An 85,195-nucleotide genomic window follows, 5' to 3' on the forward strand; every position below is an offset into this window, starting at 1 on the left:
GCCAGGTGGAGGAACGGACCGTCCAGGAGTACCGGAAGCTCCTCCGCGACCGCTCGCGCTGATCAGTGCGCCTGAAGCTCCTCGATGACCTGCTCGGCCCTGCGCTGTGCAGGCTCCAGCCGAGGATCCTCAGGGTGCGCGTACGGACCAAGGATCTTCGAGCAGACGAACAGCGTCATCAGCTTGCCGTCCCGGCTGTCGAAGTCCCGCCGACGCTCCTGCCGAACACGATCGGCCAGGGACGGGACGGCGAGCGAGCTCGCCCACAGCGAGGCCGAGTCCAGTCCTCGCGGGGCGTTTCCCCAGTCCTCCCAGTCGAAGAGGCTGAACACCGGGCCGGTGACGTTGGCCCAGTTCAGGTCGGCATGCGCGGGCACCCAACGCTGCACGGCCGTATCGAAATCGCCGGGAAAGACAGCCCGAATGGCGTCGGTGACCGACGCCTGGGTGATGGTCTCGGTGTCCGGTGTGGCGACCCGCCTTGTCTGGTGCGCCGCCAGCGCGTCCAGAGAGGCGTTCAACCCGTCCCACCACTCGTCCGAGAGTCCCGGGTTCTCGCTCAGAACGGCGTTCCCGACCGGAGCGGCGGGCAGGAGGTCGGTTTCGTCGGCCCGCCACATCACCGGTTCGTCCTCGTCCCGCCAGACCACGCATCCCCGCCATGCCGGCTGGGCGACACCGTCCAAGCGGGCGGCGCACTCCGCGCCGTTCCACCCTTGATCGGTGATCTTTCCGAGCGGGCGTCGCTCAATGCGGACCCAGGTCTCACGGTCTGTCCGGGCCCCCACGGACCTGCGCTTACGCATCGCCGTATCCAGGAGGAAGCACACCCGCAGAGACCGCGCGACGCGATCCAGAATCTCGTCAACCGGCTGTACGCGTAGGTCGACAGCCTGACTCGTGGAGACCGAGAGCGTCATACACGCGACCGTAGCAGCGAGGCAGCGAGAGGTACTTCAAGACGAGAAACCAGCGGCTGCGTCCGACTGAAGGCCCTGGCGGGCTAGCCGGGCCACGTCGCGCACGCGAAGAGCCCAGCACCGTGCGCCGCCCTGTGGGCACGCGGAGAGCCCGGCGCCCCCGCGGCGTCCTGTGGGGCGCGCGGGTGCCGGGCTCTCGTTCGTGCGGGGTGGCGGTAGGCCGGCGTGGACGCGGACTACTCCTCGCCGTCCTCCGGCTTGTCCGCCTCGTCGATCTCCTCCTCAAGGCCGAGCTGCTCGACCAGCCAGCGGTCGAACTCGAGCGCGGCCCGCACCCAGCTGACGGTGGAGGAGACGAAGTGCTCCAGGCTCACGCCCGTGCCGATCAGCATCTGCGCCTCACCGATGAGGCGGACGGCGCCGTCGTCATGGGTGTGGGTGTAGACCTTGGGCCACAGGGTGCGCCGGTTCCAGTCGTCGATGGCCTCCAGCAGCTGGGGCTTGTCGTCGATCTTGTGCGGCCGGTCGTAGAACGTCCGCACCGAGAAGACCTGCTGGTCGCCCTCGCCGCGGAACATGAAGTACGTGCGGAACTGCTCCCACGGCGCGACGAGGTCACCCTCCTCGTCGACGAGGTGCTTGAGCTCCATCTGGTCCAGGAGCTGCTTCACAAGGTCCTGATCCGGGACGACGGGGCCCGCCGGTCCTTGGGGCTGCGGCTCGGGCTGGCCCCCGAAGTTCGGAATCGAGGACGGGTCGATGCTCACCGTGTTTTTCCCTTCGTACGGATCCCGCCATCCTCCCCCATCCGGGGAGGGGCGTGGCAAGCCCCGGCGGCCCCTGTCAGCCCTGGGCTGACACGATCCGGTCACCCGGGCGGCCGCAGGCCGGGTACCCGCCCGGACCCGGCCTTGACACGCCGCGCCGCACCGGGACCCGAACGGGCTACGGCCCCCTTCCCCGCGCAGCCGGGAAGGGGGCCGTGCCGCGGCCGTGGGAGCGGACGCTACAGCGTCTTGCCCGTGGCCGGGCCCACCAGCAGTCCTTCGCCGAACCGGTCCACCCGCACCGTGTCGCCGTCCTTGATCTCGCCGGACAGGATCTCCTTGGCGAGCCGGTCGCCGATGGCCGTCTGCACCAGGCGGCGCAGCGGACGGGCGCCGTAGGCCGGGTCCATGCCCTCGTCGGCGAGCCAGGCCAGCGCCTCGGGCGTGACGTCCAGCGTCAGGCGCCGCTCCGCGAGCCGCTTGGCGAGGCGGCCGATGGCGAGCTCCGCGATCCGGCCCAGTTCGTCCTTGGTGAGCGCCGAGAAGACCACCAGGTCGTCCAGCCGGTTGAGGAACTCCGGCTTGAAGGAGGCGCGGACGACCTCCAGGACCTGCTCCTTCTTCTCCTCCTCGCTGGTGATCGGGTCGATCAGGAACTGGCTGCCCAGGTTGGAGGTGAGGATCAGGATCGTGTTGCGGAAGTCGACGGTGCGGCCCTGTCCGTCGGTCAGCCGGCCGTCGTCCAGCACCTGGAGCAGGATGTCGAAGACCTCCGGGTGGGCCTTCTCCACCTCGTCCAGCAGCACCACGCTGTACGGCCGCCGGCGCACCGCCTCGGTGAGCTGGCCGCCCTCCTCGTAGCCGACGTATCCGGGCGGGGCGCCGACCAGCCGGGCCACGCTGTGCTTCTCGCTGTACTCCGACATGTCGATGCGGACCATGGCCCGCTCGTCGTCGAACAGGAAGTCCGCCAGCGCCTTGGCCAGCTCCGTCTTGCCCACGCCCGTCGGGCCGAGGAAGAGAAAGGAGCCCGTGGGCCGGTCCGGGTCGGCGATGCCCGCGCGGGAGCGGCGCACCGCGTCGGAGACCGCTTGCACGGCCTCGCCCTGCCCGATCAGCCGCCGGCCGATCTCGTCCTCCATGCGCAGCAGCTTCTGCGTCTCGCCCTCCAGCAGCCGGCCGGCCGGGATGCCGGTCCAGGAGGCGACGACGTCGGCGATGTCGTCCGGGCCGACCTCCTCCTTGACCATGGTGTCCTTGGCGGCCTCCTCCTCGGCGCGCGAGGCGGCCTCCAGCTCCCTCTCCAGGTCCGGGATCTCCCCGTACAGCAGCTTGGAGGCGGTGTCGAAGTCGCCGTCGCGCTGGGCGCGTTCGGCCTGGCCGCGCCGGTCGTCCAGCTTCTCCTTCAGCTCGCCGACCCGGTTGAGGGACTGCTTCTCCTTCTCCCAGCGGGCGGTCAGACCGCGCAGCTCCTCCTCCTTGTCGGCGAGGTCGCGGCGCAGCTTGTCCAGCCGCTCGCGGGAAGCGGCGTCGGTCTCCTTGTCGAGGGCCAGCTCCTCCATCCGCAGCCGGTCCACGACGCGCTGGAGCTCGTCGATCTCGACCGGCGAGGAGTCGATCTCCATCCGGAGCCGGGAGGCGGCCTCGTCGACCAGGTCGATGGCCTTGTCGGGCAGGAAGCGCGAGGTGATGTAGCGGTCGGACAGGGTCGCGGCGGCCACCAGCGCGGAGTCGTTGATCTGCACCTTGTGGTGGGCCTCGTAGCGGCCCTTGAGCCCGCGCAGGATCGCGATGGAGTCCTCCACGCTGGGCTCGGCGACCAGCACCTGCTGGAAGCGCCGCTCCAGCGCGGGATCCTTCTCGATCCGCTCGCGGTACTCGTCCAGCGTGGTCGCGCCGACCATGCGCAGCTCGCCGCGGGCCAGCATCGGCTTGAGCATGTTGCCGGCGTCCATCGCGGAGTCGCCGCCGGCACCCGCGCCGACGACCGTGTGCAGTTCGTCGATGAAGGTGATGATCTGCCCGTCGGAGTCCTTGATCTCCGCCAGGACGGTCTTCAGCCGCTCCTCGAACTCGCCGCGGTACTTCGCACCCGCGACCATCGCCCCGAGGTCCAGGGAGACCAGCCGCTTGTCCTTCAGGGACTCGGGCACGTCGCCCTTGACGATCCGCTGGGCGAGCCCCTCGACGACGGCGGTCTTGCCGACGCCGGGCTCACCGATGAGGACCGGGTTGTTCTTCGTACGCCGCGACAGCACCTGCACGACCCGGCGGATCTCCTGGTCCCGGCCGATGACCGGGTCCAGCTTCCCCTCCCGCGCCGCCGCGGTGAAGTCGGTGCCGAACTTCTCCAGGGCCTTGTACTGACCCTCGGGGTCGGGTGTGGTCACCCGGCGCCCTCCCCTCGCCTTCTGGAACGCCTCTTGCAGCTTCTTCGCACTGGCGCCCTGCCGCTCCAGCACCTCGCCGGCCGCGCCGCCCTTCGCGGCGATGCCGAGCAGCAGGTGCTCGGTGGACAGGTATTCGTCGCCCAGGTCCTTCGCCCGGCTCTGCGCGTCCGTGATGACGGCCAGCAGCTCACGGTTGGGCTGCGGCGGCGCCACGGTGGAGCCGGTCACGCTCGGCAGGGACGCGAGGACGCGCTCGGCGCCCGCGCGGACCGACGCCTGGTCGGCGTCCACGGCCGACAGCAGGTCGATGATGTTCTCGTTGTCCTGCCCCTCCAGCAGCCCGAGGAGCAGATGGGCCGGGGTCAGGTCGGGGTGTCCCCCGCTCACGGCTCGGTTGCCGGCCGCCTGAATCGCGTCCCGGCTCCTGTTGGTCAGCTCGGCGTCCACGGTCGCTTCTCTCCTCCTCGGCGTCGGCCCTCTGCCCTGTCCACGGGCACGCACCTGTCCACGGGCACGCCTCCCGTACTGACTCGGTCAACGTGCACAAAGTTGAGTCTATTCCACTCAAGGTGGATTCGGGAGGCCCGTTTCCCGGGGCGCGCCGGATCGGGCCCCGGGATAGCGGACCCAGGGACATCGGGCCCAAGGACATCGGGCCCAGGGATCGGGTGCCCCCGCCTCGCCGCATTGCAGCTTCCTGCGGGCACGCGAAAGCGCGCCCGGTGCGGGCGCGGTCGGCGAACGGGAGGGCGGGGGGCGACACCAGGAAGTGACATGGGCGCGCGAGAAGTGCCCGGAGGGGCTGTTTCCAGCCACAGCCCGGATCGGGCGACACCGCTGCGAAGGCACGCAAAACTGCAGCGGCGTCACCGTGTTCAGGTCACGGTGACGCCGCTGCGGGGGGGAAGCACCTGAGCGATCTGTTACGACGGGGGAATCGCGTCAGGCACTGCGGGGGGTGGCTGAGATGGTCCTGATGTCGGCGGGCTCCGGCGCCACCTGCCGGTGGTCCCGCTGGTCGAGATTCACGAAGATCATTCCGTACCGGATGGCACACCGCACGGGCCGTGGGGCCCCGCGAGGCCGGCGCAGGCACCGGAAGGCCCGTACGTCTCCGTCCTCGTCCCGGGTGACGACGACCGGCTCACCGAAGACGGTCACCATCAACGAGTCACCGCTGTGGGGGATGGCGGTGACCAGGTCGATGAAGTGCCAGCCGGACCGGTAGGCGGTGGCCATCTCCCGCCGGAACGAGCGGTCGTCGGGTGGTGTGGTCATCAGTCAGCCCCACGTACTGTCGTCCGGGCGCTCCGAAGAAGCCGATGCGGCCGTGACGCTCTTCGCACCCTTGGGTGCGACCACTCCCCACGTGCTGTCCGCCCGGTTCACGTGCCCCTTCGCGCCAGACAGGCCAGCCAGTGCGCTGACGGCCATGACGGCAGAGCAGGCGGCAACAAGCACCGAGCGAAGCATTCTCTTGTGCATAGTCGGCTTCGTCCTCACTTGAAGGTCCCCTCTCCCCCGTCAGAAATAGACGATGGCTCATTCCGGCACGTCATGGCCACCCAAACGGTGCATCATGTTCCTGCATGTTCAGGACCCTGGGGGGTGTAGATTTCTTGACGAATCGGACCAACGTCACACATCCCCATGCGATGAGTGAGCTGTGTGACGAGGGAAGCCGTCTGTACGCCCAAGCGCTCCGCGCCGGACGCCTCGCCCGGGAGGCCGCCGAGCCGGCGCCCTGCCTGGTGGAATTCTCCCTGCTCCACCCCGATCCGGACGACCCGAACTGGCTGCGACCTGTGCCTCCGTCGGTCGCCCTGGCCCACCGGCTCAACCCCATCGAGCGGGAGATCGCCGACCGCAGGAGACTGTCGGTGGAGCTGGCCGAGGCCTTCGAGCCCTTCATGGCGCTCAGCACCCAGGTCACCGCGGCGACCCACTCCATCTCGGTGCTGGAGGGCCTGGACCGTATCAACGCGGCGCTGGACCTCGCCACGGCCGAGTGCCGCTCGGAGATGCTCACCGTGCAGCCCAGCGGCCGCCGCCTCGAACACATCCTCGTCCAGGGACTCGAACGGGACCGCCCGCTGATCGAACGCGGGGTGCGCATCCGCACCCTCTACCAGCACACCGCCCGCTACAGCCCGGAGACGATCGGCTACGTCTCGCAGTTCGCCGACGGCAAGGTGGAGTACCGCACCATCGACGAGCTGGTCGAACGCCTCATCATCTGCGACGAGACGGTCGCGTTCATTCCCACTCGCGACGACCGCCAGGTCGCCCTGGAACTGCGCCACCCCGGCCTCGTCCGCTACCTGATCAAGGTCTTCGAGTTCATGTGGGCCCGCGCCGTGCCGCTGAGCACCGGTGCCCCCTACGAGACCGCCCCCGACGGCATCACGGAGATCCAGCACTCCATCGCCAAGCTCCTCGTCGAGGGCCACGTCGACGAGGCCATCGCCCGCCGCCTGGGCATGAACGTACGCACCTGCCGGGCCCACATCGCCAAGCTGGCGACCGCCCTCGGCAGCGGCAGCCGGGCCCAGCTCGGCTACCTCATCGCCCAGTCCGGCATCCTGAGACAACAGGACTGAACCCGATCGGAGAGACCCCTGCCCGCCCACGGCCTGCCGCACCCGGCCGTCGACGACGAGCGACGGCGCGAGGAGCTGCCACGGTGCTCCGCGACAAGGGCCGCCTCGACCGGACCATTGCGCGAGCAATGACCGACGCCGTCATCGCCGACCGCCTCGGCATGAACGTCCGCACCGCCCGCGAGCACATCGCCAAGCTCGCCGCCGCCCTCGGCAGCGCCAGCCGGGCCCAACTCGGCTACCTCATCGCGCGGTCCGGGATCCTCGACCGGGACCGCTGACCGCGGCCGCCCCGTCGGCGCCCGGCGGCCCGTCCAGCCCCGCCTGGGCGATCCGCACGCCCAGCTGCGTACGGCTGGCCGCGCCCAGCGTCTCCGACAGCCGGGCGATGTGCGCCCGGCAGGTGCGCACGCTGATGCCGAGCCGCTCGGCGATCACCGCGTCCTGGTGGCCCTCGGCCAGCAGCGCGGCGATGGACCGCTCCCGGTGCGAGATGCCCTCGATGCCGGTGTCGGGCAGCGGCGCGGTCAGCGGGATCGCCAGCCGCCACAGCCGTTCGAAGACCGTCACCAGGTACTCCACCAGCGCCGGGTGGCGCAGCTCCAGCGCCATGGTGCGATCCGCGTTGGCGGGGACGAAGGCGACCGTGCGGTCGAACAGGATCAGCCGGTCGATCACCTCGTCCAGCGTGCGCGCCTCGACCGCGTCGCCCATCAGCTCCAGATAGGTGAGCAGGCCCTGCCCGTGCCGGGCCACATGCGTGTACAGGTCGCGCATCCGCACGCCCCGGGCGCGCAGCGCCAGCGCCCTGGGCAGGCCCTCCGACAGCTCGTGCTCGCGCCGGATGCCGCCGGGCTGGACGGTCAGCACCTCCGTGCGGCACGCCTGGGTCGCCTCGTCCATCGCCGCCTGGATGCGGGACAGGCCGTCCAGGACGCGTATCGCGCTGCCCTCGCCGGCGGCGGCGGGCAGCCGCACCGGGCCGCCCAGGCCCGCGTACCGCTCGTAGGCGGCCACCGCCGAGCCGACCCGCCGGTGGCTCGCGCTGACCTCGTCGTACATCCCGCGCAGCAGCCGGGTCATGACCTCCTGCGGCGCGGTCGGCACCAGGAAGTCCATGTCGTCCGGGTCCGGGTGCAGCAGCGCGAGCTCCAGCAGGCAGGGCACCGGCTCGGCGTCCCGGCGCGGCACCCGGCCGCGGCGCACGGCCCGCGAGTACACCCGCTCGCCGGCGTCGCACAGTCGGTCAGCACCGTGTGGATGCTCCTGGGTCCCGTGCCCGGCCATGGCCCGTCACACCCCCGGTCTCCGCGTCTTTCCGCAGCGCAACTATGCGCGGCCCGGACCGGCTGTGCAACACGGCTTGCCCGGACCGGAGCGCCCATAACCACCGGTATCGACCGGTGTGTACGGGCCTCCGCCCGGCGCGCTGCAGGAACCTGCCCGGGAAAACCCGGACGGGTGCCCCGCCGGACGGAAGGCGGCCGCGCCGGCCGGCCACCGCGGGCCGGCGCGGGACTACTTGAGCCCGGCCGCCGCGCACGCCGTCTTGTACGACGCGGTGCAGATCTCGGAGGTCTTGTAGATGCCGTCGGCGACGACGGTGTCCTTGATGTTGGACTTGGTCAGGGCGACCACGGGCACCAGCTGGGCCGGGATGTTCTTGGCGGTCGGGCTGTTGACCTTGTCCCGGGTCAGCGAGTCGAACTGGATGTCCTTGCCCTGCACCTTGGCGACGGCCATCTCGGCGGCGTTCTCCGCCTCGGTCGGGTAGGACTTGTAGACGCTCATGTACTGCTCGTCGGCGAGGATGCGCTGCACGGCGTCGAGTTCGGCGTCCTGGCCGGTGATCGGCGGCAGCTTGGTGACGCCCGCGGCGTGCAGGGCCTTGATGACGCCGCCCGCCATGCCGTCGTTGGCGGCGTAGACGCCGGCGATGCCGTCCCGGCCGATCGCGGCGATCGCCTCGGTCATCTGCGCCTGGGCGATCTCCGGCTTCCAGTCCTTGGTGTCGTAGGACTTGGCGATCGTCACCTTGCCGGTCAGCTGGGCGAGGGCGCCCTCCTTGAACTGCTTGGCGTTCGGGTCGGTGGACGAGCCGTTCATCATGACGATCTTGGGGGAGCCGGTCGAGCCCACCGCCTCCAGCAGCGAGCGGCCCTGCACCTCGCCGACCAGCTCGTTGTCGAAGGAGATGTACGCGTCGATGGGCCCCTCGGCGAGCCGGTCGTAGGCGATGACGGAGATGCCCGCGGTCCTGGCCTTCTTCACCTGCTCGGCGATGGCGTGCGCGTCGACGGCGTCCAGCACGATGACGTCCATCTTGTCGTCGATCATCTGCTGCATCTGCTCGGCCTGCTTGGTCGCGCTGGCCCCGGCGTTGGCGTACTCGACCACGCCCTGCTTGTCGGTCAGCTCGGCCACCTTGGTCTTGAAGATCGGGGCGTCGAACTTGTCGTAGCGGGTGTTCGCCGTCTCCGGCAGCAGCAGACCCACCTTCACGTCGTTGCCCTTGGACGGAGTCGCGCTGCTGCCGCCGTCCGAACCGCCGAGCGCCCCGCAGCCGGCCAGCGGGAGGGACAGCGTGGACGCGGCCACGGCTATGGCGATACGACGCATCGAGGTGCTCACTTCTGGTGCCTTCCGGACGAGGACGCAGCATTGCGACCCAGGTGACTGAAAAGCCAACGCGGCCCCCGGTACCGGCGTCAAGCCGTCCCGCTTAACGAGATGACAACACCCGTTCCGCTTGTGCTGTGAAAACCTCGCGGAGCCTCCCGCATTCCCCCTCCAAACCCCCTTTACGGACCCTCCATCAACTCCCCCGACGAGGAGGCCCGCACGCCGGAGGGCCGGGAGACGTACGCCTCCCGGCCCTCCGGTCCGAACCCGCCGGACCTCAGTCCGGCTGCTGCCGCTTGGGCCGCCACACCACCAGCGCGCTGGTCTGCTGGACCTCCTGGTAGGGCACCAGGTCCCGCCGGTAGGAGGCGTGGACGGCCGCCTCGCGCTGCCGCATCGTGGCCGCCGCGCCCTCCAGGGCCGACTGCATCTCCGCGATGCGGGCCTGGAGCGCGACGACCTGGTTCTCCAGTTCGATGATGCGCTTGATGCCGGCCAGGTTGATGCCCTCGTCCTGCGACAACTGCTGCACCTGGCGGAGCAGTTCGATGTCGCGGGCCGAGTAGCGGCGGCCCCGGCCGGCGGTGCGGTCCGGGGACACCAGCCCCAGCCGGTCGTACTGGCGGAGGGTCTGCGGGTGCAGTCCGGACAGCTGCGCCGCCACGGAGATGACGTACACCGGTGTGTCTTCCGTCAGTTCGTACGGGTTACGACGGCGGCCGTCCATCTCCCTCATGCTCCCTTCGCGGCCTCGAACAGCTCCGCCCGCGGGTCCTCGCCCGCGGTCGCCTCGCGATACGCCTCCAGCGCGTCACGAGCCTTCCCCGACACGTCCTTCGGAACACTCACCTCGACGGTGACCAGCAGATCGCCCCGGGTGCCGTCCTTGCGGACCGCTCCCTTGCCGCGCGCCCGCATCGTCCGGCCGTTCGGCGTGCCCGGAGGCAGCTTCAGCGTCACCGGCGGCCCGCCGAGCGTGGGCACCCGCACCTCGCCGCCGAGCGCGGCCTCGTCGAACGTGACCGGCACGGTGACGGTGAGGTTGTCCTCCTTGCGGCCGAAGACCGGGTGCTCCCCGACGTGCACCACCACGTACAGGTCGCCCGCCGGGCCGCCGCGCTCACCCGGAGTTCCCTTGCCGCGCAGCCGGATGCGCTGCCCGTCCGACACCCCGGCCGGGATGCGGACCTGCATCGTCCGCGACGACTTGGCGCGCCCGGAGCCCTTGCAGACCTCGCACGGGTTCTCCGCGATCAGGCCGCGGCCCTTGCAGTCCGGGCACGGGTCGGTCAGCGAGAACCCGCCGCCCGAACCGCGCGCCACCTGCCCGGTGCCGACGCAGGTCGGGCACACCCGCGGCGTGCCGTTGGCGTCGCCGGTGCCCGAACACGCCTTGCACGGCGCTTGCGAGGACATCCGCAGCGGGACCGTGGCCCCTTCGATGGCCTCGGTGAAGCTCAGCGTGACCTCGGACTCGATGTCCTGGCCGCGCCGCGGCTGGGTCCGTGTGCCCGCGCCCGCGCCGCCCCGGTTGAACAGGCCGCCGAAGACGTCGCCGAGCCCGCCGCCGAAGCCGCCGCTCTGGCCGCCGCCACCGCCCTGGGCGCCCCCGAAGAGGTCGCCCAGGTCGAAGTTGAACGAACCGCCGCCGCCCGGACCCGGGCGGAAGCCGCCGCTGCCGAACAGGGCGCGGGCCTCGTCGTACTCCTTGCGCTTCTTGGGGTCGCCGAGGACGTCGTTCGCCTCGGAGATCTCCTTGAAACGTTCCTCCGCCTTGGCGTTGCCCTTGTTGGCGTCCGGGTGGAACTCGCGGGCGAGCTTCCGGTACGCCTTCTTGATCTCGGCCTCGGTGGCGTCCTTGGGGACGCCGAGAACCTTGTAGTAGTCCTTCTCGATGAAGTCCTTGGTGCTCATCCCCGACGTCCCTCCTCCCGTGCGTCGCGTGCGGGTGCGTCAGCCCTCGTCCGGGCCACCGCTGTCCTTGTCGTCGGCCGGCTCGGCGCCCTTCTCCGCACCGGCCTCGTCCGCGGACTTGACCGTCTGCGCACCGGGCTGCGGCTCGGCCACGGCCACCCGCGCGGGGCGGATGGTGCGCTCGCCGATCCGGTACCCGGGCTGAAGGATCGCCACGCACGTCGTCTCGGTGACGTCCGGCGCGTAGCTGTGCATCAGCGCCTCGTGGATCGTCGGGTCGAAGGGCTCGCCCTCCTTGCCGAACTGCTGGAGTCCCATCTTGGCGGCCACGGTCTCCAGCGACTCGCCGACGGACTTGAAACCGCCCACCAGTTCGCCGTGCTCCCGGGCGCGCCCGATGTCGTCGAGCACGGGCAGGAGCTCGGTCAGGAGGTTCGCCACGGCGATCTCCTTGACCGCGATCCGGTCCCGCTCGACCCGGCGCCGGTAGTTCTGGTACTCGGCCTGGAGCCGCTGGAGGTCCGCGGTGCGCTCGCCGAGCGCGGTGCGCACCTGGTCCAGCTGGGCCGTCAGGCCGGCCTTCTCGCTCGCGTCCCCGGCCGGGGCCGCCCCCTCCTCGGAGGAGGAGGCGGCCTTCGGCTCGGCGTCGTCAGGGGTGGCGCCGGAGGGGACGTCGGGCTTCTCGTCGAAACCCGGGGTCTCCTCCGTCACGCGGCACCGTCCTTGCGCTCGTCGTCCACGATCTCGGCGTCCACGACGTCGTCGTCGGCCTTCGCCTGGCCGGCGCCCGGCTCACCGGCGCCGCCGGCGGCCTGCGCGCCCTGGGCGTCGGCGTACATGGCCTGGCCCAGCTTCTGGGAGACGGCGGCGACCTTCTCCGTGGCGGTGCGGATCTCGGTGCTGTCCTCGCCCTTGAGCTTCTCCTTCAGCTCGGCGACAGCCTCCTCGACCTCGGTCTTGACCTCGCCCGGGACCTTGTCCTCGTTGTCCTTGAGGAACTTCTCGGTCTGGTAGACGAGCTGCTCGCCCTGGTTGCGGGTCTCGGCGGCCTCGCGGCGGGCGTGGTCCTCCTCCGCGTACTTCTCGGCCTCCTGGCGCATGCGGTCGACCTCGTCCTTCGGCAGCGAGGAGCCGCCGGTGACGGTCATCTTCTGCTCCTTGCCCGTGCCCAGGTCCTTGGCGGTCACGTGCATGATGCCGTTGGCGTCGATGTCGAAGGCGACCTCGATCTGCGGGACGCCGCGCGGCGCCGGCGGCAGACCGGTCAGCTCGAACATGCCGAGCTTCTTGTTGTAGGCCGCGATCTCGCGCTCGCCCTGGTAGACCTGGATCTGCACCGACGGCTGGTTGTCCTCGGCCGTGGTGAAGATCTCCGAGCGCTTGGTCGGGATCGTGGTGTTGCGCTCGATCAGCTTGGTCATGATGCCGCCCTTGGTCTCGATGCCGAGGGACAGCGGGGTGACGTCGAGGAGCAGGACGTCCTTGACCTCGCCCTTGAGGACACCGGCCTGCAGGGCGGCGCCGATGGCGACGACCTCGTCCGGGTTGACGCCCTTGTTGGCCTCGTTGCCGCCGGTCAGCTCCTTGACGAGCTCGGCGACGGCGGGCATGCGGGTCGAGCCGCCGACGAGGACGACGTGGTCGATCTCGTTGATCGAGATGCCGGCGTCCTTGATGACGTTGTGGAACGGCGTCTTGCAGCGCTCCAGCAGGTCCGCGGTCAGCTGCTGGAACTGGGCGCGGGTGAGCTTCTCGTCCAGGTGCAGCGGGCCCTCGGCGGACGCCGTGATGTAGGGCAGGTTGATCGAGGTCTCGGTGGACGAGGACAGCTCGATCTTGGCCTTCTCCGCCGCCTCGCGCAGGCGCTGGAGGGCCATCTTGTCCTTGGACAGGTCCACGCCGTGGCCGGACTGGAACTGCTTGACCAGGTAGTCGACGACGCGCTGGTCCCAGTCGTCGCCGCCGAGGTGGTTGTCGCCGTTGGTGGCCTTCACCTCGACCACGCCGTCGCCGATCTCCAGCAGCGAGACGTCGAAGGTGCCGCCGCCGAGGTCGAAGACGAGGATCGTCTGGTCGTCCTTGTCGAGGCCGTACGCCAGGGCGGCGGCCGTCGGCTCGTTGACGATGCGCAGGACGTTCAGACCGGCGATCTCGCCGGCCTCCTTGGTGGCCTGGCGCTCGGCGTCGTTGAAGTACGCCGGGACGGTGATGACCGCGTCGGTCACCTTCTCGCCCAGGTACGACTCGGCGTCCCGCTTCAGCTTCTGCAGCACGAAGGCGCTGATCTGCTGCGGGTTGAAGTCCTTGCCGTCCAGGTTGATCTTCCAGTCGGTGCCCATGTGGCGCTTGACCGACCGGATGGTCCTGTCGACGTTGGTGACGGCCTGGCGCTTGGCCACCTCGCCGACGAGCACCTCGCCGTTCTTGGCGAAGGCGACGACGGACGGCGTGGTCCTGGCGCCCTCGGCGTTGGTGATGACGGTGGGCTCGCCGCCTTCGAGAACGCTGACGACGGAGTTAGTCGTGCCCAGGTCGATGCCGACCGCACGTGCCATGGTGAATTCCTCCAGCTGACTTGAGTGGAACTGACTCAAGTGTGCCCCACACCCGGCAATGGGTCAAGAGACCTGAGTGGAGGTGGCTCAACTCTTATCCATCCCTTACGCGCAAGGACTCTCTGAGCTGCGACGACGCGGACTGCCGGGGTGGCGGAGCGGGTGCCTGACCACGGGAGGCGGGCGGGACGCGTACGCCGCGCACATCCGCGCCGGGACCGCGCGGGGCGCCCAGGGCGCCCGTTCCCCCGGGCGCCCTCCGGCCTCTGGCCGACGTCTCGGCTTCTGCCCGGCCACGGGAGCCGTATGCCTCGAAAAGGGGCATTCTGCTGGACGACCGGGCGCCGGTGGGGGGAGCCGAGGGCGCGGGCAGGCCGGATCCGGTGGCGGCGCGGTGAGTTCCGGTGTCGCGGCCGCGGTGGGTTCCGGTGTCGCGGGGGGCGCGGGGGTCGCGGGAGGCGGCGGTGTCGCGGGCGGCGCGGGGGTCGCGGGGGCCGGCGGCGGGGCGGCCGAGGGTGGTGTGGCGGGTGAAGGTGGTGTGGCGGTGGGTGGCCGTGCCCGGCGGGCCGCCGGGGCGGCGCGGGCCGTAGACCCGTACCCGCAGCAGGCCGAGGACGGCGGCCAGCACCGCCCCCGCCGCCCACAGCGCACCGGTCGGCGCGAGCCATCCCGTGTGCACCAGCACCCCGACCAGCACCGTCGCGAAGGCGGCGACGCTCAGCAGCACCGTCGCGCCCGGCGGGGTGAGGCCGAGCCGGCGCAGCCGGTGCGCGAGGTGGTCGGGACCGCGCCGTCTGAGCGGCCGCCCGGCCAGCCGCCGGGAGAGCACGACCAGGACCGCGTCGGCGCTCGCCAGGGCGGTGAGCCCGAACAGCGCGGCCGCGGTGGGCCCGGCGTCGTACCCGGTGCGGACGAGCACCGCCGAGGCGGCGAGCACGAAGCCGGTGAACAGGGAGCCGCAGGCGCCGAAGGCGATCCGCGCGGGATGCCAGTTGTGCATGAGGAAGCCGGTGAGGGCCGCGGCCAGGATGCTGAGCAGCACCGCCAGGTCGTCCATCAGCTCCGCCGCCGCGCACGCGCCCGCGCCGAAGGCGGTCAGCACACCGACGGTGCCGGCCAGCCCGTCGGCGTGGTCCAGTCCCCGGAAGGCCGCGGCGACACAGGCGATCCAGGCCACCGCGGCGAGGCCCGCGGGCACGCCGGTCTCGTCGTACGGCACCACGAAGGCCGCCGCCACGGCCGTGCCCACCAGCAGGATGCGGTTGCTGAGCCGCCACACGTCGGCGACCAGACCGAGGACGGCGACCCCGGCGCCGGCGGCGAGCAGCCGGCCCACGCCGGCGCCGAGCGGGGCGGCGCCCGTCCAGCCGCCCGCCGCCGCGACCAGGCAGGTACTGGCCACCACGGCCACGCCGCCCAGCAGCGGCACCGGGCGCACCCGGCGCCGGTCGACCAGTCCGAGCCGCAGCGCGGGCGCCCGGAACAGGGCCGAGAGCACGGCCGCGAGGAGGAGGGCGGTGGTGGCGGTGGCGATCCCGTAGAGCACGGTTCTTAAATTAGGGGTATATCGGGCGATTGGGTGTGAATAACACGATCGGAACAGAGTTCGACTCGGATTCGATCTGGATCCGGATGCGATTCGAATGCGACTCGGATGCCTCCGCGCGAAGAAGTCGCTCCCGTGAGGGCCGCAGGTGGTCGAGGGCAGGACGCGACCTGCCCCGATCGCCACGTCAGGCGACCCTCAGCGACCCAGATCACCCCGCGCCCGGCTACATTGCGACGGAGGATGAGGGTAGTCTCAAACGGACTGCATAAGTTACCGCTTAGTAATTTCGAGGCCGCCTCACAGGAGCCCCAATGCAACTCGCCGCGATCATCGTGTCGCTGGTCCTGATCGTGGTCGGCGTGGCACTGTTCGGCCGCGCCGTCTGGCAGATCTACACCTCCATGCGGCTCGGCCAGTCCGTGCCCGCCGGTACCCGGACCAACGAGCCCGCACAGCGCACCCTCACCGTGGTCAAGGAGTTCCTCGGCCACACCCGGATGAACCGCTGGGGCGTCGTCGGCGTGGCGCACTGGTTCGTGGCGGTGGGCTTCTTCTCGCTGCTGCTGACGATCGTCAACGCCATCGGCCAGCTCTTCCAGGCCGACTGGCTGCTGCCGGTCATCGGCGAGTGGGCGCCGTACAACGTGTTCGTCGAGTTCATCGGCACGATGACGGTGCTCGGCATCCTGGTCCTGATCGCGATCCGCCAGCTGAGCAAGCCGGACAAGCCGGGCCGCAAGTCCCGCTTCGCCGGCTCCAACTTCGGCCAGGCGTACTTCGTCGAGTGCGTGATCCTCATCGTCGGCGTCTGCATCTTCATGCTGCACGCCCTGGAGGGCGCCCAGCACCACGTCGACGGCTACGAGGCGTCGTTCTTCATCTCGTACCCGGTGGTCTCCTGGCTGCGCGGCATGGACGCCTCCACGCTCCAGAACCTCACCTACTTCTTCGCCGGCCTGAAGATCGCGACCTCGTTCATCTGGATGATCACGGTCGCCCTGAAGACCGACATGGGCGTCGCCTGGCACCGCTTCCTCGCCTTCCCGAACATCTGGTTCAAGCGCGAGGCGGACGGCGGCACGGCCCTGGGCGCACTCCAGCCGATGACGTCGGGCGGCAAGGCGATCGACTTCACCGACCCGGGCGACGACGACGTGTTCGGCGTCTCGCAGGTCGAGCACTTCTCCTGGAAGGGCCTGCTGGACTTCTCCACCTGCACCGAGTGCGGCCGCTGCCAGTCGCAGTGCCCCGCCTGGAACACCGGCAAGCCGCTCTCCCCGAAGCTGCTGATCATGTCGCTGCGCGACCACGCGCACGCCAAGGCCCCCTACCTGCTCGCCGGCGGCGGCAAGAGCGTGGAGGGCGAGGAGAAGGCGTCCGAGGAGGCCCTCAAGGACGTCCCGGCCGCCGCGCTGGCCGAGGCCGAGCGCCCGCTGATCGGCACCGCCGAGGAGAACGGCGTCATCGACCCCGACGTCCTGTGGTCCTGCACCACCTGCGGCGCCTGCGTCGAGCAGTGCCCGGTGGACATCGAGCACGTGGACCACATCGTGGACATGCGCCGCTACCAGGTGATGATCGAGTCGGCGTTCCCGTCCGAGGCGGGCACGATGCTCAAGAACCTGGAGAAGAAGGGCAACCCCTGGGGCCTGGCCAAGAAGCAGCGCCTGGAGTGGACCAAGGAGGTCGACTTCGAGGTCCCGGTGGTCGGCAAGGACATCGAGGACCTCACCGAGGTCGAGTACCTGTACTGGGTGGGCTGCGCGGGCGCCCTGGAGGACCGGGCCAAGAAGACCACGAAGGCCTTCGCGGAGCTGCTGCACATCGCGGGCGTGAAGTTCGCGATCATGGGCGGCGACGAGAAGTGCACCGGCGACTCCGCCCGCCGCCTGGGCAACGAGCCCCTGTTCCAGGAGCTCGGCATGGAGAACGTCATGTCCCTCAACGCCGCCTTCGGCGAGGAGATGGACGACGACGGCAAGGTCACCGACGAGTCGCGGAAGCCGAAGTCGGCGAAGAAGATCGTCGCGACCTGCCCGCACTGCCTCAACACGATCGGCAACGAGTACCCGCAGATCGGCGGCGACTACGAGGTCATCCACCACACCCAGCTGCTCCAGCACCTGGTGGACGAGGGCAAGCTCGTCCCGGTGACCCCGGTCGAGGGCATCATCACCTACCACGACCCGTGCTACCTGGGCCGCCACAACAAGATCTACACCCCGCCGCGCGAGATCATCGCCAGCGTCCCGGGCCTGCGCAACGAGGAGATGCACCGCCACAAGGAGCGCGGCTTCTGCTGCGGCGCCGGCGGCGCGCGGATGTGGATGGAGGAGCGGATCGGCAAGCGCATCAACAACGAGCGCGTCGACGAGGCCCTCTCCCTCAACCCGGACATCGTCTCCACCGCCTGCCCGTTCTGCCTGGTCATGCTCACCGACTCGGTCAACGGCAAGAAGAACGACGGCAAGGCCAAGGAGTCCATCCAGGTCGTGGACGTCGCCCAGCTGCTGCTGGACTCCGTCAAGACCCCGGTGGACGAGCCCCCGGCGGGCGAGGCGGACAGCGAGAGCGCCCCGGAGCCGCAGCCGGTGAAGTGACCGGCCGCTGAACGCCATGACGGCGCCCTCCGACCCGCGCGGGTCGGGGGGCGCCGTCGTGTGCGACGCGTTTCGTCTGTGCGGCGTCAGGCGCTCTTCGGGGCGGCCTGCTGCACCACCTCGAAGGACCACAGGGTCGAGCCGGAGGCCGCCGGCCTGGGCCGCTCGCCGCCGCCCTCGCCGCCGCCCTGGTGCGCGGACTTCATCGGTCCCTCCATCCACGCCTGGAACGACTCCTCGTCGCGCCAGCGCGTGTACACGAGGTACTGGTCGGTGCCCTCCACGGGCCGCAGCAGCTCGAACCACTCGAACCCGTCGGAGTTCTCCACGGCGTGCGCACGGGAGGCGAAGCGCTTCTCCAGCGTCTCCCGCTGCTCGGCCGGCACGGTCAGCACGTTGATCTTCACTACGCTCATGACCCCATCCTGGACCATGGGCACCGGCCGAGTCCCGGAAGACGGCGGGCCGGGGCGTGGGCGGTCGCCGATGCCCGCGCCGTTCCGCTCGGGCGCCGGCGTCAGTGCCCCGCCCGCCCGTCCGTCTCCCGCTGGTCCGGTGCGCCCGCGCCTCCCACCCGCAGCTGCTCGGTGATCTGGACGAACGCGGCCCGGAGGTGTTCCGGGATGCCCAGGGCCACCGCGGCCTGCTCTGCGGAGAGGGCGGCCCCGCCGGTGGGCGCCGCGGCGGGGGACGGGGCCGGGGTCTGGGGCAGGTCCTCCTCCGCCAGCTTGCCGGACCGGATCAGGACGTCCCGGACGGGGACGCCGAGAGCGCGCGCGAGGCCCCGCATGGTGTCCAGGTCGGGCATGCTCTGCCGCTGGAGCAGGCGGGTGACGGCCGCCCGGTGCACTCCCGCGTCCTCGGCCAGCTTCGTCCTGCCGCCGCCCCGCGGGCTGTCGATGTCGTAGCCGCGCGCCCGCATCGCGCCCTCGACCCACCCGGCGAATTCCTCTATGCGCTCGGCATCACTCTTCATGTGTGAGTGCTCCCTGTGCTTCCTGCGTACTTCCTGCCCTGTCTGCTTCCCCCGACCACTGTAGTGGTCGTGCGCGCGCGAAACACGTGGGTGCGCGCACGCGCGGGTAAGAAACGAGTGAGGCGTGGCAGCCTCCGGCGCCGCCTGGTTCGATCGGCCGCCCCACTGGATTCATTGCGTGCCCTCACGCAACATGGCAAGCTGTGTGCGCACCCGCAACAAGTACGCCGCCGAACTCGGCTGCCTCCCGCACCCCTTGCCGCGCGTCCGCGATGCCGCCTCGTCCGCGCCGTTCATCCCAGCCGTGGCCGTTCATCCCGCCCACGTCGTACTCGACGCTCTCGATCGGAGTGCCCACCATGACGCACCGCGCCGTCCGCCAGGACACCGCCCGTACCGCCCGCTGGATCGACGTCCTCGCCCGCCAGTTCCCCGATCTGCTCGCCGAACTGGCCCCGGGAGGCGGTCGGCCGGGCCTCACGGCGGGCCGCACCCGCGGCGCCGGCGGCGGTTCGGGCTCCGCCCCGGTGCGGCTCCACGTCTCCGACGCCCTGCGCGACATCACCGACGGCGTGATCGAGCTGGAGGAGGCCGTCCGGGACCGGCTGGGGCTCGGCCGCGCGCCGCGGGCCGGCGTGCCCGAGCGGCTGCGGCGGCTCGCCGGACTGCTGGACCGGGTCGCCGACCACCCCGACCTGGCCCGGCACGTCCTGGACGAGTGCCGCCGCATGGCCCGCCGCGGCGGCCGCGTCCTCGGCGCCCAGGAGGCGATGGTGCGCGTCGACGGGCGATGCCCCTGGTGCGACTCGGTCTCCCTGCGCGCGCTCCCCGCCGGGCGGGTGGTGCTGTGCGTCAATCCCGGCTGCCGGTGCACGGCCCCGGGGTGCGCGTGCGCGGACGACGCCGGGCACCGCCACAGCTGGGAGGAGTCTGCGTGGGCGCGGCTCGCCGACGACTCGGGCGCGGACGCGGCGGCGATCACCGCGCTCGTGGACGCCGCCGAAGGCCGCGCCGACGACGCGGAAGGGGTCGCGTGATGGCCCGTACGCCCAGCCGTCTCCTGCCCGGGGGGCCGTTCCTGGTGACCGGAGCCACGGCCGCCGCCGAGGCGGGTGTGACGCCCGCGACGGTACGGAAGTGGGTGCAGTTGGGCCGGCTGACGGCCGCCGGACGGCAGGGCCGTGCGCACCTGTTCCGGCTGGAGGACGTGTTCGCGGCGGAGCGGGCCGCGCGGGGGCGGTCCGCTCCCGGGTGAGCCGCCGCCGGCCGCTCCGGTTCCCCCCTTCGCCCCTTCACCTCCTCGGTCCGCCGCACCGCCCCGTCGCATCGCCGTGATGCGACGGGGCGGTGCGCGTTTCTCCGGGTGGACCGGCGGCGGGCCGGCGGCGTACGGGTGCCGGAGGCTCCCCCGAAAGAATTAGTTGCGCTCGCGCTCGCAACATGTCACAGTTGGTGCAGCGGCGGAGCTGTGCCCGGGCCGCGCAGGCCCGGGCATCGGCCCGCCGCTTCTCCGTGAGCACCCCCGGACACCCCGATGACCGGCGTGTCCTCCTCCGCGAAGGGAGGCCATCCCGTGGCCGAACCGACGGTCACCTTCCCCGACGTCGAGCGACTCGTCGTCGACTACCTGAAGACCCGCGCCGAACTCGCCGCCGCCACCGTGGACAACGTCCCGCCCAGCGGCTTCAACGGCACCCAGCCGGTCGTCCTGGTCTCCCGCTCCGGCGGGGCCTGGATCGACGACCAGCGCCTGGACCAGCCGCTGGTGGACCTCGAGGTCTACGGCCCCGACAAGACCAGCGCCCACGCGCTGGCCTTGAAGGCCCGCTCGGCGATCCTCACGCTGCGCGGCGCCGTCTACGGCACGGCGCGCGTCACCGACGTCGTCGAGGCCGACGGCCCGCGCTGGCTGCCCGACTGGAACCGGGCGGCGGCCAACCGCTACTACGCGACGGTCCGCCTGCTCATCCACACCGGCTGACCCGGCCGCCGGCCGGCCGTCCGGACCGGCGCCCTCCCCGCGCACCGCACCACTTTCCAGTGCACCACATCCCTCAAGAACACCAAGAGGAGTCACGCATGGCAGGCAACAACGCCAACGAGATCCGCGTCGCCGGCACCGGACGCATCCTGGTCGCCCCGGTCGGCACGGCCGCGCCGGCCGACACCACCGCCGCGTGGGCGGCGGCCTGGAAGGACCTCGGCTACACCTCGCAGGACGGCATCAAGCTGTCCAAGAAGGACAAGCTGGACCCGGTCGAGACCTGGCAGTCGGTCTCCCCGGCCCGGTTCATCTACTCGGACCGCGACCTGACCGTGAAGTTCCAGCTGCTCCAGATGAACGAGGACACGCTGCCGTTCTTCATGGGCGGTGACACCGTCGCCGAGACCGCCACCGGCTCCGGTCTCTACAAGTACGACCTGGCCTCCGCCCCGAAGTTCAACGAGAAGGCGCTGGGCGTGGAGTTCACCGACGGCAGCTCCATCACGTACCGCTTCGTCATCCCGCGCGGTCAGGTCACCGACTCCGAGGAGCTGTCGCTGACCCGCACGGCCTCCATCAAGCTCGGCGTCACCTTCACGGCGCTGTCGGTCGACGACACCAAGCCGCTGGCCACCTTCCTGATGAAGGACCCGGCCTACAGCGTCGCCTCCTGACCCTTTCCCTCCCCCGGCGGGCGGGGACGTGCGCCGCGCGTCCCCGCCCGCGTCCCGCCATCACCAGCAAATCACCCTGAACACGAACGGAGTTGACCCATGGCAGGCTTCGATGTCGGCGCCGCCCGGGCCCAGCGCCTCGAAGCGCTCGGCCACAGCTGGTCGTTCACCCTCGACGACGACACATTCACGCTGCCCACCGAGCTGACCCGCAAGACCGCCCGCGCCCTGCGTGAGCTGGACGACAACGACGTGGACGGACTGCTGCACGCCCTGCTGGGCGACGCCCAGTACGCGCGCTTCGACCGCCACGACGTCACCATGCAGGACATCGCCGCGATCATGGAGGCGTACGGCAGGGAGACCGGGCTCGGCCTGGGGGAAGGCTGAGCCTCGGCGCGTTCGTCGACGAGCACGCCGAGGCCCTGGAGGCGGATCTGCTCCGCCACTACGGCGTGGACCTGCTCGACTGGCACCGCGGCCGACTCACCTCGCGCCGGCTCGCGGTGCTGGTCCGGCACCTGCCGCAGGACAGCGTGACACTGCGCGAGCTGCACGGCGAAGCGGCCGACTGGTCGGTCGGTGACTACCTCCTCGCCACTGCGGTCGACCGACTCGCCGAGGCCAACTGGATGTTCGCGACGGTCAACCGGGACGAGGACACCGAGCCGCTGGAGTATCCGAAGCCCGTGCCGCGACCGGGTACTGAGCCCGACGGGCCCGACGGTCCGGACGGGCCGGACGCCCGGCCGGACCAGGACGCGGAGACCGGGCCCGTGGACCCGGCCCGCGTTCCCGATCCCACGCTCGCCGAACTGCTGCGGTTCTTCTCATAGCCGGCCCGCGCCGGCGGGCGGGCGGTGGGCGCGAGGTGGCGTGAACCGCGCCCCGCTTTCCCGTTGTCATCACCGGGGTGTCGGGTACTCTCGAACAATAATCGCTCACATGTTCGATACGGGGGTGAGCGGTGCGGAGGGAGGGCCGAGTGACGAAGAACGACCGCGCGGTGTCGGGTGGTACCGACTACGCCGAGGCCGCCAGTGAACTGCGGCGCACGCTGGCCGAGCGCCTGCGGGGCCGTCCCGTGCCTCCGGATCTCGTGGTCACCACACGGGCGGAGATCGAACGGCGCGAATTCCGGGCGTACGGGCAGGGATGGCGCGACCGTGGGGAGCACGAGGAGCAGCGCGGAGAGCGGGCGCGGTCGGTGCGGGGTCCGGCCGACGGGGCCAAGGTGCTGCCGTTCCCCCAGCCCCAGCCCCAGCCCCAGCGCGAGCCTTCGGCACCGGCCGCGGCGGATCGGCACCGCGCGGACCCCGGCCTCGCGGACCCGTGTCAGTCGGACCCCGGCCGGCCGAGGACGCACCGGGCGGGCCCGGAGCAGACCGAACCGCGGACCCCGGGGCCGCACCCCACGGGCCCGCATCCGCATCCGTCCGGGGCTCCGGCGGCGCGCCCGCATCCCGCCGACGACCTCTGCTGAAAGCTCAGGCCCTTCCCGGGGCTCGGGCTCTCCCGGGGGCTCAGTGATCGAAGAAGTCCCGGCGGTCCTTCCATCGGGACCTTCCGCGTTCGACTTTCGGCACCGTCGGCGACTTCGACCGCGCGTTCTTCTCGGTGAACCGCGGTGCGCGCGGGGACGGCGCGGACGCGGCCGGCCGCTCGACGCCCTGGCCGTCGTCCTCGCCCTCCCTCTCCGCCGCGTCCTGCGGCGGCTCCCCCTCTGTCCGGGCCGCCGGGAACGGGATGACCGCGCCGCCCTCCAGAAGGGTCAGCGCCGGCCGCCGCAGCTCCGGCGGCAGGGAGGCGAGCGCGTCTTTCCAGCCATGGGCATACGCGGCGAACTCCCGGCGTTCGACCTCGGCCGATCGACCGCACCCGAAGGCCGGCTCCGCCCCCGCCGCTCTCGTCCGGGAGCGGCTCCCCCGCCCAGGGCCGGGACGTTTTCAGGTCATGACGCGCCGGACCGAGCGGAAGGAGAGTAACTGGTGATGCATTTATGGGCAGTTGCACACACCACACCCGGCTGCGCGGGGGCGGCCCGGACGTGTCCCGTCAGCCGACCGGCGTCCTCTTCTTCCAGCGCTCCACCGCGCGGCGGATACGCCGTGCGGTGAGCCACCTGGTCAGGCCGGACCAGTTGGACGTGTGCAGCATCAGGAAGTTGTCGGGGTCGCCGGGAGCCCTGCCGAGTGTCTCCACCACTCCGAGATAGCAGTGCTCGTTCCAGGCAGTGCCGATGAAGACCCAGAACAGCGGGTACTTGGCCGCCTTCCGCATGGTGTTCATGAACGCCTCGCCGTCGTACGGCGATCCGTCGAGGAGCAGGACGGCCACGGTGTGCCCGGGCAGGCCGGCGGAAGCCTCGATGATCCGTTCCATCATGGGCGAGAGGCGCCGAAGGCCCTGGAACAGCTTCCCCTCCCGCCGCAACCGCGCGAGGTTGTTCTTCTTCTGCTCGCCTCTGACCCGCTCCGTGTGATTCTCCGGAGTCAGCCAGTCGTCGCCCCAGGAATCCAGTTGGCCAGGCGCCGGGCGGGGAATGGGAACCGGCTTGTCGGTGAACAACCAGAAACCGACGTCCACTCCATCCGAGTACTTCTCCGAAAAATGCAGCGCGAACTCCGCCGATTGTTTACGGAAAGACAGCTCGAAGGACCTCTCATCGGAAACGCAAACACCGATGGCCACGTTCACTCCGCACCCCCATACTCGGACTGATTCCGGCAGACCCTACCGCACATCCGCCCCGCCAGGAAAGGAACCGCATCATGGCCGCATCCGGCAGCGCAGGATCGGACACGCACAAACTGAACCTGGACTTCGTCCCCGAGCCCGTCCGCAATGCCTTTCGGCTTTACTACTCGAAAGACGAGGCCGCGAACCTCGTCATGAAGGTCACCACCATCAACAACACGCTGGACTACCTCAAGATCGGTCTGGCCGCCGTCTCCACCGGACTGACCGTGGTCAAGGCGGACTTCACCTTTCTGAAGATCGACGAGAAGGGCATCACCTGGCTGGGCAACACCGTCAAGCCCTTCCCCTGGGCCAAGGAGGGCGACAAGTGGTGGCGCCGGGTCGTCAGCCAGAAGAAGATCGATGAATTCGAGGACAAGGAGAAGGAAAAGGAGAAGCTGAAAAAGGAACAGGAGGAACTGAAGAAGCTCAGGCCGTACGTCGACAAGACCTTTTACCGGCAATCCCGGGCCGCCGGACTCAACCAACGGATCAACCACGCCCAGAACACGGCCGACCAGGCGAAGACGAAAGCGCAGTCGGCGGAGAACAAGGTGAACGAGCTGCGGAGGAGCCTCCGTACGGCCGGCGAGAACGCCAAGCAGACCGAAAGGGTGCGGAACCAGAACTTCACCACCACCCGCGACTCCGTCAACAAGCTGAGCCAGGCGCTCGCGGGAATCTGACGTTCCGCCCGCCGGCCGTCGGCGGCGCATCGGAAGGTGCGGACATGAGGGACCAGACATGAGGGATCGGACATGAGGGATCGGACATGAGGGATCGGACATGAATCTCAAGCAGGCTGTCGCCGGTGTGAACACCGCACTCGGCGGTCTCAAGAACTCCCTGAACCAGGCCGGCGGCAATCTGGACAGGTTCCGGAAGAGCGCCGCCGCCAACACCGCCACCATGACCAAGGTCAAGGGCGACTCTGACAAGCTGTCCTCCTCCCTGGGCAGGCTGAGGACCGCCGCCGCCCAGAGCGGCCAGGGACTCGACAAGGTCAAGGTGGCCTCGCGCGACGCCGACGGCGGGATCGGCAAGGCCCGTACCGGCACCGACAAGCTCAAGACCTCCCTCGACCGGCTCAGGAGCGCCGCCAAGGGCGCCCACGGCGAGCTGAAGAACGTCAAGCAGCAGTCGGACGCCGTCGAGAAGTCCGTCGGCAAGGCCGCCAAGAACGCCGACAAGGGCGGCAAGTCCATGGGCGGCCTGGGCAAGGGCCTCAAGGGCGCCTCCCTCGCGCAGAAGGGGCTCAACCTGGCGATGGCCGCCAGTCCCTTCGGCCTGGTGATGACCCTGCTCACCCCGCTCATCGCCCAGTTCGTCAACATGGACAAGGTCACCAAGCTGTTGCAGAAGGGCGTCTCGTACGCCATGAAGCACATCGGCTCGGCGGTGGGCGCCCTGGCGAAGAACGCCGGCCCCATCCTGCGCGGCCTCGGCAACGCCATGCTCGCCCCGATGACCGGCCTCGCCACCGCGCTGAACGGCCTGCTCGGCGCCCTCGCCGGCATCCACATCAGCATCCCGGGCTGGGTGCCGAAGTTCGGCGGCCGCTCCTTCGGCTTCCCCCGGCTGCACGTGCCGGTCCCGCACCTCGCCGCCGGCGGTGTCGTGCAGGCCCGCTCCGGCGGCACGCTCGCCCTGCTCGGCGAAGCGGGCGAGAACGAGGCCGTCATCCCGCTGTCCAAGCTGGAGGGCATGGTCGGGCAGGGCGGCGGACTGCGCACCCTCGCCGCCGCCGTCGAGAAGCTCGCGGACCGGCCCGTCGTCATCCAGGTCGACTCGCAGGAGATCGCCCGCGCGGTGTTCCTGGGCCAACGCCAGCTCGCCAGGCGGTAGTCCGCGCAGCACGTACGCACAGCACGTACGCACAGCGCGCCCCCGCCTCCCCGGCCGACGGCTCACATCCGTCGGCCTTTTTCACGCCCTCCGGCACACCTCCACCTTCTGACACACCTGCGCCTTCCGGCACACCTCCGCCTTCCGGCACACCTCGCACACCTCCGCCCCCGGCACACCCTCAGGAGCCCCCATGGGAAACCTCTGGATCGGCCCGCCCGGCGCCATGACCGAGATCGATCAGGCGGCCAAGTCCTTCGACCGCAGCGCCGACCTCGGCGTCACCGAGTTCAAGTCGCTCGGCGGCCGCGTCACCGTCACCCGCTACCCGAACCCCGTCCGCAGGATGAAGCTGTCCTGGGACCTGCTCGCCCCCGCCCACGCCCGCGTCCTGGACCGCCTCGCGCGCCGCGTCGACGGCCCCGGCCCCCTCTACGTCGTCGACCCGGCCGCCGGGAACGTCCTCGGCGCCACCCAGGCCGGCGGCCTCGGCGTCGCCGGGTCCACGACCGTCACCGGCCTCGCCCAGTGGGTCCGGACCTCCGCCACCGGAACGCTCGCCGAGAGCACCGCCCAGCCCGGCGCCTTCGTCTTCACCGCCGCCGACGCCACCAGCGTCGTCGCCTGGCGCTGCACCGGCACCACCGGCAACTTCCCCGTCGCCCCCGGGCTCCAGGTCTCCTTCCGGGTCCCGGCCGCGTTCGCCGCGCTCGCCACGGTCAGCGCCGGCTTCGACTTCAAGAAGGCCGACGGGAGCTACCTCAGCTCCGTCACGGCGGCCGGCCCCCTCGTCGGCGCCACCGTCCCGGCGGGCGCCGCCTACCTGACCCCCGTCGCCAAACCCGGCGCCGCGGGCGGCCCGTACTCGCTGGCCGGGGCCTGCCTCGCCTACGGCGCCGTCGCGGAGGCCGGCGTGCCCGGCGACGGACTGCCGCCGATGTCGGTCACCGGCTACTCCGACAGCCCGGGCCGTCCGCTGCCGTATCGCAGCATCAGCATCGACCTGGTGGAGGTGTCCGGTGCAGCGGGCTGACGACGCCACCGCGGCCGCCCTCGCGGCCGGCGAGCGGACCAACCGGCACCGCACCCGGCTCGGCGGCAAGGACGTCTCCGCGCAGGTGCAGTCCTGGGAGCTGGAGCGGTCGTACGCGACCGATCTGCCGGCCGCGATGCGCGCCTTCTCCGGCTCGTCCGCCGCCCAGCTCCAGGTCGAGCTGTCCGGCACGGGCGGCAGGACGGCGCCCGAGCTGTACTCGCCCTGGGCCGGCCGCCTCACCGGCGACGCCGTACGGCCCGGCCAGTCCGTCGTCCACGGGGGCACGGTGGGCGCTGCCAACGCCACCGCCCTGCCCGCGTTCCGGGGCACCGTGCGCTCCCGGTCCGCCGCCTCCGGCGGCGACACCGTGCAGATCACCGCGCTCGACGGCGCGGAACGGCTGCGCGGGCCCGCCGTGCTGCCGAAGCCGTACAGCGGCTTCCTCTACCGCCGGCCGGTGTCCACGGCCACCTGGTGCGTGTCCGAACTGCTGCGCCAGGGCGGCCTGTACGCCTGCCCGCCGGCCCGCTATCCGGACTTCGCCGACGGCAAGCCGCTGACCCTGGTGTACGCCTCCCTGCACGGCGGGTTCAGCACGCCGTACGGGCAGCCGGAGTTCCTGCCCGACCCGGCCACGTTCACCTTCCGCCGGGAGGGCGCCCCGCACGAGATGGCGCTGGTGCCCAAGCAGCCGCAGGTCAAGGCCAGCTGGTTCCCGCGCAGCCGGGTCACCGTGCCGGGCAGCAGGCTCTTCGCCGAGGTCTGGGTGAACAACGCCGTCCGCTACGACAGCACCTCGGGCGACGACGGGATCGGCAACGGCGACCAGGTCGTCGTCCAGCTGGATCTGAACCGCAACGGGTCGAACACCGGATACCTCAAGCTGCTCGTGAACTTCGCGGAGCGCTGGGTCCGGATCGCCTCCGCGGACAGCAGCAACGGCTGGTACTTCCAGTGGACCTGGGCCTCGCTCGGCCAGCGGGGCGTCTGGCACATCGGCGCCCTGTTCGACACCACCGACGGCACTTCCAGCGTCTACCCGACCGTCCAGCCCCGGCTCACCGCGCCGGACGGCACCCAGCTCCTGGGCACCGCGGCGACGTACTCCAGCTCCCTCGGCCTCCAGACGAGTTCCGAGCTGGGCCAGGTCTCCCTCTTCACCGACCTTCCGGCCGAGTGCCTCCAGGTCACCGGCGGCATGCCCGCGATGCCGTCGGCGGCCGAGTTCGCGCACACCGGCGCGTGGGCCTGGACGAAGAGCGTCGAACTGGACGACCCGATCCTGCCGTTGTACGCGCTGCCCCGGGTCAGCGGTTCGCAGTGGGAGGTGATCTCGCAGATCGCCAAGGCCAGCATGTCCACCGCCGAGATCGACGAGCGGGGCGTCTTCCGGTGGCGCAACTACACCCGGTTCGCCACCCGGCCCACCACCGCCGACCTCACCCTCACCAGCGTCCGGGAGATCGCCTCGCTGACGGCGACCGAGGAGATCGACGCCTGCCGCAACTACTGCACCCAGCCCTACAAGGACTGGACCGGGATCACCGCGGTGGCGGGCACCACGCTGCAGGACGATGTGATCCGCGTACTGCCCCCGCGCTCGACGACCACCGTCAAGTACCTGATGGCGGAGGACGAGTACGACATCAGCCCGCCGGGCACCGACGACGACACCGGCGCCACCCCCGGCACCAACGTCCGCTTCGCCGCCAGCCCCGCGCCCGGGGCCGCCGCCGTCAAGGGCATGGTGGACATGCTCGTCCGCCGCGAGGACGGCTACCTGGTCGTGCGGTACACCAACCGCAGCAGCCAGACGCTCTACACGATCACCACCGACCGCAAGCCGTCCTTCTACCTGCTGACGATCAAGCCGAGCGCCGACCCGGTCGACCGCGTGTCCATCGCCCTGCTGGAGGACCCCGCGCGCGACCCGAGCGGCGTGGCGAGCGAGAAGTACTACGGCCGGCAGGAGTACACGGCGGAGAGCACCGACTGGGTGCAGGACGCCGCCACCGCCGCCGCCCTGGCCCGGGCGATGCGCACCGCGGGCGTACTGCCGGTGCCGGTCATCGGCGACGTCGACGTGCTGTACGACCCGCGCATCCAGCTCGGTGACGTCGTCCGGGTCGTCGACACCGCCGGCGCCGCGCTCGACACCCTCGCCTGGGTCGTCGGCATCCGCACCGCGGCCACCGCCGAGGGCGGCGTCCAGCAGACGCTGACCCTGCGCGGCGTCGACCCCGGCGCCCTGCCGGCCGACGCCGGACTCGTCCCGGACGCGCCGAGCGACCCGGCGACGACGCCCTCCGTGACGTACGCCGCGGTCGCCGCCGCCTACCCGAAGCTGTCGGACCTCACCGCCTCCCGGCTCGCCTGGGGCCGGATCAAGGAGGGGGCACATGCCTGAGCCCACCGGGGAGCCGGGGACCGCGCCCCCGGCCGAGGCGCCGCAGCCGGCCGAACCCGCGGACGACTCGTACGTGATCGTCACGCCGGTCGAGGTCGTCGTCACGCCGATCCCGGCCGAGGAGCCGCCGGCGCCGCCCGAGGGCGACGAGGACACCGTGCTCGCCGACGTGGAGGCCAGCGGCAGTACGACCGAGGCCGCGGCGCAGCCGGGCGGGGGCGGCCCCGACCCGGACGCACCGGACCCGGACGCACCGGACCCGGCCGGGACCGTGGCCGCGGGCACCCACTCCACCACCGAAGAGGAGAGCAGCACATGACCGCGTACACCCCGCTCGGCGGCATCCCCTACCCCGAGCCCGCCGATCCGGCGAACCTCCCCGCGCACCTCCAGACCCTCGCCGAGACGGTCGACGCCCGGACGATCCTGCGCTACGCGACCGCCGCCGCCCGCGACACGGCGATCACCACCCCGGTCGCCGGCATGGTCGCCTGGCTGGTGAGCCCGGGCCAGCTGACGCACTACAACGGCTCGGTGTGGGCCCCGGTCGCGGCGGTGCCGGTGTTCCTCTACAACAACGACGCCGGCACGACCACCTCCCTCACCCCCGTGGAGACTCTGTCGGGCGCGACCGGCGATCCGCTGGTGGCCGCGTTCACCGCGCCGCCGACCGGCAAGGTGATCGTCACCGTGGGCGCCTGGATCAACAACTCCGCCGCCGCCTCCGGGTTCATGGGCGCGACGGTGAAGAAGGCGGACAACTCCGTGTTCCTGGCGTCCTCCATCGACCGCGCCTGCACCGTCTACGGCACCGATCGCGTGGCGACGACCAGCCAGTTCGTCGTCACGGGCCTGATCTCGGGCACGGCCTACTCCGCGACCCCGACGTACTGGTCGTCGGTGCCCAACACGGTCTCCTACGACAACCGCTTCATCCGGGTGGACCCCGTCCTCTGACCCCGCCGCCCCCGCGGGCCCCGCCACCCCCGCGCCGGAGCCCCGGTGCGCCGTCGTCCCCGACGCGGCGCACCGGGGCTCGGCCGTTCCCGAGAACCGAAGTGAGAAGTGAAAGGAACCCCTCATGGCGACACCCCTGTCCGCCGCCGCCTTCCGCGCCGCCCTGCGCGCCGAGGGCGTCACGGTCGCCGAGCACGGCGCCTGGTCCACCCACAACCGCAACGCCATCGGCGCCTGGGGCCCGGCGACCGGCGTCATGCTGCACCACACGGTCGGCGCCGCCAGCGTCGACGTCTGCCGCGCGGGCCGCCCCGACCTGCCGGGCCCGCTCTGCATCGCGGTCATCGCCAAGGACGGCACGGCCCACCTGGTCGGCTACGGCCGCACCAATCACGCGGGCAGCGGCTCGAAGGCCGTCTACGCCGCCGTGTGCGACGGCACCCCGCTCCCGTCCCGGCCGGGCCCGGACGCGATCGACGGCAACGCCCACTTCTACGGCTTCGAGATCGAGAACTGGGGCGACGGCCGCGACCCCTACCCCGAGGCCCAGCTCTCGGCCGTGGAGAGGATCGCAGCGGCGCTCTGCCGCGCGCACGGCTGGGACGCGGACCGCGTGATCGGCCACAAGGAGTGGACCACCCGCAAGATCGACCCCAGCTTCTCGATGCCGGGGATGCGCGCGCGGATAGCGCGGCGGCTCGGCACGGGCCCGGACCAGGGCCCCTGCACGCCCTTCCCCGGCGCGGCGTTCTTCGCCGCCGGCCGCCGCAGCCCGGTGATCACGGCGATGGGCCGCCGCCTGGTGGCGGAGGGCTGCGGCCGCTACGAACAGGGACCGGGCCCGTCCTGGACGGAGGCGGACCGCCGCTCGTACGCGGCCTGGCAGCGCAAGCTCGGCTACACCGGCGCGGACGCGGACGGCATACCGGGCCGCACCAGCTGGACCAAGCTGTGCGTGCCGCGGGTGTGAGGAACCGACCTGAACGAGAACGGAGTTGCCCGGATGAAGGACTCGACGCGCCGGACCGTGCGGACAGCGTTCCAGACCCTGCTGGCGGTGGCGGCGGCGCTCCCGCTGCTGGCCGGCGCCCCCGGCCTGGCCGACCTGCCCGCGCTCGGGGTGCTGGTGGCCACGGCGACGGCGATCAGCCGCCTGATGTCGACACCCGCCGTGGAGGACACGCTCCCGGACTGGCTGCGCAGGCAGGAGTCGCCATGACGATTCCCCAGGCCGAAGGAGTCGCGCTGGAGCTGGAGCGCCTGCGCCGCTCGGTGGACGTCGGCTTCGCCACCACCCGCGGTGACCTGGCCCTCCTCCTCCAGCGCGCCGACCAGACCGACAAGACCCTCAGCGACCATGAGGACCGTCTCGACACCCTGGAGCGCGGCCGGTGGCCCCTGCCGTCCCTGGCGGCGGTCACCTCCTGCACGGCGCTCGCGGTCACGCTGTGGGAGTCGGCCGGCCGATGAGACGGCGCGATGAGACGGGCGACGGGCGCCGAAACCCTGAGGAAACCCAGGGCTGCGGCGCCGCCGGCCCCCTAGGGGACGTCACAGGTCGGCAGCAAAGGCGGTCCCGGACGTCCGGAGCCGCCCTGCCGGTCCCCGGGACCAGGTACGTTCGACGACGTGGCTGGATTCAGGAACGGACGCGGGGGCCGCCGGGACGACCGCACCCCCCAAGGACAGCAGGCGCCGCAGGGGCCGTCGTACGGGCGCGGGCGGCCCGCGGGACCGTCGTACGGTCAGCCCGCCGGCCGCCCGGGCCCGGCGGGCCCCTCGTACGGCTACCCGTCGGCGCCGCAGCCGCCGTACCCGCAGCAGGGGCAGCCGTACGGATACCCGGGTCCCGGTCAGGCCGACGGCGGGCCGGAGTACTTCGACGGCGGCCACCCGGACGCCCAGGGCGGCACGTACGACCCGTACGCGGCGAACCAGCCGGGCCACACCCAGGCCTTCTCGATCGACGAGGCCGCCGGCTACACCCAGGGCTCGACGTACCAGGCCGGCTCGGCCGCCGCGCCCGCGGCGCCGATCGGCCCGCCGCTCCCCTGGAAGGAGCTGCTGAAGGGCGTCGTGCTGTCCCCGAACCAGACCTTCCTGCGGATGCGGGACTACACGATGTGGGTCCCGGCCCTCATCGTGACGTTCCTCTACGGCCTGCTGGCCGTCTTCGGCTTCGACGGCGCCCGCGCGGACGCCCTGCACGCCACCCTCTCCAGCGCGATCCCCATCGTCCTGATCACGGCCGTGGCCATGGTGATCAGCGCCTTCGTCCTGGGCGTGGTCACCCACACCCTGGCCCGCCAGCTGGGCGGCGACGGCGCGTGGCAGCCCACGGTGGGCCTGTCCATGCTGATCATGTCGCTCACGGACGCGCCGCGCCTGATCGTCGCGACGTTCGCCGGCGGCGACGCGGGCTTCGTCCAGCTGCTCGGCTGGGCCACCTGGATCGCGGGCGGCGCCCTGCTCACCCTGATGGTCAGCCGCTCCCACGACCTGCCCTGGCCGAAGGCCCTGGGCGCGTCGGCCATCCAGCTGATCGCCCTGCTGTCGATCGTGAAGCTGGGGACGTTCTAGCGGAACACGTGCGCAGGTAGGGGGAAGGGGCCCGGCTGATCAGCCGGGCCCCTTCCTCACGCATCTCACATGTCGCCTGGCGCAACTCAGGCGTCGAGCACCTGCCCCGACCGCTTGACCACGGGCGGCTCGACAGACCGGGCTGTCTTGACTCAATGACGGTTGTAGTCTGATCCCTGCTCCGGAGGCAGGGGAGGCCCGAACGTGGCACGCAGGGTGGGGATCTACACCCGCATCTCACGGGACGACGAAGGCGAAGCGCTCGGCGTCGCACGGCAGCAGCAGGACTGTGAGCGTCTGGCGGATCTCCGATCCTGGCAGGCCGTGAAGGTCTACGAGGACAACGACGTGTCCGCGTTCAAGCGCCACGTCGTGCGCGAAGAGTTCGAGATGATGCTGACGGATCTCCGTGCCGGCCTGATCGACGGCATCGTGGCGTACGACCTTGACCGGCTCGCAAGACAGCCGCGCGACCTCGAACGGCTCATCGAGATTTACGACGAGCGCCCGCGCCTGGACTTCGCCACTGTCACGAACGACATCAACATCGCGACGCCGGACGGCCGCACGATGGCGCGCATCATGGTCGCGTTCGCCAACAAGTCGTCGCACGACGCCTCACGCCGCATCCAGCGCAAGCACCTGGAACTGGCCCAGCAGGGCAAGGACAGCGGCGGACCGGCACCGTACGGATGGCGGAAGGACGACCGGACCAAGGTCGACCCGGACGCGGCCAAGGCCATCCGCGAGGCACAGCGGGAGATCCTGGCCGGCGTCCGTATCGGAACCATCCGGACCAGGTGGCAGGAGCAGGGCTTGGGCAACCCGCGGGCAGGCACGAAGCGCATGGCCCACCACCACGTCGAGCACATCTTGACGAGCCCCCGATTGGTTGGATACCGGACTTACCACGGCGAGATCCTGCACGGAGAAGACGGTCGGCCCGTCATGGGCGAGTGGGAGCCGATCAACGCCCTTGAGGAGTGGGAGGCGGTGTGCGCGGCGGTCGCCGAGCGCAAGCGGAAGCACCCTGGGAAGACGCTCGCCCGGAAGTACCTGCTTTCAGGGATCGCCCGTTGCGGACTCTGCAAGACGAAGATCCGAGGCCAGATCAACCAGAAGTGGCAACCGGGCTCAAAGGCTGCACGCTTCACCTATCAGTGCTCCGTGGTGAACGGCGGTTGCGGCAAAGTTGGACGCGTGGGCGACCCGGTCGACAGGCTGATCGCTCAACTTGTTCTTGAGGAACAACGCGCACGAGCCGCAGTAGCTGCCGCACCTGTCGACCAACGATGGTCGGGGGAGACGGAGTTGGAGCAGATCAACGAAGACATTGCCCAGCTCGTCGCGGCCGAGAGGTCGAAGCAGATCACCGTGACCACACTCTTGCAGCTCTTGCCCCCCAAGGAGCGAGAGCGCGACGAGCTGAAGTTGGAGCGAGCCCGCTTCTACAAGGAACAGAAGCAGGGAGAGGCCAAGAACGACACGACAAACGTGACCGTCGATGAGTTCTTGGCTCTGCCCGTCGAACGCCAACAAGAGATCGTGTTGCACAGCCTCTCCGCTGTGATCATCCATCCGGCCGGCCGAGGGCGACGCAAGTTCGACCCCAGCCTGATCGAACCAGTCTGGCGCTGACGATCAGAGCCGCCCCTGCAACACAAGTGACCGGCGTACCCACTCTTCGTCACGCTCAGGGGCTCGACGCAGATGCATTTGGATCCACTCGTCCGTACTCATGACCTTGGACTTCCCCGTGTCCTTCCGGGACTGTGGCCGCTTGACGTCCTTACTCATCGAGGGCACCTCCTGCCAGTCCTTCGCGGGCGGTTTCGCGGTTGTGCTGGATGTCGCGGCGGATGGAGGCGGCGAGCCAGGATTCGCCGGGGGTATGGCCGTGGCCGGCGTAGGCCCAGTGGGCGAGGGTGAGGGTGGTCGCTTCCTCGTCGTCCGGGTCGGGCAGGCCGAGGGCTTGGCGTTGCTGTGCGGCGCGGTAGTCGGCGCGGGTCTGGCGCAGGGCGCCGAGGGTGGTGGAGTAGCGGCGGGACTTGGTGGAGAAGTGGCCGCGGAAGCCGAGCATGTGCGCCCAGTCCCGCAGCTTCCGGTCCGGGTAGAGCGGGTGCAGGTCGAGGCACGCGGCGATGAGCCGGGCCGGGTGGTCGGGCACGCCGAGCAGGGCGAGGGCCTCTTTGTTGCCGATGCGGCGGTCGACGGTGCCGGTGGTCTCGGCGGCTTTGGTGGCGTATTTGGCGACGTAGGAGGCGACGGCTTGTTCAGTGATCTCGGAGCCGTCGCCGAAGGCGCGGATCGGGCGTACGTCGAGCTGGGTGCCCCAGCGCAGGGTGCGGGCCGGTTGCTGGCCGGCCGGGGGCACGTCGACGGCGACGCGGGCGGCAGCGGCGTGGATGGCGTCGGTGAGGAGTTCGAGGGTGGCCCAGGCCGGGGGCGGGCTGTCGGGTCCTTCGGGTCCGTCGAAGCGGATGACGGCGTGGAAGTGGACGGCGCCGCGCTTTTGGTACTCGGCGACCTTGCCGAACGAGACCCGCGACTGCTCACGGGCGACTTTCTGGGTGAGCCCGGCGCGCTTGGCGATCTCACGGCGCAGGTAGATCGTGAAGTAGCGCCACAGGTCGACCGAACCCGATAGCGTCCCTTCAGGGCCGTAGAGCGGCCGGTACGACCGTTCGCGACCGATCCACATAGAGCTACGGATCAGATGCTGAGCCTCTGTGGCAGGCATCATGAGCACGTGGGCATAGACGTGGAGCTGCACTCAGCACGGCCAACGCGCAACTGGCGCAAGTCCCGAGCGACGCTGCTTCAGAGTTCGTACGGGCACGGGGACGCATTGGCCGATCTGATCGGCTCGCTCCGGCTGCTCGGAGTGCCTGGGCGGCTGACCGCCGTGGACCCGTACGAGGATGCTCTGATGAACGAGCAGGAGGCTGCCGTTGCGCTCGGTGAAATCCCCGATCTGCGGCAGCGGTGCACCGATGAGCGTCAGCTCGCTGCTTTGGACGACCTTGCGAAGTTGCTGGAGCAGTGCGCCGGCACTCCAGGCAGCTATCTGTGGTTCCAGGGCGACTGAAGCCCGTGCCCCATCCGTGCCCGATAGACCGGGAACTCACGGGGACCCACGGTCACTAGCAGGCACCACGCATGGAGAAGGCCCCCGACCAATGCTCATGGTCAGGGGGCGCCTCATCAAGCGGTGGGTGTGGGATTTGAACCCACGGTGACTCTCGCCACGACGGTTTTCAAGATCGTGTGCCAGAGCGCTGAGCAGGGGGCTCCCCGCAGGTCAGAGCGCTTCCTTGTTCTCCTTGGGTGCCTCGCCCGACTTATGTACTGGAGGCAAGACACTCCACGGGAAGTTGATCCAGTCGTCGGTGCGCTTCCAGACGTACTCGCACTTCACCAGCGAGTGGGACTTCTCGTAGACGACGGCGCTGCGCACCTCGGCGACGGTGTCGAGGCAGAAGTCGCGGACCAGCTTGAGGGTCTTGCCGGTGTCGGCGACGTCGTCGGTGATCAGGACCTTCTTGTCGGAGAAGTCGATCACGTTGGGCACGGGCGCGAGCATGACGGGCATCTCCAGCGTCGTGCCGACGCCGGTGTAGAACTCCACGTTCACGAGGTGGATGTTCTTGCAGTCCAGGGCGTAGGCCAGCCCGCCGGCGACGAAGACGCCGCCGCGCGCGATGCTGAGGACGATGTCGGGCTCGTAGCCGTCGTCGGCGATGGTCTGCGCGAGTTCGCGCACCGCGGCGCCGAACCGCTCGTAGGTGAGGTTCTCTCGTACGTCGCTCATGTCGGTGGTGCCCCTCAGACCCGGGTCCGGTGGAAGTTCAGGAAGGACCGCGAGGCGGTGGGCCCGCGCTGTCCCTGGTAGCGGGAGCCGTAGCGCTCACTGCCGTACGGCTCCTCGGCGGGCGAGCTGAGCCGGAACATGCACAGCTGGCCGATCTTCATGCCCGGCCAGAGCTTGATCGGCAAGGTGGCGAGGTTCGACAGCTCCAGCGTGACGTGCCCGGAGAAGCCGGGGTCGATGAAGCCGGCGGTGGAGTGCGTGACGAGCCCGAGCCGCCCGAGCGAGCTCTTGCCCTCCAGGCGGGAGGCGAGGTCGTCGGGGAGGGTGATGACCTCGTAGGTGCTGGCGAGGACGAACTCGCCGGGGTGCAGGATGAACGGTTCGTCCCCGTCCGGCTCCACCAGCCGGGTCAGGTCCGCCTGCTCGACGGAGGGGTCGATGTGGGGGTAGCGGTGGTTCTCGAACACCCGGAAGTAGCGGTCGAGCCGCACGTCGATGCTCGACGGCTGCACCATGGATTGGTCGAAGGGATCGATCCGTACCCGCCCGGATTCGATCTCGGCCCGGATGTCCTTGTCTGAGAGAAGCACGCCCCGAGGATACGCAAGGCGCGCGGAGCCCCCACAATCAGGACGACTCCACGCGCCGCGGTCGGGTACCGCTGTGCCGTTCTATCGCTTCTCCGGTGACCCTCTAACGCCGCTCGAGGGTCACCGGCACCGCGCTGCGGAGCCGGGCGCATCGAGGGCACCGCACGAGCCGGCCGGGGCCGAGCCGCCCGGTCTGCTGCATCGGGAACGAAACGGTGCTGAACACGTGCCCTTCGGCACAGCGGACGACGGTGCGCTCCATCAAGCCCTCAAGTCCCTTCCCCAGAACCCCGTCCGGCCTTCTGCCGCTGGACGGCAAAAGCACACAGTACGGGATCAAAGCGACGGTCCTCCAGGCGGCACTCCGCCCCCTGGCCAACGCCCCGCCGGGCGCCAGGTTACGCCCCAACTCGCCCCGCCCGCAGCGCGGATGCCCTCCGGGCACACCCCTGAAACGCACGCCGGCCCCACGGCTTGGACACCGGGGGCCAGGGATGAGGTACAGTGAGCGAGCGCCGATCATCGACTCCGTCGACGGCTCACGCGGGTGTAGTTTAATGGTAGAACATCAGCTTCCCAAGCTGAGAGCGCGAGTTCGATTCTCGTCACCCGCTCCAGATTGAAACCCCAGGTCACCGGCCTGGGGTTTGTTTGTCGTCTAGACCATTTTGGGGACGCGGAGGAGAGCAAGCTGCTCTGCGAGATCCTTCTCCCCGTATTCCAGGAACATCGGACGGACCGTGTGCAGGAGATCGCTTCGGTCCTCATCGGTGAGGTTCGCGAGGAAGGCGTAGACGAGCTGAGCGACAACCACCCACTGGGCCTGTGGATGCCGCTGCTGGTCATCCCGGACGATCTTCTCGACGTCGATGCCCGATGACAGGCAGTCACCGCCAGAAAACCTCAGTGCCCAGCACGCCGCAGGACACCGCGAACTATTCCGGCCGCCGCCGCTGACCGGAAAGCGACGCAACGTAGCCGACGATCGCCGGTTGGGCAAACCGGCGGTTCTCCGGACCATTGATGGCTCACCCGCCCACTCCCAGGCGGAGCTCCCGTACGCCCAAGACCCGAGCCCGATCGGAGATCGTCGTCCTGCTCCGCTACACGGACTTCAAGCGCCGGCGTGAGACCAACACGTGGCACCACCTCGACGGGTGCCCGTTCAGCAAGGAGGAGCAGAGCCTCGCGTCCTCAGTGCCTCTCTCGTCGAGTTCGAAGAGATGGAGTCACAGATCAAGCGATACCGGGAGTACCGGCGCACGATGGACGAAGCTCCGGATGCTCTGCAGCGCTTCCTCGCCCCGTTCATGGAGCGGCTCACCGAGAAGAGCCTCAGCAACGCCGTCGAGCTCATGAACGAGGCCGAGCGAGCCGAACTCGATCGCCTCCTCGGCGTCGTCGACGACGGTGGCCGCCATGGTGTTCCAGCCTGCGCCGGCAGCGTTCAGGAGCGGCCGTTTCGGGCGTGATGGCGGACACACGCGCCCGTGCAGGACGGACGGTCGAGACTTTGGTGAGAGAGATGGGACGCGAGGGCCTGAAGCAGCGCGACGACCGTCATCTTGACGACAGGGTGTCCGGCTGCCCGGCGCGACGTGACGGTCCATGACGGTGTGGCCATGGGTGGGATCCCTCCTGGGACTGCCTGTCGGTCATCGGGGTGGCGACAGGTGCCGGCGGCCCGCCAGATCCGGGGATGGCGATCTGGCGGGCCGCCGGCCGTGACATCGCTTCTTGGCGGGTTCACAGCCCATGGCTCACATCTTCGCCTTCTCACCCGGCGCGCTGGGCTGCTCCGCACTGGCGGCGGCCTCGTCCTTCTCGGTACGCATCACCAGGAGCGTGATGAGACCGCCGACGGCGGCGATGGCAGCGGCCGCAGTGAACGCCGCGCTGAAGCCGTCGGTCAGGGCGGGCAGATCACCGAGTCGGCCGGCGCCCTGGGAGGTGGCCAGGGCGGTGAGAGCGGCCAGGCCGAGTGCCGAACCGACCTGATAGGTGGTGTTGACGATGCCGGAGGCCAGACCCGCCTGCTCGGCCGGGGCGCCGGACATGGCCGCCATCATCGCCGGGATGTACGCCAGTGACATGCCGAGCGCGGCAACCAGCGAGGCGGGCAGCACGTCGACGACGAAGGAGCCGCTGGGCTCGACGGCCGACAGCCACACCAGGCCGGCCGCGAGGACGAGCAGGCCGCCGCCGATCAGCGGCTTGGCGCCGAGGCGGGCCAGCAGCCGCGCGGTGATGGCGGTCATGAAGACCATGAGGAGCACGGTCATCGGCAGCAGCGCCGCACCGGAGGCGAAAGCACCGTAGCCGAGGACCTGCTGCAGGTAGAGGTTGAGGAAGTACCACATGGGGATCCACGCGGCGCCCAGCAGAATCATGGCCAGGTTGGCCGAGCCGAGCCTCGGCACGCGCCAGATGCCCAGCGGCATCAGGGGCCGGCGCACGGTCTTCTGCAGAGCGAGGAAGAGCGCCAGCAGGGCGGCGGCTCCGACGAGTTCGAGCACGGTCGAGGTGGCTCCCCAGCCGATCTCGGGAGCGCGTACCACGGCGAAGACGGCGAGGGCGAGGCCCGCGGTGACCGCGGCGGCGCCGAGCACGTCGATCGCTCCTCGGCGGGGTGCCACGGCGGGGAGCAGTCTGGTCGCGGCGAGGGTGGCGGCGCCGATCGGGATGTAGATGATGAACACACAGGGCCAGCTGAGCCATTCGGTGAAGACGCCGCCGAGGAAGACGCCCGCGGTGCCACCGGCCGGTGCCGCAGCGCCGTAGAGGGCCATGGCCTTGCCGAGTTCCTTCGGGTCGTGGGCGAACAGCGTCATGAGCAGGGTCATCGCGGCGGGGGCGATCAGCGCGCCACCGACACCCTGGACGGCACGGCCGGCGACTTCCACCCATGCCGTCTGAGCGGCTGCGGCGACGACCGACCCGCCGATGAGCACGGTCCAGCCGGCGGTGAACACCCGACGTGCGCCGAGCAGGTCGGACAGGCGGCCGCCGAGGAGCAGGAGACCGCCGAAGGCGATGACGTAGGCGTTGAACACCCATTGCAGGTCGCCCTGGGAGAAGCCGAGGTCCTTCTGCATCTCGGGGAGCGCGACCCCGATGATCGAGGTGTCCATGATCACCATGAACTGGGCGGTGGCGAGCACGGCGAGTGCCCACCAGCGCTTGGGACTGACGGATGACATTGCCTTCCCCTCTCCGGGTACGGAATATACCCCCTGGGGGTACCTGTCGGGAAACTTAGCATACCCCCGTGGGGTATGTATCGCAGGACGGCAACAGCTTTCAGCTCTGCGTAGCCGGAGGCGCTGACGGGATGAGCGGGCCCTCACGAGAGCCCTGGCGGCAGCCCCCGATGGCGCGCGGGTTAGCTGCACTTGGGAACTGCCCATGGCGATCCCGGTCCACGGCGGATCACAGAGCGCCGAACCCACAGGGCTGCCGTCCGCGGGTCCGGCCTCAGTCCTCGCCCCGGCGTCGTGTCGCGCGGTTGTACGCCGTCGCTGCCGTGGCGGACGAAGCCGCGCACGAGGTCTCCCTCGTGAGTCATGAGGGGAGCTGACGGACAAGGAAGGGCGGGCCCAATGGCCCGCCCCTCGTCCGCGCTGCAGAGGAGATGCGGTTGTCAGCTCGCGGCCTCGAAGCCGCGCAGCCGCAGCGAGTTGCCGACGACGAAGACCGAGGAGAAGGCCATGGCCGCTCCGGCGATCATCGGGTTGAGCAGCCCGGCCGCGGCGAGCGGCAGGGCGGCGACGTTGTAGGCGAAGGCCCAGAACAGGTTGGACCTGATGGTGCCGAGGGTCTTGCGGGCGAGCCGGATGGCGTCGGCGGCGGCGCGCAGGTCGCCGCGGACGAGGGTGAGGTCGCCGGCCTCGATGGCGGCGTCGGTGCCGGTGCCCATGGCGAGGCCCAGGTCGGCCTGGGCGAGCGCGGCGGCGTCGTTGACCCCGTCGCCGACCATCGCCACCGAACGGCCCTCGTTCTGGTAGTGCTTGACGACGTCGACCTTGTCCTCGGGCATGACCTCGGCGATGACGTGCTCGGGAGCGATGCCGACCTCCGCGGCCACCGACTCGGCGACGGCCCTGTTGTCGCCGGTGAGGAGCATCGGGGTCAGGCCCAGGGCGCGCAGCCGGCCGATGGCCTCGGCGCTGGTGTCCTTGACGGCGTCGGCAATCTCCAGGACCGCCCTGGCCTCGCCGTCCCAGGCGACGGCGATCGCGGTGCGGCCCGCCGCCTCGGCATCGGCCTTGGCCCGCGCCAGCCCAGCGGGCAGCTCCATGGCCCATTCGGCGAGCAGCTTCTCGCGGCCCACGAGGACGGCGTGGCCGTCGACGACGCCCTGCACACCGAGCCCTGGGACGTTGGCGAAGTCCTCGGGTGCGGGCAGCGTGCCCAGCTTCTCCAGGGCTCCGTCGGCGACGGCGCGGGCGATCGGGTGCTCCGAGGCGTGCTCCAGGGCGCCCGCCAGCCGGAGCACGTCACCCTTCTCGATGCCATCGGCGGTGTGCACGGAGAGCAGGGTCATGCGGCCGGTGGTGACGGTGCCGGTCTTGTCGAGGACGATGGTGTCGACCTTGCGGGTGGACTCCAGCACCTCGGGGCCCTTGATGAGGATGCCGAGCTGGGCGCCGCGCCCGGTGCCGACCATCAGCGCGGTCGGCGTGGCCAGGCCCAGGGCACAGGGGCAGGCGATGATCAGGACCGCCACGGCGGCGGTGAACGCGGCCGTCAGCCCGGAGCCGTTGCCGATCCAGAAGCCGAGAGTGGCCAGCGCGAGGGCGATCACGACGGGCACGAAGACGCCGGAGATGCGGTCGGCGAGCCGCTGGGCGGCGGCCTTGCCGTTCTGCGCGTCCTCTACCAGCTTCGCCATCCGCGCCAGCTGGGTGTCGGCGCCGACCCGCGTCGCCTCGACCACCAGCCGGCCGCCCGCGTTCACGGTCGCACCGGTGACCGCGTCACAAACGCCGACCTCCACCGGCACCGACTCACCGGTGAGCATCGACGCGTCGACGGCCGACGTGCCCTCGACGACCGTGCCATCGGTCGCGATCTTCTCGCCGGGACGGACCAGGAAACGGTCCCCGACCCTCAGCTCGGCGACCGGGATCCGCTCCTCGGCGCCGTCCCGCAGTACGGTCACGTCCTTGGCGCCGAGCTCCAGCAGGGCCTTCAGCGCGGCCCCCGCCTTGCGCTTGGAACGGGCCTCGAAGTAGCGGCCGGCCAGGATGAACGCGATCACCCCGGCGGCGGCCTCCAGGTAGATGTTCCCGGCGCCGTCGCTGCGGGCGATGGTCAGCTCGAAGGGGTGCGTCATACCGGGGGTGCCCGCGGTGCCGAAGAACAGTGCCCACAGCGACCACAGGAACGCCGCCGACGTCCCCACCGAGATCAGCGTGTCCATGGTGGCCGCGCCGTGCCGGGCGTTGGTGAACGCCGCCTTGTGGAAGGGCCAGGCGGCGTAGGTCACCACGGGCGCCGCAAGGGTCAGCGACAGCCACTGCCAGTACTCGAACTGCAGCGCCGGCACCATCGCCATCGCGATGACCGGGGCGGCCAGCACCACGGCGGTGACCAGCCGCTGCCTCAGCGGCCGCAGCGCGTCGGCGGGCTCGGCACTCTCCGCGCCGCTCACGGGCTCGGCACGGACCGGCTCCGGTTCGCGGGCCGTGTACCCGGTGGCCTCGACGGTGGCGATCAGCTCCGGGACGGACACGTCGGCCGCGTAGCTGACCTTTGCCTTCTCCGTCGCGTAGTTGACGGTGGCGGTGACCCCTTCCATCCGGTTGAGCTTCTTCTCGATCCGGGCGGCACACGAAGCGCAGGTCATACCGCCGATGGCGAGTTCCACCTCGGCTGTGTCGGGGACGGTGGTAGCCATCACTACTCCTCGTGTTGGTCAGGACAGAACGAACGTGTGGAGAAGGAGGCCGGACCCGCGGGCGGGCCCGGCCGGTTGCGGGCCTCTCAGGCCGCGCGGCCGGTGAGCTCGTAGCCGGCGTCGTCGACGACCTTGGCCAACAGCACGTCGTCGGGCTCGTCCGCCGTGGTGACGGTGACCTGGCCGGTCTCCAGGTCGACCTCAACCGTCAGGACGCCCTCCAGGGCTCCGATCTCCTTGGTGAGCGTGGCCTTGCAGTGCCCGCAGGTCATTCCGGAGACGTTGTAGACGGTGGCGGTGCCGACGGTGGCCGTCGCCGTGCCGGTGCTGGCGCCGGTGGAGCAGCTTCCGTCAGGGGTGCAGCAGGACATGGTTCCTCCTGGACAAGTCGATTAGGTACCCCCCAGGGGTACGTTCGGTCGCCTGCCTAGATATACCCCCCCGAGGTACCCTTGGCAAACGTTGGTTGACCACTTGTACATACCCCCCACGGGTATAGAGTCGGCGCTATCAGTCGGCAGAAGCAGCACTCCGAAAGAAGGAACTCGCCATGAACACCGGCCTGAAGATCACTGCTTTCGCAGCCACGCTCGCGGCCGCCTTCGGCACCGCCTACGGCGTCGGCGGGGCGGTCGGACCCGTCGCCGGGGGCCCGGAGCCGGCGGCACACGCAGCGCACAACCGGTCAGCGCCATCCGGCCACGGCGACCACGCGGACAAACCCCCCGCGGGACTACAGATCTCCGAGGCGGGATACACCCTGGACCTCGAGACCCCCCACGTGACAGCTGGTGAAAGGAGCGAACTCCGCTTCGCCATCCGCGACCAGGACGGACGGCAGGTGACGTCCTACCGGCGCGAGCACGGCAAGGAACTCCACCTCATCCTCGCCTCACGCGATCTGCTCACCTACCGCCACCTGCACCCCACCCGGGCAGCAGACGGTACTTGGAGCACTCCCGTCGACCTGCCCGCCGCCGGCCCCTACCGCGTCTTCACCGACTTCACCCCCGCAGCCGAGGGCGCCACCAACCTCACTCTGGGCGCAGACCTCGCCGCCTCCGGCGCCTACAAGGCTCCAGTGCTCCCCGAACCCGCGGCCACCGCCACGACCGACGGCTACACCGTCACCCTGAACGGCGACTTGCGCCCCGGAAAGGCGAGCAAGTTGGCCCTCAGTGTCAGCCGTGACGGCCGTCCCGTCACCGACCTGGAGCCCTACCTCGGCGCTTACGGCCACCTCGTCGCCCTGCGCTCCGGCGACCTCGCCTACCTCCACGTCCACCCGAACGGCGAACCCGGCGACGGCACAACCGAGCCCGGCCCCGACGTCTCCTTCACCGCCACCGCGCCCAGCGACGGGACATACCGCCTCTTCCTCGACTTCCAGCACAACGGCACCGTGCGCACCGCGGCCTTCACCGTCCGCACCGGAACGACCGCCGGCCCCGCCGACGCGCCGGAGCCGACCACCGGCGCAGCACACACCGACAGCGACCACCCGCACTGACTCGCCGCGAGGAGGAGGGGGGCAAGTCCGATGGCCGGCTACAGCAACGGGAAAAAGGACGTACTCAAACGACTGCGGCGGATCGAGGGGCAAGTCCGGGGACTGCAGCGGATGGTGGAGGACGACACCTACTGCATCGACGTCCTCACCCAGGTCTCCGCCACCACCCGAGCCCTGCAGTCCTTCGCCCTGCGGATGCTCGATGAGCACATGGACACCTGTGTACGCACCGCCGTTGCCGACGGCAGCGACAACGGCGACATCAAGCTGAAAGAAGCCAGCGACGCCATCGCCCGTCTCGTGCGCTCCTGACGAACAGCAGGAAACGAACTGGCCAAGAAGGCGAACGCAGTCGGAGTTTCCTTGGCCAAGGGCAGTAACGCCTCGCTCAGCAAGGAAGAGCTCTTCGCCCAACTGCAGGCGACCGGCGTGGAGGTGCGGCCGAAGACCGGCCCGTCCGGCACCCAACCGCCGCGGTAATCCCTGGCACCAGGCCACTGCTGCCGCCGAACGCATCCCCCACCACCTCACCCACGGCGAGGACGGGGTGGCCCAAGGGCCGCCGGCCGCGCTCGGCGCCACCCTCGACCTGCTGGTCGACGCCGTACTCACGGCCGTCGCCCATGCCGCGCACTGGAACCGGCTCCACCGGCATGCCCAGCAGCAGGCAACTGCCGAACAGACCCTGGTCCACCTACAGGCCGCGTCCGCGTACATCGCCGAACCGGTCCGGTCCCGGCACGGCGTACGACTCCAGGTGCCGTCGAAGCTCCCGGCGTCGAAGGCTGCCCATAGGTCTAACGCACGCATCGTGAGGCCATGTCGGCGAAAGTTGCAGGAACTCGGCAGGGTTCAGCTAATTTCCTTGCCAGAAGCTGCTACTCACGACAGGCAACCAAGTGCGTATATTGGTCAGGCAGTCTTTGCGGAGTGAATTTTGTCCCGCCGATCGCGATGACAGTTTGAGGCCCTGGAACCTTGATGCTCGGCCGCAAAAAAGCACGTCATGTTTCGCCTTAGAAGGAGCCGCAGTCGTGACTTCCCGCTTGACGACAGACGACTGGTGGCTCATCGCAGCCGGCGTCACGGTCGTCTACATGGCCGCGATGTACTGGTGCATGCCGACGCAGAAGGCGAAGCTGCGCATGTTCATCGCCCCGCTGGCCGGTTGGCTCTATCTACTGCCCAACGCCGCCATAAAAGGCTATTCCACCTCGCACGCCCTTTACATCTACAGTGGCGTTCTGGCGATGTTCGTCATCATGTTCGTGCCGGTCGCGAAAAGGGTTGCATCCGATATCGCCGAACAGGAGGAGAAGCCCTGGGTCAAGGTTCTTCCCAACACTTTTGCCTTGTCTTGGATGCTCGGGTCGGCCACAGCTTGCACCGCGGGAATGGTCTACCTTTGGCCGTTCCTTTCCTAGGTGGGACCGTACGTGGGCCCTCGGCAGTGAGCAGCCCGATGTCTTCCATGTCGGACGTAAGGATCGTCACCCGGCCGGGATGTTGCGGGGTGGTCGCGCACAGCGCGGGGTCGGGCGCGTGCTCGTGGCCGTGCGGCTCCGGCGCAGGCGGCGGAGCGACGGCGGATCGCGCGACGGCCTGGGGCACCGGCTCAGCACTCCGGCGGCGGTAGGAGTCGGGTGCGCCGAGCGACCGCTACAACCAACCGCCCGCCTCGAAGGTCTTGGTCGTCGGTGCCCGGCCCTGACCGCGGCGCCGACGACCAAGGGGAGGTACGCATGGGGGCGGGCATGGTGACGGGGCCGGTGACACGCGGGACGCGTGGCGTGCGGAGGCGCGGCGGGCCGGTGCTCACGGCGGTGGTACTGGCGGCCACCGCGGGCGGGCTGCTGAGTGCGGGCGCCGTGCCCGCCTCCGCCGCCACCGTGAGCTGCGCCTCACCCGTCTACAAGCGGCAGTTCTTCGCGAACACCACGTTCTCCGGCACGCCCCGGAAGACCGACTGCGACGCGCGGATCGACCAGAACTGGGGCGCCGGGGCGCCGGCCTCGGGGCTGCCGAAGGACGCCTTCGGTGTCCGGTGGACCGTCACCCGCGACTTCGGCTCCGGCGGTCCGTTCGCCCTGTCCGCGGCGGCACGTGACGGCATCCGCGTCTACCTCGACGGCGCCCGAAAGGTGGACCTCTGGAAGGACGTCTCCACCACCCGGAAGAAGACCGCCGACATCACCGTTCCGGCCGGCAGGCACACCCTCCGCGTCGACTTCGCCAACTGGACCGGGCCGGCGAACGTCGCCCTCTCCTACGCGCCGCGCACCTCCGCGGCCGTCGACAAGGTCAAGCCGCTCGTCCCCGGCGGCGCCTCCGTCTCGTACGCCGACGGCCGGGCGAAGCTGACCTGGTCCCGGAACCAGGAGATGGACCTCGCGGGCTACCGGGTCTACCGGCGCCTCAAGGGGACCGACTTCGGCGGCAAGCCGCTGGCGACGACGACTTCCGCCTCGTACACCGACGCCTCCCTGCCGCGCACCGGGGACGTCTACTACTACGAGGTGCGCGCCTACGACAAGGCCGGCAACGCATCCGCCGGCACCGCCGACAAGGCCGTCACCACCCTCGACCGGACGCCGCCCGCCGCACCCGCCGGGCTGAGCGCCACCAAGGCCGACGGAGCCGTGCGGACCCAGTGGCAGCCGGTCGAGGGAGCGACCTGGTACCGCCTCTACCGGGCGTCCTCCGCCGCGGGGCCCTTCGAGGCGGTCGCCGCCCGGCTGACGGACGGCTCGTACCGGGACACGCCCTCCTTCGACGTCACCAAGCGCTGGTACTACCGGGTCGTCGCGGGTGACGCGGCGGGCAACACGTCCGTGCCGTCGGCGACCGCCGACACGGGCGTCCCCGACGTCACCCCGCCCGGCCAGGTCACCGGGGTGCAGGCCGTCGGCGGTACGGCGGGCAACAACGTGCGCTGGACGGCGAACGCGGACGACACCGCGCACTACGAGGTGTGGACGCGGCGAAGCAGCCAGGAGGAGTTCACGGGCCCGCAGGTCGTCCTCGGCTCCTCGTGGCTGGACGCCGCCGCCCCGGTGGGCGGCGCCGTCGAGTACCGCGTGAACGCGGTGGACACGGCCGGCAACGTCTCCCCCGCCTCCGTGTCCGCGGCGGCCGTCCGTCCCGCCCCCGCCCCGGTGTCGGCGCCCCAGTCCGTCACCGCGGCACCGCGCGACGGCTCCACCCCCCTCACCTGGGCGTTCCCGGCCGACGCGTGGAAGTTCCACGTGTACCGGCGTACCGACCCGAACGGCGCCTGGACGCTCCTCGACGAGGATCCGACCGGGGCGAACAGGTTCGAGGACACCACCGCGCCCGCCGGGGTCGCGTACTACTACGTCGCCTCCGTCGACGCCGCCGGCGCGGACTCCGCGCCTTCGGCCACGGTCATGGCGGACCGGCTCACCCCGGCGACCGCCACGGCGCCGCAGGCCCCCGTCCTCTCCCTCAAGGCCCCGTACGCCGAGTGCACGGCCAACGACTGCTCCGGTCACGGTGGCGCCGGCCAGCCCGTCACGATCACGATGAGCCGTCCGGCCGGTGACAGCCGCGTCATCGGCGGCTACCGGTGGCGCGTCTTCGGTGGAGGCGCCGACTCGGGGTACCACCAGACCTCGGACGGCACGGTGGCGTGGACTCCGTCCCGGTCGGGTTTCTACGTGGCCGAGGTGGCGAGCGTGGACGTGTACGGACGTGTCGGCGCTGCCACGCAGATCGAGTTCAAGGTCGCCTGACCCGTTCCCTCCGCCCCTCCGGCCCTCCGTCCCTCGGCGTCTCGGACGCCGGGGGGCTTTTGGGAGACCGGCGGCTCAGGACACTCCGAGGAACCGCAGCACCGCCAGTACGCGGCGGTGGTCCGTGTCCGCCTTCGGGAGGTCGAGTTTGGCGAGGATGTTGTTGATGTGTTTGGCCACCGCGCTCTCGCTGACCACGAGTTGGTTGGCGATCCCGGCGTTGGAGCGGCCGCCCGCCATCAGTTCCAGGACCTCGCGTTCGCGGGGGGTGAGCCGGTCCAGGGGGTCGCTGTGGCGGCGTACCAGCAGCTGGGAGACCACCTGCGGGTCCAGTGCGGTGCCGCCGGCCGCCACCCGGCGCACGGTGTCGGCGAACTCCTCGACGTTCGCGACGCGTTGCTTGAGCAGGTAGCCGATGCCCGAGGTGTGGGCGGACAGGAGGTCGGCGGCGTAGCGTTCCTCCACGTACTGGGAGAGGAGCAGGACCGCCGTCCTCGGGGACTGCCGTTTGATGACCAGCGGCGTCACCGGCCTCCGCGACCACCTCGAACCCTGCCGTCTCCAGGACCTTGACCACGCCGATGCGCAGCAGCACGGAGTCCTCGGCGATCACGGCACGCACGGCAGCTCCACGGTCATCACGGTCGGCCCCCCGACGGGACTGTCGACCGTCAGGACCTCGGCCCTGGACGCCTCGGCGTGCTTCACCACGTTCGTCAGCGCCTCGGAGACGACGAAGTAGGCGACGGCCTCGATCGTCGGCGACGGCCGCGACGGCAGGTCCGCCCGCACCCGTACCGGGAGGGGCGCCCTGGCCGCGACACCCGAGATCGCGGCGTCGAGGCCGCGGTCCTCCAGGACGGCCGGGTGCAGCCCGCGCACCAGGCCGCTCAGTTCCTCGATCGCCTCCTTCGCCTCCCGGTGCGCCTCGTCGAGCACCCGGCGGGCGTCCTCGGGCAGGTCGCCGCCAGGGACAGCAACGGCCCCTTTAGCAGGTGGTAGTTGAGCTGTCGTCGTCCCGCCGGGGTCCGGAGCCACGTGAGCGGGCCGGGTCGCCGCCCCGGGTGGGGCGACGGGATGGCCACGCCGAGGCGGTTCAGGAAACGGCCGTGCTGCGCCCCGGTGAGCAGCGGTCCGGCCAGGACGACGGCGGCCGACGGGACGAGGACCGCGAGGAGAACGGCCCACATCGCGGCCGGCACGAACAGCGTCCAGGGCAGTGCCAGGACGAACAGCACACCGAACTGGATCAGGACACCCGTGGCGAGGAACGCGACCGGGCGCCCGATTCCCGGGAACGGCCGGGTGACCACGCGCCGCAAGCGGGCAGTCGCAGTTGTGTGCATGGGGAAGACGGTATGGGGCGAGATCGGGGGTGATCCATGGCGTAGGTATCCGCTCCGGGGGTGCGACTGGTGCCACCACGGAACGGACCTCCGCATTACTGACGGTGACCGCCGCAGGGAGAAGGCTTGAGGTCGTGAGGGAGATCCGGCAACGCGAGGAGACCGATCCGATGAGCGCACCGAGTGACCGCCGACCGCCTCCTGACGCCGCGCACCGGTCGGCCGGCGGCGGGAACCGCCCCTGGTACCGGGTGGAACGCGTCCTGGTCGGCTGCGGGCTGGGTCTGCTGCCCTGGATGGTCGTGCTGGCCGGCGGCCTGCCCGCCGTCGACGTCACCGGACGCTGGCACGTGGTCTGGATCGGCCTGGACACCCTGGAGTGCCTGGGGCTGATCGCCACGGGGCTGCTGGCCGAGCGCGGTCACCGTCTGTATCCGCTCACGGCCACCGCCACCGGGACGCTGCTGGTGGTCGACGCCTGGTTCGACACCATGACGGCGGCGTCGGGCGCGGAGCGCGTTTCCGCGGTGGCGATGGCGCTCGGTGCGGAGCTGCCGTTGGCGGTGGTGTGCGTCGTACTGGCGGCGAAGGGACTCGCCCGCCTCATGCCCGCCCTGCCGGCCGTGCCCGTCTCGCCGGTCGTGCCGCAGGAGCCGTCGTCTCCCGGTTCGGCTGCCTGGCTCCGTGTGCTCCACCTGCCGGAAAATCCCTCGTCGAGTGCCCGGTAGTACGTCATGATCCCTTCAGCGGTGCGCTCTCGTGCGGACGTGAGACCAGCACGCGCATGGAGAAGTACGGCGGGAACCGGGGGACTGTGAGCAAGAGACGCTACGTGGCGCGGGGTGTGCCGGGCGGATACCGGATCTGGGACAACCGGGGGCGCCGATGGTGGGGGGACCTCTACGAGTTGTGCCCTGACGATCTCCTGACCGAACTGAACGGCCGGGCGGACCGCACACGGATCACGGCGCTGATGAAGCGCTACCGGGCGCAGAAGCGGTAGGCGCCACATGGCATTCACGTACGTCTACAAACGACGCGTCGGGCCGTGGGGGCTCGTCGCCCGCGTGACCCTGGACGTTCGGCCTGTGGACGAGATGCCGCGCGAGGCGCGCGGCATCGACGGCTCGTGCCACCGGTGGATTCCCTCGCACGGGCTGGCACCGGCGGACGCGAGATGGATGGCCTTCGGCCTCGGCCTGGTGGCCCGGCAGCTCGATGCCCTCCTCGGCGGCGCCGGCCGCGTGGTGGTACAGGTTGTCGACTGGGACGTCCCCATGCTGGCGGACTACCAGGAGGAGGTCGCCGCCGCGGCCGTCATCGAGTGCCTGCGGCAGAACTACGGCATCCGAGGCGTAGCCATCGGCCTCTCATTCGACCGGGAGCGCAACCGGTACGGATTCACCTGGGACGGAGCACCGGCGCGGGTGAACCCAAGCGTTTTATCCGGATTCGGTGAAACGGCCCCCGTGGACAGACGGTACGGCGACGAAGTCATCGACTGACCGGTCCGTGGGAGGGCCGGAAGGGATCGGTCGTATTGGGGCGTGGGACACCCTTGCCGTAATAGTTGTGTGCGCGTGGCTGCGTTGCCGGTGCCTTGACCTACGGAATTCCGGTCGGGAATTCGATCGAAAGAGGATGAGAAGCGTGCCCGTATTGAAGTCGGCCGAGGCGGTGGACGCCTGGCTGTCGGCTGTCGGGTGGTATCCGGGGCGCCGGTGTGACGACATCGCCGCCGCCGAGGCAGCGAGCGCCGTGCGGGATTTCCGCGACGACGGCGCAAGCCTGGAGATCATCGCCCCGGCTCTGGAGTTCCTGCGCGAACACGTCGGTCTCGTGGCGCCCCGGCACGCATCGACCGACGACCGGGTGGAGTTCCACCCACGCCTCATGTACCGGGGTGCGGCGGAGGACGTGCGGGAACTCGCCGACGGGCTCGGGAAGAAAGTCTTTCCCGTCGCGTACGACACGTACGACGGCGGTACGGTCCTCATCGACGAGGCGGGGCGGTTCTTCTACCTGCATCACAGCGGGGAGTACTTCCTCGGTGAGGACAAGTACGCGGCGTTGATGAGTTATTCGCGGGGATATCCGCTCGAAGACGCGGAGGATTACTCTGCCTGAGCTGTTCCGATGACCGCGGCCTCCCTGCCGGGGCGCTTGCTCCGTGCGACTCCCCGACTCCGTACGGGGGCATCCGCCCCGCGCGACTCCCGGCCCCGTGCAGGAGCGCTCGCCCCCCGTACCGGAACCGTGCGCGGCGGCGACCGCCCCCGGCCCCGCCCCGCCTGCGCATAGGGTGGTGGTGGTCAGTCCGTCAGTGTGAGAGGTCTGTGATGCCCGAGCTTCCCTCGGACCCCGCCGTCGCCCAGTTCGGCCCCCAGGGGCTGCGCCGCATCACCGTGCCGGCCTCGTACGGGACCGTGCCCGCCTCGGCGCGCGCGCACCTCGCGCAGGTCGGTGTGCCGTTGCACGTCGGGCCGTACTTCATCGCGGCGGACGACACCGACGGGCCCACCCTCGGGATGTACACCGGTCACCGCGGCGTCGCGCTGCAAGGGGACTGGGCGGAGTGGGTGCGGGTCGGCACCGACCGGCTGGCGCATCTGTGCGTGCGCACCGACGGCTCCGTGCAGGCTCTCTTCCTCGGCCGCGGCGAGGCCCCCCTGTTCGTCAGCTCGGACATCGCCGCCTTCACGCACTGCGCCGCCGCCCTGGACCGCGCCCTGCCGGTGATCGCCGCCTCCGACGGGCTCCCGTCCGCCGCCGAGGCGTTCGCCGCGCTGGTCCGGGAGATCCGGCGGATCGACCCGGAGGCCGTCGCCGACCGGGAGAACTGGTGGCCGCGGGTGCTCGACGACGTCCGCCACACCCTCAGCTTCCCCTTCTCGTCGGCCTTCGAGTACGTCGGCGCGGACGGCGCGAAGCAGATCGTCACCGCGCAGGCGGGCCCCGGCCGCCCGCACCCCGAGGAGCAGCTGTGGGGGCAGCTGTCCGCCGCCGGGGTGGAGCCCGAGCAGGTCCGCCGCGTCTACTGCGAACTCGAACCGTGCATGATGCCCGGCCACTACTGCGCCGCCTGGCTGCAAGCCGTCCTCCCGCACGCCGAGTTCACGCACAGCTTCGACTACGGCGGCACCGCGGACTCCCGCGAGGAGGGCGTCAAGGAGCTCATCACCCACGCCGCGCGGCAGGACCGGCCGTGACGTGCCGCCCGGGTGCCGCCGCGAGCGGGGCGGGTGCGTGAACGCCGGCCCGGCACCGCACTGGTCGCGGCCCGCCGCCGGGCGGGAGCCCGCCGCGGCCGCGCTGCTCTCCTGGCTCGGCGACCCCCACGCCCCGAACCTCGCCGTGCTCACCGGCTCCGCGGGCAGCGGCAAGTCGAAACTCCTCGCCTGGCTGATCGGCCACGGCACCCGCCCCGGCACCGTCGCCGAACGCCGCGTCCACGGCTTCGTGCCGCTGCCCGGCCAGAGCGCGACCACGGCCGCCTGGATGCTCGGCGACCAGTTGTCGATCGCCGCCCGCTCGCCGGGCGAGCTGGTGGCCGCGCTCGCCGCCGATCCGCGCCGCACCGTCATCGCGCTGCCCGAACTGCACGGTGCCGAACAGCCCGGCCCGCTCGTCGAACTCGTTCTGGGTATGGCCTCGTTGGAGCACGTCCGGGTTCTGGTGGAGGTACGGTCCGGCACGCCGTGGGCGCAGGCGCTCACCGCCGGCGCCTGCGCCCGCATGGACCTGGACGAACCGCGGTGGACCGACGAGGCCCGCCGCGCGGCCTGGTACGCCGACCACCCGGACGGCCCGGACGACCCGGACGGCCCGGACGGCCCGGACGGCCCGGACGACCGCACGGCGCCGGAGCAGGAGCAGGAGCAGGAGCAGGCGGCGCCGTTCGACCTGGACGATCCCGCCTCGGTGTGCGCCGCCGACCCCTGGAGCGTGACCACCGCGTACGAACGCTCCGCCGAGGGCCACGGCGGGCTGCGCGCCGCCTGGCTGCGGGCCGGGGCCGCCCTGACCCGCGAGCAGCCGGCCGCCGACCGCGCCCTGGTCCTCCTCGCCGCCCTCGGCGACGCCGCAGATCCCCGGCTGCCCGGCGTGCTGGAGGCCGTCGCCCGGGACGCCGACTGGAGCGTCGTGTGGCACCGGGTGCGCGGTGACGTCACCCCGCCTTGGCCCGGCCCGGTCCGCTCCCTCGCGACCGGTACCGGCCCGCTGGCCGGGCGGCTCGTCGTCGCCGACCACCAGGGCACGGTGCGCGTCCTCGACGCGGACGGCGCCCGCTCCGCCGGACGCCTGCCGCACTCCGTGCCCGGCACCCGCGCCGTCGCCGAGCACGGCGACGGCGCCGTCAGCGTGCTGGACGAGCACGGCCTCCTGCACACCGGGCGCGCCGCCGACGCCGCCGGGCCCAAGGGGCTCGCCGCCCTCCTCGACGACGGCCCGTCCGCGCGCGAACGGCTCCTGGAGGCCGTACAGGAGTACGTGCGGCGGCTGCCGGAGCCGGTCACCGCGCTGACCGGCGCCGGGGACCGCGTCGTCCTCGGCGACGCGGCCGGCACCGTGCACGTGGTGGCCGCCGGCGCCGCGCCGCGCACCGCGCCACTGCACACGGGGCGCGTCACCGCGGTCGCCGGGACCGCGCTGCCCGTCTCCGCGGCCGGCGACACCGTCCTGCTGCTGTACACGGGCGGCGCCGACGGCACCGTACGCGCCTGGGCCCCGCACACCGGCCCCCTGCCCGAGCCGGTGGCCGCCCGCGACTGCGCGGTCAACGCGGTGGCGGTGACCACGGCCGCCGCCGGGCTCGTCCTCGCGATCGCCTGGGCCGACGGCCTCGTCGAACAACGCGCCCTGGACGACGACCGGTTGCGCACCTTCCGCCCCGGCGGTCAGGCCCACGCCCTCGCGTTCACGGCCGACGGCGACCTGGTGGTGGGAACGGACGAGGCGATCGTGCGACTGCGGGGGCGGTGACGGACGAGGCGCTCGTGCGGCTGCGGGGCCGGTGACGGCGCACCGCCGGGCGGCGGGCTTACGGTCCGGCCAACTCCGTTGGTACTACCATCGGTCGGGCCTCCTGTCACGAAACCGCGACGCGGTCGGGTGTCCTCTTGTGCTCCCGGCGGTCCGCGCAGTTGGCTGTGGGACGGGAGACGCGGTGGCTGACGGCGGACGGAGCGCGCGGCATGGGTCTGGTACTGCCGAGCATCATCGACGAGGCGCTCGACCTCATCGGGGTCAACTGGCCCAACGTCGACGAGGACGACTACTTCGAGATGGCGACGTCCATGCGGGACTTCGCCGACCAGTTCGAGGGCCACGGCGGCAACGCGGACAAGGCCGTGACGCGCATCCTCGACTCCTCCGAGGGCTGGGCCGTGGAGTCCATGCAGAAGCACTGGGCGCACGTGCGCACCAGTCACCTGGAGAAGATCCCCGAGGTGGCGCGGCTGTTCGCGGACGCCTGCGACGGCGTCGGCCAGATCGTGCGCGGCATGAAGGTGAAGGCGGGCGTCGAGCTCGGGGTGCTCGCCGGCACCATCGTCGCCGAACTCGCCGCCGCGCCGCTGACCTTGGGCCTGTCCGCCGCGGCGGCGGCCGGTGAGATCGCGCTGATGCGCACCCTCGTGAAACGGCTCGTGGACGAGGCGGTCGACCAGATCGTCTCCGCCCTGGTCGCGAAGGTCACCGAGCCCGTCACCGCCAAACTCCAGGAACTGGTCTCGGACATGGTCCTCGACCTCGCCGAGGGCGCCTTCAACCCCGGTGAGAAGCCGGGCGGCATGAAGCTGGCCTCGGCGGGCGACGACGGGGCGTCCGGCAGCGGTGGCGGCGGCAAGAAGACGGTCATCGACCACGCCGAGTTCGAGGACGGCGCGGGCAAGGTGTCCGGCCAGGGCAGCGACATGGGCAGCCAGTCCGGCGTCCACCTCGGCAAGACGCGGCACTCCTTCGGCAAGGCCAAGGGCAAGGACGTCTTCACCAAGGCGTTCGACGGCATTCTCGAGGGCGCCATCGACGGCATGGAGAAGGCCGCCAAGAAGGTCTCCGACCACGTCACCGACACCATCCCGGACCGGGTGCGGGCCGCCTCCCGGCACCAGAAGCGCAAGGACCGCGGCGTCGGCGACGACGCCGACCGGGTCGAGGTGAAGAAGCCCAGGCGGGACGGCGACACGCCGATGTACCTGCTGAGCGACGACGGTTCGATCCGCCAGCTGCACCACGACGGGACCACCAGCCCCGTCCACCCGCACGACACCTCCGGCGTGAACGACGTACTCGGCGACAAGGCCTGGTACCCGTGGAACAACAAGGACGACAAGCAGCGCAAGGACAAGCCCGGCAACGGCGGCACGGTCGACTCCAAGAAGGTCGCGCCCGGCTCCACCGAACTGGCCCGCGCCACCCAGCTCGGCCGCTACGCCAACCGCTCCGAGCGCCCCGGCTCCTACGTGCCCGGCGGCAACTACGCCTCGGCGCTGTACGACGACGGCGACGGGAAGAGCTTCATCCTGGTCGGCGCCAGCGGCAAGGCGCACTCCGAACGCTCCCTCGGGCACCCGCTGATAAAGAAGGGCCACGAGGGCAACGTCAGCCGGCTCTACACGGAACGGGAGCCGTGCCAGAAGAATCCCAAGTGCGACAAGTACCTGGCGCGGGAGTTCCCGGACCATCTGAAGGTCACCCACAGCGCGAAGTACGACCAGTCCGAGAAGGGGCCGGACGGCAAGGAGCTGAGCAAGTACAAGAAGGACCGCGAGCACCGCGCCTACGTCCAGTGGCTGGAGGGCCAGTGGGCGCAGCACGGCGCGGCCGGCGGACGCACTGATACCGTGATGGACCTCTCGCCCTCGGACCGGAGGTTCACCCCGTAGGGGGCGGGTCGGCCGAGCATCCACGGCGCCCGTGGCGCCGCCGAGTCCGGAGTTGTGGAAGTGCTTTTCGACGTCACCCGCGGCGAACTCGTCGACCTCTTCGGCGAGGACCGGATCGCGACCGTGCCCGCCGCCGCCTTCCCGGCCGCCGCGGCGGACACCGAGGGCGCCCGCCTCCTCCAGAACGTCGGCGTCCCCACCGGGACGCTCGACCTGCGCCGGCCCGACGAGGACGACGGCCTGCTGCCGCTCGTCCGGGACGTCGTGCGCGTCGAGGACGTCGAGGACTTCGAGGACGTCGAGGACTTCGAGGGCACGGCGGCGGACGCGGGCGACTGGCCGGTCGTCGGCTGGCTGCTCAACGCGCACCTCGCGCTCGACCCCGGTTCCGGCGGGGTGTACGCCTTCGACCCGGACGAGGAGAGCGTGCGGCGGCTGCACACGGACGTCTCCTCCCTCGTCCAGGTGACCCTCCGGTTCCAGCGGCTGCTCGACGCGTTCGTCTTCAGCGGCGACGAGGCCGACGAGGAGGCCGACTTCGAGCGCCTGGAGGGCGAGGTCGACCGGATCCGCACGGAGACGGGCGACGTCGACCCGCTGCCCTTCGAGGACGACGAGACCGTCTGGTCGGTGGTGGGCGACGAGATCGCCATGGGCCAGCGCTTCACGGGCGACAGCCCCGGGGGCCGCTCGCTCTACGGGTGACCGAGCGGTGACCGAGCGGCCCCGGCGGGGTCAGAACAGACCCTTGTACATCTGCCAGCCGGCGCCGATCCTCGCGCGGGCGCGGATCGAGCCCTTGCCGTCGCCGTCGGTGCGCCACAGGACGCCGGATGTGTCGCGGGCGACGAGGTCCGCCCTGCCGTCGCCGGTGAGGTCGCCGACGCCGACGACGGCGTCGTACGACGCGCCCCAGCCGGTGGCCACCTTCACGCGGGCCTTGAAGACGCCGGCGCCGGTGCCGTCGTAGCGCCACAGGGTGTTGGAGCGGTCCTGGGCCAGGAGGTCGCCGCGGCCGTCGCCGTTCAGGTCACCGGCGCCCAAGATCTTCTTGTAGCCCGACCAGTTCCCCGCGAGCCGGACCCGCGCCGCCAGCTTGCCGGCGCTCGTGCCCTGGTAGAGGAACAGCTCGCCCGTCGAGGCGTTGCGCGCGATCAGGTCCGCGAGCCCGTCACCCGTGACGTCCCCGGGCGAGGTCAGCACGTCGTACTGGTTCCAGCCCTTGCCCAGGGTGAGGTGCGGGGTGCTCGTGAGGAACGGCCGGCCGAGCATCGTGCGGTACACCCGCAGTTCGCCGTCGCCGAACCGGACGAGGACGTCGTTGCGGCGGTCGCCGTCGAGGTCGCCGAAGGGGATCAGCGTCACGGAGGAGGGCCAGCCCGAGGCCGGCATGCTCTTGCCGAGGCCGCCCGTCCCGTCGCCCGGCCGGTAGCTCACCTCGCCGGAGGAGGTGAGGGCCAGCAGGTCGCCCGTACCGTCGGGCGCCCAGGTGGCGCCGTCGGTGAAGTCACGCCGTACCGCGGCCCCTTCGGTCACCCGTACCGTCTGCGTCACCGTCGCCGCCGGGCCCGAGCCGTCGGCCGGGGTGGCCGTCAGCCGGAAGGTGTAGGCGCCGTCGGGCACCAGCGCGCCCTTGGTGTCGCGCTCGTCCCAGCGTGCCGTCAGGTCGCCGGACACCGCGCCGCCGGAGAGCGTACGGACCGTGGCGCCGGTGGTCTTGCTGGTGAGCGTGGCGGTCCAGGAGGCGGCGGGCTTGGAGAGCAGGCCGCGCCACTGCCACCACGGGCCGGTGGCCGGGCCGTTCTGCGAGGACTGGTCGCTCGCCTCGGACTCGACGACGCCCAGCGGCTGGGTGGCGACGCCGCTGGGCACCAGGTGGATGCGGTGGTCCGCGTCCACGTAGGCCACGGGCCCGCCGAACTTGTCCACGGTCCAGGTCACCCCCGGCAGGCTGGGGTCGCCGGGGACGAGGTCGCCGATCTTCCGGGTGGTCGGGGCGCCGCCGGCGAAGGCGGTGAGCAGGAGCGCCCCGGCCGCGGTGTCCTGCCGTACGAGGTAGCCGTCGCCGAGCAGCGCCTGCCCGCCCGGGACGGCGATGTTCTTCTTCGCCGTACGGTCCCAGACGCCGGCCTTCCCGGTCGGGCCGCACGCCCAGTAGATCCAGCGGCCCACCGCCTGGAGGTCCGAGGGGGTGCACGGGGCGTCGGTCGCGACGGTGTCGACGGTCTTGCCCGTCTTCAGGTCCTTCGCGGTGAGCACACCGGCGCCGGAGCCCGGCGTCCACAGCCTGGTGCCCCAGACGGAGGCGGCCGTCACCGGTCGGGTGACGACGGGCTCGCCGCCGGAGGAGCCGCCGAGGTCGCCGACGTACTGCTTGGCCGGGGAGTCACCGTCGACGACGGCGTAGCGGCCGGTGACGTCGAGGATCGATCCGGTGGCCGAGGGCAGGTAGAAGACGGCGTCGCCGCTGAGGGACTGGACGTACGATCCGCTGCCGTCGGGGTTGGCGCCGGCGGTGAACGCCACCACCCGTCCGTCGCCGGTCGTGTACGGGCCGGTCCGGTGGCCGAGGCTCCAGGTCTGCCCGGCCGGCGCGTCCGGTGTTCCGTCGGCGGCGATCCGCCGGGTGGTGACGGAGGAGCCCAGGAAGCCGCTGTCGGCCTCGTCGGTGGCCAGCGTGCCGTTCTCCAGCGACAGCCGGTCGATCCGCGCCGCCACCGCCGGAACGGCGGTCAGCTCGGTCGCCGTCGGGGCGCCCGTCCCCGGGTCGGAGATCCCGCGCACCGCCCAGTGCCCGGCGTCGGCGCCGCCGACGGCCAGCAGGCCGCCGTCCGGCGCCGCGACCAGGGAGGTGTTCGCGTGCCGCAGCACGGTGACCGCCTCGCCGCCGGTGAGGGGGACGGCCATGAGCGGCTCGCCCGACTTGTCGGCGCCGTCGGACTCCAGGGGCGGCACGGAGCGGGCCACCACCAGCCAGCGTCCGGCGATGCCGACGGACGGGGTGCCCCGCTCGGTCCCGGGCAGGAGCACCGTGGTCTCGGGGGCGGACAGGTCGGCGCGGTCCAGGACGTGCGCCGCCGTGCCGCCCACGCCGTACCTCGTACGGAACCAGACCAGCCGGTCCGCGCTCAGGGCGACGGAGGTCGGGGCGACGGGCACGGTCACGTCGCCGGTGACCTTCGCGGCGGCCAGGTCCACCAGGACCAGGTGCCGCTCACCGTTCGCCAGCCCGTAGCTGACGACGGCGGTGCCGCTGTCGCCGCCCAGCACCTCGAAGTTCGACTTGATCCCGGCCGGCCAGCCCTCGACGAGGGTTCCCTCGGCGGGCGCGCCGTCGCCGTACAGCCACAGCACGCGGCTGCCGCCGTCGGTACCGGCCTGGCTCAGCACATGGCCGCCGTAGGCGCCCCAGTACATGCCGTGGGTGAGGGTGACCTCGGTGGAGGCGCCGGTGGACATGTCCTTGAGGACGACCGTCCCGGTGCGCGAGACGGCGTCGGCCACGATGTCGGACGACGCCCCCAGGTAGGAGGGGATCGCGGACGGGGGCAGGTCGCCCAGCTCGGTCGTCGCGCCGGTGGCGTACGACGTCCACAGGTAGCCGGAACGGCCTTCCTGGAAGTGCAGGTAGCCGGTGGCGCCCGCGGAGTGGATGCGGTCGGCGCGCGGGGTGTAGCGGTCGGCCTGGAAGACCTTCTCCGCCGCGAAGGCGGTGCTCGCCACGGCGTTCCGGGAGTTCTGGGCGTTCTGGGCGGGCTTGGCGCCCACAGCGGTCTCCGCGTCGGCGCCGACCGCGAGCGAGCCGGAACCGGCCGTCACGGTCAGGACGGCCAGCGCGGCGACGACACAACGGGCGGTGGTACGACGGGCCATCGTCGCCTCCTGGGCCTCTCAAGGAAAAGGCGTGACGGGATGGCGACGCCGGTCAGGCGTGCGTCGACGACTGCGAAAAGTGCCCGGCCCCCCGGCCGCCCCCCGTGCACAGCTGCCCGAATATAACAGCAAGCCCAGTAGTTTCAAGGCGAGTTGGGGACGGAGATCGCGCGGCGGGCCCGGGCCGGGTGACGGCCCGGGCCGGGCCGGAGTCCGCCGCGGGTCACTCCCCCTTCGGCTCCGCCAGGGTGTGGGCGACCAGGGCGTTGGCGTGACCGTGACCCATCGCGTGCTCCGTCTTCAGCCAGGCGACCAGCTCCATGTGCTTGACCAGCGGCGAGCTGCGGATCAGGGTCTTCCATTCCGCTATCGGGCGGCCGTACTTCTTCTCGATGGCGGGGAAGTAGCTGGCCGGGCCCTTGGGGGCGGAGGAGGTCGCGGTCATGGTGGTGGCCTTCCTGGTGTGGGCGCCCGGGCTCGGGGGGAGACGCCGCCCGGGCTTTCGCGGTGTCAGGGGGTAGGACCGGAGGGCGTTCGAAAACTCATCGGTGGCCGGCGTCAGGCCGCCGATGTCTCCGTCGCCGGGGCCGGCCCGGAGGGCTGCGCCGACCGCGGCGGCCGGTGCGCGACGACCGGGCGGCGGCGGGTCGGCAGGCCGAGGGTGGGGTGGGCGACGCCCCAGGCCGCGCCCTTGCAGACCAGTTCCTTGTAGACGGCGGCGAAGCGGCCGGTCAGGGCGGCGCGGACGGCGCGGTCGTCGGCGGTGACGTACTGGATCAGGCCCTCCCGGCGGCCCAGCGAGACGCACTGGTTGAAGTAGCGCACCGACGCCTTCGGGAGCTTGCCGCCGGTCAGGCGGGCCGCGATGGCGTCGGCGGCCTGCCAGGCGGCGGGGACGCCCGAGGCGCACGACATCCGCAGCGGCTTGCCGCCGGGGCCCGTCGCCCTGGCCGCGTCGCCGATGACGTACACGTCCGGGTGGGAGAGCGAGCGCATCGTGTCGTCGACCACGATCTGGCCCGTGTCGGCGAGTTCCAGGGTGGTCGCGCGGGCGATCGGGTGGACGGCGAAGCCGGTGGTCCACAAGGTGACCGCGGCCGGCAGGACGGTCCCGTCGGCGGTGGTCACGTGGTCGGCCGCCACGGCGGCGACGTCGGTCTCCTCGTACACCGTGATGCCGAGCCCGTCGAGGACCGCGCGCAGGTGGCGGACGGCCTTGGGCGAGAGCCAGTCGCCGAGGCCGCCGCGCGCGGCGAGGGCGACGGACAGGTCCGGGCGGGTCTCGGCGATCTCGGTCGCGGCCTCCACGCCGGTGAGGCCGCCGCCGACCACGAGCACCTGTTCCCCGGCGCCCAGGGCGGCCAGGCGCTCGCGCAGCCGCAGCGCGCCGGCGCGGCCGGCGATCTCGTGGGCGTGCTCGGCGGCGCCCGGGACGTCCTGGCCGTTCCAGCCGCTGCCGAGGGCGTAGACGAGGGTGTCGTACTCCAGCTCCTCGGTGGCCTCGGTGGCCTCGGTGGCCTCGGTGGCAGCGGGGGCCTCGGTGGCCGTGTGGGGGGCGGTGACGGTGACCGTCCTGCGGTCGGCGTCGACGCCGGTGACCCTCGCGATCCGCAGGGCGACGCCGGTGCCCGCGAACATCTCGGTGAGGGGCCGGGGCCTGAGGTCCTGGCCGGCCGCCAGCTGGTGCATCCGGACGCGCTCGACGAAGTCGGGTTCGGCGTTGACGAGGGTGAGGGAGACGCCGTCGCCGCGCAGCCGCCTGGCGAGGCGGCCGGCGGCGCCGGCTCCGGTGTATCCGGCTCCGAGGACGATGATCCGGTGCTTCTGCATCTCCTGGCTCCTGTCTTGAGCGGGTTCGCCCCTTGAACCGGGCGGCCCGCCGTTTCCTGACAGGAGTGCGGTGTGAAGCACGTCACATGAGCGCGGGAGGGTCAGAACGCGCGGAACAGCGGCTCCCCGTGGTCGGCGGCCGCCCACCGGCGGGTCGCGCGGTCGAGCTTGTCGGGGTTGACCTGGCTGCGGAACGCGGCGATTCCCCCGGGTACGACCTCCAGGCAGATCACCCCGACGACCCGGCCGTCGACGACCGCCACCACGGCGGGGTCGCCGTTGGCGGTCGTGGCGTAGACCTCGGGGACGCCGCCGACCAGGGCCTGCTTGGCCTTGCCGGGCTTGAACAGGCCGCGCATGAACTTCGCGACCGCGAGGGCGCCTTCGAACGCCTTGGCGCGGGCCGGCACCTTGCCGCCGCCGTCGCCGACGGCGAACGCGTCCCGGGTGAGCAGCGCGACGAGCGGTTCGGTGCGGCCGCTGGTGGCCGCCGCGAGGAACTCCTCGACGATCCGCCGGGCGGCGGCCTCGTCGATCTCGGTACGCGTCCTGCCCTGCGCGACGTGCTTCTTGGCCCGGTGGAAGGTCTGCTGGCTGGCGGCCTCGCTGATGTCGAGGACGGCGGCGATCTCCCGGTGCGGGTAGTCGAACGCCTCCCGCAGCACGTACACCGCCCGCTCGCCCGGCGAGAGGCGCTCCAGTACGGCCATGACCGCGTACGAGACCGACTCGCGCTGTTCGGCGCGGTCGGCGGGGCCGAGCATCGGGTCGCCGGCCAGCAGCGGTTCGGGCAGCCACTGGCCCACGTACGTCTCGCGCCGCGCGCGGGCTGAGGTGAGCTGGTTCAGGCACAGGTTGGTGAGGACCTTCGTCAGCCACGCCTCGGGCACCTCGACGCGGCCGATGTCCGCCGCCTGCCAGCGCAGAAAGGTTTCCTGCACGGCGTCCTCGGCCTCGCTCGCGGAGCCGAGGAGACGGTAGGCGAGGGCCGCCAGGCGGGGCCGGGACGCCTCGAACCGGTCAACGTCGTGCGCGGTCAGGGCCATGGCCCGGATCCTAGCGGTGCGCTGTTCGGGCGGTGTGGTGTTCCTCTCGGTACGGGTCCGGGGCGGGTGGCCGCGCCCTGGCCGCCGGGCGAGGGACGGTCGCCGTCGCGACGGGCGTCGTGGGAGGTCAGGGCGGTGCGGCCGGGCCCGCCCGGCGGTGACACTGCGGTGCGGGCGGAGCAATATCTGTGGTCGCGAGGTAAGAAATCAACGCGGCGCGCACAGAATATTCCCGGTCCGGTCGACGGAGCGTAATTAATCATCACGCACGGGCGAGGCGGACGTGTTAGTGTCGGTGCCAGTTGCAGTAGTGGTTGCCTGGACGTTTTTCCGACGGGCTGATCATCTCGGCGACCGGAGTCCGCACAGGGCGAACTCCGAGCACCGTCCCGAAGGAGAAAAACATGGCCAGCGGCACCGTGAAGTGGTTCAACTCGGAAAAGGGCTTCGGCTTCATCGAGCAGGACGGCGGCGGCCCCGACGTCTTCGCCCACTACTCGAACATCGCCACCCAGGGCTTCCGCGAGCTCCTTGAGGGCCAGAAGGTGACGTTCGACATCGGTCAGGGTCAGAAGGGCCCGACGGCCGAGAACATCGTCCCCGCCTGACGCTCATCGGCGCAGACGCGTACTTTCGCAGCTGGGGCCCGCACCGTGGGGTGCGGGCCCCAGCTCGCTGCGTTTCCGAGGGAGCGCGTGCGCCCGGACGGCGCCCCGGCAGCCGCCGGGCCGTTCCCCCGCTTTCCGTTCGGCGTTCCGCCGTTCTCCGTTCCACCGTTCGTCGTTTCTAGTTCCACCGTTCGTCTTTTCACTGCCTCATCGCTCTTCGGCCCGTTCTCGCGATTCTCTGCGCCGCTCGATTGGCTGCGGGAATTCCTTGATACGTGTCGCGGATACGTGTCGCATCAAGGAAGGTTCCGTATGAATCGTCATCGCACCCGCACCGGCCGCTCCTTCGCCGGCTCCGGCGGCACCGGCTCCGGCAACTCGGGCTCGGGCGGCTCCGGCTTCGGCCGCTCCGGCGGCTCGGGTCGCTCCGGCGGCTCCGGCGGCACGGGTGGCTCGGGCGGCAGCCGCTCCGGTGGGTCGCGCCGACCGCGCCGCACCCAGGGCTCCGGCGGCGGACGGCCGGCCGCGGCGCCGGCCGAGTTCGCGCTGCCGAAGACGGTCACGCCGGCCCTGCCCGCGGTCGCCTCGTTCGCCGAACTCGACCTGCCGGAACGGCTGCTGGCCGCCCTCGACCGGGAGGGCGTGACCGAGCCGTTCCCGATCCAGGCGGCCACCCTGCCCAACTCCCTGGCCGGCCGTGACGTGCTCGGCCGCGGCCGCACCGGGTCCGGCAAGACCCTCGCCTTCGGCCTCGCCCTCCTGGCCCGTACGGCCGGCCGGCGCGCCGAGCCCCGGCAGCCGCTCGCCCTCGTCCTGGTGCCGACCCGCGAGCTGGCCCAGCAGGTCACCGACGCGCTCACCCCGTACGCCCGCGCCGTCGGGCTGCGCGCGGCCACCGTGGTCGGCGGGATGTCCATCGGCCGGCAGGCCAGTGCGCTGCGCGGGGGCGCGGAGGTCGTCGTGGCGACGCCGGGCCGGCTCAAGGACCTCATCGACCGCGGCGACTGCCGGCTGGACGACGTCGAGACCACCGTGCTGGACGAGGCCGACCAGATGGCCGACATGGGCTTCATGCCCCAGGTCACCGCCCTGCTCGACCAGGTGAAGCCCGGCGGGCAGCGACTGCTGTTCTCCGCCACCCTGGACCGCAACATCGACCTGCTGGTGCGCCGCTACCTGAACGACCCGGTGGTGCACTCCGTCGACCCCTCGGCGGGCGCCGTCACCACGATGGAACACCACGTGCTCCACGTGCACGACACGGACAAGCACCAGACGACCACCGAGATCGCGGCGCGCGACGGCCGGGTGATCATGTTCCTGGACACCAAGCACGCGGTGGACCGGCTGACCAAGCACCTGCTGAAGAGCGGCGTCCGCGCGGCCGGACTGCACGGCGGCAAGTCCCAGCCGCAGCGCAACCGCACCCTCGCCCAGTTCAAGAGCGGGCAGGTGACGGTGCTGGTGGCGACCAACGTCGCGGCGCGCGGCATCCACGTCGACAACCTCGACCTGGTCGTCAACGTCGATCCGCCCATCGACCACAAGGACTACCTGCACCGCGGCGGCCGTACCGCCCGGGCCGGCGAGTCCGGCAGCGTGGTCACCCTGGTCACCCCCGACCAGCGCCGCGCCATGAGCCGGCTGATGGCCTCGGCCGGCATCACACCGCGGATCACCCCGGTGCGCGCGGGCGACAGCGAGCTGAACCGCATCACCGGCGCCCAGGCTCCGTCCGGCGTCCCGGTGATCATCGCGGAGCCGGTCGCGGAACGCCCCCAGCGCCGTGCCAAGCCCTCCTCGGCCCGCGGTCGCCGCGGCGGCGCGGGGCGCAACCGGTCCACCGGTGACGCGGCCCGGCGCGGCGGACGGCGCGAGGGCGGCGTCAGCCCCGCCGCCTAGTCCGGCCGCCCGGGCCGGCCCCGGCACGTGCTCCGTTCCGGCCGCCGGCCGGTCGCGACAGGCGCCGGCCGCCGGCCGGCCCCCGCTCCCGGCCTTCCCCGGCCGCCCGGATCTTCCCCCGTACTGCTGTCGTCCCCTTCCCCTCTCCCCCTGTGAGGCACCATGCGCTGTGTCATCGCCCGGTACCCGTTCGAGCTGACCAAGGACGGGGTGCTGGCCTCGATGAAGGGCGTCAAGCCCGAGGCCGTGACGGCCGAGTCCGTGACGATCGGCCGCCGCCGCTACCCCGTCAAGCAGGTGGGCGAGGTCATCACCCGGCAGGACCGCCGCGACTTCTCCGGCGGCGAGGTCATCCGGGCCATGACCCGCCTCGGCTTCACCTGCCACCCGCACCCCGACGCCGAGGCCGCCGCCGCACCCGCGCCGACGCCGCTCCAGACGGCGTCGGAACTGCTCGGCGGGCCGGGCGCCGCCGACGCCTGAGCCGCTCGGGGCCGGGGAGGCCCGCCGCCTCCCCGCCCGGCCCGATCGACGCATGGTGTTGAATTCCCCTCGGGGCCCTGGTGCCGTACGGCGCCGGGGCCCTGTGACGCGTCGGGGCAACGAGGTGACATGACAGCAGGCAATCCGCTCAGCGATCGACTGGACGACGACGACTATCCCGCGTACACGATCGGCCGGGCCGCCGAGATGCTCGGCACCACGCCGGGCTTCCTGCGCGCCCTCGGCGAGGCCCGCCTGATCACTCCGCTCCGCTCCGAGGGCGGCCACCGCCGGTACTCCCGCTACCAGCTGCGCATCGCCGCCCGGGCCCGCGAACTCGTCGACAAGGGCACCCCGATCGAGGCCGCCTGCCGCATCGTCATCCTTGAGGACCAGCTGGAAGAGGCCCAGCGCATCAACGCGGAGTACCGCCGCGCCGCGGGCCGACCGGCCGACGACGCGACCTCACCGTCCGGCGGCTGAACACGGCGGGGCCTCACGGCAACTGAGTACGGCGGGGCCTCACGGCCTCTGCACAGGGCGGGTCATCGGACCCGCCCTGTCCGCTGTCCTGCCCGCGCCTGCGCCGCGTCCTCGTGACCCCCGTCTCCTCCCGGACCGCCCGGCAACCACGGAGGCGGCTGCTACCGTCTACCAACCTGTAGACGTTCATCCATAGGACAGACTGACTTCACGAGGATTCCACCTCTGCGTCCACGAGCGTTCCCGCGCAGCGCTCCCGCACCTGAGACCCGGCCCCGGAGATGCACCTGATGACGACTTCCTCCCCGCCCGCGCTTGCGCTCGACGGCGCGTCCATCGACGGCGGCCTCTACACCGACGTCACCGACTTCGCCCGCCACACGCACTGGCTGAACGGGACGGCGGCGGCGTACTCCTCCGTCGGCATGGGCGTCTTCGTGCTGATCCTGCTCGCCGCCTGGTGGCGGGCGCGGCGGGCGGGGAACACAGCGATGACCACGGTGCTGGCCACGCCGTTCGCCGTGATCATCGCGTATGCCGCCAACACCGCGATCAAGGACGTCTTCCAGGAGCCCCGCCCCTGCCGTGCCCTCCCGCACGACTTCCTCATCGAGGCGTGCCCGCCGGTGGACGACTACGCCTTCCCCAGCAACCACACCACCGTCGCCTTCGCCTTCGTGGCGGCGCTGTTCCTGGTCAACCGGTGGCTGGGCTCGGTCGCGCTGCTCGCCGCCGTCGCGATGGGCGCCTCCCGGGTGTACGTCGGCGCCCACTACCCGCACGACGTGGGCGTCGGCGCCCTGGTCGGGACCGTGGTGTCGCTGATCGTGGTGCTCGCCGCCCGCCGGTTCTGCCGGCCGCTGGTGTCGCGGCTGGGCGACGGCGCGCTGCGCCCGCTGCTCACCGCGGCGCCGCGCGCCCAGCTCACCGCGGCGCCGCCCGCCCGGCACACCGCCGCGCCGGCGCCCGACCTGGACGCCATGGACCGCACGATGGAACTCGGCCGCATCCCGCGTCAGGCCGCCGGACACACCGCACCGCGCCCCGCGCAGCACCCCGGGTACACCCAGCACCCCGAGTACGCGCAGCACCCTCAGTACACGCAGCACCCGCAGCCCCCGCAGTACGCCGAGCCCCCGCAGTACGCCGACGGACGGAACGCCGGGCGCGCGCCCGAGTGGCGGTAGGGCCGCAGGGCCGGGGCGGCGGGCGGGTCCTGGCTCAGTCCTCCCCGCCGGGCGGCCCGCCGCGCAGGGTGTGCGCCCTGAGCCGGCGGTCGCGGCGGACCAGGACCCAGGTGCCGGCCGTCACGAGAAGCGTCGCGGAGGCCAGCGGGACCAGGAAGGGCGTCAGCCCGACCGTCGCGGCGGTCACCTCCGTCACCGTCCCTCCCCGTCGGCGCGGTGCCGGGGCGTCCTCGGGTCCCGGGCGCCGGTGATGGCCGCCTCGATGGCGGACATGCGGTCGGCCAGCAGCGCGAGGGCGTTGGTGGCGCGGGTGAGCGGGTCGTCGGCGGGGCCGCCGAGGGCCTGGGCGCGGGTGTGCGCGGCCTTCAGCTCGGCCCAGCGCCCGGCCTGCCCGGCGGTGAGCGTGCCGCGCAGTTCGGCGAGTTTCAGCAGGTTGGCCTCGGCGCCGGTGGTGAGGGTCTGGGCCTCGGCGGTGAAGTGGTCGTCGAGCACGGCGGCCAGTTCGGCGCCGTTCATGACGGGCCGGATCCGCTGGGCGATCCGGTTCATGGTGCGGTAGGAGCCCTGGAGGCGGAACGGCGGCTCGGTGCGGGTCGCGTCCGTCTGGGCGGCGGAGGCGATGTAGGCGGCGTTGACCGCGAGGACCGTCTCCCGCGCGGCCAGCAGATGGCGCAGTACGGCGGTGATCTGCTCCAGTTCGGCGGGGTCGTAGGGGTGGGTGAGGCGGTCGGCGCGGGCCGCCGGGTCGCCCTCGGCGAGGCGGACCAGCAGCTCCAGGTCGCCCCGGTCGCGGCCGGCCAGCGGCGCGAGCACCGGGTGGGAGGTGAGCGCGTTCTCCAGGAAGCTGAGCGCGAAGGCGTCCTCCTTGCCGGTGAGGACGTCGCCGAGGTTCCACACGTCGGCCCGGTTGGCGAGCATGTCGGGGACGCGGAAGCGGTCGCCGGACTCGGTGTAGGGGTTGCCGGTCATGCACACCGCGAAGCGCTTGCCGCGCAGGTCGTAGGTGCGCGGCGCGCCGTTCCACACGCCGTCGACGCGGCGGGTGGCGTCGCACAGCGGGATGAACTTCTGGAGCAGTTCCGGCGCGGTGTGCTGGATGTCGTCCAGGTGGAGCAGGGTGTTGTTGCCGGCCGCCAGCGCGAAGTTGATCTTCTCGATCTCCTGGCGGGCGGTGGCGTTCGGGGCCTCGGCCGGGTCGAGCGAGGTGACCGCGTGCCCGAGGGCCGGGCCGCTGACCCGCACCATCATCAGGCCGAGGCGGTCGGCGACGTACTCCATCAGCGTCGTCTTGCCGTAGCCGGGCGGCGACAGGAGCAGCAGCAGGCCGCCGGTGTCGGTGCGCTTGGTCTCGCCCGCGGTGCCGATCTGGCGGGCCAGGCTGTCGCCGACCAGCGGCAGGTACACCTCGTCGACGAGGCGGTTGCGCACGAAGGACGCCATGGAGCGCGGCCGGTGCTCGTCCAGGCGCAGCCGGGCCCGTTCGGCGGCGACCAGGGCGGTGCGCCGGTGCAGGTGGGCGCGGAAGGCGGGCACGTCGTGCTCGGCGAAGCGGCGGGTGCGGGCCAGGAACTCGTCGATCCGCAGCGGGAGGGTGCGGCCGGTGACGCGCGGGTGGGCGCCGAGCAGGCCCTCGGCGACGGTGACCGGCATGAGGTCGGAGTCGTGGCGGGGCAGGTCCGGGCAGAGTTCGGCGGCGACCGCCTCGGCGAGGTCGCCGGGTGCGAGGGGGGTGCCGGTGGCGTCCGCGTAGGCGGTCAGCCAGGCGGCGGCCAGCTGGTGGCGGGCGGCCAGGTCGTCCAGCGCGGCGAGATCGTCGTCGTAGGCCGAACCGCCCACCGTGCGGCGGAACTTGTCGAGCAGCGTGCGGGTGGCGGCGCTGACGACGAAGCCGTCGGGACCGGAGGTCAGCTCCTCGAAGAGGTACGCGGCGGCGGCGCCCGCGCGTCGGTCGGCCTCCTTCAGCCCGTCGGCACCCGCTAGCCCGGCGTCGTCCGCTAGCCCGATGGCGTCCGGCGCCGCCGGAAGGCCCCCGGTACTCGCCGTCCACGCCCCGATCGCCTCCGCCAGCTCCGTCTCCAGTGCCGCGACCGCGCTCGTCGTGCCCGGGCCGAACAGGTCGCGGGCGCGGGAGAGGGAGGTGGCCCGGCGCGTCCAGGCCGTGCGCGCCGCCGCGGTGGCGCCGTGGGACCAGAACAGCTGGGCCGCCGCCCGGGCCGCGGGTTCGTGGCGTTCCGTGCCCGCCCGCTCGTACAGCGGCAGCAGCGCGGTCAGGACGAGCGTGGCGTCGTGGTCGTGGACGCCCCGCTCGTAGCCCTCGTCGTACGCCTCCTGCGCGGCCCGGCGGACCAGGGCGGGCAGGTCGTCGGCGGCCGCCAGGGCCTCAGGGCCGACCTCCCGCAGCAGCCGGGCGGCCAGGTGCTCGGCGCGGTACACCTCGGGCGACTCGGAGGGCAGGGTCCGCTCGCGCAGCGCGCCGGCCGCCGTGAAGGCCGGGTCGGCCACCGGGGCGCGGTAGTCGGTGCCGGTGAGCGCGAAGGCGAGGCCGTCGCCGTCCGGGACGAGGGTGAGGTCGAGGGGCTGGGCGGTGACGGCGAAGCGGTGCGCGCCCAGGCGGATGGTGCGGCCGCCGTCGGTGTACAGGTCGGTGCGGTCGCGCAGGGCGCGGCCGGCCTCCTGGCGGGCGGCCTTGAGCCGGCCGTCCAGCTCCTCTGCCCGTACCGGGTCGCCGAGTTCGCGCAGTTCGCCGGCGGTGCGGCGGACCTTGGCGACCATCGGGTCGGAGGCGAAGTAGGTGCTGACCGCGTCGGCGTCGGCGAGCGTGGCCGCGCGCCGGGCGACCGTCTGGAGGATGCGCGCGGCGGCGGCCGTGAGCTGTTCGGCGCGGCGGGCGCGGGCGTCCAGCAGGGTCTGCTTGCGGGCGGCGAAGGCGTCGTGGAGCTCGACGCGCTGGGCGGCCAGCTCACCGAGGAAGTCGTCGAACTCGGCGAACCGGGACTCCAGGTTCTCCAGCCGCACCAGCGCGCCGGAGAGCTGTTCGTCGCACGCCTCGGGGCTGTCGGCGGCCGCGAGGGCGCCGGTGACGGCCTGTCCGAGCAGCGCGAACTCGGCGGCGAACTCGGCCCGGCCCTCCCGTTCGGCCAGCTCACGGCGGCGGGCGCCGAGCAGGGCGCGGGCGCGGTTGACGCCGCCGAGCACCTCGGCGATCCGCTCCAGCACGGAGGTGCGGACGGTCGCGTCGCCGATGTCGAGCCCGGCGACGACCTCGGTGACCGTGCGCAGCGCGTCGGCCAGCTCGTCCAGGCGGGCGGTGACCGGTGCGGCGGCGGCCGCGGACTCGATCGCCCCGGCGTCGGCGACGAGCTGTTCGACCTCCGCGCGGTGCTCGGCGAAGGCGTCCTCGCGGGCGAGGTGGGCGACGGCGCGCTTGCCGAAGGCCGCCAGGTCGTCCGCCGCCTGGCCGGCGAGTTCGTCGATGCGGGCGGTGTCGGCGTGGCGCATCTCCTTCAGGTTCAGCAAGTGGCCCTGGGCCGCGCGCAGTTCGGTGAGTCCGCCGACCCAGGCGGCGGCGCCGCGCGGGGCCTCGCCGCGCAGCCGGCGCACCACCGCGGCGAGCGCTCCGGCCGCCTCCTCCAGCGCGTCGGCGGCCTGCCGGGTGAGCGTCCGCACGGTGCGGAACTCGGCCAGCACCTGTTCGGCGGTGGCCCGTACGGCCGCCAGCGGGGTGCCCAGTTCGCCCAACTCGGCGTCGGTGAGCCAGTGGTGGGTGTCGGCGGTGCGGACGCAGGCGGCGGCCAGCGCCTCGTACACCTCTACGGTCGGCGTGGTCTCGGCGACGGCGCGGCTGATCGACAGGCAGTCGGAGATGCCGCGCACCAGGTCGGCGTTGCCGACGCGGGCGAGGGGTCCGGCGCCGGCGGTGGCGGCGGCGTGGGTGTCGGAGACGTACGGCGACGTCCACAGCTGGAGGGGGTGCACGCGGGCCGGTTCGGCGGCGGCGCCCGCGGGGTCGGCGCGCAGCGCCAGCAGCGCGCCGTCGTCGAACAGCGCCCAGCCGTGGCAGGTCAGCGGGGTGGCGACCGCCTCGCGGAGGGTGTTGTACGACAGCAGCAGCGCGCGTCCCTCGGCGGGCGCGTGGAAGGCGTACAGCACGTCCTCGCCGTACGGCGAGCGCACCTCGCGCTCGAACGCCAGCCCGGTGGTGTCGAGTTCGTACGTCTTGTGGGCCCCCGTCGCCAGGCAGTAGCCGCCGGCGAAGACGATGCCCTGGTCCTCGGGCAGGCGGCGGCAGCCCTGGCCGATGCCGTCGAGGCGGACGACGGTGCGGGTGAGGGTGTTGAAGACGAGGTGGCGGTCGGCGTCCTCCTTGTAGGGGCGGACGCGCAGCAGGAGCAGCGGGCCGACGCGGGCGTACGCGATGTCGGCGTCGGCGAGCGCCTGGAGCGGCTCGTCCACCGGTTCGCTGTGGATGCCCTCGCCGGTCTCGGTGTCGTCCTCCGTCTTGACGGTCAGCGTGCCGCCGACGGTGGAGACGTGGATCTCGTCCTGGACGCAGACGTGCGGGTGCCGGCCGAGCCGGTGGTCCTCGCGGGTGGTCCGCGTCCAGGTGAAGTCGTGGGCGGGCGGCGGGACGTGGTCGCGGTCGCCGCGCGCGTCGAGGAAGACGGCGCGGCCGTCGGCGGTGAGGTCCCAGCGCAGCGCGCGGACGTCGTCGGCCTTGTCGCCGGTGCGGAAGACGGCCAGCAGCCGGCCCTCCAGCAGGTGCAGCCGCAGCAGTGCGGCCTGCCGGTAGTAGCGGTGCAGGGCGGCGAACTCCCGCTGGAAGGCGGGGTCGTCGAGCAGGCCGGGCACGGCGTCCTCGGGCAGCCGGTTCTGGTCGCGGTCGTAGAGCGCGAGGACGTCGCCGACCCGGACGTCCGGGCGGGCGCCGGTGTGGGCGCCGTTGTAGCCGAACAGCAGCCGGCCGCCGACGGCGACGACGTCGCGGGGCACGGAGGGGTGCTCGGTGCGCAGCCGGCCGGCGCCGGTGAGGTCGAGCCGGACCGCACCGAACTCCGCCGCCCGACGGGCGTTCAACGCCTCGGCGCTGTGCGCGAGTTCGGCGGCCTGGGCGGTCAGCCGGTCGCGCAGCACCTCGTACGTGCCGTCGTCCACGGCGTCGTGCGAACCCGTCTGAAGGGCGGTGGCCATGGATCGTGCGTCCCTTCGTGAGGAGGTTGGGGAGGACCGCCGGGCGGGGTCCGGTACCGCTGCCGACCCCCGTGGCGGCAGCCGGACCGGACCCCGACCGGTCGGACCCGTACGGTCAGTCCCATACGGTCGGACCCGTACAGTCGGACTTGTACGGTCAGACCCGTACGGTCAGACGCGTGCGGTGCCGTTGACGGCGGTGAGCGAGGTCACCGGGGCGTCGGCGAGGCCGAGTTCGCCCGCGCGGTCCAGCAGCTGCTGGAACTGCCCGGCGTTGCCGCCGCCGCTCCGCATCAGCTTCATCAGCAGCGCGGAGACCGTCAGGTTCTGCACGTCCGCCGTGGAGACCGAGCCGAGGACGCGGCCGAGGTCGTCGGCGAGGCTCGCCGAACCGTCCAGGTAGGGCTGGGCCAGCGCCCGCGCGGTGGCGGAGTTCTCCACGAAGCCGTCGACGCCCTTGCCGAAGGAGACCGCGGACACCAGCCGGTCGAAGAAGACCGACTCGCCGCCGACGATGTCGATGTCGGCGTTCTCCAGGCCGGTCGCCAGGACGGTGGCCTGCGCCTCGGCGACCTGGCGCTGCACGTCGAGCCCGGCCAGCCGGATCTCCTTCTCCGCCTGGAGCCTGAGGCGGTACTCCTCGTGGCCGCGCGAGGCGTCGTCCAGGGCGGCCATCGCCGCCGCCTTCTCGGTCAGGCCGGCCGCCTCCGCCTTCAGCTTCTCGCCGATCGCGGTGGCCTCGGCGAGCGCCTTGGCCCGGGCGCCCTCGGCCTCCGCGCGCAGCTGCGCCCCGGTGCCCTCCGCCTCCGCGAGCATCCGGGCCTGGGTGCCCTCCGCCTCGGCGCGCAGCCGGGCCTGGGTCGCCTCGGCCTCGGCGCGGCCGGTCTTCTGGATGACCTCCGCCTCGGCGTCGCGGACCTGGACGGCGGCGAGTCCCTCGGCGGCGGACTCGGCCTGCACGCCCTCGGCCAGCCGCAGCTTGGCGCGGGCGTCCAGGTCGGCGGTCTTCAGCCGGGCCTCGGCGAGGGTGAGTTCCTCGGCGGCGCGGTGCCGGGCGGACTGCTCGGCGGCCTCCGCGGCCTTGATGTCCTTGACCAGCTTCTCCTGCGCCTCGGCCTCGGCGGCGATGATGAGGGACTGCCGGTCGCGCTCGGCCTGCTCCACGGCGCGGAGCTTCTTGATGGACTCCTCCTGCTCGGCCACCGTGCGGTCCACCGCGACCCGCTCGCGCACGACCTCGGCGATCTCCCGCTTCTCCGCCTCGACCTCCTTGTCGGCGGAGATCTTCGTCAGCTGGGTCTCCCGCTCGCGGGCGATGACCTCCAGCATCCGGTCCTTCTCGATGCGCTCGTTCTCCACCGCGATGACCCGCTCGCGGTTCTTGGCCGCGACCGCGACCTCGCGGGCCTGGTTCTCGCGCTGCACGCCGAGCTGCTCCTCGGTGCGCAGGAAGGCGCCCTGCGCGCGCAGCCGCTCCTCCTCCACCACGCGGGCGGTCTCGGCCTCCTCGCGGGCCCGGGAGGTCTCGATCTCCCGCTTCTGCTTGATCTCGGCGTCCGCCTGCCGGCGCTCCAGCTCCAGGATCGCCTCGCGCGCGTCGACGTTCTGCCGGGTGATCTCCTTCTCCTCGGTGCGCTGCGCCTCGTTGGTGCGCACGTGCTCGATCGCGGTCAGCTCGGTGATCTTCCGGATGCCCTGGGCGTCGAGGACGTTGGCCGGGTCGAGCTGGGTGAGCGGCGTCTGCTCCAGGTAGTCGATCGCCGCGTCCTCCAGGTGGTAGCCGTTGAGGTCGACACCGATCAACTCGATGATCTGGAAGCGGAGTTCCTCGCGCTTGGTGTAGAGGTCGGTGAAGTCCATCTGCTTGCCGACGGTCTTCAGCGCCTCGGAGAACTTCGCGTGGAACAGCGCCTGGAGCGTGGCCTGGTCGCTGGCGCGGGCGGTGCCGACGGCCTGGGCGACCTTGATGACGTCCTGGGCGGTCTTATTGACCTTGACGAAGAACGAGATGCGGATGTCGGCGCGGATGTTGTCCCGGCAGATCAGGCCGTCGCGGCCGGAGCGGGTGATCTCGATCGCCTTGACCGAGATGTCCATCACCTCGGCCTTGTGCAGCACCGGCAGCACGACCTGCCCGGTGAAGGACACGTCCACCCGGCGCGTCTTGGACACGATCAGGGCCTTGCCCTGGTCGACCTTGCGGTAGAGCCGGGAGAAGAGGAACAGCAGAAGGAGAACCAGTATCAGACAGGCAGCGGCGAGCGCGCCGAAGACATACATGGCATACGTCCTTGCGGTACAGAGGCTGTGATGGGCGCCGACGCGGTCGGCGCCGGTCCTCGGTCTGGGGTGCTCGCCGGAGTACACGACGCGGGCCCGATCACGGTTCCCGGTCCGGCCGCCGCTCCTGGGCGGACCGCCGCGGCGATCATCGGCGGCGCACCGGCCGCGGCATCGGTCCCCCTTCCCCCGCGCGGCCTCCGGCCGGCACCCGGCCGTCTGCCGGGGTCCGGCACCGGAGACCGTCCGTAGTGCTCCCCGCACGCCATGATGCCGTGGCGCCGAACGCTCGCGCATTGCCGGTTTCCGGCAGTGTTCCCGGGGGCCTCGATGCCGGTGAACGACCAAGGAAGCGGAGGTGGATCCTCAGCGCGCCGTCGCCTGCGGCACGCGTGGGGGGCGTACGGCGGGTGTGTCCGGGCTTACGGCGGGCGTCTGCGTCCGTGCGGCAGGATGGGGTCATGCGCACCCGGCCGGTACTGATCTACGACGGCGACTGCGGCTTCTGCACGGCCTCGGCGACCTTCGCCGAGCGCCGCGTCCACCCGCGCTGCGACGTACGCCCGTGGCAGTCCCTGCACCTGGACGAGTACGGCGTGACGCCGGAACGGGCCCAGTACGAGGCGCTGTGGGTGACCCCGACGGGACGCGTCCACGGCGGCGCCCAGGCGGTCGCGAAGGCCCTGCTCAGCGCGGGCGGCCCGTGGTCCGTGCCGGGCGCGCTGCTCACCCTCCCGCCCCTGCGCTGGGCGGCCCACGCGGCGTACCGCCTCATCGCGGACAACCGCCACCGCCTCCCGGGCTCCACGGGGGCCTGCGCGGTGACGCCCCGGCGCTGAGCTGCCGCTGTGCCCCGGACGAGTCCGCTCTTACGGCCGCCAGCCCCCTGACGTACGCCTGCTGACCTGGCAGCTCTGCCGCGACGGGCGGGCGGGTCAGGGCGGTGGGGTTCCAGTGGGACGTGCCTCCTTCCAGGCGCGGTCCCAGGCGCGGAGGTCGTGGCGGTTGAGGGTCAGGGCGGCGGTGGCGTAGGCGGTGGCCGCGGCGGCGGGGGGTGCGAGGAAGGCGAGGATCGCCCAGCCCAGGCTGCGGCTGCGGATCTGGTCCCAGGTCAGCGGTGGGGCGGTGACGCGGCCGTGGGTGTCGGCCCAGAGGTCGATCGTGGCGCCGGCGGGCAGACCGGGAGTGACGTCCGTCCTCGTGGTGCGGGCCTGGCCGCCGGGGTCGGTGAAGCGGACCTCGACCGGGTAGCGGGTCCGCCTCGCCTCGGCCGAGCCCGGCTCGGGATGGCGCGGGGCCGGCCGCAGCAGGACGGCGGTGGTCCGCGCGCGGGTGCGCTGCTGTGCGGCGGCCGTGGCCGTGTAGTGGCGGCAGGCGGCGTCGCCGGCCAGGAACATGGCGACGGGCGCGGCTGCCAGGGCCGTCAGGAACAGGCCGAGCGCCAGCCACGCCCGGATCAGGTCGGTGCGGCGCCGCAGGGGGTTGCGGCGCAGCCGCCAGAGGGTGATGCGGGGGAGGTCGGCGGGGGGCGGCCCGTCGGGGCGCCGGTGGACGGTGCCGCTTCGGTCCTCCGGGGGCGGCTGGGGCCGGGGGATGCCGGCGGGCATCGGTTCTCTCCTCATCTCGGGCAAGGGGAGGGGCGGGTCGGGTCCTGCTCGGGCCGGGGGGAAGGGGCCGGGCGCGGGAGCGGGTCCTGCTCGGGCCCCGGGGTGGGGACCGGGCGCGGGAGCGGGGGCGCGCCCGGCCCCGGGGCGGGGACGGGGAGCTTCAGTGGGGGTGGTGGTCTCGGCGGGGGGCGGTGGACGGGTGGGTGTGGGCGGAGTGCAGGAGGGTCGCGGCGCCCCGTACGGCCGCGGTGTGCGGGGCCGGCACCGTCCGGAGCGGGGTGTGCAGGCGGCCGGTGAGGTGGTAGGTGATCTCCGGGCGCAGCGCGCCGCCGCCCGCCAGCAGCGCCCCGCGGTGCAGGGCGTCCAGGGTGAGCGACGTACGGTCCTGGCGCAGCATCGCCGTCACCATCACGGCGACCGCCTCGCCGATGTCGGCCGCCGACGCGGTGTCCAGGTCACCGGTTCCTAGCGCGGTGCGGCGCGCGTCGACCACCGCGCCGTCCGCCAGCAGCACCACCTCGGTGAGGTGCGCGCCGACGTCCACCACGAGCAGCGGCCGGCTCAGGTCCGCCCCCGCGCCCAGGGCGACGGCGCGGGCGCCGGGAACGGTCAGCACACCGCGCGGCCGCAGCACCTCCACCGCCGTACGGGCCCGGGCGCGGTAGGCGACCCCGTCCAGCACCGGAGCGGTCACCACCACCAGCGGATGCGTGAAGCGGGGCAGGCGGTGACCGAGCAGCCGCTCCAGCATCCGGGCGGTGCCCGGGGTGTCGATGATGGCGCCGCGCTGGACCGGGTACACCGCGCCCGTCCCGGGGAACGTCACCGTCGGCACGTCCAGGATCAGTCCCCGCCCGGCGATCCACGCCCGGGTGCGGGCGCTGCCCATGTCGAGGGCGACCCCGACGCAGTGCCGGCACAGCGGCCAGGGCCGGTGCCGTACGGCGGACACGGCCGCGTCGCGCCAGGCGGCGCGCGGACCGGGGGCCGCCGTCACCGGCCGGCCTCCCTGACCTGTTGGCAGCGGGCGCAGTAGCGGGCCTGCGGCACTATCTCCAGCCGCTCGCGCGCGATGGGCCGGCGGCACAGGTGGCAGGCGCCGTAGCTGCCGTCGGCCAGGCGGGCGAGGGCGGCCTCGACGTCGGCCAGCACCATCCGGGCGGAGGCGGCGAGCGCGATCCGGATTTCGGCCTGCGCGGCGGCCTGCTGCCGGAGCGGGTCGTCCGGGCGGGCGGTCACCGCGGTGGCGATCTGCCGCAACTGCTCCTGGCGGAACAGGCGCTGCTCGTGCAGGTTCTCGCGCAGCGCGGCGAGGTCCTCGGGCGTCAGGCGCGTGGCACGGTCGCGGTCGCGGTCGCCGATGGTCTGGTGGTTCACCGTTTCACCCCTCGGGCAGGGCGGGCAGCGGAGACGAGTGTCGGGGGGCCGGGGGGAGGGGGCCGGGTCGTCCGGGGCTCAGGGTGTGCGGCGCATGCAGGCCACGCAGTGGCCCGTGTACGGCAGGATCTCCAGGCGCTCGGCCGGGACCGGCTTGGCGCAGCCCAGGCAGGTCCCGTACGTGCCGTCCTCGACCCGGGCGAACGCCGCGTCGATCTCCTTGAGCACCCGCTGGATCGCGTCCTTCTGCGCGGACATCAGATGGTCGTCCGCGCTCTGCCCGGTCTCGGTGAGCGCCCGCAGCTGGACCAGCCGGGTGCCGCGCGCGTGTTCGAGGCGGCGGCGGGCCTCGTGAGCGGTCAGACGCTCGGGGCGGGAATCGGTCCGGGCGGCGTCGAGCGACATGGCGGTCCCTTCCGTAGGTCCTGCGCACGGCCCTGCGTGCACCTGCTGTTCCTGCTGTTCCTGCTGTTCCTGCTGTTCCTGCTGAGCCTGCTGAGCCTGCTGAGCCTGCTGAGCCTGCTGTTCTCGTGGTGCGTGCCTCCAGCCTTGTCCACGCGGCGGCGTGAACCCATCGGTCGCAGACCCCATTTACGCCGGGTCGCACGATCCACTCGGTACGGACATGGGTAGGCCGCGGCCCGTGAAATGGGGGCCGGAGCCCATCGACCGGGCGGGGGACGGCGGGCAGGCTCGGAGGCGGACAGGGGCCGCGACTCGTCCGGGTGCGCGATGCCCGACAGTGGAGGCATGACAGCCCGGCACATGAGGAGGCGGAACCGCGGTGTCCCTGTTCTGGCGGATCTTCGGACTCAACGCCGTGGTGCTGGGTTCGGCCACCGCGCTGCTGCTGTGGGCGCCGGTGACCGTCTCCGTGCCGGTGGTGCTGACCGAGGCGGTCATCCTGGTCGGCGGCCTGGTCGTCATGCTCGTCGCCAACGCCGCCCTGCTCCGCTGGGGCCTGTCCCCGCTGGACCGGCTGACCCGGCTGATGACCACCGTCGACCTGCTGCGCCCCGGCCAGCGGCTGCCCGCGCACGGCGGCGGCGAGGTCGCCGACCTGATCCGCACGTTCAACGCGATGCTCGACCGGCTGGAGCAGGAGCGCGCCACCAGCAGCGCCCGCGTGCTGCTCGCCCAGGAGGCCGAACGGCGCCGCATCGCCCAGGAACTGCACGACGAGGTGGGGCAGAGCATGACCGCGATCCTGCTGGCCCTCAAACGGTCCGCCGACGCGGCCGACCCGCCGCTGCGTGACGAGCTGCACCAGGCGCAGGAGATCACCCGGGAGAGCCTGGACGAGGTACGGCGCCTGGTACGGCGGCTGCGTCCGGGCGTCCTCGACGACCTCGGCCTGATCGCCGCGCTGACCTCGCTCACCTCGGACTTCGCCACGCACACCGGGCTGCGGGTGGTGCGCCGCTTCGACGCCGACCTGCCCGCCCTGGACCCGGAGACGGAGCTGGTCCTCTACCGCGTCGCCCAGGAGAGCCTGACCAACGCGGCCCGGCACGCCGACGCCGAACGCGTCGAGGTCGCCCTCACCCGCGCCGACGGCGCCGTGGTGCTGGCCATCACCGACGACGGCCGCGGGATCAGGGCGGCCTGCGAGGGCGCCGGCATCCGCGGCATGCGCGAACGGGCCCTGCTCATCGGGGCCGCGCTCGACATCGCCGACGCGGCCGCGTCGATCACGTCGGTCACGTCGGTCACGTCGGTCGCCGGGTCCGTCCCGGGCGGGACGGGCGCGGTCGGCGCCACGGACGCGTCCGTGGCGGCGGCCGGCGCCGGTACGCCCGCCGACGCGAGCGCCGGCACCCGTGTCCGTCTCACCGCGCCCCTGCCCAGCAAGCCCAGGAAGCAGCCCTGACCATGCCGTCCACGTCCCACCCCACCCCGCCGCCCGCGTCCGGCGCCGCCCCGCGCACGATCCGCATCCTGCTCGCCGACGACCACGCCCTCGTACGGCGCGGGGTGCGGCTCATCCTCGACCAGGAGCCGGACCTGGAGGTGGTCGCCGAGGCCGGGGACGGCGCGGAGGCCATCGAGATGGCCCGCACCCACGAGGTCGACCTCGCCGTGCTGGACATCGCGATGCCCCGCCTGACCGGTCTCCAGGCCACCCGCGAACTGGCCTCCCTCCAGCCCGACCTACGCATCCTGATGCTGACGATGCACGACAACGAGCAGTACTTCTTCCAGGCGCTCAAGGCCGGGGCCTGCGGCTACGTGCTGAAGTCCGTCGCCGACCGGGACCTGGTCGCCGCCTGCCGGGCCGCGATGCGCGACGAGCCGTTCCTCTACCCCGGCGCCGTCACCGCGCTGATCCGCAACTACCTCGACCGCGTCCGGCACGGCGACGAGACCCCCGACCAGGTCCTCACCCCGCGCGAGGAGGAGGTCCTGAAGCTGGTGGCGGAGGGCCACTCCTCCAAGGAGATCGCCGAGATCCTCTACATCAGCGTCAAGACCGTCCAGCGGCACCGCGCCAACCTGCTGCACAAGCTCGGCCTGCGCGACCGCCTCGAACTCACCCGCTACGCCATCCGCGCCGGCCTCGTCGAACCCTGACCCGTCCGCGACCCATGTGTCCCCTGCGACCCAGGTGAGAGGGGGAGGCGCATGCGCCCCGCGTACCGCTCCGCCCTCGTCCCCGCCCCCGCTCCGGTCTGCGGTTCCCGGGCGTACGCCCTGCTCACGGCCGTCCTGCTGCTTCTGCTGACCGTGTTCACCCTGTTCACCGTGTCCACGGCGAACGGCACGGGTACCAGCACCACGACCACCAGCACCAGCACCAGCACCAGCACCACGAGCAACAGCGGCACCAGTACCGGCGGCACCAGTACCGGCGGCGGCCCGCGCGCCGACGATCAGTGCCCCGCCGCCTGTGCCGCCCCGGCCGGCGTCCGGCTGGAGCGGCACGGCGAGCGGCCGGCGCCGCCGAGCCGGCACACCGCCGCCGCCGCCCCCGTCGACGCCACCGCCGTACCCCCGCCCGCGCCCGCGCGCACCCCACCGGCCCGCGCGCCCGCGCACGCCTCCCTGAGCCATCCGGTCCCCGACCGCGACCGGGCCCCGCCCGCACCCTCCGGCGCCTGACGCGCACCCGCGCATCCCCATCCCCCTCTTCCCCCTCTCCTCCCCCACCACCACCGCCCGTGTTCCGCACGGGCGCGCCGCCGGAGGCCCCGTTGATCCGCTCCGCCCGGGCGAGGGCGCTGTTCGCCCTCGCCGTCATCGCCGTGTCCCTGTACATCGCCGCCACCGTGCCGGTCCGCCTCGGCCTCGATCTGCGCGGCGGCACCCAGATCGTGCTGGAGACCCGTTCCGCCCCGACCGCCGAGGCCGACCGCGCGGCCACCGACCGCACCCTGGAGGTGCTGCGCGGGCGCGTCGACGCGCTCGGCGTCGCCGAACCCACCCTCGTCCGCTCCGGCGCCCACCGGATCATCGTCGAACTGCCCGGCGTGCAGGACCCGAAGCAGGCGGCCGAGGTGCTCGACCGCACCGCGCAGCTCACCGTCCACCCGGTCCTCGGCCCCGCCGTCGCCGGGCAGGGGACGGCGGCGGAGAAGGAGGCGGCCGGGGAGCGGGTGCTGCCCGACGAGTCCGGGCAGCGGCTGCGCCTGGCCGCCACCGCCCTGACCGGCGAGGACGTCAAGGGCGCCGGGGCCCGGTTCGACGCGGAGTCCGGCGCCGGCTGGCACGTCACCGTCGACTTCGACCGGGCGGGCCGCGAGCGGTGGGCGGAGCTGACCGGCCGGGCCGCCTGCCGTCCGGCGGGCGATCCCGCGCGCCGGGTGGCGATCGTGCTGGACGACCGGATCATCTCCGCCCCGCAGGTCGACCCGTCGGTGGCCTGCGGCACGGGCATCGCGGGCGGCTCCACGCAGATCACCGGCGCGTTCGACGACGGCGAGGCCCGCGAGCTGGCCCTGCTGATCAACGGCGGCGCGCTGCCCGTACCGGTCGAGACGGTCGAACAGCACACCGTGGGCCCGACCCTGGGCGCCCGCGCCATCACCGCCAGCGCCTGGGCCGCCGCCCTCGGCACCGCCCTGACCGCGCTGTTCATCATCGTGGTCTACCGGCTCATGGGCGCGCTCGCCGCGCTGGCCCTGCTCGCCTACGGCCTGATCTCCTACGCCGCCCTTGCCGCCCTCGGCGCCACGCTGACGCTGCCGGGGCTCGCCGGGTTCGTGCTGGCGATCGGCATGGCCGTGGACGCGAACGTCCTGGTGTTCGAGCGAGCGCGGGAGGAGCACGCCGCGCGCGTGCGTCCGACCACCCGCTCGGCGCTCACCGCCGGGTTCCGCAACGCCTTCAGCGCCATCGCCGACTCCAACGTCACCACGCTCATCGCGGCCGGCCTGCTGTTCTTCCTGGCCTCCGGACCGGTGCGCGGCTTCGGCGTCACCCTCGGCATCGGCGTCGTCGCCTCCATGATCAGCGCCCTGGTCGTCACCCGCGTGCTCGCCGACTTCGCCGCCTCGCGCGCCTGGGTGCACCGGCGGCCCCGCCTCACCGGGATCGCCGCCACCGGCCGGGTCCGCGCCGCGCTCGCCCGCCGGGACCCGCGGCCGATGCGCCGGCCGCGCCGCTGGCTGGCCGCCTCCGCCGTCGTGCTGGTGCTCGCCGGCTCGGGCATCGCGGTGCGCGGCCTCGACCTCGGCCTGGAGTTCACCGGGGGCCGGCTGGTCCAGTACGACACCGCCACGGCCGTCGACCCCGAACGCGCCCGCGCGGCGCTCGCCGAGGCCGGCTTCCCGCGCGCCGTCGTGCAGGCCGCCGGGGACACCGGCCTGACCGTGCGCACCGGGGAGCTGACCGACGCCCGGACGGACACGCTCACCCGGACCGTCGGCGCGCTCGGCGGCGGCGCGGAGAAGGTCCGCGACGAGCTGATCGGCCCGAGCCTGGGCCAGGAGCTGCGGCGCAACGCGCTGATCTCGCTCGCCGTGGCCCTCGGCGCGCAGCTGCTGTACCTCGCGGCGCGGTTCCGCTGGCTGTTCGGCACGGCGGCGGTCGCCGCGCTCGCGCACGACGTGGTGATCCTCGTCGGCGTGTTCGCGTGGCTGGGCAAGCCGGTGGACGGGGTGTTCCTCGCCGCGCTGCTGACGGTGATCGGCTACTCGGTCAACGACTCGGTCGTCGTCTTCGACCGGGTCCGCGAGCTGGTCCGGCGGGACCGCCGGGCGCCGCTGGCCGACGCCGCCGACCGCGCGATCGCGCAGACGCTGCCGCGCACGGTCAACACCGGCATGGGCGCGGTCCTCATCCTCGCCTCGCTGGCCGTGCTCGGCGGCGACTCGCTCACCGACTTCGCCCTCGCCCTGCTGATCGGCCTGGCGATCGGCACGTACTCGTCGGTCCTGACCGCGGCTCCCCTCGCCGTCGAGCTGGACCGACTGCGGCACGCACGGCGGCGACGGAGTGCGCCCCGCGCGGCGTTCCCGCTCCGCTGAGACGAACGTCGCCCCGCGCGAGGCAACGCGCCGGGTGCCATATGGGTCCATACGGTTGTGCGCACGGAGGGCGGGGAACTGCTCCGAGGAGCCGAGCGGTGGTACGGCGGCGCAGGGAGCGGAAGGACAGGCCGGGGAGACAGCGTGAGACCGGGAGCACCGGAAGGGACACGGCGTGGACGTGGGACGGTGACCCGGTTCGCGCGGTTCGTCCTGCGCACCCTGCGGGGCGAGTGGCACGCCATGGTGGTCGATCCGGTGCGGCGGCTGGCACGGCGCGGTCTTTCGGGGCTGCTGCTCGCCTTCGTGGCCGCCTTCGGGGTGATCTTCTTCCACGCGATCGCGCAGCACCCGCGGGGCGAGACCGTGGTCCGGCTCACCGGCGGCGTCCAGGCCGACCTGCCCCTGTGGCAGGCCCTGCTGCGCACCCCCGTCTCGCTCTACGTCCCCGCCCTCGACCTGCCGGTGTGGGCGGGCATCACCCAGCTGTTCCTGGCGTTCGCGCTGGCCGAACTGACCCTGGGCCGGCGCCGCACCCTGTTCATCTCCTACGCCACGACCCTGGCCGGCACCCTCACGGTGCGGGTGATGCTCGCGGCGGGGCCCGGCTGGTGGGGGTTCGGGCTGCCGCCGGAGATCGGCCACGTCCTCGACACGGGTCCGTCCGCGGCCGTCGTGGGCCTGTTCACCTACCTCGCCGTCGTCCGGCGGGCGCCCGTCGTCTTCTTCCTCACCGGCGGCTCGATGGTCGTCGAGTCCGTGCTCAAGCCCAACCTGGCCGGCCGCGAACACCTGATCGCGGTGGCCACGGCGCTGGTCCTGGCCCTGATCGACGAACGCGCCTGGCGCGTACTGCGCCGCCGCGGACTCGCGGCGCGCGCCGAGCGCGGGCCGGCCGGTGCGGGGGCGGCCGGTGCGGGGGCGGCCGGAGGACGGCCCGGACGGCCCGGCGGGGGC

Annotated in this window: 79 protein-coding genes, 1 tRNA gene and 4 pseudogenes (1 of these 84 running past the window's edge); 50 read left to right on the forward strand and 34 right to left on the reverse strand. The window is 72.2% G+C overall.

Annotation, left to right across the window (positions count from 1 at the left end):
* Nucleotides 1-62, forward strand: the end of a protein-coding gene (locus tag ABEB07_RS15230) for a hypothetical protein (protein ID WP_345668809.1). Its footprint begins 196 nt before the window's first position; 62 of the gene's 258 nt are visible here — the last part of the coding sequence; the start codon falls outside the window, past its left edge; its stop codon occupies nucleotides 60-62.
* Here the strand turns inward: ABEB07_RS15230 and ABEB07_RS15235 are convergent, their stop codons facing one another.
* The 4 genes from ABEB07_RS15235 to ABEB07_RS15250 form a co-directional block, all read right to left on the reverse strand.
* Complete coding sequence (locus tag ABEB07_RS15235) at nucleotides 63-920, reverse strand: hypothetical protein (RefSeq protein WP_345668811.1); 858 nt, start codon at nucleotides 918-920, stop codon at nucleotides 63-65.
* A gap of 236 nt (nucleotides 921-1,156) precedes the next feature.
* The gene (locus tag ABEB07_RS15240; RefSeq protein ID WP_164585800.1) at nucleotides 1,157-1,687 is read right to left on the reverse strand and encodes a YbjN domain-containing protein; all 531 of its coding nucleotides are present in this window, start codon (nucleotides 1,685-1,687) and stop codon (nucleotides 1,157-1,159) included.
* Nucleotides 1,688-1,926: 239 nt separating this feature from the next.
* Entirely contained in the window at nucleotides 1,927-4,524 is a 2,598-nt protein-coding gene (gene clpB / locus ABEB07_RS15245) for an ATP-dependent chaperone ClpB (RefSeq protein ID WP_345668813.1), read from the reverse strand.
* A gap of 495 nt (nucleotides 4,525-5,019) precedes the next feature.
* Complete coding sequence (locus ABEB07_RS15250; protein WP_164585802.1) at nucleotides 5,020-5,355, reverse strand: Rieske (2Fe-2S) protein; 336 nt, start codon at nucleotides 5,353-5,355, stop codon at nucleotides 5,020-5,022.
* 377 nt (nucleotides 5,356-5,732) lie between these two features.
* Between ABEB07_RS15250 and ABEB07_RS15255 the strand changes: the two genes are divergently transcribed.
* Nucleotides 5,733-6,677 (forward strand): helix-turn-helix transcriptional regulator, encoded by a 945-nt coding sequence (locus ABEB07_RS15255; RefSeq protein ID WP_345668814.1) that lies wholly within the window; start codon nucleotides 5,733-5,735, stop codon nucleotides 6,675-6,677.
* A gap of 128 nt (nucleotides 6,678-6,805) precedes the next feature.
* Nucleotides 6,806-6,958: pseudogene (locus tag ABEB07_RS15260) on the forward strand (helix-turn-helix domain-containing protein); the annotation flags it as partial.
* Here ABEB07_RS15260 and ABEB07_RS15265 read toward each other — a convergent pair.
* The 7 genes from ABEB07_RS15265 to ABEB07_RS15295 form a co-directional block, all read right to left on the reverse strand.
* Nucleotides 6,921-7,964 carry a helix-turn-helix transcriptional regulator gene (locus tag ABEB07_RS15265; protein WP_164585804.1) on the reverse strand — a complete coding sequence of 348 codons (1,044 nt, stop codon included), beginning with the start codon at nucleotides 7,962-7,964 and terminating at the stop codon, nucleotides 6,921-6,923. The pseudogene ABEB07_RS15260 and the gene ABEB07_RS15265 overlap by 38 nt on opposite strands.
* Before the next feature lie 231 nt (nucleotides 7,965-8,195).
* Nucleotides 8,196-9,296, reverse strand: coding sequence for a sugar ABC transporter substrate-binding protein (locus ABEB07_RS15270; protein WP_176152048.1), 1,101 nt, complete (start codon nucleotides 9,294-9,296; stop codon nucleotides 8,196-8,198).
* 280 nt (nucleotides 9,297-9,576) lie between these two features.
* Nucleotides 9,577-10,026: a heat shock protein transcriptional repressor HspR gene (locus ABEB07_RS15275; protein WP_176152047.1), complete on the reverse strand. Its 450-nt coding sequence runs from the start codon at nucleotides 10,024-10,026 to the stop codon at nucleotides 9,577-9,579.
* Nucleotides 10,027-10,031: 5 nt separating this feature from the next.
* Entirely contained in the window at nucleotides 10,032-11,213 is a 1,182-nt protein-coding gene (dnaJ, locus tag ABEB07_RS15280; protein ID WP_176149838.1) for a molecular chaperone DnaJ, read from the reverse strand.
* A 39-nt stretch (nucleotides 11,214-11,252) separates the two neighbouring features.
* Nucleotides 11,253-11,924, reverse strand: a complete 672-nt coding sequence (grpE, locus tag ABEB07_RS15285) for a nucleotide exchange factor GrpE (protein WP_176149837.1) — start codon at nucleotides 11,922-11,924, stop codon at nucleotides 11,253-11,255.
* Nucleotides 11,921-13,768, reverse strand: coding sequence for a molecular chaperone DnaK (gene dnaK / locus ABEB07_RS15290; RefSeq protein ID WP_176149836.1), 1,848 nt, complete (start codon nucleotides 13,766-13,768; stop codon nucleotides 11,921-11,923). The genes grpE and dnaK overlap by 4 nt, the downstream gene beginning before the upstream one ends.
* Nucleotides 13,769-13,862: 94 nt before the next feature.
* Entirely contained in the window at nucleotides 13,863-15,314 is a 1,452-nt protein-coding gene (locus ABEB07_RS15295) for an MraY family glycosyltransferase (protein WP_425589008.1), read from the reverse strand.
* A 314-nt stretch (nucleotides 15,315-15,628) separates the two neighbouring features.
* Here ABEB07_RS15295 and ABEB07_RS15300 point away from each other — a divergent pair, with 314 nt between their 5' ends.
* Entirely contained in the window at nucleotides 15,629-17,917 is a 2,289-nt protein-coding gene (locus ABEB07_RS15300) for a (Fe-S)-binding protein (RefSeq protein WP_176149834.1), read from the forward strand.
* A gap of 86 nt (nucleotides 17,918-18,003) precedes the next feature.
* Here ABEB07_RS15300 and ABEB07_RS15305 read toward each other — a convergent pair whose 3' ends face one another.
* Complete coding sequence (locus tag ABEB07_RS15305; RefSeq protein WP_164588482.1) at nucleotides 18,004-18,333, reverse strand: antibiotic biosynthesis monooxygenase family protein; 330 nt, start codon at nucleotides 18,331-18,333, stop codon at nucleotides 18,004-18,006.
* A gap of 101 nt (nucleotides 18,334-18,434) precedes the next feature.
* Entirely contained in the window at nucleotides 18,435-18,893 is a 459-nt protein-coding gene (locus ABEB07_RS15310) for a helix-turn-helix domain-containing protein (protein WP_345668815.1), read from the reverse strand.
* A gap of 359 nt (nucleotides 18,894-19,252) precedes the next feature.
* On the opposite strand from ABEB07_RS15310, the gene ABEB07_RS15315 reads away from it, so the two are divergent.
* The 7 genes from ABEB07_RS15315 (at nucleotide 19,253) to ABEB07_RS15345 (ending at nucleotide 23,034) form a co-directional block, all read left to right on the forward strand.
* A complete protein-coding gene (locus tag ABEB07_RS15315) occupies nucleotides 19,253-19,930 on the forward strand; it encodes a hypothetical protein (protein ID WP_345668816.1) in 678 nt (225 codons plus the stop codon).
* Complete coding sequence (locus ABEB07_RS15320; protein WP_345668817.1) at nucleotides 19,930-20,148, forward strand: helix-turn-helix domain-containing protein; 219 nt, start codon at nucleotides 19,930-19,932, stop codon at nucleotides 20,146-20,148. The genes ABEB07_RS15315 and ABEB07_RS15320 overlap by 1 nt, the downstream gene beginning before the upstream one ends.
* Nucleotides 20,149-20,466: 318 nt before the next feature.
* Nucleotides 20,467-20,874, forward strand: a complete 408-nt coding sequence (locus tag ABEB07_RS15325) for a hypothetical protein (RefSeq protein ID WP_345668818.1) — start codon at nucleotides 20,467-20,469, stop codon at nucleotides 20,872-20,874.
* Nucleotides 20,875-20,972: 98 nt separating this feature from the next.
* Nucleotides 20,973-21,551: a phage tail tube protein gene (locus ABEB07_RS15330; RefSeq protein WP_345668819.1), complete on the forward strand. Its 579-nt coding sequence runs from the start codon at nucleotides 20,973-20,975 to the stop codon at nucleotides 21,549-21,551.
* 99 nt (nucleotides 21,552-21,650) lie between these two features.
* Nucleotides 21,651-21,941, forward strand: coding sequence for a hypothetical protein (locus ABEB07_RS15335; RefSeq protein ID WP_345668821.1), 291 nt, complete (start codon nucleotides 21,651-21,653; stop codon nucleotides 21,939-21,941).
* Nucleotides 21,942-22,006: 65 nt separating this feature from the next.
* Nucleotides 22,007-22,387 carry a hypothetical protein gene (locus ABEB07_RS15340; RefSeq protein WP_345668822.1) on the forward strand — a complete coding sequence of 127 codons (381 nt, stop codon included), beginning with the start codon at nucleotides 22,007-22,009 and terminating at the stop codon, nucleotides 22,385-22,387.
* A gap of 149 nt (nucleotides 22,388-22,536) precedes the next feature.
* Nucleotides 22,537-23,034: a hypothetical protein gene (locus ABEB07_RS15345; RefSeq protein WP_345668823.1), complete on the forward strand. Its 498-nt coding sequence runs from the start codon at nucleotides 22,537-22,539 to the stop codon at nucleotides 23,032-23,034.
* A gap of 572 nt (nucleotides 23,035-23,606) precedes the next feature.
* Here ABEB07_RS15345 and ABEB07_RS15350 read toward each other — a convergent pair.
* Complete coding sequence (locus ABEB07_RS15350; RefSeq protein WP_345668824.1) at nucleotides 23,607-24,248, reverse strand: VWA domain-containing protein; 642 nt, start codon at nucleotides 24,246-24,248, stop codon at nucleotides 23,607-23,609.
* Between the two features lie 74 nt (nucleotides 24,249-24,322).
* Here ABEB07_RS15350 and ABEB07_RS15355 point away from each other — a divergent pair, with 74 nt between their 5' ends.
* The 11 genes from ABEB07_RS15355 to ABEB07_RS15405 all read left to right on the forward strand — a co-directional run bounded on the left by ABEB07_RS15355 (nucleotide 24,323) and on the right by ABEB07_RS15405 (nucleotide 34,753).
* Nucleotides 24,323-24,976, forward strand: a complete 654-nt coding sequence (locus ABEB07_RS15355; RefSeq protein WP_345668825.1) for a hypothetical protein — start codon at nucleotides 24,323-24,325, stop codon at nucleotides 24,974-24,976.
* 100 nt (nucleotides 24,977-25,076) lie between these two features.
* The gene (locus ABEB07_RS15360) at nucleotides 25,077-26,135 is read left to right on the forward strand and encodes a hypothetical protein (protein WP_345668826.1); all 1,059 of its coding nucleotides are present in this window, start codon (nucleotides 25,077-25,079) and stop codon (nucleotides 26,133-26,135) included.
* Between the two features lie 193 nt (nucleotides 26,136-26,328).
* The gene (locus ABEB07_RS15365) at nucleotides 26,329-27,168 is read left to right on the forward strand and encodes a hypothetical protein (protein ID WP_345668827.1); all 840 of its coding nucleotides are present in this window, start codon (nucleotides 26,329-26,331) and stop codon (nucleotides 27,166-27,168) included.
* Complete coding sequence (locus tag ABEB07_RS15370; protein WP_345668829.1) at nucleotides 27,155-29,578, forward strand: hypothetical protein; 2,424 nt, start codon at nucleotides 27,155-27,157, stop codon at nucleotides 29,576-29,578. Before ABEB07_RS15365 ends, ABEB07_RS15370 begins: the two co-directional genes overlap by 14 nt.
* Nucleotides 29,571-29,897 carry a hypothetical protein gene (locus ABEB07_RS15375; RefSeq protein WP_345668830.1) on the forward strand — a complete coding sequence of 109 codons (327 nt, stop codon included), beginning with the start codon at nucleotides 29,571-29,573 and terminating at the stop codon, nucleotides 29,895-29,897. The genes ABEB07_RS15370 and ABEB07_RS15375 overlap by 8 nt, the downstream gene beginning before the upstream one ends.
* The gene (locus ABEB07_RS15380) at nucleotides 29,894-30,535 is read left to right on the forward strand and encodes a hypothetical protein (protein WP_345668832.1); all 642 of its coding nucleotides are present in this window, start codon (nucleotides 29,894-29,896) and stop codon (nucleotides 30,533-30,535) included. Before ABEB07_RS15375 ends, ABEB07_RS15380 begins: the two co-directional genes overlap by 4 nt.
* A gap of 124 nt (nucleotides 30,536-30,659) precedes the next feature.
* Nucleotides 30,660-31,505, forward strand: a complete 846-nt coding sequence (locus ABEB07_RS15385) for a peptidoglycan-binding protein (protein ID WP_345668833.1) — start codon at nucleotides 30,660-30,662, stop codon at nucleotides 31,503-31,505.
* Between the two features lie 33 nt (nucleotides 31,506-31,538).
* Complete coding sequence (locus tag ABEB07_RS15390; RefSeq protein ID WP_345668834.1) at nucleotides 31,539-31,754, forward strand: hypothetical protein; 216 nt, start codon at nucleotides 31,539-31,541, stop codon at nucleotides 31,752-31,754.
* Entirely contained in the window at nucleotides 31,751-32,005 is a 255-nt protein-coding gene (locus tag ABEB07_RS15395) for a hypothetical protein (RefSeq protein ID WP_164588359.1), read from the forward strand. The genes ABEB07_RS15390 and ABEB07_RS15395 overlap by 4 nt, the downstream gene beginning before the upstream one ends.
* A 159-nt stretch (nucleotides 32,006-32,164) precedes the next feature.
* Nucleotides 32,165-33,115, forward strand: a complete 951-nt coding sequence (locus tag ABEB07_RS15400) for a Yip1 family protein (protein ID WP_176149832.1) — start codon at nucleotides 32,165-32,167, stop codon at nucleotides 33,113-33,115.
* 204 nt (nucleotides 33,116-33,319) lie between these two features.
* A complete protein-coding gene (locus ABEB07_RS15405; protein WP_345668836.1) occupies nucleotides 33,320-34,753 on the forward strand; it encodes a recombinase family protein in 1,434 nt (477 codons plus the stop codon).
* Between the two features lie 151 nt (nucleotides 34,754-34,904).
* On the opposite strand, the pseudogene ABEB07_RS15410 reads toward ABEB07_RS15405, so the two are convergent.
* Nucleotides 34,905-35,747 (reverse strand): annotated as a pseudogene (locus tag ABEB07_RS15410) (replication initiator); the annotation flags it as partial.
* 117 nt (nucleotides 35,748-35,864) lie between these two features.
* Here ABEB07_RS15410 and ABEB07_RS15415 point away from each other — a divergent pair.
* The gene (locus ABEB07_RS15415; RefSeq protein WP_345668837.1) at nucleotides 35,865-36,203 is read left to right on the forward strand and encodes a hypothetical protein; all 339 of its coding nucleotides are present in this window, start codon (nucleotides 35,865-35,867) and stop codon (nucleotides 36,201-36,203) included.
* A gap of 213 nt (nucleotides 36,204-36,416) precedes the next feature.
* Here ABEB07_RS15415 and ABEB07_RS15420 read toward each other — a convergent pair whose 3' ends face one another.
* Both ABEB07_RS15420 and dcd read right to left on the reverse strand, forming a co-directional pair.
* Entirely contained in the window at nucleotides 36,417-36,926 is a 510-nt protein-coding gene (locus tag ABEB07_RS15420) for a phosphoribosyltransferase (RefSeq protein ID WP_345668838.1), read from the reverse strand.
* A 14-nt stretch (nucleotides 36,927-36,940) separates the two neighbouring features.
* Nucleotides 36,941-37,516, reverse strand: a complete 576-nt coding sequence (gene dcd / locus ABEB07_RS15425) for a dCTP deaminase (RefSeq protein WP_164588357.1) — start codon at nucleotides 37,514-37,516, stop codon at nucleotides 36,941-36,943.
* 543 nt (nucleotides 37,517-38,059) lie between these two features.
* On the opposite strand from dcd, the gene ABEB07_RS15430 reads away from it, so the two are divergent.
* The 3 genes from ABEB07_RS15430 to ABEB07_RS15440 all read left to right on the forward strand — a co-directional run bounded on the left by ABEB07_RS15430 (nucleotide 38,060) and on the right by ABEB07_RS15440 (nucleotide 38,988).
* Nucleotides 38,060-38,133, forward strand: a tRNA-Gly gene (locus ABEB07_RS15430).
* Between the two features lie 2 nt (nucleotides 38,134-38,135).
* On the forward strand, nucleotides 38,136-38,396 hold the full coding sequence (locus ABEB07_RS15435; protein ID WP_345668840.1) for a hypothetical protein: 261 nt from the start codon (nucleotides 38,136-38,138) through the stop codon (nucleotides 38,394-38,396).
* 343 nt (nucleotides 38,397-38,739) lie between these two features.
* The gene (locus ABEB07_RS15440; protein WP_345668841.1) at nucleotides 38,740-38,988 is read left to right on the forward strand and encodes a hypothetical protein; all 249 of its coding nucleotides are present in this window, start codon (nucleotides 38,740-38,742) and stop codon (nucleotides 38,986-38,988) included.
* A 288-nt stretch (nucleotides 38,989-39,276) separates the two neighbouring features.
* On the opposite strand, the gene ABEB07_RS15445 is transcribed toward ABEB07_RS15440, so the two are convergent.
* From ABEB07_RS15445 to ABEB07_RS15455, 3 genes are all read right to left on the reverse strand, one after another.
* On the reverse strand, nucleotides 39,277-40,716 hold the full coding sequence (locus ABEB07_RS15445; RefSeq protein WP_345668842.1) for an MFS transporter: 1,440 nt from the start codon (nucleotides 40,714-40,716) through the stop codon (nucleotides 39,277-39,279).
* A 440-nt stretch (nucleotides 40,717-41,156) separates the two neighbouring features.
* Nucleotides 41,157-43,415: a heavy metal translocating P-type ATPase gene (locus ABEB07_RS15450; RefSeq protein ID WP_345668843.1), complete on the reverse strand. Its 2,259-nt coding sequence runs from the start codon at nucleotides 43,413-43,415 to the stop codon at nucleotides 41,157-41,159.
* 86 nt (nucleotides 43,416-43,501) lie between these two features.
* Complete coding sequence (locus tag ABEB07_RS15455; RefSeq protein ID WP_345668844.1) at nucleotides 43,502-43,786, reverse strand: heavy-metal-associated domain-containing protein; 285 nt, start codon at nucleotides 43,784-43,786, stop codon at nucleotides 43,502-43,504.
* Nucleotides 43,787-43,965: 179 nt separating this feature from the next.
* Between ABEB07_RS15455 and ABEB07_RS15460 the strand changes: the two genes are divergently transcribed.
* The 4 genes from ABEB07_RS15460 to ABEB07_RS15475 all read left to right on the forward strand — a co-directional run bounded on the left by ABEB07_RS15460 (nucleotide 43,966) and on the right by ABEB07_RS15475 (nucleotide 48,677).
* Entirely contained in the window at nucleotides 43,966-44,925 is a 960-nt protein-coding gene (locus tag ABEB07_RS15460; protein WP_345668845.1) for a hypothetical protein, read from the forward strand.
* Nucleotides 44,926-44,955: 30 nt separating this feature from the next.
* Nucleotides 44,956-45,237 (forward strand): metal-sensitive transcriptional regulator, encoded by a 282-nt coding sequence (locus ABEB07_RS15465; RefSeq protein WP_176149823.1) that lies wholly within the window; start codon nucleotides 44,956-44,958, stop codon nucleotides 45,235-45,237.
* Between the two features lie 722 nt (nucleotides 45,238-45,959).
* Nucleotides 45,960-46,349: a hypothetical protein gene (locus ABEB07_RS15470; protein ID WP_345668846.1), complete on the forward strand. Its 390-nt coding sequence runs from the start codon at nucleotides 45,960-45,962 to the stop codon at nucleotides 46,347-46,349.
* 387 nt (nucleotides 46,350-46,736) lie between these two features.
* Nucleotides 46,737-48,677, forward strand: a complete 1,941-nt coding sequence (locus ABEB07_RS15475; RefSeq protein ID WP_345668847.1) for a fibronectin type III domain-containing protein — start codon at nucleotides 46,737-46,739, stop codon at nucleotides 48,675-48,677.
* Nucleotides 48,678-48,752: 75 nt separating this feature from the next.
* Here ABEB07_RS15475 and ABEB07_RS15480 read toward each other — a convergent pair.
* From ABEB07_RS15480 to ABEB07_RS15490, 3 genes and pseudogenes are all read right to left on the reverse strand, one after another.
* Nucleotides 48,753-49,299, reverse strand: a pseudogene (locus tag ABEB07_RS15480) (response regulator transcription factor).
* A pseudogene (locus ABEB07_RS15485) lies at nucleotides 49,287-49,640 on the reverse strand (sensor histidine kinase); the annotation flags it as partial. The pseudogenes ABEB07_RS15485 and ABEB07_RS15480, both read right to left, overlap by 13 nt.
* Nucleotides 49,568-50,023, reverse strand: a complete 456-nt coding sequence (locus ABEB07_RS15490; protein ID WP_345668849.1) for a hypothetical protein — start codon at nucleotides 50,021-50,023, stop codon at nucleotides 49,568-49,570. The gene ABEB07_RS15490 and the pseudogene ABEB07_RS15485, both read right to left, overlap by 73 nt.
* A gap of 170 nt (nucleotides 50,024-50,193) precedes the next feature.
* Here ABEB07_RS15490 and ABEB07_RS15495 point away from each other — a divergent pair, with 170 nt between their 5' ends.
* The 8 genes from ABEB07_RS15495 to ABEB07_RS15530 all read left to right on the forward strand — a co-directional run bounded on the left by ABEB07_RS15495 (nucleotide 50,194) and on the right by ABEB07_RS15530 (nucleotide 57,615).
* Nucleotides 50,194-50,751, forward strand: coding sequence for a hypothetical protein (locus ABEB07_RS15495; RefSeq protein ID WP_345668850.1), 558 nt, complete (start codon nucleotides 50,194-50,196; stop codon nucleotides 50,749-50,751).
* Between the two features lie 86 nt (nucleotides 50,752-50,837).
* Nucleotides 50,838-51,026, forward strand: coding sequence for a hypothetical protein (locus ABEB07_RS15500; RefSeq protein WP_345668851.1), 189 nt, complete (start codon nucleotides 50,838-50,840; stop codon nucleotides 51,024-51,026).
* Nucleotides 51,027-51,033: 7 nt separating this feature from the next.
* Nucleotides 51,034-51,528 (forward strand): hypothetical protein, encoded by a 495-nt coding sequence (locus tag ABEB07_RS15505; RefSeq protein WP_345668852.1) that lies wholly within the window; start codon nucleotides 51,034-51,036, stop codon nucleotides 51,526-51,528.
* A gap of 136 nt (nucleotides 51,529-51,664) precedes the next feature.
* On the forward strand, nucleotides 51,665-52,150 hold the full coding sequence (locus ABEB07_RS15510) for an SUKH-3 domain-containing protein (RefSeq protein WP_345668853.1): 486 nt from the start codon (nucleotides 51,665-51,667) through the stop codon (nucleotides 52,148-52,150).
* A gap of 212 nt (nucleotides 52,151-52,362) precedes the next feature.
* Entirely contained in the window at nucleotides 52,363-53,232 is an 870-nt protein-coding gene (locus ABEB07_RS15515) for a nucleic acid/nucleotide deaminase domain-containing protein (protein WP_345668854.1), read from the forward strand.
* A 37-nt stretch (nucleotides 53,233-53,269) separates the two neighbouring features.
* Nucleotides 53,270-55,006: a WD40 repeat domain-containing protein gene (locus ABEB07_RS15520; protein ID WP_345668855.1), complete on the forward strand. Its 1,737-nt coding sequence runs from the start codon at nucleotides 53,270-53,272 to the stop codon at nucleotides 55,004-55,006.
* Between the two features lie 212 nt (nucleotides 55,007-55,218).
* On the forward strand, nucleotides 55,219-56,910 hold the full coding sequence (locus ABEB07_RS15525) for a WXG100-like domain-containing protein (protein WP_345668856.1): 1,692 nt from the start codon (nucleotides 55,219-55,221) through the stop codon (nucleotides 56,908-56,910).
* Between the two features lie 60 nt (nucleotides 56,911-56,970).
* Entirely contained in the window at nucleotides 56,971-57,615 is a 645-nt protein-coding gene (locus tag ABEB07_RS15530; protein ID WP_345668857.1) for an SUKH-4 family immunity protein, read from the forward strand.
* 30 nt (nucleotides 57,616-57,645) lie between these two features.
* Here ABEB07_RS15530 and ABEB07_RS15535 read toward each other — a convergent pair whose 3' ends face one another.
* The 4 genes from ABEB07_RS15535 to sigJ form a co-directional block, all read right to left on the reverse strand.
* A complete protein-coding gene (locus ABEB07_RS15535; protein WP_345668858.1) occupies nucleotides 57,646-60,783 on the reverse strand; it encodes an FG-GAP-like repeat-containing protein in 3,138 nt (1,045 codons plus the stop codon).
* A 223-nt stretch (nucleotides 60,784-61,006) separates the two neighbouring features.
* Nucleotides 61,007-61,228: a DUF4287 domain-containing protein gene (locus ABEB07_RS15540; RefSeq protein WP_176149814.1), complete on the reverse strand. Its 222-nt coding sequence runs from the start codon at nucleotides 61,226-61,228 to the stop codon at nucleotides 61,007-61,009.
* Nucleotides 61,229-61,341: 113 nt separating this feature from the next.
* On the reverse strand, nucleotides 61,342-62,613 hold the full coding sequence (locus ABEB07_RS15545) for an NAD(P)/FAD-dependent oxidoreductase (protein WP_345668859.1): 1,272 nt from the start codon (nucleotides 62,611-62,613) through the stop codon (nucleotides 61,342-61,344).
* Between the two features lie 101 nt (nucleotides 62,614-62,714).
* Nucleotides 62,715-63,659 carry an RNA polymerase sigma factor SigJ gene (gene sigJ / locus ABEB07_RS15550; protein WP_345668860.1) on the reverse strand — a complete coding sequence of 315 codons (945 nt, stop codon included), beginning with the start codon at nucleotides 63,657-63,659 and terminating at the stop codon, nucleotides 62,715-62,717.
* Nucleotides 63,660-64,063: 404 nt separating this feature from the next.
* Between sigJ and ABEB07_RS15555 the strand changes: the two genes are divergently transcribed.
* The 5 genes from ABEB07_RS15555 (at nucleotide 64,064) to ABEB07_RS15575 (ending at nucleotide 68,322) form a co-directional block, all read left to right on the forward strand.
* The gene (locus tag ABEB07_RS15555) at nucleotides 64,064-64,267 is read left to right on the forward strand and encodes a cold-shock protein (protein ID WP_164587906.1); all 204 of its coding nucleotides are present in this window, start codon (nucleotides 64,064-64,066) and stop codon (nucleotides 64,265-64,267) included.
* 312 nt (nucleotides 64,268-64,579) lie between these two features.
* On the forward strand, nucleotides 64,580-66,169 hold the full coding sequence (locus ABEB07_RS15560) for a DEAD/DEAH box helicase (RefSeq protein WP_345668861.1): 1,590 nt from the start codon (nucleotides 64,580-64,582) through the stop codon (nucleotides 66,167-66,169).
* A gap of 162 nt (nucleotides 66,170-66,331) precedes the next feature.
* Nucleotides 66,332-66,652 (forward strand): SCO5918 family protein, encoded by a 321-nt coding sequence (locus ABEB07_RS15565; RefSeq protein WP_176149810.1) that lies wholly within the window; start codon nucleotides 66,332-66,334, stop codon nucleotides 66,650-66,652.
* A gap of 129 nt (nucleotides 66,653-66,781) precedes the next feature.
* Nucleotides 66,782-67,135 (forward strand): helix-turn-helix domain-containing protein, encoded by a 354-nt coding sequence (locus ABEB07_RS15570; protein WP_164587061.1) that lies wholly within the window; start codon nucleotides 66,782-66,784, stop codon nucleotides 67,133-67,135.
* Between the two features lie 290 nt (nucleotides 67,136-67,425).
* A complete protein-coding gene (locus ABEB07_RS15575; RefSeq protein ID WP_345668862.1) occupies nucleotides 67,426-68,322 on the forward strand; it encodes a phosphatase PAP2 family protein in 897 nt (298 codons plus the stop codon).
* A 34-nt stretch (nucleotides 68,323-68,356) separates the two neighbouring features.
* On the opposite strand, the gene ABEB07_RS15580 is transcribed toward ABEB07_RS15575, so the two are convergent.
* The 3 genes from ABEB07_RS15580 to ABEB07_RS15590 form a co-directional block, all read right to left on the reverse strand.
* Complete coding sequence (locus tag ABEB07_RS15580) at nucleotides 68,357-68,518, reverse strand: hypothetical protein (RefSeq protein ID WP_176149809.1); 162 nt, start codon at nucleotides 68,516-68,518, stop codon at nucleotides 68,357-68,359.
* The gene (locus tag ABEB07_RS15585; RefSeq protein ID WP_345668863.1) at nucleotides 68,515-73,509 is read right to left on the reverse strand and encodes a DNA repair ATPase; all 4,995 of its coding nucleotides are present in this window, start codon (nucleotides 73,507-73,509) and stop codon (nucleotides 68,515-68,517) included. The genes ABEB07_RS15580 and ABEB07_RS15585 overlap by 4 nt, the downstream gene beginning before the upstream one ends.
* 171 nt (nucleotides 73,510-73,680) lie before the next feature.
* Nucleotides 73,681-75,789 carry an SPFH domain-containing protein gene (locus tag ABEB07_RS15590; protein WP_345668864.1) on the reverse strand — a complete coding sequence of 703 codons (2,109 nt, stop codon included), beginning with the start codon at nucleotides 75,787-75,789 and terminating at the stop codon, nucleotides 73,681-73,683.
* Nucleotides 75,790-76,250: 461 nt separating this feature from the next.
* On the opposite strand from ABEB07_RS15590, the gene ABEB07_RS15595 reads away from it, so the two are divergent.
* Entirely contained in the window at nucleotides 76,251-76,628 is a 378-nt protein-coding gene (locus ABEB07_RS15595) for a thiol-disulfide oxidoreductase DCC family protein (protein WP_176149806.1), read from the forward strand.
* Between the two features lie 96 nt (nucleotides 76,629-76,724).
* On the opposite strand, the gene ABEB07_RS15600 is transcribed toward ABEB07_RS15595, so the two are convergent.
* The 4 genes from ABEB07_RS15600 to ABEB07_RS15615 form a co-directional block, all read right to left on the reverse strand.
* Nucleotides 76,725-77,396, reverse strand: a complete 672-nt coding sequence (locus ABEB07_RS15600) for an Rv1733c family protein (RefSeq protein WP_345668865.1) — start codon at nucleotides 77,394-77,396, stop codon at nucleotides 76,725-76,727.
* Nucleotides 77,397-77,556: 160 nt separating this feature from the next.
* Nucleotides 77,557-78,393, reverse strand: coding sequence for a rod shape-determining protein (locus ABEB07_RS15605; protein ID WP_345668866.1), 837 nt, complete (start codon nucleotides 78,391-78,393; stop codon nucleotides 77,557-77,559).
* Nucleotides 78,390-78,773: a TraR/DksA family transcriptional regulator gene (locus tag ABEB07_RS15610; RefSeq protein WP_345668867.1), complete on the reverse strand. Its 384-nt coding sequence runs from the start codon at nucleotides 78,771-78,773 to the stop codon at nucleotides 78,390-78,392. The genes ABEB07_RS15605 and ABEB07_RS15610 overlap by 4 nt, the downstream gene beginning before the upstream one ends.
* Before the next feature lie 78 nt (nucleotides 78,774-78,851).
* Nucleotides 78,852-79,178, reverse strand: a complete 327-nt coding sequence (locus ABEB07_RS15615; protein ID WP_345668868.1) for a TraR/DksA C4-type zinc finger protein — start codon at nucleotides 79,176-79,178, stop codon at nucleotides 78,852-78,854.
* 36 nt (nucleotides 79,179-79,214) lie between these two features.
* Here ABEB07_RS15615 and ABEB07_RS15620 point away from each other — a divergent pair, with 36 nt between their 5' ends.
* From ABEB07_RS15620 to ABEB07_RS15645, 6 genes are all read left to right on the forward strand, one after another.
* Nucleotides 79,215-79,406 carry a hypothetical protein gene (locus ABEB07_RS15620; RefSeq protein WP_345668869.1) on the forward strand — a complete coding sequence of 64 codons (192 nt, stop codon included), beginning with the start codon at nucleotides 79,215-79,217 and terminating at the stop codon, nucleotides 79,404-79,406.
* Between the two features lie 151 nt (nucleotides 79,407-79,557).
* A complete protein-coding gene (locus tag ABEB07_RS15625) occupies nucleotides 79,558-80,643 on the forward strand; it encodes a HAMP domain-containing sensor histidine kinase (protein WP_345668871.1) in 1,086 nt (361 codons plus the stop codon).
* Between the two features lie 2 nt (nucleotides 80,644-80,645).
* On the forward strand, nucleotides 80,646-81,344 hold the full coding sequence (locus tag ABEB07_RS15630; RefSeq protein WP_345668872.1) for a response regulator transcription factor: 699 nt from the start codon (nucleotides 80,646-80,648) through the stop codon (nucleotides 81,342-81,344).
* Nucleotides 81,345-81,395: 51 nt separating this feature from the next.
* Complete coding sequence (locus ABEB07_RS15635) at nucleotides 81,396-81,872, forward strand: hypothetical protein (RefSeq protein ID WP_345668873.1); 477 nt, start codon at nucleotides 81,396-81,398, stop codon at nucleotides 81,870-81,872.
* Between the two features lie 92 nt (nucleotides 81,873-81,964).
* Nucleotides 81,965-84,238: a protein translocase subunit SecD gene (gene secD / locus ABEB07_RS15640; protein WP_345668874.1), complete on the forward strand. Its 2,274-nt coding sequence runs from the start codon at nucleotides 81,965-81,967 to the stop codon at nucleotides 84,236-84,238.
* 189 nt (nucleotides 84,239-84,427) lie between these two features.
* A partial coding sequence (locus ABEB07_RS15645) for a hypothetical protein (RefSeq protein WP_345668875.1) occupies nucleotides 84,428-85,195 on the forward strand: 768 nt, incomplete at its 3' end.

The sequence above is a fragment of the Streptomyces similanensis genome, from assembly GCF_039543625.1.
GTDB classification, from domain to species: domain Bacteria; phylum Actinomycetota; class Actinomycetes; order Streptomycetales; family Streptomycetaceae; genus Streptomyces; species Streptomyces similanensis.

Coding starts and splice junctions, on each gene's coding strand:
- ABEB07_RS15235 (WP_345668811.1), bottom strand. CDS start 920: ATGACGCTCTCGGTCTCCACGAGTCAGGCTGTCGACCTACGCGTACAG.
- ABEB07_RS15250 (WP_164585802.1), bottom strand. CDS start 5,355: ATGACCACACCACCCGACGACCGCTCGTTCCGGCGGGAGATGGCCACC.
- ABEB07_RS15255 (WP_345668814.1), top strand. CDS start 5,733: ATGAGTGAGCTGTGTGACGAGGGAAGCCGTCTGTACGCCCAAGCGCTC.
- ABEB07_RS15265 (WP_164585804.1), bottom strand. CDS start 7,964: ATGGCCGGGCACGGGACCCAGGAGCATCCACACGGTGCTGACCGACTG.
- ABEB07_RS15270 (WP_176152048.1), bottom strand. CDS start 9,296: ATGCGTCGTATCGCCATAGCCGTGGCCGCGTCCACGCTGTCCCTCCCG.
- ABEB07_RS15275 (WP_176152047.1), bottom strand. CDS start 10,026: ATGGACGGCCGCCGTCGTAACCCGTACGAACTGACGGAAGACACACCG.
- dnaJ (WP_176149838.1), bottom strand. CDS start 11,213: ATGAGCACCAAGGACTTCATCGAGAAGGACTACTACAAGGTTCTCGGC.
- dnaK (WP_176149836.1), bottom strand. CDS start 13,768: ATGGCACGTGCGGTCGGCATCGACCTGGGCACGACTAACTCCGTCGTC.
- ABEB07_RS15300 (WP_176149834.1), top strand. CDS start 15,629: ATGCAACTCGCCGCGATCATCGTGTCGCTGGTCCTGATCGTGGTCGGC.
- ABEB07_RS15305 (WP_164588482.1), bottom strand. CDS start 18,333: ATGAGCGTAGTGAAGATCAACGTGCTGACCGTGCCGGCCGAGCAGCGG.
- ABEB07_RS15310 (WP_345668815.1), bottom strand. CDS start 18,893: ATGAAGAGTGATGCCGAGCGCATAGAGGAATTCGCCGGGTGGGTCGAG.
- ABEB07_RS15315 (WP_345668816.1), top strand. CDS start 19,253: ATGACGCACCGCGCCGTCCGCCAGGACACCGCCCGTACCGCCCGCTGG.
- ABEB07_RS15320 (WP_345668817.1), top strand. CDS start 19,930: ATGGCCCGTACGCCCAGCCGTCTCCTGCCCGGGGGGCCGTTCCTGGTG.
- ABEB07_RS15330 (WP_345668819.1), top strand. CDS start 20,973: ATGGCAGGCAACAACGCCAACGAGATCCGCGTCGCCGGCACCGGACGC.
- ABEB07_RS15335 (WP_345668821.1), top strand. CDS start 21,651: ATGGCAGGCTTCGATGTCGGCGCCGCCCGGGCCCAGCGCCTCGAAGCG.
- ABEB07_RS15355 (WP_345668825.1), top strand. CDS start 24,323: ATGGCCGCATCCGGCAGCGCAGGATCGGACACGCACAAACTGAACCTG.
- ABEB07_RS15360 (WP_345668826.1), top strand. CDS start 25,077: ATGAATCTCAAGCAGGCTGTCGCCGGTGTGAACACCGCACTCGGCGGT.
- ABEB07_RS15365 (WP_345668827.1), top strand. CDS start 26,329: ATGGGAAACCTCTGGATCGGCCCGCCCGGCGCCATGACCGAGATCGAT.
- ABEB07_RS15375 (WP_345668830.1), top strand. CDS start 29,571: ATGCCTGAGCCCACCGGGGAGCCGGGGACCGCGCCCCCGGCCGAGGCG.
- ABEB07_RS15380 (WP_345668832.1), top strand. CDS start 29,894: ATGACCGCGTACACCCCGCTCGGCGGCATCCCCTACCCCGAGCCCGCC.
- ABEB07_RS15385 (WP_345668833.1), top strand. CDS start 30,660: ATGGCGACACCCCTGTCCGCCGCCGCCTTCCGCGCCGCCCTGCGCGCC.
- ABEB07_RS15390 (WP_345668834.1), top strand. CDS start 31,539: ATGAAGGACTCGACGCGCCGGACCGTGCGGACAGCGTTCCAGACCCTG.
- ABEB07_RS15395 (WP_164588359.1), top strand. CDS start 31,751: ATGACGATTCCCCAGGCCGAAGGAGTCGCGCTGGAGCTGGAGCGCCTG.
- ABEB07_RS15420 (WP_345668838.1), bottom strand. CDS start 36,926: ATGAGCGACGTACGAGAGAACCTCACCTACGAGCGGTTCGGCGCCGCG.
- ABEB07_RS15440 (WP_345668841.1), top strand. CDS start 38,740: ATGGAGTCACAGATCAAGCGATACCGGGAGTACCGGCGCACGATGGAC.
- ABEB07_RS15445 (WP_345668842.1), bottom strand. CDS start 40,716: ATGTCATCCGTCAGTCCCAAGCGCTGGTGGGCACTCGCCGTGCTCGCC.
- ABEB07_RS15450 (WP_345668843.1), bottom strand. CDS start 43,415: ATGGCTACCACCGTCCCCGACACAGCCGAGGTGGAACTCGCCATCGGC.
- ABEB07_RS15455 (WP_345668844.1), bottom strand. CDS start 43,786: ATGTCCTGCTGCACCCCTGACGGAAGCTGCTCCACCGGCGCCAGCACC.
- ABEB07_RS15460 (WP_345668845.1), top strand. CDS start 43,966: ATGAACACCGGCCTGAAGATCACTGCTTTCGCAGCCACGCTCGCGGCC.
- ABEB07_RS15465 (WP_176149823.1), top strand. CDS start 44,956: ATGGCCGGCTACAGCAACGGGAAAAAGGACGTACTCAAACGACTGCGG.
- ABEB07_RS15490 (WP_345668849.1), bottom strand. CDS start 50,023: ATGCACACAACTGCGACTGCCCGCTTGCGGCGCGTGGTCACCCGGCCG.
- ABEB07_RS15495 (WP_345668850.1), top strand. CDS start 50,194: ATGAGCGCACCGAGTGACCGCCGACCGCCTCCTGACGCCGCGCACCGG.
- ABEB07_RS15505 (WP_345668852.1), top strand. CDS start 51,034: ATGGCATTCACGTACGTCTACAAACGACGCGTCGGGCCGTGGGGGCTC.
- ABEB07_RS15510 (WP_345668853.1), top strand. CDS start 51,665: ATGAGAAGCGTGCCCGTATTGAAGTCGGCCGAGGCGGTGGACGCCTGG.
- ABEB07_RS15515 (WP_345668854.1), top strand. CDS start 52,363: ATGCCCGAGCTTCCCTCGGACCCCGCCGTCGCCCAGTTCGGCCCCCAG.
- ABEB07_RS15525 (WP_345668856.1), top strand. CDS start 55,219: ATGGGTCTGGTACTGCCGAGCATCATCGACGAGGCGCTCGACCTCATC.
- ABEB07_RS15535 (WP_345668858.1), bottom strand. CDS start 60,783: ATGGCCCGTCGTACCACCGCCCGTTGTGTCGTCGCCGCGCTGGCCGTC.
- ABEB07_RS15540 (WP_176149814.1), bottom strand. CDS start 61,228: ATGACCGCGACCTCCTCCGCCCCCAAGGGCCCGGCCAGCTACTTCCCC.
- ABEB07_RS15545 (WP_345668859.1), bottom strand. CDS start 62,613: ATGCAGAAGCACCGGATCATCGTCCTCGGAGCCGGATACACCGGAGCC.
- sigJ (WP_345668860.1), bottom strand. CDS start 63,659: ATGGCCCTGACCGCGCACGACGTTGACCGGTTCGAGGCGTCCCGGCCC.
- ABEB07_RS15555 (WP_164587906.1), top strand. CDS start 64,064: ATGGCCAGCGGCACCGTGAAGTGGTTCAACTCGGAAAAGGGCTTCGGC.
- ABEB07_RS15560 (WP_345668861.1), top strand. CDS start 64,580: ATGAATCGTCATCGCACCCGCACCGGCCGCTCCTTCGCCGGCTCCGGC.
- ABEB07_RS15565 (WP_176149810.1), top strand. CDS start 66,332: ATGCGCTGTGTCATCGCCCGGTACCCGTTCGAGCTGACCAAGGACGGG.
- ABEB07_RS15570 (WP_164587061.1), top strand. CDS start 66,782: ATGACAGCAGGCAATCCGCTCAGCGATCGACTGGACGACGACGACTAT.
- ABEB07_RS15575 (WP_345668862.1), top strand. CDS start 67,426: ATGACGACTTCCTCCCCGCCCGCGCTTGCGCTCGACGGCGCGTCCATC.
- ABEB07_RS15585 (WP_345668863.1), bottom strand. CDS start 73,509: ATGGCCACCGCCCTTCAGACGGGTTCGCACGACGCCGTGGACGACGGC.
- ABEB07_RS15590 (WP_345668864.1), bottom strand. CDS start 75,789: ATGTATGTCTTCGGCGCGCTCGCCGCTGCCTGTCTGATACTGGTTCTC.
- ABEB07_RS15595 (WP_176149806.1), top strand. CDS start 76,251: ATGCGCACCCGGCCGGTACTGATCTACGACGGCGACTGCGGCTTCTGC.
- ABEB07_RS15600 (WP_345668865.1), bottom strand. CDS start 77,396: ATGCCCGCCGGCATCCCCCGGCCCCAGCCGCCCCCGGAGGACCGAAGC.
- ABEB07_RS15615 (WP_345668868.1), bottom strand. CDS start 79,178: ATGTCGCTCGACGCCGCCCGGACCGATTCCCGCCCCGAGCGTCTGACC.
- ABEB07_RS15630 (WP_345668872.1), top strand. CDS start 80,646: ATGCCGTCCACGTCCCACCCCACCCCGCCGCCCGCGTCCGGCGCCGCC.
- ABEB07_RS15635 (WP_345668873.1), top strand. CDS start 81,396: ATGCGCCCCGCGTACCGCTCCGCCCTCGTCCCCGCCCCCGCTCCGGTC.